The organism is Dokdonia sp. (assembly GCF_039945015.1).
Lineage (GTDB): Bacteria > Bacteroidota > Bacteroidia > Flavobacteriales > Flavobacteriaceae > Dokdonia.
Genome location: NZ_JBDUXP010000002.1, coordinates 115,343 through 230,685 on the forward strand (window position 1 = coordinate 115,343; position 115,343 = coordinate 230,685).

At 32.7% G+C, this 115,343-nt stretch carries 111 protein-coding genes (2 of these 111 running past the window's edge); 79 read left to right on the forward strand and 32 right to left on the reverse strand.

The window, feature by feature from the left end; all coding sequences use genetic code 11:
* The 23 genes from ABJD27_RS00665 to ABJD27_RS00775 form a co-directional block, all read left to right on the forward strand.
* On the forward strand, positions 1-870 hold the 3' portion of the coding sequence (locus ABJD27_RS00665) for a nucleotide sugar dehydrogenase (RefSeq protein ID WP_348173458.1). 411 nt of this gene lie to the left of the window's left edge; the window shows 870 of its 1,281 coding nt (coding positions 412-1,281); its start codon lies beyond the left edge, outside the window; it ends in the stop codon at positions 868-870.
* Positions 870-1,913, forward strand: a complete 1,044-nt coding sequence (gene rfbB, locus ABJD27_RS00670; RefSeq protein WP_348173456.1) for a dTDP-glucose 4,6-dehydratase — start codon at positions 870-872, stop codon at positions 1,911-1,913. The genes ABJD27_RS00665 and rfbB overlap by 1 nt, the downstream gene beginning before the upstream one ends.
* Complete coding sequence (rfbA, locus tag ABJD27_RS00675; protein ID WP_348173454.1) at positions 1,910-2,764, forward strand: glucose-1-phosphate thymidylyltransferase RfbA; 855 nt, start codon at positions 1,910-1,912, stop codon at positions 2,762-2,764. The genes rfbB and rfbA overlap by 4 nt, the downstream gene beginning before the upstream one ends.
* Positions 2,765-3,322: a dTDP-4-dehydrorhamnose 3,5-epimerase gene (gene rfbC, locus ABJD27_RS00680; protein WP_348173453.1), complete on the forward strand. Its 558-nt coding sequence runs from the start codon at positions 2,765-2,767 to the stop codon at positions 3,320-3,322.
* On the forward strand, positions 3,322-4,188 hold the full coding sequence (rfbD, locus tag ABJD27_RS00685) for a dTDP-4-dehydrorhamnose reductase (protein ID WP_348173451.1): 867 nt from the start codon (positions 3,322-3,324) through the stop codon (positions 4,186-4,188). The genes rfbC and rfbD overlap by 1 nt, the downstream gene beginning before the upstream one ends.
* 9 nt (positions 4,189-4,197) lie before the next feature.
* Entirely contained in the window at positions 4,198-5,637 is a 1,440-nt protein-coding gene (locus ABJD27_RS00690) for an MBOAT family O-acyltransferase (RefSeq protein WP_348173449.1), read from the forward strand.
* Between the two features lie 164 nt (positions 5,638-5,801).
* Positions 5,802-6,563: a hypothetical protein gene (locus ABJD27_RS00695; RefSeq protein WP_348173448.1), complete on the forward strand. Its 762-nt coding sequence runs from the start codon at positions 5,802-5,804 to the stop codon at positions 6,561-6,563.
* A gap of 122 nt (positions 6,564-6,685) precedes the next feature.
* A complete protein-coding gene (gene wecB / locus ABJD27_RS00700) occupies positions 6,686-7,804 on the forward strand; it encodes a UDP-N-acetylglucosamine 2-epimerase (non-hydrolyzing) (RefSeq protein WP_348173446.1) in 1,119 nt (372 codons plus the stop codon).
* 4 nt (positions 7,805-7,808) lie between these two features.
* Complete coding sequence (wecC, locus tag ABJD27_RS00705; RefSeq protein WP_348173444.1) at positions 7,809-9,017, forward strand: UDP-N-acetyl-D-mannosamine dehydrogenase; 1,209 nt, start codon at positions 7,809-7,811, stop codon at positions 9,015-9,017.
* A gap of 6 nt (positions 9,018-9,023) precedes the next feature.
* Positions 9,024-10,265, forward strand: a complete 1,242-nt coding sequence (locus ABJD27_RS00710; protein WP_348173443.1) for a hypothetical protein — start codon at positions 9,024-9,026, stop codon at positions 10,263-10,265.
* Complete coding sequence (locus tag ABJD27_RS00715; protein WP_348173441.1) at positions 10,258-11,367, forward strand: hypothetical protein; 1,110 nt, start codon at positions 10,258-10,260, stop codon at positions 11,365-11,367. The genes ABJD27_RS00710 and ABJD27_RS00715 overlap by 8 nt, the downstream gene beginning before the upstream one ends.
* Complete coding sequence (locus ABJD27_RS00720; protein ID WP_348173440.1) at positions 11,357-11,878, forward strand: acyltransferase; 522 nt, start codon at positions 11,357-11,359, stop codon at positions 11,876-11,878. The genes ABJD27_RS00715 and ABJD27_RS00720 overlap by 11 nt, the downstream gene beginning before the upstream one ends.
* 5 nt (positions 11,879-11,883) lie before the next feature.
* Entirely contained in the window at positions 11,884-13,125 is a 1,242-nt protein-coding gene (locus tag ABJD27_RS00725) for an O-antigen polymerase (protein WP_348173438.1), read from the forward strand.
* A gap of 67 nt (positions 13,126-13,192) precedes the next feature.
* Positions 13,193-14,509: an O-antigen polymerase gene (locus ABJD27_RS00730; protein ID WP_348173437.1), complete on the forward strand. Its 1,317-nt coding sequence runs from the start codon at positions 13,193-13,195 to the stop codon at positions 14,507-14,509.
* A gap of 4 nt (positions 14,510-14,513) precedes the next feature.
* Positions 14,514-16,634 carry a bi-domain-containing oxidoreductase gene (locus ABJD27_RS00735; RefSeq protein ID WP_348173435.1) on the forward strand — a complete coding sequence of 707 codons (2,121 nt, stop codon included), beginning with the start codon at positions 14,514-14,516 and terminating at the stop codon, positions 16,632-16,634.
* Entirely contained in the window at positions 16,624-18,498 is a 1,875-nt protein-coding gene (locus ABJD27_RS00740; protein ID WP_348173433.1) for a heparinase II/III family protein, read from the forward strand. Before ABJD27_RS00735 ends, ABJD27_RS00740 begins: the two co-directional genes overlap by 11 nt.
* A 6-nt stretch (positions 18,499-18,504) precedes the next feature.
* The gene (locus tag ABJD27_RS00745; RefSeq protein WP_348173431.1) at positions 18,505-19,746 is read left to right on the forward strand and encodes a glycosyltransferase family 4 protein; all 1,242 of its coding nucleotides are present in this window, start codon (positions 18,505-18,507) and stop codon (positions 19,744-19,746) included.
* 40 nt (positions 19,747-19,786) lie between these two features.
* Positions 19,787-20,392: a sugar transferase gene (locus tag ABJD27_RS00750; RefSeq protein ID WP_348173429.1), complete on the forward strand. Its 606-nt coding sequence runs from the start codon at positions 19,787-19,789 to the stop codon at positions 20,390-20,392.
* Positions 20,389-20,991 (forward strand): acetyltransferase, encoded by a 603-nt coding sequence (locus tag ABJD27_RS00755; protein WP_348173427.1) that lies wholly within the window; start codon positions 20,389-20,391, stop codon positions 20,989-20,991. Before ABJD27_RS00750 ends, ABJD27_RS00755 begins: the two co-directional genes overlap by 4 nt.
* On the forward strand, positions 20,991-22,130 hold the full coding sequence (locus tag ABJD27_RS00760; RefSeq protein WP_348173425.1) for a DegT/DnrJ/EryC1/StrS family aminotransferase: 1,140 nt from the start codon (positions 20,991-20,993) through the stop codon (positions 22,128-22,130). The genes ABJD27_RS00755 and ABJD27_RS00760 overlap by 1 nt, the downstream gene beginning before the upstream one ends.
* A 16-nt stretch (positions 22,131-22,146) precedes the next feature.
* Positions 22,147-24,120 carry a nucleoside-diphosphate sugar epimerase/dehydratase gene (locus tag ABJD27_RS00765; protein WP_348173423.1) on the forward strand — a complete coding sequence of 658 codons (1,974 nt, stop codon included), beginning with the start codon at positions 22,147-22,149 and terminating at the stop codon, positions 24,118-24,120.
* A gap of 83 nt (positions 24,121-24,203) precedes the next feature.
* Positions 24,204-24,983, forward strand: a complete 780-nt coding sequence (locus ABJD27_RS00770) for a polysaccharide biosynthesis/export family protein (protein WP_348173421.1) — start codon at positions 24,204-24,206, stop codon at positions 24,981-24,983.
* A 12-nt stretch (positions 24,984-24,995) separates the two neighbouring features.
* Positions 24,996-27,380, forward strand: coding sequence for a polysaccharide biosynthesis tyrosine autokinase (locus ABJD27_RS00775; RefSeq protein WP_348173419.1), 2,385 nt, complete (start codon positions 24,996-24,998; stop codon positions 27,378-27,380).
* 78 nt (positions 27,381-27,458) lie between these two features.
* On the opposite strand, the gene ABJD27_RS00780 is transcribed toward ABJD27_RS00775, so the two are convergent.
* Complete coding sequence (locus ABJD27_RS00780) at positions 27,459-28,160, reverse strand: CpsB/CapC family capsule biosynthesis tyrosine phosphatase (protein WP_348173417.1); 702 nt, start codon at positions 28,158-28,160, stop codon at positions 27,459-27,461.
* A 204-nt stretch (positions 28,161-28,364) separates the two neighbouring features.
* A complete protein-coding gene (locus tag ABJD27_RS00785; protein ID WP_348173415.1) occupies positions 28,365-28,547 on the reverse strand; it encodes a hypothetical protein in 183 nt (60 codons plus the stop codon).
* Positions 28,548-28,792: 245 nt separating this feature from the next.
* Here ABJD27_RS00785 and ABJD27_RS00790 point away from each other — a divergent pair, with 245 nt between their 5' ends.
* Positions 28,793-30,391, forward strand: a complete 1,599-nt coding sequence (locus ABJD27_RS00790; protein WP_348173413.1) for a T9SS type A sorting domain-containing protein — start codon at positions 28,793-28,795, stop codon at positions 30,389-30,391.
* 164 nt (positions 30,392-30,555) lie between these two features.
* Positions 30,556-31,629, forward strand: a complete 1,074-nt coding sequence (locus tag ABJD27_RS00795; protein ID WP_348173411.1) for a hypothetical protein — start codon at positions 30,556-30,558, stop codon at positions 31,627-31,629.
* Positions 31,630-31,695: 66 nt separating this feature from the next.
* Here the strand turns inward: ABJD27_RS00795 and ABJD27_RS00800 are convergent, their stop codons facing one another.
* Complete coding sequence (locus ABJD27_RS00800) at positions 31,696-36,588, reverse strand: M14 family zinc carboxypeptidase (RefSeq protein ID WP_348173409.1); 4,893 nt, start codon at positions 36,586-36,588, stop codon at positions 31,696-31,698.
* Between the two features lie 550 nt (positions 36,589-37,138).
* On the opposite strand from ABJD27_RS00800, the gene ABJD27_RS00805 reads away from it, so the two are divergent.
* Entirely contained in the window at positions 37,139-38,182 is a 1,044-nt protein-coding gene (locus ABJD27_RS00805; RefSeq protein ID WP_348173407.1) for an adenylate/guanylate cyclase domain-containing protein, read from the forward strand.
* Positions 38,183-38,207: 25 nt separating this feature from the next.
* On the opposite strand, the gene mnmE is transcribed toward ABJD27_RS00805, so the two are convergent.
* Positions 38,208-39,596 carry a tRNA uridine-5-carboxymethylaminomethyl(34) synthesis GTPase MnmE gene (mnmE, locus tag ABJD27_RS00810; protein ID WP_348173405.1) on the reverse strand — a complete coding sequence of 463 codons (1,389 nt, stop codon included), beginning with the start codon at positions 39,594-39,596 and terminating at the stop codon, positions 38,208-38,210.
* 83 nt (positions 39,597-39,679) lie between these two features.
* Here mnmE and ABJD27_RS00815 point away from each other — a divergent pair, with 83 nt between their 5' ends.
* Entirely contained in the window at positions 39,680-40,045 is a 366-nt protein-coding gene (locus ABJD27_RS00815) for a DUF4870 domain-containing protein (RefSeq protein WP_348173403.1), read from the forward strand.
* A gap of 4 nt (positions 40,046-40,049) precedes the next feature.
* Here the strand turns inward: ABJD27_RS00815 and ABJD27_RS00820 are convergent, their stop codons facing one another.
* Positions 40,050-40,325: a DUF3817 domain-containing protein gene (locus tag ABJD27_RS00820; protein ID WP_348173401.1), complete on the reverse strand. Its 276-nt coding sequence runs from the start codon at positions 40,323-40,325 to the stop codon at positions 40,050-40,052.
* A 136-nt stretch (positions 40,326-40,461) separates the two neighbouring features.
* Between ABJD27_RS00820 and ABJD27_RS00825 the strand changes: the two genes are divergently transcribed.
* A complete protein-coding gene (locus tag ABJD27_RS00825) occupies positions 40,462-41,178 on the forward strand; it encodes an SDR family oxidoreductase (protein WP_348173399.1) in 717 nt (238 codons plus the stop codon).
* A gap of 81 nt (positions 41,179-41,259) precedes the next feature.
* Here the strand turns inward: ABJD27_RS00825 and ABJD27_RS00830 are convergent, their stop codons facing one another.
* A complete protein-coding gene (locus tag ABJD27_RS00830; protein WP_348173397.1) occupies positions 41,260-41,658 on the reverse strand; it encodes a hypothetical protein in 399 nt (132 codons plus the stop codon).
* A gap of 108 nt (positions 41,659-41,766) precedes the next feature.
* Between ABJD27_RS00830 and ABJD27_RS00835 the strand changes: the two genes are divergently transcribed.
* Both ABJD27_RS00835 and ABJD27_RS00840 read left to right on the forward strand, forming a co-directional pair.
* On the forward strand, positions 41,767-42,282 hold the full coding sequence (locus ABJD27_RS00835) for a DUF6155 family protein (RefSeq protein WP_348173395.1): 516 nt from the start codon (positions 41,767-41,769) through the stop codon (positions 42,280-42,282).
* 103 nt (positions 42,283-42,385) lie between these two features.
* Positions 42,386-43,909 (forward strand): DEAD/DEAH box helicase, encoded by a 1,524-nt coding sequence (locus ABJD27_RS00840; protein WP_348173393.1) that lies wholly within the window; start codon positions 42,386-42,388, stop codon positions 43,907-43,909.
* A 142-nt stretch (positions 43,910-44,051) separates the two neighbouring features.
* Here ABJD27_RS00840 and ABJD27_RS00845 read toward each other — a convergent pair whose 3' ends face one another.
* The 5 genes from ABJD27_RS00845 to ABJD27_RS00865 all read right to left on the reverse strand — a co-directional run bounded on the left by ABJD27_RS00845 (position 44,052) and on the right by ABJD27_RS00865 (position 48,374).
* A complete protein-coding gene (locus ABJD27_RS00845) occupies positions 44,052-44,321 on the reverse strand; it encodes a hypothetical protein (protein WP_348173392.1) in 270 nt (89 codons plus the stop codon).
* A gap of 19 nt (positions 44,322-44,340) precedes the next feature.
* A complete protein-coding gene (locus tag ABJD27_RS00850; protein WP_348173390.1) occupies positions 44,341-45,669 on the reverse strand; it encodes a dipeptidase in 1,329 nt (442 codons plus the stop codon).
* Positions 45,670-45,867: 198 nt separating this feature from the next.
* On the reverse strand, positions 45,868-47,166 hold the full coding sequence (locus ABJD27_RS00855) for a hypothetical protein (protein ID WP_348173388.1): 1,299 nt from the start codon (positions 47,164-47,166) through the stop codon (positions 45,868-45,870).
* A 346-nt stretch (positions 47,167-47,512) separates the two neighbouring features.
* Positions 47,513-47,890, reverse strand: coding sequence for a DNA topoisomerase IV (locus tag ABJD27_RS00860; protein WP_348173387.1), 378 nt, complete (start codon positions 47,888-47,890; stop codon positions 47,513-47,515).
* A 61-nt stretch (positions 47,891-47,951) separates the two neighbouring features.
* Complete coding sequence (locus tag ABJD27_RS00865) at positions 47,952-48,374, reverse strand: helix-turn-helix transcriptional regulator (RefSeq protein ID WP_348173385.1); 423 nt, start codon at positions 48,372-48,374, stop codon at positions 47,952-47,954.
* A 298-nt stretch (positions 48,375-48,672) separates the two neighbouring features.
* On the opposite strand from ABJD27_RS00865, the gene ABJD27_RS00870 reads away from it, so the two are divergent.
* The 3 genes from ABJD27_RS00870 to ABJD27_RS00880 all read left to right on the forward strand — a co-directional run bounded on the left by ABJD27_RS00870 (position 48,673) and on the right by ABJD27_RS00880 (position 50,960).
* A complete protein-coding gene (locus tag ABJD27_RS00870) occupies positions 48,673-49,794 on the forward strand; it encodes a M14 family zinc carboxypeptidase (protein ID WP_348173384.1) in 1,122 nt (373 codons plus the stop codon).
* Between the two features lie 79 nt (positions 49,795-49,873).
* Complete coding sequence (locus tag ABJD27_RS00875) at positions 49,874-50,356, forward strand: winged helix-turn-helix transcriptional regulator (RefSeq protein ID WP_348173382.1); 483 nt, start codon at positions 49,874-49,876, stop codon at positions 50,354-50,356.
* 85 nt (positions 50,357-50,441) lie between these two features.
* A complete protein-coding gene (locus ABJD27_RS00880; RefSeq protein WP_348173381.1) occupies positions 50,442-50,960 on the forward strand; it encodes a DinB family protein in 519 nt (172 codons plus the stop codon).
* Between the two features lie 9 nt (positions 50,961-50,969).
* On the opposite strand, the gene aroB is transcribed toward ABJD27_RS00880, so the two are convergent.
* Positions 50,970-52,046: a 3-dehydroquinate synthase gene (aroB, locus tag ABJD27_RS00885; RefSeq protein ID WP_348173379.1), complete on the reverse strand. Its 1,077-nt coding sequence runs from the start codon at positions 52,044-52,046 to the stop codon at positions 50,970-50,972.
* Positions 52,047-52,134: 88 nt separating this feature from the next.
* Here aroB and ABJD27_RS00890 point away from each other — a divergent pair, with 88 nt between their 5' ends.
* Positions 52,135-53,304, forward strand: coding sequence for a proline dehydrogenase family protein (locus ABJD27_RS00890; protein ID WP_348173377.1), 1,170 nt, complete (start codon positions 52,135-52,137; stop codon positions 53,302-53,304).
* A gap of 91 nt (positions 53,305-53,395) precedes the next feature.
* Here ABJD27_RS00890 and ABJD27_RS00895 read toward each other — a convergent pair whose 3' ends face one another.
* The 5 genes from ABJD27_RS00895 to tsaE form a co-directional block, all read right to left on the reverse strand.
* Complete coding sequence (locus ABJD27_RS00895) at positions 53,396-53,773, reverse strand: DUF4258 domain-containing protein (protein WP_348173376.1); 378 nt, start codon at positions 53,771-53,773, stop codon at positions 53,396-53,398.
* Positions 53,774-53,777: 4 nt separating this feature from the next.
* The gene (locus ABJD27_RS00900; RefSeq protein WP_348173374.1) at positions 53,778-54,977 is read right to left on the reverse strand and encodes an alanine dehydrogenase; all 1,200 of its coding nucleotides are present in this window, start codon (positions 54,975-54,977) and stop codon (positions 53,778-53,780) included.
* A 71-nt stretch (positions 54,978-55,048) separates the two neighbouring features.
* A complete protein-coding gene (locus ABJD27_RS00905; protein WP_348201988.1) occupies positions 55,049-55,306 on the reverse strand; it encodes a hypothetical protein in 258 nt (85 codons plus the stop codon).
* 280 nt (positions 55,307-55,586) lie between these two features.
* Positions 55,587-55,727 carry a hypothetical protein gene (locus ABJD27_RS00910; RefSeq protein ID WP_348173370.1) on the reverse strand — a complete coding sequence of 47 codons (141 nt, stop codon included), beginning with the start codon at positions 55,725-55,727 and terminating at the stop codon, positions 55,587-55,589.
* A gap of 280 nt (positions 55,728-56,007) precedes the next feature.
* On the reverse strand, positions 56,008-56,415 hold the full coding sequence (gene tsaE, locus ABJD27_RS00915; RefSeq protein ID WP_348173368.1) for a tRNA (adenosine(37)-N6)-threonylcarbamoyltransferase complex ATPase subunit type 1 TsaE: 408 nt from the start codon (positions 56,413-56,415) through the stop codon (positions 56,008-56,010).
* Between the two features lie 461 nt (positions 56,416-56,876).
* On the opposite strand from tsaE, the gene ABJD27_RS00920 reads away from it, so the two are divergent.
* Entirely contained in the window at positions 56,877-58,628 is a 1,752-nt protein-coding gene (locus tag ABJD27_RS00920) for a helix-turn-helix domain-containing protein (RefSeq protein ID WP_348173366.1), read from the forward strand.
* Positions 58,629-58,678: 50 nt separating this feature from the next.
* Here ABJD27_RS00920 and ABJD27_RS00925 read toward each other — a convergent pair whose 3' ends face one another.
* The gene (locus ABJD27_RS00925; protein ID WP_348173364.1) at positions 58,679-60,226 is read right to left on the reverse strand and encodes a bifunctional response regulator/alkaline phosphatase family protein; all 1,548 of its coding nucleotides are present in this window, start codon (positions 60,224-60,226) and stop codon (positions 58,679-58,681) included.
* Positions 60,227-60,329: 103 nt separating this feature from the next.
* On the opposite strand from ABJD27_RS00925, the gene ABJD27_RS00930 reads away from it, so the two are divergent.
* The 13 genes from ABJD27_RS00930 (at position 60,330) to ABJD27_RS00990 (ending at position 72,855) form a co-directional block, all read left to right on the forward strand.
* Complete coding sequence (locus ABJD27_RS00930) at positions 60,330-61,559, forward strand: HD domain-containing protein (RefSeq protein WP_348173362.1); 1,230 nt, start codon at positions 60,330-60,332, stop codon at positions 61,557-61,559.
* Positions 61,560-61,582: 23 nt separating this feature from the next.
* On the forward strand, positions 61,583-62,605 hold the full coding sequence (lpxD, locus tag ABJD27_RS00935) for a UDP-3-O-(3-hydroxymyristoyl)glucosamine N-acyltransferase (RefSeq protein WP_348173360.1): 1,023 nt from the start codon (positions 61,583-61,585) through the stop codon (positions 62,603-62,605).
* Positions 62,602-64,008: a bifunctional UDP-3-O-[3-hydroxymyristoyl] N-acetylglucosamine deacetylase/3-hydroxyacyl-ACP dehydratase gene (locus ABJD27_RS00940; protein WP_348173358.1), complete on the forward strand. Its 1,407-nt coding sequence runs from the start codon at positions 62,602-62,604 to the stop codon at positions 64,006-64,008. Before lpxD ends, ABJD27_RS00940 begins: the two co-directional genes overlap by 4 nt.
* 4 nt (positions 64,009-64,012) lie before the next feature.
* Positions 64,013-64,798: an acyl-ACP--UDP-N-acetylglucosamine O-acyltransferase gene (lpxA, locus tag ABJD27_RS00945; RefSeq protein WP_348173357.1), complete on the forward strand. Its 786-nt coding sequence runs from the start codon at positions 64,013-64,015 to the stop codon at positions 64,796-64,798.
* 128 nt (positions 64,799-64,926) lie between these two features.
* Positions 64,927-65,493, forward strand: coding sequence for an elongation factor P (efp, locus tag ABJD27_RS00950; RefSeq protein ID WP_348173355.1), 567 nt, complete (start codon positions 64,927-64,929; stop codon positions 65,491-65,493).
* A 62-nt stretch (positions 65,494-65,555) separates the two neighbouring features.
* Positions 65,556-66,494, forward strand: a complete 939-nt coding sequence (locus ABJD27_RS00955; RefSeq protein WP_348173353.1) for a UDP-3-O-(3-hydroxymyristoyl)glucosamine N-acyltransferase — start codon at positions 65,556-65,558, stop codon at positions 66,492-66,494.
* A complete protein-coding gene (locus tag ABJD27_RS00960; RefSeq protein WP_348173351.1) occupies positions 66,491-66,904 on the forward strand; it encodes a nuclear transport factor 2 family protein in 414 nt (137 codons plus the stop codon). The genes ABJD27_RS00955 and ABJD27_RS00960 overlap by 4 nt, the downstream gene beginning before the upstream one ends.
* A 64-nt stretch (positions 66,905-66,968) precedes the next feature.
* Positions 66,969-67,841, forward strand: a complete 873-nt coding sequence (gene sucD, locus ABJD27_RS00965) for a succinate--CoA ligase subunit alpha (protein WP_348173349.1) — start codon at positions 66,969-66,971, stop codon at positions 67,839-67,841.
* 127 nt (positions 67,842-67,968) lie between these two features.
* Complete coding sequence (gene fabG / locus ABJD27_RS00970) at positions 67,969-68,715, forward strand: 3-oxoacyl-[acyl-carrier-protein] reductase (RefSeq protein WP_348173348.1); 747 nt, start codon at positions 67,969-67,971, stop codon at positions 68,713-68,715.
* A 27-nt stretch (positions 68,716-68,742) separates the two neighbouring features.
* Positions 68,743-70,776: a VWA domain-containing protein gene (locus ABJD27_RS00975; RefSeq protein ID WP_348173346.1), complete on the forward strand. Its 2,034-nt coding sequence runs from the start codon at positions 68,743-68,745 to the stop codon at positions 70,774-70,776.
* A gap of 28 nt (positions 70,777-70,804) precedes the next feature.
* Entirely contained in the window at positions 70,805-71,620 is an 816-nt protein-coding gene (locus tag ABJD27_RS00980) for a prohibitin family protein (protein WP_348173344.1), read from the forward strand.
* Between the two features lie 298 nt (positions 71,621-71,918).
* Positions 71,919-72,437, forward strand: coding sequence for a hypothetical protein (locus ABJD27_RS00985; RefSeq protein WP_348173342.1), 519 nt, complete (start codon positions 71,919-71,921; stop codon positions 72,435-72,437).
* Between the two features lie 190 nt (positions 72,438-72,627).
* The gene (locus tag ABJD27_RS00990) at positions 72,628-72,855 is read left to right on the forward strand and encodes a hypothetical protein (RefSeq protein ID WP_348173340.1); all 228 of its coding nucleotides are present in this window, start codon (positions 72,628-72,630) and stop codon (positions 72,853-72,855) included.
* A 120-nt stretch (positions 72,856-72,975) separates the two neighbouring features.
* Here the strand turns inward: ABJD27_RS00990 and ABJD27_RS00995 are convergent, their stop codons facing one another.
* Positions 72,976-73,734 carry a glycosyltransferase family 2 protein gene (locus tag ABJD27_RS00995; protein WP_348173338.1) on the reverse strand — a complete coding sequence of 253 codons (759 nt, stop codon included), beginning with the start codon at positions 73,732-73,734 and terminating at the stop codon, positions 72,976-72,978.
* A 74-nt stretch (positions 73,735-73,808) separates the two neighbouring features.
* Between ABJD27_RS00995 and ABJD27_RS01000 the strand changes: the two genes are divergently transcribed.
* From ABJD27_RS01000 to ABJD27_RS01015, 4 genes are all read left to right on the forward strand, one after another.
* Positions 73,809-74,645 carry a glycosyltransferase family 2 protein gene (locus tag ABJD27_RS01000; RefSeq protein ID WP_348173337.1) on the forward strand — a complete coding sequence of 279 codons (837 nt, stop codon included), beginning with the start codon at positions 73,809-73,811 and terminating at the stop codon, positions 74,643-74,645.
* Positions 74,642-75,583 carry an NAD-dependent epimerase/dehydratase family protein gene (locus tag ABJD27_RS01005; protein WP_348173335.1) on the forward strand — a complete coding sequence of 314 codons (942 nt, stop codon included), beginning with the start codon at positions 74,642-74,644 and terminating at the stop codon, positions 75,581-75,583. Before ABJD27_RS01000 ends, ABJD27_RS01005 begins: the two co-directional genes overlap by 4 nt.
* 85 nt (positions 75,584-75,668) lie before the next feature.
* Entirely contained in the window at positions 75,669-76,499 is an 831-nt protein-coding gene (locus tag ABJD27_RS01010; RefSeq protein WP_348173333.1) for an AraC family transcriptional regulator, read from the forward strand.
* 104 nt (positions 76,500-76,603) lie between these two features.
* Entirely contained in the window at positions 76,604-77,275 is a 672-nt protein-coding gene (locus ABJD27_RS01015) for an ankyrin repeat domain-containing protein (RefSeq protein WP_348173331.1), read from the forward strand.
* Between the two features lie 13 nt (positions 77,276-77,288).
* Here the strand turns inward: ABJD27_RS01015 and ABJD27_RS01020 are convergent, their stop codons facing one another.
* Positions 77,289-78,344: a glycosyltransferase family 9 protein gene (locus ABJD27_RS01020; protein ID WP_348173329.1), complete on the reverse strand. Its 1,056-nt coding sequence runs from the start codon at positions 78,342-78,344 to the stop codon at positions 77,289-77,291.
* Positions 78,345-78,357: 13 nt separating this feature from the next.
* Positions 78,358-79,173, reverse strand: a complete 816-nt coding sequence (locus tag ABJD27_RS01025) for a 2,3,4,5-tetrahydropyridine-2,6-dicarboxylate N-succinyltransferase (RefSeq protein WP_348173327.1) — start codon at positions 79,171-79,173, stop codon at positions 78,358-78,360.
* A gap of 198 nt (positions 79,174-79,371) precedes the next feature.
* Between ABJD27_RS01025 and ruvX the strand changes: the two genes are divergently transcribed.
* From ruvX to mazG, 4 genes are all read left to right on the forward strand, one after another.
* Positions 79,372-79,782: a Holliday junction resolvase RuvX gene (gene ruvX / locus ABJD27_RS01030; RefSeq protein ID WP_348173325.1), complete on the forward strand. Its 411-nt coding sequence runs from the start codon at positions 79,372-79,374 to the stop codon at positions 79,780-79,782.
* Between the two features lie 3 nt (positions 79,783-79,785).
* Positions 79,786-80,376 (forward strand): peptide deformylase, encoded by a 591-nt coding sequence (def, locus tag ABJD27_RS01035; RefSeq protein WP_348173323.1) that lies wholly within the window; start codon positions 79,786-79,788, stop codon positions 80,374-80,376.
* Positions 80,377-80,481: 105 nt separating this feature from the next.
* The gene (locus ABJD27_RS01040; protein WP_348173321.1) at positions 80,482-80,898 is read left to right on the forward strand and encodes a DUF5606 domain-containing protein; all 417 of its coding nucleotides are present in this window, start codon (positions 80,482-80,484) and stop codon (positions 80,896-80,898) included.
* 68 nt (positions 80,899-80,966) lie between these two features.
* A complete protein-coding gene (mazG, locus tag ABJD27_RS01045; RefSeq protein ID WP_348173319.1) occupies positions 80,967-81,740 on the forward strand; it encodes a nucleoside triphosphate pyrophosphohydrolase in 774 nt (257 codons plus the stop codon).
* 21 nt (positions 81,741-81,761) lie between these two features.
* On the opposite strand, the gene ABJD27_RS01050 is transcribed toward mazG, so the two are convergent.
* Entirely contained in the window at positions 81,762-82,130 is a 369-nt protein-coding gene (locus tag ABJD27_RS01050) for a hypothetical protein (RefSeq protein ID WP_348173318.1), read from the reverse strand.
* Between the two features lie 104 nt (positions 82,131-82,234).
* Here ABJD27_RS01050 and ABJD27_RS01055 point away from each other — a divergent pair, with 104 nt between their 5' ends.
* The 4 genes from ABJD27_RS01055 (at position 82,235) to ABJD27_RS01070 (ending at position 87,814) form a co-directional block, all read left to right on the forward strand.
* Entirely contained in the window at positions 82,235-82,468 is a 234-nt protein-coding gene (locus tag ABJD27_RS01055) for a hypothetical protein (protein WP_348173316.1), read from the forward strand.
* Positions 82,469-82,761: 293 nt separating this feature from the next.
* Positions 82,762-83,409 (forward strand): DUF6624 domain-containing protein, encoded by a 648-nt coding sequence (locus ABJD27_RS01060; protein WP_348173315.1) that lies wholly within the window; start codon positions 82,762-82,764, stop codon positions 83,407-83,409.
* A 173-nt stretch (positions 83,410-83,582) separates the two neighbouring features.
* Entirely contained in the window at positions 83,583-85,706 is a 2,124-nt protein-coding gene (locus ABJD27_RS01065) for an FAD-dependent oxidoreductase (RefSeq protein WP_348173313.1), read from the forward strand.
* A gap of 206 nt (positions 85,707-85,912) precedes the next feature.
* A complete protein-coding gene (locus tag ABJD27_RS01070; RefSeq protein ID WP_348173311.1) occupies positions 85,913-87,814 on the forward strand; it encodes a hypothetical protein in 1,902 nt (633 codons plus the stop codon).
* 1 nt (position 87,815) lies between these two features.
* On the opposite strand, the gene ABJD27_RS01075 is transcribed toward ABJD27_RS01070, so the two are convergent.
* Positions 87,816-88,535, reverse strand: coding sequence for a sulfite exporter TauE/SafE family protein (locus ABJD27_RS01075; RefSeq protein WP_348173309.1), 720 nt, complete (start codon positions 88,533-88,535; stop codon positions 87,816-87,818).
* Between the two features lie 105 nt (positions 88,536-88,640).
* On the opposite strand from ABJD27_RS01075, the gene ABJD27_RS01080 reads away from it, so the two are divergent.
* The 13 genes from ABJD27_RS01080 to ABJD27_RS01140 all read left to right on the forward strand — a co-directional run bounded on the left by ABJD27_RS01080 (position 88,641) and on the right by ABJD27_RS01140 (position 97,886).
* Positions 88,641-89,057 (forward strand): Lrp/AsnC family transcriptional regulator, encoded by a 417-nt coding sequence (locus tag ABJD27_RS01080; RefSeq protein WP_348173307.1) that lies wholly within the window; start codon positions 88,641-88,643, stop codon positions 89,055-89,057.
* 50 nt (positions 89,058-89,107) lie between these two features.
* Positions 89,108-89,785 carry an NUDIX domain-containing protein gene (locus tag ABJD27_RS01085; RefSeq protein ID WP_348173305.1) on the forward strand — a complete coding sequence of 226 codons (678 nt, stop codon included), beginning with the start codon at positions 89,108-89,110 and terminating at the stop codon, positions 89,783-89,785.
* 124 nt (positions 89,786-89,909) lie between these two features.
* On the forward strand, positions 89,910-91,364 hold the full coding sequence (locus ABJD27_RS01090) for a nicotinate phosphoribosyltransferase (protein ID WP_348173304.1): 1,455 nt from the start codon (positions 89,910-89,912) through the stop codon (positions 91,362-91,364).
* Between the two features lie 10 nt (positions 91,365-91,374).
* A complete protein-coding gene (locus tag ABJD27_RS01095; RefSeq protein WP_348173302.1) occupies positions 91,375-92,145 on the forward strand; it encodes a phosphoribosyltransferase family protein in 771 nt (256 codons plus the stop codon).
* Positions 92,146-92,173: 28 nt separating this feature from the next.
* Positions 92,174-92,734, forward strand: coding sequence for an NADAR family protein (locus ABJD27_RS01100; RefSeq protein ID WP_348173301.1), 561 nt, complete (start codon positions 92,174-92,176; stop codon positions 92,732-92,734).
* 61 nt (positions 92,735-92,795) lie between these two features.
* On the forward strand, positions 92,796-93,794 hold the full coding sequence (locus ABJD27_RS01105; RefSeq protein WP_348173299.1) for a hypothetical protein: 999 nt from the start codon (positions 92,796-92,798) through the stop codon (positions 93,792-93,794).
* Positions 93,795-93,832: 38 nt separating this feature from the next.
* Positions 93,833-94,279, forward strand: a complete 447-nt coding sequence (locus tag ABJD27_RS01110) for a hypothetical protein (protein WP_348173298.1) — start codon at positions 93,833-93,835, stop codon at positions 94,277-94,279.
* Positions 94,280-94,395: 116 nt separating this feature from the next.
* Entirely contained in the window at positions 94,396-94,935 is a 540-nt protein-coding gene (locus tag ABJD27_RS01115) for an RNA 2'-phosphotransferase (protein WP_348173296.1), read from the forward strand.
* 3 nt (positions 94,936-94,938) lie between these two features.
* Positions 94,939-95,667: a metallophosphoesterase gene (locus tag ABJD27_RS01120; protein WP_348173294.1), complete on the forward strand. Its 729-nt coding sequence runs from the start codon at positions 94,939-94,941 to the stop codon at positions 95,665-95,667.
* Between the two features lie 57 nt (positions 95,668-95,724).
* Entirely contained in the window at positions 95,725-96,549 is an 825-nt protein-coding gene (locus tag ABJD27_RS01125; protein WP_348173293.1) for a TIGR02452 family protein, read from the forward strand.
* Positions 96,550-96,569: 20 nt separating this feature from the next.
* Entirely contained in the window at positions 96,570-96,845 is a 276-nt protein-coding gene (locus ABJD27_RS01130) for a hypothetical protein (protein ID WP_348173291.1), read from the forward strand.
* A complete protein-coding gene (locus tag ABJD27_RS01135; protein ID WP_348173289.1) occupies positions 96,842-97,270 on the forward strand; it encodes an ADP-ribosylation/crystallin J1 in 429 nt (142 codons plus the stop codon). Before ABJD27_RS01130 ends, ABJD27_RS01135 begins: the two co-directional genes overlap by 4 nt.
* Positions 97,245-97,886 carry a DUF4291 domain-containing protein gene (locus ABJD27_RS01140; RefSeq protein ID WP_348173287.1) on the forward strand — a complete coding sequence of 214 codons (642 nt, stop codon included), beginning with the start codon at positions 97,245-97,247 and terminating at the stop codon, positions 97,884-97,886. The genes ABJD27_RS01135 and ABJD27_RS01140 overlap by 26 nt, the downstream gene beginning before the upstream one ends.
* Positions 97,887-97,898: 12 nt before the next feature.
* Here the strand turns inward: ABJD27_RS01140 and ABJD27_RS01145 are convergent, their stop codons facing one another.
* From ABJD27_RS01145 to ABJD27_RS01170, 6 genes are all read right to left on the reverse strand, one after another.
* Positions 97,899-98,642, reverse strand: coding sequence for an acyl-CoA desaturase (locus tag ABJD27_RS01145; protein ID WP_348173285.1), 744 nt, complete (start codon positions 98,640-98,642; stop codon positions 97,899-97,901).
* Positions 98,643-98,695: 53 nt separating this feature from the next.
* Positions 98,696-99,292, reverse strand: a complete 597-nt coding sequence (locus ABJD27_RS01150; RefSeq protein ID WP_348173283.1) for a Crp/Fnr family transcriptional regulator — start codon at positions 99,290-99,292, stop codon at positions 98,696-98,698.
* A gap of 145 nt (positions 99,293-99,437) precedes the next feature.
* Positions 99,438-99,602, reverse strand: a complete 165-nt coding sequence (locus ABJD27_RS01155; RefSeq protein WP_348173281.1) for a hypothetical protein — start codon at positions 99,600-99,602, stop codon at positions 99,438-99,440.
* Between the two features lie 36 nt (positions 99,603-99,638).
* Positions 99,639-101,018, reverse strand: a complete 1,380-nt coding sequence (locus tag ABJD27_RS01160) for a 2OG-Fe(II) oxygenase (protein WP_348173279.1) — start codon at positions 101,016-101,018, stop codon at positions 99,639-99,641.
* A gap of 3 nt (positions 101,019-101,021) precedes the next feature.
* Positions 101,022-101,639 carry a hypothetical protein gene (locus ABJD27_RS01165; protein ID WP_348173277.1) on the reverse strand — a complete coding sequence of 206 codons (618 nt, stop codon included), beginning with the start codon at positions 101,637-101,639 and terminating at the stop codon, positions 101,022-101,024.
* A gap of 61 nt (positions 101,640-101,700) precedes the next feature.
* On the reverse strand, positions 101,701-102,285 hold the full coding sequence (locus tag ABJD27_RS01170; RefSeq protein WP_348173275.1) for a Crp/Fnr family transcriptional regulator: 585 nt from the start codon (positions 102,283-102,285) through the stop codon (positions 101,701-101,703).
* A gap of 355 nt (positions 102,286-102,640) precedes the next feature.
* Between ABJD27_RS01170 and ABJD27_RS01175 the strand changes: the two genes are divergently transcribed.
* From ABJD27_RS01175 to ABJD27_RS01195, 5 genes are all read left to right on the forward strand, one after another.
* Complete coding sequence (locus ABJD27_RS01175; RefSeq protein WP_348173273.1) at positions 102,641-108,019, forward strand: CHAT domain-containing protein; 5,379 nt, start codon at positions 102,641-102,643, stop codon at positions 108,017-108,019.
* Between the two features lie 84 nt (positions 108,020-108,103).
* Positions 108,104-109,048, forward strand: a complete 945-nt coding sequence (locus ABJD27_RS01180; RefSeq protein WP_348173271.1) for a DNA/RNA non-specific endonuclease — start codon at positions 108,104-108,106, stop codon at positions 109,046-109,048.
* Between the two features lie 11 nt (positions 109,049-109,059).
* Complete coding sequence (locus ABJD27_RS01185; protein WP_348173270.1) at positions 109,060-110,040, forward strand: CHAT domain-containing protein; 981 nt, start codon at positions 109,060-109,062, stop codon at positions 110,038-110,040.
* Positions 110,041-110,043: 3 nt separating this feature from the next.
* Complete coding sequence (locus ABJD27_RS01190; RefSeq protein ID WP_348173268.1) at positions 110,044-111,045, forward strand: hypothetical protein; 1,002 nt, start codon at positions 110,044-110,046, stop codon at positions 111,043-111,045.
* Positions 111,046-111,130: 85 nt separating this feature from the next.
* Entirely contained in the window at positions 111,131-112,072 is a 942-nt protein-coding gene (locus tag ABJD27_RS01195) for a DUF1353 domain-containing protein (RefSeq protein WP_348173266.1), read from the forward strand.
* Here ABJD27_RS01195 and ABJD27_RS01200 read toward each other — a convergent pair whose 3' ends face one another.
* The 3 genes from ABJD27_RS01200 to ABJD27_RS01210 are packed head-to-tail and all read right to left on the reverse strand — an operon-like array spanning position 112,073 to position 114,294.
* Entirely contained in the window at positions 112,073-112,342 is a 270-nt protein-coding gene (locus tag ABJD27_RS01200) for an EF-hand domain-containing protein (RefSeq protein ID WP_348173264.1), read from the reverse strand. It abuts the gene before it with no gap.
* 57 nt (positions 112,343-112,399) lie between these two features.
* Positions 112,400-113,107, reverse strand: a complete 708-nt coding sequence (locus tag ABJD27_RS01205; protein ID WP_348173262.1) for a response regulator transcription factor — start codon at positions 113,105-113,107, stop codon at positions 112,400-112,402.
* Entirely contained in the window at positions 113,104-114,294 is a 1,191-nt protein-coding gene (locus ABJD27_RS01210; protein WP_348173260.1) for a histidine kinase, read from the reverse strand. Before ABJD27_RS01210 ends, ABJD27_RS01205 begins: the two co-directional genes overlap by 4 nt.
* Positions 114,295-114,558: 264 nt before the next feature.
* Between ABJD27_RS01210 and ABJD27_RS01215 the strand changes: the two genes are divergently transcribed.
* Positions 114,559-115,343, forward strand: partial view of an ankyrin repeat domain-containing protein gene (locus ABJD27_RS01215; protein WP_348173258.1) — the 5' end (the start) only. The gene runs 1,117 nt beyond the window's last position; 785 of the gene's 1,902 nt are visible here — the first part of the coding sequence; it begins with the start codon at positions 114,559-114,561; the stop codon falls past the right edge of the window.

Here is a 115,343-nt window from a genome sequence, read left to right on the forward strand (position 1 = left end):
CCTGTATTAGAAAGAGTGAGTGGTCTTACCTTTAATGAAGATTTCTTTGTAGGATATTCTCCAGAGCGTATTAATCCTGGAGATAAATTACATACGGTAGATAAGATTTTGAAAGTTACTTCAGGAAGCACTCCAGAAATAGGAAAAAGAGTAGACGCATTATATGCTTCTGTAATCACAGCAGGAACACATCTAGCTCCTACAATTAAAGTAGCTGAGGCTGCAAAAGTGATAGAAAACTCTCAACGAGATATTAATATTGCTTTTGTAAACGAGCTGGCAAAAATCTTTAATTTAATGGGGGTAGACACGCAAGATGTACTCGCCGCTGCTGGAACAAAATGGAATTTCCTTCCTTTTAAACCAGGCTTAGTGGGAGGGCATTGTATAGGAGTAGACCCTTATTATTTAGCTCAAAAAGCTCAAGAATTAGGATATCATCCAGAGATTATCCTTGCAGGAAGAAGGCTTAATGATAGTATGGGAGCCTATGTCGCTTCAGAAGTAGTAAAACTAATGTTACAAAGTGATATTAAAGTTAATGGGGCAAAAATCTTAGTTTTAGGAATTACATTTAAAGAAAATTGTCCAGATGTACGTAATACAAAAGTAGTTGACGTCGTTAAGGACTTAGAAGAGTATGGAACAAAAATCACAGTTTTTGATCCTTGGGTAAATCCAGAAGAAGTAAAGAACGAATATGGACTTGATGCTATAAATAAAACGCCAAAAGAAAAATTTGATGCAATCATTCATGCAGTTGCTCATAAAGAATTTTCAGATATAGATATTACAGCATTTAAAAAAGAAAATGCTATTATTTATGATGTAAAAGGCGTGTTAGGCACTATTGTAAACGGAAAATTATAATGAACATATTAGTTACAGGAGGAGCAGGTTTTATTGGATCGCACGTAGTGCGTAAACTTGTTACTTCCTATCCAGAATATCATATTTATAATATAGATGCACTGACATATGCTGGTAATCTAGAAAATCTAAGTGATATAGAAGGTGCCCAGAATTATACGTTCTTAAAAGCAGATATAACAGATATTGCTACAATAAATAGATTATTTACAACATATAAATTTGATAAAGTAGTACATCTCGCAGCCGAATCTCACGTAGATCGCTCTATTGAAGAACCTTTGGCCTTCATTAAAACGAATATTCTTGGAACCATGAATTTACTTAATGCGTGTAAGTCCATTTGGCAAGATGATAAAAAGCATTTGTTTTATCATATTAGTACTGATGAGGTATATGGTTCCTTAGGAAATGATGGTTTATTTACAGAGAATACATCCTACAGTCCTAATTCTCCGTATGCCGCGTCAAAAGCAAGTTCAGATCATTTTGTGAGAGCTTATGGTGAAACTTATGGAGTACCTTACATTATTTCAAATTGTTCTAATAATTATGGGCCAAATCATTTTCCAGAAAAATTAATTCCCTTATTTATTAATAATATTATAGAAAAGAAACCACTTCCAGTTTATGGAGATGGTAATTATACGCGAGATTGGTTATATGTTATTGATCATGCATATGCCATAGATACCATCCTACATAAAGGAGTTATTGGAGAAACGTATAACATTGGAGGTTTTAATGAATGGAAAAATATAGACTTAGTAAAATTACTATGTACTATTATGGATGATAAGCTTTCGCGAAAGCGGGGTACTTCAGAATCCCTTATAGAATATGTAAAAGATCGTCCAGGTCATGACAAGCGATATGCTATCGATTCCTCAAAAATTAATAAAGAACTGGGGTGGAAACCATCGGTTACTTTTGAAGAAGGTCTGATGCTTACTATTGATTGGTATCTAGCAAATACTACCTGGCTTAAAAATGTTACCTCTGGAGATTATCAAGCGTATTATACAAAAATGTATCAATCATGAAAGGAATTGTACTTGCAGGAGGAACTGGAACTCGATTATATCCACTTACAATAGCGGTAAGTAAGCAATTATTGCCGGTGTATGATAAACCTATGATATATTATCCTATTTCTGTATTAATGCTTGCAGGAATACAAGAGATACTTATCATAACTACACCAGATGATCAACCTGCTTTTAAAAAATTGCTAGGAGATGGATCTTCTTTGGGATGTTCATTTCAATATGAAGTACAAAGAGAGCCTAATGGACTTGCCGAAGCGTTTATTATAGGAGAACAGTTTATTGGGAATGATAAAGTTGCACTCGTGCTAGGAGATAATATCTTTTATGGTAATGGCTTGAGTAAGATGCTTCAAAATAAGACAGATATCAATGGAGGTGCTATTTTTGCATATCCAGTAAGAGACCCTGAACGTTTTGGAGTAGTAACATTTGATGAGAATCATAAAGCGACAAGTATAGAAGAAAAACCTGCAGAACCTCAATCTAATTATGCGGTACCAGGGTTATATTTCTATGATAATAATGTTGTTAAAATTGCAAAGACAATACAACCTTCTTCTAGAGGGGAAAAAGAAATTACTGCAATAAATCAAGCATATTTATCAGCAGGAGAATTAGAAGTTGTTGTAATGAGTAGAGGGATGTCTTGGTTTGATACAGGAACTGTAGACTCATTAGACGATGCTACAGAGTTTATACGAGTACTTCAGCATAATCAGAGTACCATGATAAGCTGTCTTGAGGAAATTTCCTATAAAATGTCTTGGATTACTTATGAGCAACTTAAACAAAGTGCTAGTCGTTATGGTAAAGGGAGTTATGCTCAGTATTTAAACACATTATAAATGGAAGTAAAAAAAACTTCATTTAAAGACCTCATTATTTGTAATCCGTCTGTATATAAAGATGAACGTGGTTATTTTTTTGAATCTTATAATGAATCTTTATTTCAAGAATTAACAGGACTCTCTCCTCAGTTTGTACAAGACAATCAGTCTCGGTCTAGTTATGGAGTTCTAAGAGGGTTGCATTTTCAAGTAGGGGATAATGCACAGGCAAAACTTGTAAGAGTCTTAGAAGGAGAGGTGCTAGATATCGTAGTAGATTTACGCATAAATGAACCCACATTTGGACAATCGTTTTCTATTGTATTATCTGCTCAAAATGGCACGCAATTATTTGTGCCTAAAGGATTTGCTCATGGGTTTTTAGTACTCAGTGATCATGCTACATTTTTTTATAAATGTGATAATTATTATAATAAAGAGAGCGAACGAGGTTTAAAGTATGATGATCCTGCACTTGAAATTAATTGGCAGTTAGATGCTCAAGATTTATTATTATCAGAAAAAGATCAAAACAATCTTAGTTTTGAAGCAGTAAAACAACTATTGTCTGTATAGTGAACTCTCTCAAACAATATAAAAAAATTCTTATTACTGGCGCAGATGGTCAGTTGGGGAAAGCGATTCAAGTTGAAAGTGTATTGTATCCAGAATTAGATTTTATATTTGCTACCAAAGATATGTTGGATATATCAAATCCTACATCTATACATCAAGCTGTACAAGAGTATCAACCAGATTTTATTATAAATACAGCAGCATATACAGCGGTTGATAAAGCCGAAACTGACGAAGATGCATCCTATTTACTTAATGAAAAAGCAGTACATATACTGGCTACTATTTGTAAAGAACATGCAATAGCGCTTATTCATATCTCTACAGATTATGTTTTTGATGGTGTTTCTAAAAAAGCTTATACAGAAGAGACTGCTACTAATCCGAAAACGATTTATGGAAAATCAAAATTGGCAGGGGAAAAAACGATTCAAGCTATAGACGATTTAGTATATACTATTATACGTACTTCATGGTTGTATAGTAATTACGGTCATAACTTTTATAAAACAATGTTACGTCTAGGTGATACTCAAAAAAACATACAAGTTGTTAATGACCAGTATGGGGTTCCGACACTTGCAAATGATTTGGCAATAGCTATATTAGAAATTATACCGAAGTTAACTATTAGAAATAGCGGTATTTATCATTATAGTAATGAGGGGAGTGCTACGTGGTACGCTTTCGCGAAAGCGATATTTGAATACTCAAAATTAGATGTTCAAGTTTCTCCTGTATTGTCACATGCGTTTCCTACTGTTGCAATACGCCCTAAAAACAGTATATTGAACAGTACAAAGATTGTTAAAACTTTTGGTGTGTCTAGACCTTTATGGAAGGATGCACTACAACAAATCATATAAATAGTCTATATGCTTTTTAACTCTATAGATTTTGCAATTTTCTTGCCCTTAGTATTCCTGATCTATTGGGGGATAATGCATAAGTCTATTACAGTTCAAAATATATTTATCATACTAACTAGCTATGTTTTTTATGGCTGGTGGGACTGGCGTTTTTTGTTTCTTATTGGAATAAGCACTCTTGTGGACTATTTTGTAGGTATAGGCCTTAAAACGTATGACTCACAAAAGAAGCGTAAGGCTTTATTATTACTTAGTATTCTAACCAATATTGGTATTTTACTCTTTTTTAAATACTATAACTTCTTTCTTGAAAATTTTACAAATGCCTTTTCTCTTTTTGGAAAAGAAATTTCGACTACTAGTTTACAAATCATATTACCAGTGGGAATTAGTTTCTATACTTTTCAGACATTATCCTATAGTATAGATGTGTATAAGAAGAAAATAACACCTACTAGTGATTTTTTTGCATTTACAGCTTTTGTATGTTTCTTTCCTCAGTTGGTAGCAGGCCCTATAGAAAGGGCTAAAAATCTTTTACCTCAATTTCAAAAAAAGCGATATTTTGAGTATTCAAACGGTGTAGACGGATTAAAACAAATTCTTTGGGGATTGTTTAAAAAAATGGTCATAGCAGATACTTGTGGACATTATGTAGATATATTATATACAAACCCTTCTGATTTTTCTAGTAGTTCTTTGCTTCTTGGAGCTATATTCTTTTCATTTCAGATTTATGCAGATTTTTCTGGATATTCTGATATTGCAATTGGAGTAGCTAGATTATTTGGATTTCAACTTAAGCAAAATTTTGCTACTCCATATTTTTCAAGTTCTGTGATTGAGTTTTGGAAAAGGTGGCATATCTCGCTTTCTACTTGGTTTAGGGATTATATCTATATTCCATTAGGAGGAAATAAAACATCTAGGAGTCGTTTTATATTTAATATTCTTGTCGTTTTTGTGGTAAGCGGTTTTTGGCATGGTGCTTCCTGGACATTTATTTTATGGGGTTTTTTACATGCCGTTATTTATTTAATCACTTTTTTGTTTATGAAAAAGAAAGAGATTGTAAAAACAAAGCATATATACACTATAAGGTATGTTTTTAATACCGTTTTTACTTTTTCTATAGTGTCATTTATGTGGATCTTTTTCAGGTCAGAAAACTTAGATATAGCTCTTGAGTATATTTTAAACTTATTTTCCAGCAGTATATTTAGTTTTCCTACTTTTATAAGTAAAGGAAAACTCTTAGTAATCTTGTTATTTCTGGGAATGTTGCTTTTTATTGAATGGAAAGGTAAAAATGAAAGTCATGCTTTGAAGAAGTATATGAACACATATCCTAAAATAATGCGATGGTCATTTTATTCTTTACTGATTTTATTCATAGGTGTTTTTTCAAATAGTGATGAGACGCCGTTTATTTACTTTCAGTTTTGATTATGAAGCGATTTATTAAACATATAACAATATTCTTCCTTTTCGCTATTGTGTTTTATGTTTGTGGTATTTGTTTTTTAGGTGAATTTGTTCCATCCTATTTTAAACCTAATGTAAAATATATAATAGGAGCAAGCGGACATTCATATACTCGATTACAAGAAGTGAAGGAAGTCGATTCTATAGATATATTATTTTTAGGAAATTCTCAAGCGTATAGAGGGTTTGATACAAGGGCTTTTGAAAAACTTGGAATTCGCAGTTTTAATTTGGGAACTAGTGGACAAACATTTCTTCAAACAAAATTAATTTTAAAACGCTATTTAGAAAAGATACGCCCTAAGCAAATCGTATTTCAAGTGTCACCATATATGTTTGGTTCATTAGGAGCAGAGTCTTCTATTGATATTTTTTCAAATGATATTAATGATTTGCATTCTGTAGAGATGGCTCTTTCTATTAATAATATACAGGTGTATAATACTCTTGTTTATTCAAAATTTAAAGATGTAATAGGTGATAAGCACGCTTTTATTGAAGAAAAGGAAAAGGGAAATGATTTATATATAAAAGGGGGATATGTCGAAAGATATAAAATGACTTCTTATACGTTTAAAGATTTGGATACCGTTTTTGAAATAAATAAAAAACAAATAAAAGCTTTTAAGGAGGTGGTTCATATGATAAACGATAAAGGAATTGATCTTGTTTTTGTTAAAGCACCTATATCTAAAGATTTAATAATCAATAAAAATATATTAATTGAATTTGAATCTCTTATAAAATCAGAAGGGGAATATTATGATTTTAATTTACTTTTAAGTTTAAATAATGATTACTTTTATGACTCTAACCACCTAAATATTAATGGAGTAGATGTCTATGGGGCTTCGCTGATTGAGGTGTTAAATATCGGAGAGAAATAGCTGTTTGTTATCACATAATAAACTTTGCATTACCAAATTAATTAAATTAGTTTTTAATAAGGAAACTAACTATATTTGCACCCCCCTTATTATACTAGAAAAAGTAACCAGTTTTGATTGATTTGAAAAAAGTTTTAATTGTTTTTGGTACAAGGCCGGAAGCCATAAAAATGGCACCACTCGTAAAAGCGTTTCAACGATACCCTGAGGTATTTGATACTAAAGTTTGTGTAACTGCTCAGCATAGAGAAATGCTAGATCAAGTACTGGATTTCTTTAGTATTACTCCTGATTTTGACCTTAATCTGATGAAGCCAGGTCAAAACCTCTATACATTAACAGCAGATATTATTATTGGGATGAAACCCGTTCTGGAATCTTTTAATCCAGACTATGTCTTTGTACATGGTGATACATCTACTACGATGGCTACAAGTATTGCTGGTTTTTATAATCAGTCTAAAGTTTGTCATATAGAAGCTGGTCTTCGTACAGATGATAAATGGTCTCCTTTTCCTGAAGAGATCAATAGGCAAGTAACTGGTAGGATCGCAGATTTTCATTTTGCACCAACAATTACTTCAGAAAGTAATTTAATCAAGGAGAATATATCTTCTAATCAGATTATAGTTACTGGTAATACAGTAATAGATGCACTTTTAGAAAGTGTGAGCAAAGTAAATAATGATCCTAGTGATCTTATTAAAGAATTAAATATAACCATAGGAGAAAAAGAAGTGCTCTTAGTTACAGGGCATCGTAGAGAAAATCATGGAGATGGTTTTGTAAGGATTTGTGAAGCATTAAAAGAAATTGCATTACAAAAACCAAATCACCTTATCATCTATCCAGTACATCTTAATCCTAAAGTTCAAGAACCTGTAAAACGTATTCTTGCTAATGTGGATAATATTATGCTTATAGATCCACTGGCATATCAAGACTTTATATGGTTAATGAATAAATCTAAACTTATCATTACAGATAGTGGAGGAGTACAAGAAGAGGCGCCTAGCCTTGGAAAACCTGTCCTAGTAATGAGAGATACTACAGAACGACCAGAAGCGGTAGAAGCAGGAACTGTAATACTAGTTGGGACAAACAAAGATTTGATTGTTTCAGAAACACTAGATTTACTTAATAATCCAGAACGCTTTACAGAAATGAGCAAATTACATAATCCTTATGGAGATGGTAAGGCGTGTGAACGTGTCGTTGAATTTATTAAAAATCAAAAATAATTACATGCAACCAGAAGTAGTAATGATAGGCCTTGGATACATAGGTCTTCCAACAGCGGCTTTAATCGCTTCAAATGGAGTAAACGTACACGGAGTAGATATTAATCCAAAAGTCGTAGAAACAATTAATAGAGGAGAAATTCATATTGTTGAGCCTGCACTTGATGAAGCTGTTGCAAAAGCAGTAAAAGGAGGTTTTCTTAAAGCTGATATAAAAGCTGTTGAAGCAAATAACTATTTAATTGTAGTGCCTACTCCTTTTAAAGATAAAAATGAACCAGATATATCTTTTGTAGAAGCTGCTACTAGAGGTGTATTGCCTTTACTTAAGAAAGGAGATTTATATATTATAGAATCTACTTCTCCAGTTGGAACTACAGAAAAAATGATGGACCTTATTTATACAGAACGTCCAGAATTAAAAGACGAATTATACATTGCATATTGTCCAGAGCGTGTTTTACCAGGAAACGTTATGTATGAACTAGTACATAATGATCGTGTTATTGGAGGTGTAGATGAAGCAAGTACAGAAAAAGCAATTGCTTTTTATAGCAGTTATGTACAAGGAGAGTTACATCCTACAAATGCAAGAACTGCAGAGATGTGTAAGCTAGTTGAAAATTCTTCTAGAGATGTACAAATTGCATTTGCAAATGAACTTTCTCTTATTTGTGCAAAGGCAGATATTAATGTTTGGGACCTTATTGCATTAGCTAATAAGCACCCTCGTGTAAATATTTTGCAACCTGGTTGTGGGGTAGGAGGTCACTGTATTGCTGTAGATCCTTATTTTATAGTAGCAGATTTTCCTTTGGAATCACAGATTATAGGAAAAGCTAGAGAGATTAATAACTATAAATCTTTTTGGTGTGCAGAACAAGTAAAAAATGCAAAACTTCAATTTCAATTAGATCACGGAAGAAAACCAAAAGTTGCGTTAATGGGGCTTGCTTTTAAACCAAATATTGATGATTTAAGAGAATCTCCTGCAAAATATATTGCTCAAAAAGTACTACAAGATGCAAATGATGAAGAATTCTATATTGTAGAACCAAATATCAATGAGCATAAAGTATTTAAATTAACTGGTTATGAGGATGCTTATGAGAAAGCAGATATTATAGTATATCTTGTTGCTCATGACGAGTTTAAAAACTTACCTAAAGATTCTAATAAGAAAATCTTAGATTTTGCAGGTGTAAATAAATAGTTGTTGATGATATCAAAACAATGGCAACAAGGCTTGTCTTTTATTCAAAGTAATAAAGATGCTTCATTTTCCTTTCTGTTTTATGGATTTGGTTTGCTTGGTATGTTATTGTCAGACTTGTATGTCAGTTCAAATTTTTCTACGTCTGCGACTGCTGAATGGGCTTTTTTTAAATCAACTATCTTAATAGTATCTACTATTTGTTTGCTTGGGTTTGATCAATTATTTGTTAGGGACCAAACATTAATAAAGCGTTATTTCAAAAGCTTTTTGGGGTATTGTGCAATAATAATATCTACGGTAGTATTAATCATTTTTTTTATAAAAGATTATAGTTATACTAAAGTAGGATTGTTGGGGCTTGCTATTTTTTTAATGGCAATACAGAACTATATTTCTGCAGCGTCTAGAGGCAATTATAGACTTTGGAAAGCTCAGTTTTCTGCAAATTTCTGGAAATTACTAATATTCATTACTATATTAACAATTCCGAATATTGATACAATCCATTACTTTATTGTTGTATTAGTATTTACTGTGAGCACAGGATTACTGTTAGGCGGTTTTAAAAAAGTAAGTGACCAATTTGCTTCTAAAGAGTATCTGGATACTAAAACGGCTAGGCTTATGGGGATTTCTTTTTTGTTGCATAATCTTACATTAGTTGTTGCTATTTATGGAGAACAGTTTTTAATAAATCTTTTTGGGGCAGAAGTAGCATCTTCTCACTTATTCAAATACGTCGCAGTTTTTACTCCAATAGCTTTGAGTCTTAATGGTTTTTTAGGGTTTTATTTAGGACCTAAAATACGTATTAAGAATACGATGGATCTAAATGGATATAAAAAATTCGGAATACGTATCTTTCTTTTTTCTATAGGCGTTGTTACAGTATCTTTTGTTTTTGGTTTAATCTATATGAGGACTATATTAGATATTGGTTGGCAAGAATTAGATTATTGGATCATAAGCTGTCTATTTGTAATAACAATGGTGAGAGGGTTATACATAGCGACATCTGTTTGTTTAGGGGTCTTTGGTACTAAAAAATTCCTTCAGAAAGCAGCTTCTTATACTTGGCTTGCTACCATAGGATATCTTTTAGGTATTGTTGCTATTTTATTTATATATAAAGGTGTTGTTGCCGCAGAGCTTATATGTTTGGCGACATTAATTAATTGGATTTTACGATTAGCTGTTTCAAATACATTTACTATTAAAACTTTTAAAACCAGAGTCATTGGATAATTTTACCTTTATAGCGCCATTATCAGCTTTATCTAGACGTACACGTCTTTATAAGGTTGCTTTGTACCTGCATGGGAAAGGTGTTAAAAGTATTAAACATATAGGTTGGGAACGATTACCAGAAGAAGCAAAAGAATTTGCTTTTGATTTTGAAATCCAAAAAGAGATTATTCAAAGTGGCGGTGGATATGGTGGAAGCAAAGTGAAAAAAATGTATTTCTTATGGATGCTAAGATTATTCTTTAAGAGTTTTGGTATTAAGAAAAATGAAGTTGTGTGGGCATTAGGATTTGAAAGTGCTTTTCCTTTATTACTTGCTAGTAAAATAAAAGGATTTAAACTTTACTTTGATGACGCAGATCGTTTTTCAATGTTATTTAATTTTCCTAAACCTGTAAAAGTAATTATGCAGCTTTGTGAGAAAATAACATCAAGAAACGCGTATAAACATATTATCCCTGTTCGTGAGCGTTATGATTTTTCTTCTTCTAAGTTTTACATACTTATGAATATGCCTAGTGAATCAGAGATCATAAAGGCAAAAGAATTAGCCATTGCTAATAAGTGGATTAAGGCATCTATAGTTATAAATATAAATGGTTGGTTAGGTGCTGGTCGTGGTATGAAAACAGCTTTAGAACTTTGTAAATCTTTAGAAGGAAAAGATGTTGCTTTTATTCTGGCAGGAAAACTAGATTGCCCAGAAGCAAAAGAGCTAGCAGAAAAGAAGAATGTACAATATATTGGTGAAGTTTCCAATGCAGAAGCTTTATCATCGTATATAGTGTCTGATTTTGTATTTACCTATTATGACCCTTCTTCTGTAATAAACACATTAGCGGCTTCAAATAAATGGGGAGATGCCATTAAAACAGGTATAGGAGTTATTGTAAATAAAGAAGTAATAACAGCAAATTACTTAGCAGATGCTAACGTTTCTATTTCTTTTCCTTATGATAATGTAAAAGATTTATCATCTGATATATCTGAATATATATCTAATTTGTCAAGAATTGAATTAATAAAAGAAAATTCAAGAAATATTTCCAACGAATTTGGTTATTTTGAAGACCAACTAGAAAAGCTCATTTATGAAAGCTAGAAAGATTGAAAAAATTATTTGCTTTTCCACAGTAGCATTAGTGGCTAATTTTAAACCAAGATGGGCTACAAATGTGTTATATTATTTTTTTAAGAAATGGGGAATGAAGTTTAACGGGAAACCTAATTATATTTCTTCAAAAATATGGTTTGATGGTACAGATTACTCTTTAATCTCAATAGGGAAGGATGTTACAATGTCTAGTTACATACGAGTTTTAACTCATGATTGGGCGTTACATACTGTAGCGAAAGCTTTTGATGTACCTCAAGATAAACCAATTGGGCGTATTAAAGGAGTGACTATAGAAGATTATGCATTTATAGGAACCGGTACTATCTTAATGCCTGGTTGTCACATAGGAAAAGGAGCCATTATTGCAGCAGGAACTGTTGTAAGGGGTAAAGTTCCTGACTTTGCAATTTATGCTGGTAGTCCAGGTGAGATTATTGGTGATTCAAGAAAATATTTAAAGAAATTTGTGCCAGATGCAAATATTCCTAACTTTTAGATAGAGTGTCAGAACAGGGTGTACTTTTAATCATTTTTAATATTTTCACGGCTATTTTTTTCTATTTAGAAAGAAAAAGATCTGTTATGAATCCAACAGTATATTATCTTTTTTTTAATTGGGTAATGGTAGTTGGGTGTTTTCAATATTTTGAATTTGATTTAAAAGCAGATATCACACACTCTCTTATACTAATGTTTACTCCTATTTTTATTTTTATAGGGTATAAGCTAGCAATAGGTAGACAAAACATACAAGCTATTTATAATTCTTTTTGGAATGAAACCCCTTTGATTCCTATAAATAAAAATCAATCAAAGAAGATTCTGATATTATTTGTAATAACAATTTTCCTTTCTTTATTATACTATCAACTAGTAGGGTACAATCTTGTATTTTTAAGTTTAACAAGTAATGTAGAAGATTTTGTAAGTCTCAGACTTGGAGCTTATTCAGGAGAAAATTACTATGCTCCAGGCTTCTTTAATCAATTTAAAAACACCATTTTCCCAATTCTTTATGTGTATTATGCTTATAAATTAAAAGGGACTAAATGGTTTTGGAGTTATGTCATTATTCTAGGACTTATTTTATTATATGCATTGACAGGTACTGGACAGCGTACATTTATTATCACAGGATTCTTAATTGTAATTTCAATTCTGTACGGTCTAAATAACGGGAAACTTCAACGGAAATACATCTTTTTAAGTTTTGGATTAGTGATTGTTATATTTACATTTTTGTCATTAAGATTAAATAGGACTTCAGATTCTTCTATCTTAGGGTCGTTTCAACAGCTTTTTTATAGGGTATTTGATTCAAATCAATATAGTGCTATTGTAGGGTTTAGGTACATTTATGAACAAGATATACAGTTAGGTGCCGAGTGGCTTCAATCACTCGTAGGGTTGATTCCAGGAGTAAAAGGTAGTGACCTTTCTAATAGAATATTCAATGTGTTATTTGGAGGTTTTAGAGGCACAGCTCCATTAAATGTTTGGGGATCTGCATATCATAATTTTGGAATTTTAGGGTCTGTATACTTGGGAATTGCTATTGGTTATTTCTATACTAAAATATATTTACGCTTTTTGAAAGGAAGCAAAAATATTGTTAGAATATGTGTGTATTGCGCATTGTTTATATATCTAGCTACTTGGATTGCAGGAGCACCACCTCAATTAATTAATAATGGATTACTTGGATGCTTTGTTATCCTACTTTTATTAAAATTAAAGGCATAATTATGTTTATATGGTATAGTGTTTAAAATAACTTTTTTAAAACTGTTTAACGGGTTAAGAGTAGAAGATGATCGAAATAATATTTTTAATAGCAATAGTTGTTTTTTTGACAACTCATTATTTGTATTCAAGATCAATACCTCTATTAGTATTTATTACATCTCCTTGGTTTGTATTTAGTTGCTTTTTCTATTTTATTCATGTTTTAATGCCTTTTCTCCAATGGCGATCTAACTATTTTAGATATCAAAAGTCTTATGAGATATCTAACTATGGAATGTCTATGGTATATGCTCTTATAGCATATATACTTGTTTTTATAGTGCTATATGCATCAAAATATAGAAGTAAGTTAAAAGAGTTTACTTATACAGAAAAGGTACAGAGTATTACCTACTCATCTACTTTTATTAAAAAATTATTCTTTTGTGGAATAGGTATTTATTTAATAGGCTTACTATTCGCTGCTAAAAATTTATTTCATATTTTTTCAATAGGACAAAATGAATATCTTATTGATAGAATAAATTTTGGAAGATCTAGGGGTATAGAGATATTGCTCTCCCATTGGCTATATATATCTTGTATATTGTTTTCTTTTATTTGGCTTGTAGCAAAAGGGATAGATAAGGTGTTAAAAAGAAAGATCTTATTTATGGTATTTGTATCTTTTTGTAGTGTGTTAGTATATTACGGAATAAACTCTAACAGAAATTCGATATTAATTTTATTAGTAAGTGTTGTTTTTATTTTCTTTTCATATACTAAATTAAAATCTAACACTTTATTCTTAGGTAAAATTATAGGAATATTTTTTGTTTTTGGTCTTTTGTTTTTTCAATTAGGAAAAAAGCGAAGACAAGCTATGATGAAGAATGATAAAGCTTCATATACATTAATAGAAGAGTTTAATAATGCTTTTGGTAATCATGAGAATTTTGTCTGGTTACTAGAGAATAAGGAAAAGAGTGAATTATATTTTGGTAAAACCTATATTGCTGGTATTACTAATTTTATTCCTAGAAAAATGTGGAAAGATAAACCTTTAGGTGCAGGGCCATTATTGAGAAATACAATAAAACCAGGTGCTTATATCGTAGGAAAGCCTAAAAATAATTCGCTTACTACAGGTTTACTCACAGAATTACACATGAATTTTGGTATATATGGATTATTACTCGGCTCACTACTATATGGTATGCTATTAAAAAATATTGGACTCTTATTGATTAATACTTCTAGCTTAGCTAGTCTATTCATTATTCATTTTTCATTGATCATATTTTCGTCAATATTTATTTATTCAGAATTTCTTGGTTTTTTATCAAGATATGTAATAACAATTTTACCTTTGTTAATTATTAAATTTACACTAAAGAAATAACGTCTTGAAACAAATTATTCAGTCCTTTAAAACAGGGGAGACCATATTAGAAGAAGTTCCAGCACCACAAGTTAAAAGTGGTCAAGTTCTTATACGTACAACCAAGAGTTTAGTTTCTCTAGGAACAGAACGTATGCTAGTAGAGTTTGGTAAGTCTAACCTTATAGCCAAAGCTAGACAACAACCGGATAAAGTAAAACAGGTTTTAGATAAAATAAAAACTGAAGGGTTAATGCCTACGCTAGAAGCCGTTTTTAATAAATTAGGAGAACCTTTACCGCTTGGTTACTGTAATGTAGGTATTGTAGAAGCTATTGGAAATGGTGTGTCAGAATTTAAAGTAGGAGATAGAGTTGCCTCTAATGGACCTCACGCTGAGTTTGTATCTGTTCCTAAAAACCTTGTTGCTTTAGTACCAGAAGGGGTGTCTGACGAAGAAGCTTCTTTTACCGTTATAGGAAGTATAGGTTTACAAGGAATTCGTTTATGTAACCCAACCATAGGAGAAACTATTGTTGTGACTGGAATGGGGCTTATAGGACTTATGACAGCGCAGCTATTACGTGCAAATGGTTGTAAAGTTATTGGGATTGATTTTGATCAATCTAAGCTTGATATGGCTAAACAATGGGGTATTGAGACTATTAACCCAGGCAAAGGAGATGATCCTGTAAAATCTGTGTTAGAGCTTACAGATGGTATAGGAGCAGATGGTGTTATTATTACCGCTTCTACAAAAACAAATGATGTGATTGCGCAAGCAGCTCAAATGTCGCGTAAACGAGGAAGAGTTATTCTAGTAGGGGTTATAGGACTTGACATTAGTAGAGCCGATTTCTATGAAAAAGAATTGACATTCCAAGTTTCTTGCTCTTACGGACCTGGACGTTACGATGATAATTATGAGTCAAAAGGTCAAGACTATCCATTATCATTTGTAAGATGGACAGAACAACGTAACTTTCAAACAATTCTTAATGCTATTCAAGCTTCAGATATTGATGTAAAACCTTTAATAACAGAAGTCATAGACCTGGAAGACTATCTTAAAATATATGGAGAAATTGGGAGTTCAAAATCAATAGCATCTATTTTAAATTATAAAAATGCTGTCTACTCTAATGATATTGTTGTAAATGAAAAGCGTACAAGTGAATCTAGTTCTAATGGATTAGCCATTGTAGGTGCTGGTAACTTTACAAAAATGACAATGCTTCCCGCAATTAAGGGAACCAATGCAAACCTTTCACATATTATAAGTTCTGGAGGTGTTTCTGGTACAGCACTTGCTAAGAAGTTTGATATCACAAATAGCGCAACAGACTACGAAGCTGTTTTACAAGAAAAAACGGTAAATACAATAGCAATTACCACAAGGCATAACTTACATGCTCCAATGGTTATTAAGTCATTGCAAGCTAATAAGAATGTTTTTGTAGAAAAGCCATTAGCACTTAACACAGAAGAATTAGACGCAATTACAGAAGCTTATAAAAATGCAAATAGTACATTAACTGTAGGTTTTAATAGAAGATTTTCTCCGTATGCGGTAAAAATGAAATCCTTATTAGGAAATTCAAATACGCCAATACATGTTGTAGCTACAATGAATGCTGGAATGATTCCTGCAAATGTGTGGGTACATGATCTAAAAGTAGGGGGAGGACGTATCATAGGAGAAGCATGTCACTTTATTGATTTGATAAGCTATTTTACAGGAAGTAAAGTAATTTCTGTTTGTATGAATGCTATGGGAAAAGCTCCAGAAGAAAATACAGACAACGCAACACTTTTATTGAAGTATGCAAATGGATCAAATGGAGTAATTAACTATTTTGCAAATGGTAGTAAGACATATTCAAAAGAACGTGTAGAAGTATATTCTCAAGAACGAACATTGATATTGGATAACTGGCGTAACCTAAAAGGATTCGGTTTTAAAGGTTTTTCAAAAATGAAATCCAAAATGGATAAAGGTCACAAAAGTCAGTTTGAAGGTTTAGTGAATCAAATAAATAATGGAGGAGAAGCATTAATTCCTTTTGATGAATTAATCAATACAACAAAAGCTTCTTTTGCAGCTATAGAAAGTCTTAAAACAGCCGCTTGGGTAGATGTTGAATAAAATAAAAAGATTAATAGATCTCTTCAAAAATATGGGGATGCGATATGTTGCCTTTAGAGTGCAGTATATGATATCCTCAAAATTAGGTTTTCATAAAAACAAATTCCCTACTTCCCCAAACGTTAAAACCTTTACAACACTTGAAGATTGGAGAAGTAATACCCCAATATTCTTTTTTGACGGGAAAGAAAACATTCCATTAACCGCTAAAAAAAGTGATGCTTTAGAAGCACGCTTTCGCGAAAGCAAACAAGGAATCTTTACTTTTTTTAGTAGTGAGAAACAAGATCTTGGAGCTACCTATGATTGGATTATAAACCCTTCTACAGGTTACAAATACGATATCACTAAGCATTGGTCAGATATACAAGATTTATCTGCAGAAGCTGGTGATATTAAATATGTTTGGGAAAAAGCACGATTCTCATATCTATATGATATTATTCGTCACGATTACCATAACAATAGTGATCAAGCTGCTTTTGTATTCTCCGAAATAGAAGACTTTATAATGCAGAACCCTATTAATTTAGGTCCTAATTATAAATGTAGTCAAGAAATTAGCTTGCGTATCCTTAACTGGACGTTTGCCTTATACTATTACAAAAACTCTGAAGCTCTAACTCCAGAACGCTTTAATACTATCATAAATAGCATCTATTGGCAATTACATCACGTATTTCATAATATCAATTTCTCTAGAATTGCAGTACGTAATAATCATGCCATTACAGAAACATTAATGTTATATCTATCTGGATTGCTCTTTCCTTTTATTCCAGAAACAAAGAAATGGAGTAAAGCTGGTAAAAAATGGTTTGAACAAGAAGTAGATTATCAGATATATAATGACGGTACATTTCTTCAATTTTCTATGAATTACCACAGAGTAGCCGTTCAACTACTCACTTGGGGTATACGGTTATCAGAACTACATAATGACAAGTTCACAGAGGCTGTTTATACAAAAGCAAAGAAATCTCTTTCCTTTTTAGAAGCTTCTCAAGACCCAGTATCTAAACAATTGCCTAATTACGGTTCTAATGATGGCGCATTATTCTTTAAACTCACAGATTACGATTACCGTAATTACCAATCACAATTAGATGATTTAAGAGCGGTTCTTTATGGTACAATACAACAAACTTCCGAAAGTCAGAGTTGGTATGGACTTCGTGACCTCACGGTGGATACTAAAAGGGAAGATGGTGTGTTTAGCTTTCGCGAAAGCGGATATCAAATTATTCAAGAAAAAGATGTAAAAACATTTCTTAGATGCGGTTCCTATAAAGATCGCCCATTTCAAGCGGATAATTTGCATCTTGATATTTGGGCAAATGGGATGAACTATTTATGGGATGTTGGAAGTTATTTGTATAATACAGATGCAGAAACGTTAAATTATTTTGTAGGTACTCCAGGTCATAACACAGTAAGTGTAAATGGAGAAAACCAAATGCTCAAAGGAAATCGTTTTATCTGGTATAATTGGATTAAAGAAGCTCAAAGTACTGTAATAGAAGAAGAAGATAGATATATGTTTAAAGGAGCTATAAAAGCCTTTAAACATATAGGAGAACGTACTCACACACGTACAATAACAAAGTTTAAAGGGAAATTAGAATGGCATATTGAAGATGAAGTCTCTCCTTTAAATAATGATACCATGATTCAATATTGGAATAGTAATCCTATTCTTGCAGATCAAATAAGAATAAAAGCATATAGTGGAGATAAAGAATTGACTAAGAAAGAAGAAACTTTATGGTATTCTGGATATTATGGAGTTAAAACACCTTCCTTACGTACTTCTTTTGAAACTACATCCCCAAAAATCAAAACAACAATAACGATTCTAACCTAATCATTTATGCGCATACTTTTATTACATCAATATTTTCTTGAAAAAGATGAAGGAGGAGGATCTCGTTTTAATGAGATGACAAAAGTATGGAGCTCATTGGGACATAAAGTGACTGTCCTATCTGGGATGGTAAGCTATACCACTGGAAAAAAACCAGAACGATATAAAAAGAAATACTTTTATAAAGACAATGAATTTTATGAAAACGTAGATATTATACGTAGTCATGTTTCAGAAAGTTATAACACCAATTTTATAGGGAGATTGTGGGGATATTTTTCTTTTGTTTTTTCATCTTCCTATGCTGGTTTATTTAAGGCTAAAGGAAAGTATGATGTAATTGTGGTTACATCTCCTCCTTTATTTGTTGGTATTACGGCTGTAATACTCTCAATGTTTAAAGGTTTGCCTATTGTTTTTGAAGTACGTGATTTATGGCCAGAATCTGCTATTGATACTGGAGTTTTGAAAAATAAACTTATTATTAAAATGGCCTATTGGTTTGAAAACTACATTTATAAAAAAGCAAAATTAATTAATGTACTAACTCCTGCATTTAGAACAAAACTTATTGAAAAAGGAGTGCCAAAGGAAAAAATTATATTTATACCTAATGCAGCAGATTTTACATTAGCAGAGCAAATTCAAAAGGATAATTTTGACGCTATTGCTTTTAAAAAAGAACTAGGTTTAGATGGTAAATTTGTTATTACTTATGTAGGTGCTCATGGAGTTGCAAATCACTTAATACAATTAGTAGATGCAGCCGAAAAATTACAAGATACTTCCGTTGTTTTTCAATTAATAGGATCTGGGATGAAGAAACAGGAATTGCAGGAAGAAGTAAAAAAACGCAAACTTTCTAATATTATTTTTAGAGATGCCGTTCCTAAAGCTGAAGTGTTTAAATATATACTAGCATCAGATATGGGTGCTTCAGTTCTTAAAAAAGTAGATACGTTTAAAACCATCTATTCTAACAAGACTTTTGATTATATGTCTTGTAAACGAGCTGTATTTCTAGCAATAGACGGTGTATCTAGAGAACTAGTAGAGCAAGCTGACTGTGGTATGTATGTAGAACCAGAAAACATAGATGATATCGTTGCAAAACTTAGAGAAGTAATTAAGAATAAGGAAACACTTATAAAACAGGGGGAGAACGGGTATGACTATGCAAAAAAGCATTTTGATAGAGGTGTCCTTGCACAACAATATGTAAATCATCTGCAAACCATTGCGCGATAAAGATTAGATGTGTTACTTTGCACTATGAGCCTATAGAGATATGTATAAAAATTTCTTTAAACCATTATTTGATATTATAACAGCCATTATTGTATTATTATTGGTAAGTCCAATACTTATTATTGCAATTATTGGATTAACTATTGTAAATTCTGGATCTCCATTTTTTGTACAGAAACGTCCAGGAAAAGGTGGACATATCTTTAGTATTGTTAAGCTAAAAACAATGACAGATGAGCGAGGAACAGATGGTGATTTATTACCAGATGCAGATAGACTTACTTTGATAGGTCGTATTATTCGTAAAACATCACTTGATGAAATCCCTCAATTATTTAATGTCTTAAAAGGTAATATGAGTTTAGTTGGACCTAGACCGTTACTTCCTTCTTATTTAGATTTATACTCTACAGAACAAGCAAGAAGACATGATGTGAAGCCTGGTATTACAGGCTGGGCACAAGTAAATGGGAGAAATTCAATAAGCTGGGAAAAGAAGTTTGAACTAGATGTTTGGTATGTCGATCATCAAACTTTTTTGCTAGATTTTAAAATTGTATTACTCACCATAAAGAAAGTTTTTCTTAGTGAAGATATTAATACAGAAGGAGTTGCAACTACAAAACCATTTAAAGGAAGCTTATGATTACAGTATACGGAGCTAGCGGTCATGCAAAAGTGGTAATAGATATTATAAAAAAATCTAATGAAACAATAGCTCAAGTTTTAGATGATAACCATACCATAGATTCTATTTTAGAATATGAAGTTGGTATACCTGAAGATAAAGAATATAAGAATGTAGTGATTGCTATAGGCGACAATGCAATAAGACGTCTTATCGTTAAAAATATAAATGCAACATATGTTAGCCCTTTAATTCACACCACTGCTACTATAGGTTCTGGTGTGAGTATAGATAAAGGAACTGTTGTGATGGCTCGTACAATTATTAATGCATCTGTTACCATAGGAGCACATTGTATAATAAATAGTGGTTCTATTATTGAACATGATGCTATCATTGGTGATTTTGTACATGTATCTCCAGGTGCTATTGTTACTGGTGGTGTTTGTATAGGAGCTGGGAGTCATATAGGAGCTGGTGCTGTTATTCTTCCTAATATAAAGATTGGGAAAAATGTTGTAATAGGAGCTAGTTCTGTTGTATTGAGAGATATAGAAGATAATATCGTAGTTGCTGGGAATCCTGCACGACTACTTAAAAAGAATACAGATAAATAATGAGTGAAACTAAAATATGGCTTTCTTCACCACATATGGGAGGAACCGAACAAAACTATGTGAATTTAGCATTTGATACTAATTGGATAGCACCTTTAGGACCTAATGTTTCTGGTTTTGAGAATGATTTAAGTACGTATTTAAATAATACTCCAGTTGCTGCTTTAAGTTCAGGTACAGCTGCACTTCATTTAGCCCTTTTACAATGTGGTGTAGGATTAAGTGATGAAGTTATTTGTCAATCTTTTACTTTTTCAGCAAGTGCAAATCCTATAACATACTTAGGCGCAAAACCTATTTTTGTAGATAGTGAAACTTCTACTTGGAATATATCACCTACATATCTTGAAGAAGCAATTGTTGATCGTATCGCAAAGGGCAAAAAACCAAAAGCTATTGTAGCTGTCCATCTATATGGTATGCCATATTTAGTGGATGAAGTACATGCAGTAGCAAACAAGTATGAAATACCAGTTGTAGAAGATAGTGCTGAGGCATTAGGATCTACATATAAAGGAAAGAACTGTGGTACATTTGGTGATTACGGTGTGTTATCTTTTAATGGAAATAAAATTATTACTACAAGTGGAGGAGGAGCTCTTATATGCCCTTCTGAAGAAGCAAAAAAACATACTATTTTTCTAGCGACACAAGCTCGTGATGATGCTCCACATTATCAACATAGTACTATAGGTTATAATTATAGGTTAAGTAATATATCTGCAGGTATAGGAAGAGGACAAATGGAAGTGCTTGATAAACATATAAATCTCCGTAGAGAGATGAATACTTTTTATCAAGAGCTTTTTAAAGGTTATGACGGTATTACTGTATTTAAAGAACCTACTGAGGACTTTTATTGTAACAACTGGCTTTCAGCAATTTTGGTTGATCCTGAGAAAACAAATGGAGTTACGAGGGAAGATATACGGTTAGCTTTCGCGAAAGCAAATATTGAATCTAGACCCTTATGGAAGCCTATGCATATGCAGCCTGTGTTTGAAAACTGTGCATTTTATGGAGAAAAAGTAGCATTTCGTCTGTTTGAAAATGGATTATGCTTACCTTCAGGGTCAAATTTAACATTTGAAGATAGGCAAAGAATAGAAAAGGTTATCTTTGCTATACTATCTAGATAGTACACTAATCAATTTTATGAAGAATAAATTACAAGCTGCTATTGAAAATTTATTTTCGGAAGAAAATAAATTGGATATAAGAAATATTAGGTATTTACCAAGATGGGCTGTTTTATTTATTGATACGTTTCTTGTTGTATCTAGTTTGTTTTTGACATATTACCTTCTTAGAGATCTTAATATAGTACCTCTTAAGACATTACGAGTTTCTCAGCAGATAGGCCTTGTTGTAGGTATTGATTTTATTTTCCTTTTATTATTTAAAACATATGCAGGTCTTATTAGACACTCATCCTATATGGATGCTTTAAAATTATTTTTTGCATCTGTTTCTACATTTGTAACGTTACTAATTATAAACCTAATTAGTTTAGCAATAACTGGTGAAAAGATATTTATATCTACAGGCTTGATCGTATTTTTATTTATTTCATTTTCTGCTTTATTCATATTTAGACTTGCTGTAAAACAACTTTATGAATATTTTAAAGTAGCACAAAGAGAAGAAAAACTTATCAAAGCAGTTATTGTTGGAGTAGATGACGGTGCAATATCTATAGCTGCAGCATTAGATATAGAACATCCTCAACGATTTAAAATTCAAGGATTTGCATCAAGTAGACAGAACAAAAGCTTACGTATTTTAGGAAAGCCAGTGTTAGAAATGAATACTTCTATCAGTAGTTTGGTTCGTAAATTAGATGCACAGGCAATTATATTTTCTGGTAACACATTAAACGCAGAAGAACGTTATGCGTTAGTAAAAGATTGTCTAGAAAATGATATAAAAGTATATAACTCGCCGCTTGTTATTAATTGGTCTGAGAATACAACAGTGACCGATCAATTAAAATCTTTACAAATAGAAGATTTATTAAACAGGGAGCCTATAGTACTTAATGCTAAGAATAAAACAGCACAAATTAGTAATAAAAATATTTTGGTTACTGGTGGTGCTGGTTCTATAGGAAGCGAAATTGTTAGACAAGTAGCAACTTTTAATCCAAAAAGACTTATAATTCTTGATCAAGCAGAATCTCCATTACATGCATTACATATAGAACTTAAAGATAAATTTCCAGACCTTATAGTATCTTATGTTATATGTGATGTTGTTAATAAAAAACGTCTTAGAGTTCTTTTTGAAACCTATAAAATTGATGTTATTTATCATGCTGCGGCTTATAAGCATGTGCCATTGATGGAAGACAATCCATCTGAGGCAATACAAACAAATGTTTTAGGGACTAAATTGATGGCAGATCTAGCAACAGAATTTAGTGTTGGACATTTTGTAATGGTAAGTACAGATAAAGCAGTAAACCCAAGTAATGTTATGGGAGCATCTAAGCGTGCTGCAGAAATGTATGTGCAATCTTTGTATTTTGAACAAAGGGAATTAGTCACTGATAATAGAAAAATCACTAAGTTTATTACAACTCGTTTTGGTAATGTATTAGGTTCAAATGGATCTGTAGTGCCTTTATTTAAAAAACAAATAGAAACTGGAGGCCCAGTGACAATTACACATCCAGATATTATCCGTTATTTTATGACTATCCCTGAAGCTTGTCAACTTGTACTTGAAGCAGGTGCCATGGGAAAAGGAGGAGAGATCTTTATTTTTGATATGGGAGAACCTGTTAAAATCATGGATCTTGCAGAAAAGATGATAAAACTTGCGGGTTATATTCCAAATGAAGATATTCATATTAAGATTACAGGATTACGACCAGGAGAAAAGCTTTATGAAGAATTATTGAGTGATAAAAGCAAAACACTACCTACTCATCATGATAAAATTATGATTAGTGAAGATGAAACCAAAGAATACCATCTAGTAAATGAGTCTATAAAGTCAATAGTACTAGCTGCAAAAGAAAATATGAACAATAAAACTGTCGCAAAATTAAAACATTTAATTCCAGAGTTTAAAAGCAATAATTCTGAATTTGAGATTTTAGATATCCAAGTTGAGAAACAAAAATAGTTGTAAAGATGGTTTTAAAAAAGGTTGCTTGATATACCTTTTAAAGATTACTTTTGCACATTCATATTTTAGAAAAATATACTTTGAAATCAATTATAAAATTTAGCATTTTTTTGCTAGCAATCGTATCCCTGACTACTTCTTGTGTATCTAAGAAAAAAGTACTTTACTTACAGGATATTGAACAAATTGTAGATAATCCAGCTAATACTAATTATAATATTAGTATTAAGGGAAATGATTTATTAACTATTAATGTATCTGCTCTTAATCCAGAAACGGTAGCACCTTTTAATCAACCTGTAGTACCTAGGCCATCTACAAATGGGACTGTTCAAACAGCTCAACAACTACAAACGTATTTAGTAAGTGTAGATGGAACCATAGAATTTCCTTTAATAGGATCTATAAAACTTGCAGGACTTACAAGAACAGAAGCAACAGATCATTTAAAAGATTTATTGAATAAGTATGTAAAGAACCCTATAGTTAACATAAGAATTTTAAATTTTAAAATTTCTGTTTTAGGAGAAGTTGGACGTCCAGGGACATTTAATATAGAAGACGAACGTGTTACTGTTCTAGAAGCATTAGGGCTTGCGGGTGATATGACAATTTTTGGAGATCGTAAAAATGTAAAAATAATACGAGAAATAAACGGAATAAAGACATATGGAGAATTAGATTTTACTTCATCTTCTGTAATAAGTTCTCCTTTCTATTATTTACAACAAAATGATGTAGTAATTGTTTCTCCAAATAAAGCACAGATACAAAGTTCAAGTTTTAATAGAAATACTAGTGTGTTTATCTCTATAGCAGGTATTATTATATCTGTAATTAGTGTACTTACTCGAAATTAAAGTTACGTTTTTATGAAAGAAAACAATAACCTTACAGGTCAAGAAGATATTAGTATAAAAGATCAAATACAACAGTACCTTCGGTATTGGCCTTGGTTTTTATTATCTTTTATTGTATGTATGTCATTAGCGTGGTTGAATTTACGTTATAGTACGTATAATTACATGACAGAGGCTACTATTTTAATTAAAGATGATAAAAATTCATCTTTATCAGAAATAGCAATTTTTGAAGATTTAGGACTTACTGGTGGAGCTCTTAATAAATCGCAATTCGAAAATGAAATTGAAATTTTAAAATCTAAAAAGTTACTTAAAAAAGTTGCTGAAAATTTAAAATTAAATATTCGTTATTTTAAAGAAGGGAATATTAAAACTTCCGAGTTATATGATGATAAACCATTTTTTTTTAAGGTTTTAGATGAAAAAGAAATCACTAAATTCCAAAAGTTTTATGTTAAGATAAAATCATTAACTGATTTTGAAATTAAGTTAGGAGAAGAAGGAGAACTCTATACTAAAAAGTTTGGAGAACGTTTTCAAATTAATGGTAATAATTTAACATTGTTACCAGTATCAACTAATTTTAATGAAGAGACAATCATTGATGGAAATTTCCATATAGTATCAATATCTAGTATTGACAATGCAGTTATAAGATTAAGAGGAGCATTACGAGTAGATCAAGTAAGTAAAAATAGTAGTATTTTAAAACTATCAGTAACTTCTGCTCAAGAGAGTAAAGCTGAAGCAACACTTAATGAAATTATAAATGAATATAATGAGGATGCTATATTTGATAGAAATTTAGTATCTAAAAACACAGCAGATTTTATAGATAACCGTCTTGCTATTATAACAGAAGAATTAGACTCTGTAGAAACAGATAAAGTAGTTTTTAAAGAGAAAAATAACCTTACCGATATTCAAGCAGAAGGGCAATTATTTTTAGAAAATGCAAATCAATTAAATCAAAAACAAATTGCTGTTGCAACTCAAATAGAATTAGTAACTTCTGTATCAGATTACCTTGATAGTACAAATGAATTTGGCTTACTTCCTTCTAATTTAGGTATTGAAAATCAAAGTATAGAAAATTCAATAAGAGATTTTAATGAACTTGTAATTAATAGAAAACAACTTCTTGAAAGTTCAACAGAAGAAAATCCAGTTGTTATAGAAATTACTAATCAAATTAATAATTTAAAGACTAATACAAAAGAAAGTATCAATAGGTTAGTTAAATCTCTAGAAATTGAAAATAGAGATTTACTAAGACAACGAAATAAAATAGGAGGGAAAATTTCTAATATACCTAGTATCGCAAAATCTGCTAGAGATATAGAAAGACAACAAACTATTAAAGAATCTTTGTATCTATATTTATTACAAAAAAGAGAAGAAACTGCAATTTCACTTGCAGTTACAACTCCTAAAGCAAAGATCGTAGATAGTGCTTATACTTCAAATTTACCAATATCACCTAAGCCTAAAGTTATTTACCTTGCAGCTCTTGTTTTAGCATTATCACTCCCTTTAGGTATTATTTTTACTAAAAAAATATTTGATACAAAAATTCACAACCGTGTTGATCTTGAGAAAGAAATTCCTTCGTTACCTATATTAGGTGAAATACCAATTATAGACAGTAAGGAAAGTGAAGTTATTAAAAATAACGATAGATCTGTACTTGCAGAAGCATTTAGAATTCTAAGAACAAATCTTGGTTATTTTATAAAAAGGAATCAAAATGGAAACGTGATTTTTGTTACTTCTACTATTAAAGGAGAAGGTAAAACGTTTGTAGCCTACAATCTAGCTATTACATTAACTAGTACTGGAAAATCAGTACTTCTTATAGGAGCAGATATACGTAACCCGCAAATTCATAGGTATATAGATAAAAATGAATGGACAATTGGACTTTCTGAATATTTATTTGATTCTTCTGTAGAAACCAAATCAATAACTAATAATGTAGTTTTTGATGATCAAAATTTTGATGTTATATTATCTGGAAGAATACCACCTAATCCAGCTGAGTTATTAATGAGTGATCGTTTTGAGAAGCTTATAGACAATGTAAGAGGTCAATACGATTATGTAATTGTAGATACTGCACCAACTTTATTAGTAACAGATACATTGCTTATAAGTCAACTAGCAGATACAACAGTATATGTATGTCGTGCAGAGTATACTGATAAGAAACTCTTACAATACCCTAAGGAATTGTATGAGGACGGAAAACTTAAGAATATAGCATTTGCTATTAATGGTATTAAGATTACAAACTTTGGTTATGGTGGTAAATACGGTTATGGCTATGGCTATGGACAAGAACAACCAAGTGTTTTTAGTCGTTTAAAGAGATCCTTGAGATTTAATAAATCATAATCCTTATTTTCTATAAAAAATAAAAAGTCCTGTGTTTACTACAAACACAGGACTTTTTAAATATACACATTTAATAAATTATCCAAATACAGTACTTGTATTTTCGCATACTTTTTTAAGCGACTCTATATACGTATTTTCTATTTTCATACGCTCTATCTTTATAAGGTGATCAATACGATGAGTATCAATACCTATAAAATCATACATCCCGTCTTTTAATAACTTTAAAGCAGCTTTTTGACAAGATTCCCCATAATGCTCAGAAAGCGAAAGCGCATTTAATTGTAAAAGACATCCTCTAGACTTAAAATCTTGAAAAACATCTAATTTATTATTGTAATATGCATATCGTTCTGGATGTGCTAATACTGGAATATATCCCAATGTTCCAATTTTAAAAATCTGCTCTTTTATGTTTTCAGGAGGTTGGAAATAAGACATTTCTATAAGCACATACGTTTTGTGTAAAGGTAAAATCTCTTTTGCCTCAAGTAACTTATCAAAATTATCATCTATCATATATTCAGAAGAAAAACTAACCTTTACATCAGTTGGAATTTGATTTTTGATGCTATTATAAGAACTCTCAATGGTCGTTGGGGTATTGTCATAAATACCGTGCATTGTATGAGGAGTCGCTATGATACGACTACAACCTAAAGAAATATACTTATCTATCAATGTGAGACTTGTACTAATATCTTTTGAGCCATCATCTATCCCAGGTAATATGTGACAATGCATTTCTGGAGTTCCTCTCCAGATATCAATAAACAAAGATTTCTTTTTAAAAAAATGTAGCATGGCACAAAAATAAACCAAATTTATAGGAGTCAATATTTTAAAAACATATTATTTTCAGCATAAAATAGAATGCTTATTAAGTATTGGAATGATTAATTATACGCTTTCGCGAAAGCGTACCATACAACTTATAAAGTATTAGTAATGTTATAAATACGGATCATGTAATACAATCAATTATCTTAAAATTTTTCCTGAACCTTGGCAAGCATCACATTTATTTTTTTCTCCACGTAATGCAATCCAGTACCCCTTTCCTTCACATTTACCACATTTTTTATAATCAGAATTAAAAAAGAAGCCTTTAAAAACGTATAATAAAGCGCCTATTATTACAGCTATAATTAGAAATCGTATCATCTAGATAATTATTTGATTTCAAGTATATGAAAATTTAAAATGATATGAAATTTATCCCCTGTTTATAATTAGCTCCAGAAATTGCTTATCTAAAAAGCAATGAATACAATTTTATGCTTTGATACATCTTTAATCTTTTGGCATTTATTTTAAATTATTATTAAAAATCAGGTAGGAGAATTGATTATTAAGCTGTTATATAAGTAGATTAACATACTATTAGTAATCAGTAAAAAAAAAATAAAATGAAAAGAAATTACTTTTTTATCATTGTGGGGTTTTTGATATCCTCCAATGCTCTTGCTCAATGGATCGATTTTGAAGATCAAACAGATCAACGCATACAAATAACAAACATCTCAGATAATGATAATTCAAATCTGCTAGATGATCAAGAAAAAGATTTTGCCGTTGCCGATTTTGATAATGATGGTTTTGAAGATTTAATTGTCGTAAGAAAATCTCCTTTTTCTTTTGTAGGAGCAAAAACAGATCTTTTATTAATGAATAGAAATGGAGTTTTAGTAGACGAAACTGATGTATATGCTCCAGGACTCTTATCTAATACCGATGCTAGAGATGTAATACCTTTTGATGTAAATGACGATGATTGGATAGATTTATTTATCGTTAGTACTTTTGGAGATCAACCTAGATTATATATTAATTTAGGAGCTGATAGTGGCGGTGATTGGTTAGGATTTGAAAACCAATCTAGCTCAAGATTACCAACATTGACTGGGATTATTCAATTTTGTGCAGGTGATTTTGGAGATATAGACGGCGATGATGATTTAGATTTTTATATGGTCAATTATGGACAACAAGAAGTAACAAGAGATGTATTATTGATAAACGATGGTAACGGTAATTTTACAGAAGAAACCGAAAGCCGTATGGGAAATTTAAGAGAATCTAGTTTTGGTACTGGCGCCGAAATGCATGATGTAGATAATGATGGTGATTTGGATCTAGTAAAAAATTTAGGCTCGTTTCCTATACCTCCATTTAATGATGTAGGAACGTATGTTCTTTTTAATAATGGGAATGGAACATTTACTAACTTTTACAGATTTCCAGGTCCCACACCTTATATGTTTACTATGGGAGATCTAGATGATGATGGATTCTTAGATTCTTATGGAGTAGATGATACACAGGATTATATAAACCATATTACTGGTGCAGTACAAGATCAAAGCCTTACCGTACAGAATGACTTGATTACAGCAACTATAACCCAAGCTTGGGGAGGTAATGTAAAAATGAAAGATTTAGATGGTGATGGGGATTTAGATGTAGCATTGGCAAGTGTAGATACTGATGAACCACCATGTGATACCTCTCAAGGAGGACAAGGAGGCGCTAGAACCTTTGTTCTTTTTGAAAATAGAGATTCTTATAGTGGGATTATTGAGCATCCATATCCAGATTTTAATAACCCTTGGAATATACCTAACTATGATCATGACTTTATTGATCTTAATAATGATGGTTTTATGGATATAATCCTTGGTACGTGTGAAGGGTATACTGTATTCATGCAAAGAGATCCATCTCTTTCTGTAGATGGTATCACTCAAACAGATAGTTCACTATCCATATTTCCTAACCCTAATAATGGAGTTGTAAATGTATCTGTAAAAGGTTTGCAAAACCCTGATATGAAAGGTCACATATATGATGTTACTGGAAAACTGTTGGGCACTATGGAGCTAAATACATCTCTAAGTAATACGATACAAATAGACTTAAGAGAATATACAACCACGTCTGGCATTTACTTTTTACAATTTATTACTGGAGAAGATAAAACTGTGACTAGAAAAGTTATTATTCAATAACAAATCCTAGTTATCAACTATAAAAAGGACATTCCTACAATATGTAGGAGTGTCCTTTTTTGTAGAATAAGAGTATACTTTTGTGTATACAGTACTTTGTATACAAGTTTTACGTTTATTATATATCATACCATCGTTATATGTGAACTAACCACCATACATACATGAAACTATCACTATTCCTATTGATATTACTTTTACCAATCAACACCATTTTATATAGTCAAAATCATACAATCCTAGAACCAGAAATTCCAATGTTAGAAGGAGTACTCTACCAACTTCTAGATGACAAAAAAATAACAAATCCAACATATCTTCTGGGTAATATAAAAGAAGTGGAGACTATTTTTACATTACATACATCTCCAGATAATAAAACTACAGAAACATACACAGACACTTTTATATTAAATACACAAAGGCAAGTAACACGTTTTGAATCAAGCGATGAGTATTCAGAAAGAGAACCTAGTAGTTTTAATGAAAGACCATTACATTTTAAAAATGATACCATTTTTAAAAGTGAAGACTATACCTACGTTTTTAGCAAAGGAAGGTTACTTACAAAGTATGGTTTTGAAGATAGTACTTCATATATCTATAAAAAAGATAAACTTTTGACTATCAAAGAATATAAGCGAGATGTACTGGAAGAATGGGAGGAAGAAAACGATGAGATTACCCTGTATTATTCTGAATTTGAATTAAAATCGTACCAAGAAGCTGTATATGATAAAGAACTCTTGGTACATAAAAAAACATACGATGTTTTTTATGAAACGATTAATACGTACGTCACAAATTACGAATACGATCATAATAATAGATTACAAAAATTTAACGTAGTCTATAAACGGTATATCTCTGATTTGATAGATCTTTCAAAAGATCCAAAAAAATGGAAGTTTTCAGAAAACTACTTTGTTGATGGAGAGATTTTAAATAGAGGAGGAATGGTTTCTTATGACAATGCCAATAGAATTATAGCGTATCAAGTGAGTGATTCTAATAATAATGAAGAGCGATATACTATCTCATATAGTGAGAATGATATGGTCGTAAAAGGATCTAGAAAAGATTATGCTCCTCAAAGAGATGTAATAATACCTCGTGACTTAGAGTATGTATATATATACGATGCTCAGGATAATCCGATAGAAATACGATCATATATTGTCAATGAAGGTGAAAAGATATTAGATAAATCGACAATGATTAATATCACCTATTATTAGTCATAACTTTATAGAAAAAAGAGGCTACCAGCATGGTAGCCTCTTTTTTTACATAACATGTAGTGTTTATTTGACAATAAAGCGCTTTGTCGTAACCGTTTTATTCTCGTTTTTAAAATGAACAAAATACACTCCAGATTTGAGTTGTTGCGTTGGTATAAAACCTTCAGAACTCGACCCTGTATATACGCGTTTTCCTTGTAATGTATATACTTCAAAACTAACATCCATGCTAGACTGAATGTGAATAAGTGATCCATTATCTACAGGATTAGGGTATAATGAAATTGCTATAGAACTATCTATAATTCCTAACTGCGATTTGTTAGTTGTTATTGGTGCATTTGTAAATGGAGTTCCGCCAAGTTCGAAAATGTCTAGAGCAAGATCAGCTTGCCAAGTACCACCAGTAATTCTATTAAAACGTAATTGCACAGTATTACCAATATATTCCTTCAGATCAATAACTTGCGTAATCCATAAATCACCTTGACTACCTGTAAGAGACCATAATTCCTGCCAAGAACTACCATTGTCAATACTTGCTTCTAATGCGATACTTCCAAAATCATTACTTCCAAACATGTGGTAATCAAAATTGAAAGTAGCATCACTCAGACCTGTTAAGTCAAAACAAGGAGAATTTAATATGGCTTGTTTGTCAGGAAATCCCGTTCCACTACCAGATGCTTCTACATATATGTAATCTACGCCATCACTAGCACTGCTAGGCCCTGTACCAACAGATGGCGTACCACTAGCGTCTCTTGTCCAATTAAGGTCGTCTGTATTGCTCTGAGTCCACTCATCAAAATCTATTTCAAAGCTAACTTGATATGGATAGTTATTCTCTGTCGCAGTACAAGAATCTACAGGTGGTATAGCGCCTTGAATGATCTGAATATCATCCAGAGCGACATCACCTCTAAAATCACTTCCAGTAACTCTGTTGTACCTCAAAGCGATAGATAAACCTGCAAATGCATCTAAACTTATAACCTTTGTATTCCATTGATTTCCTTGATTCCCAGTTTGACTCCAGATAGAAGTCCAACTTGCTCCATCGTTGAGGCTTACTTCTAGATCTAAAGTACCTAGATTGTTACTAGTACCATACATATGGTATTGAAAACTGATATAGGCTTCAAGACTTCCCGTTAAATCAATACAAGGTGATGTGATAATTGCTTGTTTGTCAGGGAATCCTGCCCCATTGCCAGTAGCTTCAGTATAGATATAATTTAAACCTTCAATGGCGCTTGAAGGACCAGTTCCGCCAGATGGAGTTCCATTTGCATCTAGTATCCAGTCTATATCATCATCTGTATTTTGAGTCCAATTATCAAGACCATTCTCAAAACCTAATGCGTATGGCAATGCAGAAATACCGTCTATACATCCATTGGTTGGTTCCTGAGTTTGTATCTGGACTGTATTACTTTGATTTGATGCATTACCAGCTAGATCATTTGCTACTACAGTAAAATTATAGATGGTATTTGGGGTTAACCCTATGGCAGTATAAGCTGTTCCTGTTATTGTTGCAATGGACACACCATCTTGAAAAACGGTATAATCTGTAACACCTATATTATCTGTAGATGCATCCCATGATAGCATAGCGGTAATTTGCGTAATATCTGTAATTGTAAGATTGGTAGGTGCTGTAGGTGGCTCTGTATCTGGAAGACCTTCTACAATAACTACTGTATAATCTTCTACTTCTCCAAAGTCATAAGTACCACAACTATTAGGAATGGTGTTATAACGCATAATTACTCGTAAACGGGTAGGTCCTTCAGGTGTATTGTCAGGAACTAATATGCTTCCAGTAATAGAAGTACTATTAGTAGAGGCTTGTGTAAATACTCGTTCTGTAGTGTCATTAAAAATGCCATCTTGGTTGTAATCAACCCATATCGCATACGCTTCAGAGAAGACGTTCCCTGTCCAGGTAGGTTCAATAGTAAAATTATAGGTTAGATTGGTTTCAATGCTTGTAGAAATGTCTGTAAAATCACTATAATTTTGACCTCCAGAACTATTATTAATAGTGTTTAATTCAAACCTACTTATAAATTCCTCAGTGGCATTATTACTTGAAGCGCTACAATACGTAACAGGCGGTGATAGTGTTGTAAATGAGATCAGTGTGCTTGATGGTGAAATAGAACTATCATTACAAGTACTTCTTACTTCGACTTCATAAACTGTATCAGAGTTTAAAGAAGTAAGATTCGTTTGAGATGTTGTTGTTGTTGTGAGAGTTTGAAAATTGGTGTTTCCGCTTTCGCGAAAGCGTACTTCATATCCATTCCCATTGGTTGCATCCCATTGTATCGTAGCACCATCATCTGTAATAGCACTTACCAAAAGATTCTGTGGTATTTCTGATGTACAAGCAGGCTCATTAACGATAAATGTAACTGATACTGGCGTTGCAGCTTCAAAAGAGGTGTTACCATCTTGAGTGGCCTCTACAGTGACTGTACCTATAGTGCCATCTAGTGTTAGTAATGAACCAGAAACTGTTGCTGGTCCAGATATCACTGTATAACTCACAGTAAGCCCAGAACTTGCTGTTGCGTTTAATGTAATAGGAGCTGCTGTCGTAAGTTGATCTGCAATTGCAGGAAATGTAATTGTTTGAGAAGCTGGTGGTTCGGGAATAGTAGAAGTCACCGTAAAATCATCAAATGTAAAACCATTAAACGTAGTGGTATACCCACTTGTTAGATTTGAAGAATCAGAATCAAATAGAAAGCGTACTAATAGATTGGATGCTCCTTGAAAAGCACTGTTGTTTGATGCATCTATGACAATTTCTTCTAGAGACCATTTATCTTGCATATCTCCGTCGTATAAAGGTTCTCCATCTGGTTGATGTGCTTCATCAGTACTTGATTTCTGACTATACGGATTTGTATCTGATGTGCTTCCTGGCTTTGTATATTTGCCTATAAATGGTGTCCAAGTAGCACCTCCATCTATAGAACCTTCTATTTGGGTATAATCAAAATCACGTTCAATATCCCATCTTGCATAATACTGAATAACAGCTTGCTGCGCGGTAGAAATATCTATTGGATTTGCGAGTGTTAGTGTTTCAATACTGTTATTTCCATAACTGCCAACTGCATTTGTAATAGCTGTTGTTCCAGAAAAAGCGCTTGTCGTAACTTCCCATCCACTATTTGTCCAGTTGCTTAAACCTGTTGTATCTGGATCATCAGAAAAGAATACAGTTGGGCTATATTGTTTATTGATAACTGCTTGATATAATATATAGTCATCATTTGCTACCGTTACTTCGTATTGTACAGAATCATTAGCTTGAATGTTTGGATCTAGTGTATATGAAAAGTCTAATGTAGTCTGTTCTAAAGTAGCTAGATTCACGGTTTGCGCATTATCTACACTTGAAAGATTAGAAGATACCGGCGTAACAGTAACTGTGATAGGAGAGAGGGTTTGTCCTAAATATTCAATTCCTATGTGTAATTGCCCGGTCGTATTAGAAAGATTAGAAGGGGTTAGGTCTTTGTATTTTGCATATTTACCACTGTAATAAGCTGCTAGTAGATTGATACGCATCGCACGTTGAGAAATAGGAAGAATGTTAGATGGAGTTGGATAAAAACCACCTTCGGCACTACTTCCATTTTCAGGACTGAACCCGATGATGTTTTTCCCCGATCCAGTAGATCCCGTTCCGTCTGGAGTAGAACCACCTAATAACCAATCAATATGACTTCCGCTGGCAACAGGAGGCCCAGTTTCTGTTACAGCACCATATCCATATCTATTATAATAACTCATGTCATGACCATATTGTGAGAATTCATCTTCTCTACCTGTCGAAGCATCAATGCTAGAGTACGAGTGATATAAGATGTTACTAAACGAATGATGATCCAATGCTACTTTAAAATCACGAGATAGTACAAAATCACGTACAATACGCGACTCTGGTTCAGAAAAAGCACCAGTACCTCTATAGTCTTGCGCACAAGGATTAGAGGAAGCACCTCCATTATTCCAGAAGTAACCACTGTTACGATTTAAATCTACGCCATTATTATCTCCACCACAATTAGTAATAACTCTACGGTTTTTACGCTGTAAGCCTCCTCCATTAGGGTTGTTGTCTATATTAAATTGGTATCCATCAGGATTTAGTATTGGGATAAAGTAAAGTTCATGGTTGTCTACTAGATTTTTAATACCAGGATCAGTGGCATAGTTTTCTAGTAAATACCACATATAATAGATCTGATTCATCAATGTAGCAATCTCTCTCGCATGTATTAGTGAGTTATATAATGTTTCAGGTTCATCTTCATCTACGTCTGGATTGTCAGAAATTTTTACAAAATATATAGTGCGGCCTTCAATGGTAGTTTCTGTAGCAGCAGATGCTCTTGCTGTGATAAGATTTGGATATTGAGCGCGCATGGCATCTAGTTCTGCCAGTGCTTCATCTAGAGTGAATGATCCTGCATAACTTCCTAAATTAAAATTTTGAGGTACTGCCCAATCTTTTTCAGCTTCACCTATATATTGACCCACATTTGTGATACTTTCAGAAGTAACACTAGAACGTTCTAGTTGATTTTCTGGAAGTCGAGATTTCATTGCAGAGAGTGTTGCTTTTGCACTAACAATGTCTGCAGTAGCTCTATCTGCATAAAAAGTGGATAGATCCTCAATGAGAACTTGTGTAGTCACTCCTAATGATTGCACAATGTCTTGTTCATAGGGAGTTAGTTCTAATGTTATACCTGAACTATCATGATGAACACCACAATGTAAATCAATGCCTGCATTACTGAGAGCAGTCATTTGTGGTGTGGTAATGTTTGGAATTTTTACTCTTTTGTTTGTTTGCGCATCAGATGTCTGAGCTGTTGAGTTTAGGGCGCAGAATATTAGCACCCCGAATAGTAGTCTACTAATCATGGTATTGAGTTTTAGTTAATAAATTATGATAGGGATACTGTATTCTAAAATTAAGTAAAATAATTGATTATCAACCCGTTATAAATACCTGATTTTTATTTTTTTTTATTTTTTTACTTTAATTACGAAATTCGCAATGAATTTAAAACCAACATAATATCTACTTAAAAAGGAATTTTAGATATTGATTTTAACGCCATGAAACTAAAATTATAGATGTACAAAGCTCTCAGTGAAAAATAGACATCAATTTTTTTTGTATTTAAATGGTAAGTATTTGGATGTCAATAATGTATAAATATTATTATTGCGAAAAATGTATATTATTTAAATGTAAAATATTTTTATAAGATGAGATCAACTATATCAATCATAAATAGTATTTGCCACTTTTTACCACCATATATAGATTAAGTTTGTGAAGAATACTTAAAATACAACTGAATAATGGATGCCAAGCCTATATGTAAAGACTTTGTTCTATTTATTCCTGTTATTATTTATATACATTTGATGTGCAAGTACACTAGAGAATAACCTATATATGAGAATGAGTTTTAAAAATAGGCGTAGATGGAGGATTATAGCTACCTATTGCATTGGATGGACATTAGCTTTTATATTTTTAACTATTGTTAGAGGTGTTGGAACAATTGAACAAGGTGTTATTGATATTAGTCTTATGCAAGGAGTACTTTTTGCTTTTTTTATGGGACCTATTTTTGGTAGTATTTCTGGATATGCTCAAATATTAACTGATGAGAAGTTTTATAGGCGTACTTCTGCTAGAAAATTATTTTTTATTAGACTTGTTATTTCGATTGCCTTTTTAATAACACTTGTATTGGTTGCATATATTGTATTTCCTCCACTTTTAGGAGTTGAGATCAGCCTTAGAGGCTTTATTCTAGACAAGGGAAGTTTCCCTATCTACTTTTATGTTTTTTGTGTAGATGTATTTATGGCTGCTTTATCACAAATTAATCTAATGTTTGGAGGAAATAATCTATGGAAAATGCTTCAAGGAAAATTTTATACTCCTCATGAAGAGAATAGAATTTTTATGTTTCTAGACTTACAATCTTCTACCCAACATGCAGAAGTATTAGGTCATATCAAATACAGTACTTTTATACAAGATTGCTTTAATGATTTAGGAGTAGTGATAGAAGACGAAGCAGAGATCTATCAATACGTAGGTGATGAAGTAATTTTAACCTGGCAATTGAAAGATGGATTAAGAAATCAGAATTGTATCAATGCCTTTTTTAGGTTTAAAAATCAATTGTTGAAAAGACAAGCATACTATAAAGAAACCTATAATTGTATTCCATTTTTTAAAGCAGGATTAAATGATGGCGTAGTAACAGCAACAGAAGTAGGGAAGTATAAAAAAGAGATAGCTTATCATGGGGATACTATTAATACAGCAGCAAGAATACAAGGACAATGCAATGCTTATAATCAAGAAATACTAATTTCTGAAAGCCTAAAGACTAAGCTTGATATCACAAATTTTCATTGCAATCTATTAGGTAATATAACATTACGAGGTAAGAATACCGATGTGCAAATTTATGCTGTTTCTCAATAAGTATTTATATAAAAATTACAGTTCATTACTTCCCAATACAGAAATTGGCAAAGATATTTCCCAGTAACTCATCATTGGTTACTTGTCCTGTGATCTCTCCAAAGTGGTAGAGTGCTTGACGAATATCAATAGCCATAAGATCTCCAGAAAGATCTGTGTCAAGACCGTATTGCACTTTTTCAATTTCTTCTAAGGCTTTGAGTAAAGCATCATAATGTCTAGAGTTGGTAACGATGGTTTCATCATTACGTAAAGCTCCGGTGTTTACGAAGTCTAATAATTTCGCTTTAAGCGCATCAACACCAATTCCTTTTTTTGCAGATAGGATATGAAGATCTGGGATTTTTGATTGGAGATTTTTGACATCAGATTCCTGAACTTGATCTACTTTATTGGCAACAATAACCAGTGGCTTTAATGGAAATTGATTTTTAATCTTTTCTATCTCTACAGTAAATTGTGAACTAGAAGCAATAAACTCTTTGGCGCTAAATAACATCACAACCACTTGGGCCTGTCCTATTTTTTCAAAGGTTTTTTGAATTCCAAGACCTTCTATGACATCTTTGGTCTCTCGTATTCCGGCAGTATCTATAAAGCGAAAACCAATCCCACCTATGCTAAGTTCATCTTCTATCGTATCTCGTGTCGTACCCGCAATATCAGAAACAATGGCTCTTTCTTCATTTAATAACGCATTGAGTAGGGTAGATTTCCCTACATTAGGTTCCCCCACAATTGCAACAGGAATACCATTCTTAATCACATTACCCGTCGCAAAAGAATCAATAAGACGCTTCAATACTTTGGTGATTCTAGCAACGAGTTCTCTAAACTGGGTACGATCTGCAAACTCAACATCTTCTTCAGAAAAGTCGAGTTCTAGTTCGATAAGAGAGGCAAAGTTGAGTAATTCTTGACGTAGTTGTGCAATCTCATTAGAAAACCCACCGCGCATTTGCTGCATCGCTATCTGATGACTCGCTTCTGTATCACTTGCGATAAGATCTGCTACAGCTTCTGCTTGTGAGAGATCCATCTTTCCATTTATAAAAGAGCGTAGTGTAAACTCTCCAGCTTGTGCAGCGCGACATCCTTCTCTAAGTAATAGTTGTATAATTTCTTGCTGAATATAACTAGACCCGTGACACGAAATCTCAATAGTTGGTTCGCCTGTATAAGAGTTTGTTCCTTTAAATAAAGACACTAAAACTTCATCCAGTACACGCTCTCCATCTATAATATGTCCTAAATGGATAGTATGTGTTTTCTGTTTTGATAATACTTTACCGTGTATAGATTTAAACAAAGGTGTACATATAGCAATAGCATCTTGACCAGAAACGCGTATAACAGCAATGGCTCCTGCTCCTGCAGGACTCGCTAATGCAACAATAGTGTCTTGTGTATTCATGAATGCAAAATTACGTAATCGTGTAACATTTTATAGAAAAACACTACATATATAGTGTAAATCAATCATAAAACAATCAAAAAATGGAAATCGTACATCAAGAAACCGCAGTAAGGGAAGACAAACAGTTAATCGTCCTGACACATTTATCTCAACTATTAGATTATGTAACAGGTTTTGGTGGATTTATAGTACCGCTTATTTTATGGATCGTAAATAAAGATAGAGTACATGGTATGGACGAACACGGAAAGTCTATCCTTAATTTTCAAATAAGCTTATTTATATATGTAATACTTTGTATTCCTGCTATCTTCTTGGTAGGATTAGGAATCATAGGACTTATTGTACTTTGCATACTTGCATTTGTATTACCAATCGTAAATGCTGTAAAAGCAAGCAATGGAGAAAAACCTAATTATTACATTAGTATTCCTTTCTTTAAATAGGAATCTAATCTCTTAGATACTTTTTATCCATCCAGAAAGTTCCAAATGGGATGATAGAACATAGCAATACAATGGCTAATGTTTTGTTGTCCCATTTTCGTTCTGGCTTCATAAGTATTGCAAATACAACATAGGCAAGAAAAAGAAATCCGTGTGCCATTCCTATAACTTTATTAGGGTCACCATTGTCCCAAATATATTTAAGAGGCATGGTTACAAATAGGATAACAAGGAACGAAATACCTTCTAGTAAGCTTAAAATACGGAATGATTTGAGCATAGGATTTTATTTTCTACAAAGATACTATCGAGATCGTTCTTAAGCAATCTATTTGGTGTGATCTAAGAGGTAATTTTATAAAATTCTTTTTACGCTTTCGCGAAAGCAATCGTAACTTTACTCAAAATTGAATATAATGAATCAACTCAAAGGAAAAGTAGCATTAATCACAGGAGGAACAAAAGGAATAGGGTATGGCATTGCAGAAGTATTATTAAATGTAGGAATGCGGATCGTGATTACAGGACGTGATAAGGATCAAACTTTTAAAGCGGCATACGAGCTTACCCCTAATGGAGGCAAAGTATTACCACTTGTAGCCGATGTACGTGATTATACTGCGATGCAAGAAGTTGTTGTTGAGGTTTTGAAAACCTACGGACAAATAGATGTACTTATAGCAAATGCAGGGGTAGGGCATTTTGCAAAAATTAGCGATTTGACAGTTGATCAATGGAAAGAAACCATAGGTGTTAATCTTACTGGAGTATTTCATTCTGTAAAAGCAAGTCTTGAAGCTATCAAAAAAGCTAAAGGATACATTATGACCATTTCTAGTCTTGCAGGAACCAATTTTTTTGCAAACGGAACGGCATATAATGCAAGTAAGTTTGGATTAACAGGGTTTACACAAGCCTTAATGTTAGATGTGCGTAATGATGATGTGAAGGTAACTACGATTATGCCTGGATCGGTGAGTAGTCATTTTGGAGGGAGATCACCAGAAGACGGAAAAGACTGGCGTATTCAACCAGAAGATATCGGACAGATTGTATTAGACTTATTACAGATGCATCCCAGAACATTACCAAGTAAGATAGAGGTAAGACCAAGTAAAACAGCAAGCTCGTAACTTTATATAAATACGTAGTATAAACAGAAAAGCCGAAGATGTAGACATCTTCGGCTTTTTATATAATTTTAGAGAAGCTTCTTAAAATGCATTAAGTGCTGCAACATATTCTCTTAATTCGTCCTCATTTACTTTTTTATCAATATCACGTATAAGACAGAAGAAGTAGTGTAAACTTTCCTTAGGATCAACCTCTACAGCTTCTACAGCTGGTTTTGGAGCTTCTTCATCTTCGCCTTCTTCTCCTTCTACTATAGGATCATCCTGTGGAATAGGAATAGAAAAAGTTTCATGCTCACTAATGTGTTCGGCAGCTAGGCGAGTAGCTTTTGCTAATAATGGAAGTTGTTCATCTATAGTATATGGACGTAATGTCGTAAGATCATCTACCACAGTATTTATAATAATTCCATTTTGATAAACATCATCTATGAGTTTGTTAATCAATTTTACAGCTTTAGAGTTTTGAAGTGTGTTCATATCTGTGGTTATGTAGTTTTATCGTTCTTGGATTGCAAATTTAAGTTTTTGAATCTCTTTCTGCCAGTAAAATTTGTTATAAATTCGTTTAGAACACAAGATTATTTTATGAGTAAGCGTGCCCTTAAGAAATACATAGAAGAATTAGACGAAAATGCTTTGAGAGAGCAGATTATGGATTTGTATGAGCGCATCCCACAAGTGAAGACTTTTTATGATTTTGTTTTTAACCCTAAGGAAGAAGCACTCATAGAGGGAGCAAAAATCAAAATAAGTAACGAATATTTCCCTACAAAAAGAAAAAGAGCGCGTAAACGAAGATCTATAGCACAAAAATATATCAAGCATTTTAAAACCCTAGGAGTAGATCCAAAATTGCTAGGAGATCTGATGTTATTTAATATAGAAATTGCACAAACATATAGTGCTACCAGTGCTAGTATGCCGGATGCTTTTTATAAAAGTATGCTCAATTCTTTTAAGGAAACGCTACAATATCTCACGTATCATCAACTTAAAGAGGAGTATAGCTCAAGAATCGAAGCTATTGTTGATCAAACTACGGATCAAGATTGGCTTATTACCGATGACTTTGAAGAAGTCGCAAACGACTTTGTTGATTAATTGTTGATAGCCTTTGTGAGATTTATGAATTATGCTTTCGCGAAAGCGTAAAAATCACTTAATTTTGCAAGATTCCATTTAAATCGTAGAAAAACTTTCATTTTTGAGCCAAATCTTAGAAAAAAATAAAGCCCCAGAAAAAGAATTATATGATTATCAATTAAAAGATCTTGATGCAGTTTTTGAATGCATTGATAAATCTAAAGAAGATTATAATCTATTATACCAACTCCCAACAGGAGGAGGAAAAACCGTTATTTTTTCTGAAATAGTCCGTAGATATATAGAACAAAATAATAAGAAAGTTGTTATTCTAACACACCGTATAGAACTCTCTGTACAAACATCACGTATGCTTACAGGATTTAAAGTCCCAAATATGGTGATTTCTAGTGATGTAAAAACGCTAGACGGAGCAGAAGACTATATGTGTTATGTAGCCATGGTAGAAACACTTACTAATAGGTTACAGGAAGAGCAAATAACGTTTGAAGATGTAGGACTCGTTATCATAGATGAGGCTCACTACAACTCATTTAGAAAGTTATTTAGCTACTTTAATAAATCTTTTATTCTAGGCGTTACAGCAACACCTTTAAGTTCTAATATCAAGTTACCTATGAAGGATAACTATGATGAACTTTTAATTGGAGAGAGTATTCCTGCTCTTATCGAGAAAGGATTTCTAGCCAAAGCAAAGACAATAAGCTATAATGTAGGGTTATCTTCCCTAAAGCTAGGAATTAACGGTGATTATACCGTAAAGTCTTCAGATATCCTATATACAGACACTTCTATGCAGGAGAAACTACTTGCTGCATATGAAGATCAATCTAAAGGAAAGAAGACATTGATTTTTAATAACGGGATTAATACATCTCGTTATGTACAAGAAACATTTATAGAAGCTGGATATACCATACGTCATCTCGATAATACAAATAGTGCAAAAGAACGTAAAGAGATTTTAGAATGGTTTAAACATACGCCAGATGCTATCCTTACTTCGGTAAGTATTCTTACCACTGGTTTTGATGAACCTACAGTAGATACTATTATTTTGAATCGTGCGACAAAGTCACTTACATTGTATTTTCAAATGATAGGTCGTGGTTCTCGTATTTTACCTCATAAGAAAGATTTTAAAGTCTTAGATTTAGGAAATAATGCAGCACGTTTTGGATTATGGGAAGCACCTATAGACTGGAAAGAGATTTTCCAATTTCCAGACTTCTATTTAGAAAACTTAATAGGGGACGAAGAGATAGAGCGCAATTTTGCATATATAATGCCACCAGATTTACGTAAAGAATTTGCAAATACGGATAAAGTATACTTTGATATTAAAAAGGAATACAAACGTGTTGTTGCTATGGGAAGTAAGGCAAAGGTAGCGCTAGATAATGCTGTAGAACAGCATGCGCTTATGGTTGTAGATAATAGTGAAGATGTATTTGATGCACGTATCCTTGCTAGAAAGCTGAAAGAAGATATTGCTTATCGCGTACGACAGTACTCATACAGTATTATGAATAATACACAAAATTATAGAGACTGGTTGCAAGAAGATTATGAACGTAAACTTCGTTTACGTATTAATCAAATCTGTACAGAAAGAGATATGTAGTATCGTTCTTAAGAATTTATAAATAAAAGAAACTTTAATATTATGGGTTATTTAGTATGTCACAGTACTGAATAACCCATATTTTTTTGGAATGTGGTTGTTAGCGTTTTATTATAGTAAGTTCAATAGGTAAATGGTATTACTATATGATTTTATAGTAATTTAAAAGCGTCATGGCTATAAAAATGAGTATTGCATAAAATAATAAACCAAGTCTTCTTGCTTGTTGTGTTTGTTTTGACTTTGTATTGAAGTTATGTTTTTCAAAACGTTCATCTTCTAATTTGTTGAAGTTTTCAGTAAAACTCTTAAGTGTAGTTTTGGTATATGGAAAAAAGAAAAACGTAAGATATTCCTCTTTGGTTAGCGGAATCGTCTTACGTTTTTCTTTGTTTTTTTCTTCTTCAGTCAATGTTTGAAATGTATGGCGATTATGCTTTTAACTTTGCGGCCACTGCTTGTACTTCATCCAGTACTCTTAAAAGGTTGCCACTCCATAATTTTTCTATTTCATCTTCTGTATAACCACGACGTACAAGTTCTATAGTAACATTCATTGTTTCAGAAGCATCACTCCAACCTTCGATACCACCACCACCATCAAAATCTGAAGAGATTCCAACATGATCTATTCCCATTTTTTCTATGAGATAATCGATATGATCAACAAAATCACCTACACCTACAGCAGGTGGTAGGTCTTTCATTGTTTTTACTTTTTCACGACGTATGGCTGCCATTGTTCCTAAGAAATCAAAATACTTCTCACGTGCTTCGTTATCTAGTGCCATCACAGCATCTCTACCATCAAGCCAAGTAACTCCCATAGAATCGGCTATTTTTTTAGCGATCTCTACTTCATGAGCTGCACGTTTTTCAAATTTCTCAGTATTTAAATAACTTGTAAATGCTACAGTTTGTACAACTCCACCATTTTCTTTCATCCATTGTAATTGCTCATCGTCTAGGTTACGACTATGATCACATAAGGCGCGAGCAGATGAGTGCGAAGCTATAATTGGAGCTTTTGTAAGTGCAATCATTTGTCGCATCGCTTCTTTACTAGGATGCGATACATCAATCATCATACCTACACGATTCATTTCGGCAACGACTTCTTTTCCTAAATCACTCAATCCGTTATGTAGCCATACATTGTCTTTTTCTCCAGTATTACTATCACTTAACTGACTATGCCCATTATGAGCTAATGACATATAACGTCCTCCGAGGTTATAGAATTTTTCAACATTGGTAATATCTTCTCCTATTGGATATCCATTTTCAATACCGATCATGGCTACTTTTTTACCAGATTTCCAGATACGTCTAGCTTCTTCAGAAGTAGTTGCTAGTACGATTTGATCTGGCGCAATCTCTTCACAAAGTTTATGAATGGCTTCAAATTTAGTCATCGCATTCTCATAAGCTGCTTTATATCCTGCTGTATTTAAGGAATCCTGACCTGTATACACAATAAACCAAGGTACATCTAGACCTCCTTCGTTCATTTTAGGAAGGTTTACCTGTGAAGTTAACTTTTGAGTATAGTTTATGGAGTCAGTAAAGTTTTTGACATTAATATCACAATGTGTATCTAGTGTCATTACATTTTTATGAATGGCTTCTGCTTTGGCAAGAATATCTGCTTCCGTCATTGGAGTTGGCGTTTCTGTTTCTGTTTCTGGTGATGATGTACTTCCTTCTTTACAAGCTATAGATAGGATAAGGATGGCAATAAGGATGATTGATTTATTCATGATGGTGTATAAATTTTAGAAATCTAAAGATACGTAATGTGTCTTACATAGTATCGTAATGTATATTGGAGTGTTGTTGTATACGCTTTCGCGAAAGCGTACCATACATCTATACAAAATGATATCATAAAAGAGAGTCCCCAACGCTATAAGCATTTGGGGACTCTCAAACTAACCAACCAAAAATCTATATTTTTTTTATCCTCTTCGTGATCTACTTGTAGTTGCTCTTCCTTTTGAAGAACTAGAACGACTTTTACTCGTACTTCTAGAAGTAGCACCTGAACTTCTGCTTGAGCTACGTTTTGCTGCTTTAGGAGCGCTTGAACGTTGACTTCTTGCTTTGTTTTGTGTTGTACTGCGTTGTGAACTTCTACTAGAAGAAGATCTTGATGCACTACTTGACTTTTTTGAAGACCTAGAAGCTACACCTCTTGAGTTTCCTTTTCTTGACGTTGTACGGTCTGATCTAGAAGCTACACCTCTTGAGTTTCCTTTTCTTGATGTTGTACGATCTGATCTAGATGCGACTCCTCTTGAATTTCCTTTTGATGTTGTACGATCTGATCTAGAAGCTACACCTCTTGAATTTCCTTTTGATGTTGTACGATCTGATCTAGATGCGATTCCTCTTGAGTTTCCTTTTGATGTTGTACGGTCTGATCTAGATGCGATTCCTCTTGAGTTATCGTTTCTTGATGCTGTACGGTCTGTTCTAGATGCAATCCCTCTAGAACTGTTTGTTGCAGTTGGACGAGATACGTTGCTAAAACGAGTATTATTGCGATCTACATTATCACGACGACCATTATTGTGTGCTACACGACCCGTTGTAGGACGTCTAAAATCACGTCTAGAGTTGCGGTATCCATATCCATTATTATATCCTCTGTAATAGTTGTTTGTATGATATACATAACTATATCTTACCGGAGTGTAATATCTTCTGTATGGAGTCGTATATACTAAACATCTGTTATATACTGGTCTATAAAAATAAGTGTGAAACGGGCTATATACATATGATCTATTATATAGGTTGATAAATCCTGTACAATGAGAGAAAACATTATAGTTGTTATAGTGAATGTATAAACCTCCAACTCTTCTAATTCGGCTATTACTATAGTTTATAATTACTTCACCGGCTTGAGTTAAACGACCGTTATAATCATAATAAAGTGGCGTGTCTTCTATTTGAATAACAGCTCCATAATCATCATATTGTATATATGGATCATAATCAAAACCAGTATTAAAGCTTATGCCTATTGGTCCAGCATTTACTCCTACAGTTATTCCTTGTGTATATTCAGGAATATAAAAATCAAATTCTCCATCAGGAAAAACTGAAAATTCAATTCCGTTTTCTATAAATATATATTTAGAACCATCATATACAGCTCCTCTGTTGTGTGTTGTTGTATTCTCTTCTGTAGCATAAGATGTAAATCCTATAGTAAGTAGACCGATAAGTAATAATGTGAGCTTTTTCATAATGCGTGTTTTAAGATTCGTAACTGTGTGTTTGATTGATGAACACGTTTTGTATATAACAAGTTGCGTGCCATAAATATTAATTGTCTTAATATCAGTTAATTATGATAAAATGAAAATGTATAATATTAAAAAACGACTATTCTATGATAGTCGTTTTTTAATATTATAGAGAATATATTGTAGTATTAAATTGCTTTCTTTTTTCGAAATTGAAAGCTAATAAATTCAACATGAAGGGAGAATGAAATGGTAAAATATAGATAATCAATCTATCTATCAATAAGGTTTGCAAATATCATATTGATTAATACATTGCATCACTAGATAAAGAGCTTCTAAAATATTAGTTTAGTTTTTGGGCAGTTCCTCTTTGTTTTTTGGTTTTCCCAACTAGGGAATACTCAAAAGTATAAAATTCTCCTTCAGTGTATAATATTTTCATATGAACAGCTTTTTCTTCACTCATGCTTTTTGGGTTTATTTTTTTAACGATAAACTCACAGTCATTAATCCATCTAACACTAGATGAGTCAATTTTTCCATTAAAGTATGCGATTTCTAATGTGTCATTACGAGTAAAACGAGTAGTAACAAGGGTTCCTTCAATAAGCTCCTCAAAGCTAAACTCACCAGTTTTAAAGTTTTCACAGTCTCTTTCTGGGGTTTTACAAGAAATAAGAAAGAATAGAATAATAAAAAAAGTAGCTATTTTATGCGTCATAGCGTAAAAATACAAAATACTATACCTACTTATAGATATAAGGAATATTCATGAGGGTGATTTATAGCTCATAATTTTCAAAGGTTCCATCCTCCATGAAAATGATAATTCTTTTAATCGTTCCTTTATTCTTTTTTTGATCTACAATATGTTGGATAGCTTTTGAGGTATCATTTTTAAGATCAGTTTTAGAAGTTATTGTTTTTTCAAAATTTGATTTAGGAATTTGGGTAGGAGAGGAGGTAGAAGATATTTCTATTTTTGGGAAAGATCCTTTACCTTCTAATAACCAATATAAGTCTACTTGAGGAAAGGCATGAATGACCTTCATCACAAAGTCTAAACTTGGCTTATTACGACCTGATAAAATATGAGATATTGTAGCGCGTCCAACATGAATTTTATCAGCAAATGTAGCTGCCGATAATTCATACTCTTTGAGTATTTTATCTACTCTATGTGCAAATTTTGCGCTGTTTACCATTGTAAATAATTGCTTTGTGTATTATACGTTACAAATGTAAACTTTTGATGTTTCTTTCACAATAATAATATCTTTAATATAATATATTACTTAAATTACTACTTTATATAAAATTCATAATTACTTGATAATTAATTATTTATTTATTTATAAATAGTAACATGGATAATTTCCATGTTACTATGGGGTTTTTCCTTGTACTTTTGTTTACAATTGGAACGATCAAGCATTAATTGATTGTTTACAAATGTAAATTAATTATAATTTACATTTGTAACTAAATAAAGACATTTTACTTTTGGACACACTTTTTAATTGGCACAAAAATCATCACGAGAAACAGCTTTTTGGGCGTTATATTCATAGCGATTCTATTGCTGATTTATTAGAAAATTTACCATCAAAATTTGAAATAAAACAACTTGGATTTTCTGTAGAAAAAAGACCTATTTACAGTGTGACAATTGGAACAGGTAAGACAAAAATTTTACTATGGTCACAGATGCATGGAAATGAAAGTACGACGACAAAAGCAGTTTTTGATTTGTTTAAAATTTTTCAAGGAGATGAATTATTGCCGGAAATACAAAAGATTTTATCTTCTTGTACATTGTGTTTTGTTCCGATATTAAATCCAGATGGCGCAAGTGCATTTACAAGAATTAATGCAAATAAGGTTGATTTGAATAGAGATGCACAGCTCAGATCACAACCTGAAAGTACTTTATTGTGGGATTTGTATCAAGAGTTTAAACCTGATTACTGTTTTAACCTTCATGGGCAACGCACTATTTTTGGTTTTGAAAAGACTGCGACATCTTCTGTGTTATCCTTTTTAGCCCCATCTGCAGATGAAAGTAGGGGTGTTACGCTTTCGCGAAAGCGGTCTATGGATGTAATAGCTCATATATATAAAGAGTTACAACCTTATTTGCCAGAGCAAATTGGTCGTTATGATGATGGCTTTAACCTGAATTGTACGGGTGATACTTTTCAAGCAAATGGGACACCTACATTGCTTTTTGAGGCTGGTCATTATCCAGAAGATTATGATCGAGAAGAAACGCGTCGTTATGTTTTTATGGCATTGGTTGCTGGGTTACATGGAATTTGTAATGAAGTTACTTTAAAAGAAGAAGTATATTGGAGTATTCCCGAACATCAAAAATGCTTTTGCGATATCTTATTTACAAATACAGCTAGTGGAGACATAAAAATCCAATATTTAGAAAAATTGACTAATGGTAAAATTGTATTTATTCCTCAATTTTCTGAAAACAAAATGACTTCTTCTAGATTTGGGCATCGAGTTATTGATGTTTATGGGCAAGAAATAAAAAATATTTTAACAGAAAATGTAATTGGAAAAGTCGATATAAGTCAAATTAATTTAGATAATGGCATTACGATAACGTTATAGTTTGAATTATCCCTGATAATTAAAGATTGTTCAATAAAAATGATTTAATTTTGAATTAAATTCAACGAATCATACAATAATGGCAAAATTTAAACTCGACGAAGTTGATCATCAAATACTGGATATGCTCATAGAGAATACCAGAATTCCTTTTACAGATATCGCAAAAAAGCTACTTATATCTGCTGGAACTGTCCACGTACGCGTAAAAAAGATGGAAGAAGCAGGAATCATCATTGGTTCTTCGCTTACACTTGATTACGGAAAATTAGGATATTCCTTTATTGCGTATGTAGGGGTGTTTTTGAACAAAACCTCACAAACAACTTTTGTTCTTGAACGTATCGCTCAAATTCCATTTGTAACTGTGGCGCATGTAACTACAGGGAAATTTAATATTTTTTGTAAAATACGTGCAAAAGACACTAATCACGCAAAAAATATCATATTCCAATTGGACGATATTGAAGGAGTTTACCGTACGGAAACTATGATATCTCTAGATGAAAGCCTCAATGACAAAAAACGATTAATGCATTCTATTTTTCAAGACCTTATATAAGTAATCCTTATTAATAGATAAAAAACCCTTCTAAATTTTTTAGAAGGGTTTTTTAGTTAGTATTTTTACTATAAAAACTTGAACTATGTTTACAACCGATCTAAACGACTCAGAATATAACCCTTATTATGAATCTTTTGTAAGAAGAATTAATGAGAAGGTTTCTTTAGTAGATGCTCTTATTGCTGGGAAACAGGAAGTCGCTTCTTTTTTTAATACCATACCTGAGAATAAGTTAGATTTTAGATATGAAGTCGGTAAATGGACTCCTAAAGAGGTATTAATGCATGTTATAGATACGGAGCGTATCTTTTCTTATAGAGCATTACGATTTGCGAGAAAAGATAAAGTAGATCTTTTGGGTTTTGATCAAGATAATTTTATCCCACCATCTAATGCAGATCAACGTACTATGGATTCACTTGTTAAAGAATACCAAGCGGTAAGAAGTGCTACTATAGCACTCTTTGAAAACTTTGATGATACCATGTTAAAAGAAGTAGGCATGGGAAGCGGAAGCCCGATGTCTGTGCGCGCAATAGGGTTTATAACATTAGGACATGAAAAACATCATGTATCACTTATAGAGGATCGCTACTTATAAAAAGAACCTCTATATATTCAAGTTACTATAATATTCAAATGACTGATGTATTAGGTCATTAGGAATCTCTTGATCAATAACTCCTATTCCGATTTCTTTTAAGAGTACAAATTTGACTTTACCGTTCGTGTTCTTTTTGTCATATTTAAGAAGTTCTATTATCTGATGTATATCATCTTTAGAAAAAGATACAGGATCATACATATTTGAAAGTATAGTACTAATATTTTCTAGTTGTTCTTGAGGTAGTCCAGTTTGTTTATTGGAAAGATAACTTTCTAATATCATACCTATTGCAATAGCTTCTCCATGTAATAGCGTTTGTTTTTTAGAATTACTTAGACAGTAAGACTCTATAGCATGTCCTAATGTGTGGCCATAGTTTAGCATTTTGCGAATGTTCTGTTCTGTTGGATCTTCTAAAACAACATTATTCTTTATGATAATGCTGTCATAAATTAATTGATTAAGATCGTCTGTAGTCATGGTTGTTAAGTCAGAAAACTGTTCCCAGTATTCCTGACTAGCAATAAGTCCGTGTTTGTACATTTCGGCAAGACCAGAACGCATTTCATTTTTAGGAAGTGTTGCTAGAAAACTAGTATCTATTAAAACTAATTGAGGATTATTAATAATACCAATTAAATTTTTTAAAGTTCCCAAATCGACGCCAGTTTTACCACCTACAGATGCATCTACCATAGAGAGGAGTGATGTAGGGATATTTATAAAATCCATTCCTCTTTTAAATGTGCTTGCAACAAAGCCACCTAGATCAGTAACAACACCACCACCTAGATTGATAATTAAACCTTTCCGGTCAGCATCTAGCGCTGCTAATGCATCCCATACGCCAGAGCAAGTTTCAATTGTTTTATTAGTTTCTCCTGGCTCTATTTCAATAACTTCTATAACAACCGTAGTTTCTAGTGCATTTAGAAGGCTAGGAAGACAAAGCTCTTGTGTATTACTATCTACAATGATAAAAATTTTTGTATATGTATTTGCTTGTATAAGAGTATTGAGTTTCTGATAACCAGTGGTATTAAAAACAATCTCATAGTTTGCGGCAATGATAGGTTGCATAGATTCAAATTTGATGGTGCCAAATTACTATCTTTTTGTTTAAATCACATTCTGTTTGAATTATATTTGTAACACTAAATATTGAATTATGGCTTCTTCTATTTTTGAAAATACAGAGCGCGCTTTTGTGCTTAAATCGGATAGTGAACTTGAACGCGCTTATTTTCTTTTTAAGATGATATCAAAAGAACCTCTTGTGCGTATTGGGACTGCGATGACAAAGTTTGCATTAAATGTGCATTTACCAGTAGAAGGTTTGATACGATCTACAGTATTTGATCATTTTTGTGGAGGCGTTAGTGAGGATGATTGTATTCCTGTGATGGACAGGTTATATGCTGCTGGTGTAAGTTCTGTGTTGGATTATTCTGTAGAAGGAAAAGAAGATGAGGCTCAATTTGATGCTTGTCTACGTAAAGTAGTAGAGCTTACAGATTTTGCTGAAGAAAAAGAAGCGATGCCTATATCGGTATTTAAACCTACAGGTTTTGGTCGTTTTGATATCTGGCAACGTGTTTCTGAAGGCGCAAGTTTAAAAGAAGAAGAGCAAACAGAATGGACTAAGATCGTAACTCGTTTTGATGAAATTTGCAAAAAAGCACAAGAAACAGATGTTGCTGTACTCATAGATGGAGAAGAAAGTTGGATGCAAACTGCAGCAGATGATCTAGTGGCACAAATGATGGCAACTTACAACAAAGAGAAAGCGATTGTGTATAACACCTTACAATGCTATCGTTGGGATCGATTAGAGTACCTTAAGAAGCTACATTTAGAGGCAAAGGTAAAAGGGTTTAAGATAGGAGTGAAGATTGTAAGAGGCGCTTATATGGAGAAAGAAAATGACCGTGCCGAGGAACTTGGATATCCTACACCTATCTGTGCTAGTAAACAGGAAACAGATGATAACTTTAATGAAGTACTTCGCTATATATTTGATAACCTTGAAGATATTTCTGTTTTTTTAGGAACTCATAATGAGGATAGTTGTTTGCTCGCGATGGATATTATGAAGACAAAAACAATTGCATCAAACGATGATCGTGTGTGGTTTGGTCAATTATACGGAATGAGTGATCATATAAGCTTTAATCTAGCTTCCGAAGGGTATAATGTAGCAAAATACATTCCATTTGGTCCTGTAAAAGATGTGATGCCGTACCTTATACGTAGGGCTGAAGAAAATACATCGGTTGCGGGTCAAACCAATAGAGAATTAGAACTTATAAAGGCAGAGCGTAAACGCAGGAAAATATAGACATCTTTAGTAAGTAAGGTCTTTATTGGTGTAAGAGTGTTCTTTTTTTTGCTTTCGCGAAAGCAAAACCAGGATCAATACCAAAGAGAACTTACTTTACAATGACTACTTCTTTTATAAATACCTTTTCCTCACAATTCTCAAGAATAAGTTTAAGTTCTCGATCATTTTTTATTGAACCATACACTGCATATATAGCGCAAGGCTCTTTTCTAGTTTGACTTTCGCTAAAATCTATATCTCCTTCTTTTAATACCAAATTGACAGCAATAGTATCTAGTTGATGTGTATCTAGCGCTTGTTGTGCTTCTGAAGAAAGAGTGTATGTTTTTGTGTTGATATTCTTTAGTACTCGAGCTTCTGGGAAGTAAGCGCAGCTGGTTTTCTTACCACTAAAGAAAAATGCTAAAATAATTAAGCCTATAGAAAAGCCACCTAAATAGTAGCCTATACGATGTAATAAACGCATATATTTAAAAAATAAGAAGATTGATATCTCGGTAGTATAGGTCAAACCAATTTGCTACCGATTTATTGGTTAAAACGCCGTGGTAAAAATACAAACCGTTTTTCAATCCTTTGTCAAAACGCAACTTATTTTCTATGCCTCCTTCTTCTCCTATGTCTAAAAGATACGGAGTGAAGATATTACTTAATGATATTGAGGCAGTTCTAGCAAATCGAGCAGGTATATTTGGCACACAATAATGTGTAACTCCGTGTTTGATGAATGTAGGTTTGTGATGCGAGGTGACATCGCTAGTTTCAAAACATCCACCCATATCAATACTTACATCTATAGCAACAGCGCCATTCTTCATGCCTTCTACCATAGTTTCTGTCACGATAACTGGAGATCTGTTTGTTCCTCGTACGGCTCCAATAACAACATCACATCGTTTAAGTGCTTTGACTAAATTTTTAGGTTGTAGCGTAGAGGTATACATGGGCCTGCCTATATTAGACTGTATGCAACGTAGTTTGGTAATAGAATTATCAAATATTTTTACATTAGCACCTAATCCAATAGCAGATCGTGCTGCAAATTCACCGACGGTACCAGCGCCTATAATAACAATTTCTGCAGGAGGAACACCACTGATGTTCCCTAGAAGCATTCCAGTGCCAGATTCTGCATTGCTCATAAGCTCTGCAGCTACTTGTACAGCAGCAGTACCTGCAATTTCTGATAATGAACGTACTACTGGATAGGTTCCATCATTATCTTTTATAAATTCAAAAGCAATAGCTGTTGCTCTTTTACTCGCTAACTTTTCAAAATAGGCTTTGTTTTGTGTTTTAAGTTGTAAAGCAGAAATTAATACCGCTTGCGGATTGACCATGTCTAGTTCTTCAAGAGATGGTGGTTCTACTTTAAGAATCATGGGGCAAGAAAATACCTTTGCGGTATCATTTGTAATCTCGGCACCAGCTTCGCTATAATCGGTGTCTGTATAATGTGCTCCTTCACCAGCTTTAGACTCTATAAGAACGCGATGTCCATTTGCTGTAAGTGCAGCAACGGCATCAGGAGTAAGGCATACACGTCTTTCTTGAAAGTGAGCTTCTTTAGGAATGCCAATGAATAACTCTCCTTTTTTTTTAGCAATCTCAAGAGTTTCTTCTTGAGGTAATAGTTGTGCTCTTGTAAATGGGCTGTTGGGTGTATCCATGCTTTTGATTAGGTCAATACTCAAAAATACGGATTAAAAAGAGATTTTAGAATTAAAAAGTTTTGTGAAGATTAACGTCCCATATACATTGGGTCCTCGTCTTCATCAATATTATTTTCTTCTTTTTCATTTGTTTGTAATTCCCCTTTCCAATTTACACGACTTAACTCACTAAGATCAATCCCATGTATTTTATCAAAAATCTTTGTTCTAATTGTATATGAGAAGATTAGCATGATAAAGATAATAGGAGCGAGAATATAAATTTCACTAGAATCTGGAAATATTATTTCATCATTTAAGATAGTGTATATCTGAAAAATAATCATACAGATCGGTACGAGTATCGCGTGATACCACCAATGTCTGCAGGTAAAAAACCAAATTAACAGTAAAAATAATGGTACAATTTTATTGAATAATGTCCAGAACAATACCTGAACACTCCCATAGTAATTACTACTAATTACTCCAAAAGGAGAATCCCAGACGTCACCATCTGGGATTCCTTGATACAGATAAAAAAAGTATGGTGATATTATGATAGATATAGCAATAATACTACCATAAAACAATCCTTTTTTCTTGTTATCGAAAATTCGTTTATCCTTAGTTGACTTGGTTTTGCCCTGGGATTTTAACTTTTCTTTTGTCAATTGCTTGGTCTGCATTGTTTTCGTTGGTTGCAGTGTACATAAGTGCTGTTGCACCTGCTATAAGCAGGGCTAATAGTAAAGCTTTAACTTTCATAATCGTGAGTGTTTAATATTAATGATTTGTTGCTACAAAAATCATCAATCACTCCAAAAGTTTTACTATCATTTTTTTTTTGTACATTCGCGCCCTTTTTCAAAAAAAAGAGTTATACAGCATATATGTCACTTAGTTGTTTTAGTATCCTTTAAAAACATTTTCTTCGTTAAACTGATTTTCTTTTTGTTTTTCATCCAGAGAGTAAAAAATATAATCAGAAACGTCCTACAAAAAACTCCTACCTCTCTTATTAAAAATTAACATAATTTTAACATATTTATTCTAAAATTAAGACTCTTTGACCTGTTTTATCTATAGAAATCTGTACATTTTGACTATTCTCTGGTATAAAACTTGCTATTTTTTCAGGCCATTCTATAAAGATCCAGTCTCCTTGTTGGATATATTCTTCAAAACCAATATCTAAAACCTCTTCTTCATGATTTATTCTATAAAAATCAAAATGATAGAGGACTTTGTCTTCTAAGGTTCTATATTCATTAACTATTGAGAATGTAGGGCTTGACACAGTTTCGGATACTCCTAACTGTTTTGCTAATGATGTGATGAGTGTTGTTTTTCCAACACCCATGTCGCCATAAAAAAGTAATATATTACTCTTTGAACATTCAATTATTCGTGTTGCGATACTATCTATTTCGGATAGTACGTAGGTTATTTTCATTCTGTAAATTCAACTTGGGATGTTAAATATATAAAAAAAAGGCTCATCTAGGTATATTAACAAAACGTTAGCATTTTTTTATGATTTGAAGAAATGTTAGGAACTTATTAAATCTAAATTGTAATTAATTAATTTTTAAAACTTGTCAAGTACTGTTTTAATAGGTTATATTTTGAAAGTCAGTTTCCTTACTGTTAAATATCCCCAGCTTGCTTGTTATGCACCACACATAAAATATTTTATTAATATACAAGTTGGGGATAATTTATTGAAAACAGTTACCTAATTATTTAATTCAAATTCCCTGTTTTTGATGTAGTAATTTGATAAATGAATTCCTTATTTAACTGATACAAAATTGCAGGCTTTCCAATGATTATACAACATTCGTATTGGTACATTTATAAATCTTCCATGCATTTTAATAAATTTTCCTACTATTATTTAATTACATTCGTTTTATGAGATTAGAACAATGCGTACTTCCTTTGATTTTATATTTTTTCTTTCCAATATTTGTCTATGCCCAAGAACCCATTCTAGAAGGATATACCCCTATAGATTCTTTAAAAGATAAGGACTATAAAGTTTTTATAGATCATTTTAATAGAACTGCTCCAGATTATGAAATAGAACCAGATAGCCTCTTTGCTCATGAAATTGCAATGACCTATCTCTGGAAAGCACATTCTGTAAATGATACATTAAATATGGGGAAAGCTTATGGCTTATTAGGACAATTGGAGGGATTACGATTTGATTATTTAGATAAAGCAATTGCATATACAGAAAATTATAATGATAAATTCCAACCAGCTGTTGCATATTTATTGAAATTCCAAAGTTTTTATTATACTGGAAATTATAAAAAAGCAATGAAGTTATTGTTTACTGCTTTAGAATATACAGAGAGAAATAAAAATGATTATTTATCTTATTATGTTAGAAAAGATATTAATGCTTTAAGAGCAGATTGGGGTGATAAAAAGCATGCAATAGAAGAGTATAAAAAGGAGTTATCTTTTATATATTTAGTAAAGTTTGATACAATTAGATACCCTACTTTTTCTAAAAAAAATAAAGAATTAAAATATGTTACAGCTCAATATCAATTAGCTCAGACTAATTATGAACTAAATGAGCTGAAAAATGCTTCAATTTATATTGATTCTGTATATCAGTTTGGAATCACAAATAATCTTGATGAATATAAAATACAATATTATGGGCTTAAAGGAGGGATTTTATACAGAGAAAAGAGATATCTAGAAGCTTTAGATTTTACTAATAAGTTTTTAGAACTAGAAAACCCTGAAGATTTTTATGCCATTAGTCGATCTTCTGTGATAAAAGGGCTCACATTATGGGAACTCAATCGCAAAGAAGAAGCGATACATTCTATTAAAAAAGCAGATAGCTTATATCAAATTTCGGATGATGAGTTTGAAGAACTAGGAGAGGGGTATCAACTATTAATCAATCATTATAAAGAAATAGAGGATACAGAAAATCAATTACTGTATCTTAATAAGCTCATTGCTTTTGATAAAAAGATCTCATCTAACTATCTAGAAATAGGGAATCGTATAACACAAGAATATACAGTACCACAGCTACTCGCTGAGAAAGATATAGTCATCTCAAAGCTTAATGTCGAAAAGGCTTCAGAAAAAAGAAGTAAGTATATTGTTTTTATATTCTTAGGAATTTCTGGCATTGTAATTTTATATTATATAAGTGCACATTACAGAAGTAAAAAGAAATTTAGTGCATTACAGCAAGATTTTGAACAAAGAGAAACTTCTCAAGTAAAAGAAGAAGTTTCTTTAGCCATAGCTCCAAAATCTTTAGGCTTAGACGACGCTCAAATTGCATTAATCTCAAAAGGCTTAGAAAAGTTTGAGCAATCCCAAGGTTATCTAGAAGCAGCTGTTACCTTAAAGTCACTTGCACAATCTATGCACACTAACTCATCCTATCTATCTAAGTATATCAATGCAGTACAAGGAGCTAACTTTTCTCAGTATATGAGTACATTACGTGTGCAGTATGCGATTTATAAACTACAGGAAGATGCAAAATTCAGATCTTATACCATAGAAGCAGTAGCAAGTGAAGTTGGTTTTTCTAATACACGATCCTTTACCAATCATTTTAAGAGAGTGACTGGAATTACCGTTTCTTATTTTATTAAAAAACTTCCCTCATCCTAACCTTCTCCCAAAGGAGAAGGAATTTATATTTTTAGGGTAGTAACTTGTATTTATCTCGGTTCTAACACCGCAAAAGGGATGACCATCTCTTCTAATGAAACACCACCATGTTGATAGGTGTTTCTGTAATAACTCACATAATGATTATAGTTATTTGGATAGGCAAAAAACAAGTCACTCTTTGCAAAAATAAAAGAACTACTCATATTGATACTTGGTAAATGAATCGTTCTTGGGTCTTTTGCAGCGAGTACATCTTTATTCTCATATGTAAGACTACGACCTGTTTTATAACGTAAATTCAAACTCGTGTTTTTATCTCCAATCACTTTTGAAGGGTTTTTTACATTAATCGTCCCATGATCTGTTGTGATAATCAACTTAAAGCCCATTTGTTGTGCTTGCTGTATCATTTCTAATAATGGAGAATTTTTAAACCAGCTCTCTGTAAGAGATCTATATGATTTATCATTGCTAGCAAGTTCTTTAATCACTTCCATTTCCGTTTTAGAATGTGACAACATATCTACAAAATTATACACCACGACTGTAAGATCATTATCCTTTTGGGATTTAAAATTATCAGCTAGTTTTCTTCCGTTTTTAAGGTTTGTAATTTTATGATATTCCCAGGTAAGATCTAAATGAAGACGTTTAAGTTGCGCTCTTAAAAAATCGGCTTCGTGCATGTTTTTCCCACCTTCTTCGGTATCATCAAGCCATAGATCTGGATGCCTTTTTTTCATCTCGCTAGGCATCAAACCAGAAAAAATAGCATTACGAGCATATTGAGTAGCTGTAGGTAAGATACTGTAATAGGTATCCTCTTCTTTCTTTTTATAATATGTATTAAGATGTGGTTCAAAAGCTTTCCATTGATCAAACCTTAAATTATCGATCACCACAAATAAGGTAGGTTGCCCTTTCTTTAATTCTGGAACGACCTTTTCTTTAAACAATGTATGTGACATTACGGGACCATCGTGAGAACCAAACCAATCTGGGTAATTTCTATCTACAAACTTGCAAAACTGATTATTTGCCTCCGCTTTTTGAGACTCTAAAATCTCAAACATACTAGGATCCTCTATCGTTTCAAGCTCCATTTCCCAGTAAATGAGTTTTTGGTATAACTCAGACCATTCCTCAAAAGAATTTACCATAGAAAGATCCATGGCAATCTTACGAAACTCTTGTTGATATGACGATGCTGTCTTTTGAGAGATTAAACGGCTGTGGTCTAAGTTCTTTTTGAGACTTAGTAAAATCTGATTTGGATTTACAGGCTTAATCAGGTAATCTGCAATTTTAGAACCAATAGCTTCCTCCATGATATATTCCTCCTCACTCTTTGTGATCATCACTACAGGAACGCTTTCTCTCTTATTTTTTATTTCACTTAAAGTCTCTAGGCCAGTAAGTCCAGGCATATTTTCATCTAGAAATACAATATCAAAATTTTGTTCATCTATAATCTCTATAGCTTCAGTACCACTAGTACAGGTAGTAACAGTATAATTTTTCTTTTCTAAAAATAAGATATGTGGTTTTAGTAAATCTATTTCGTCATCTACCCAAAGTATGTTGATATTGCTCATGTATTTTGTGTGGTGTTTATACGCTTTCGCGAAAGCTAAAAAAGCATCCTTAAAAGCTAGTGTGATTAGTGGTATATTTGTTTAAAATCTTTTAATTCTCTCTGTGACTGAACAGCCTACCAAAGTTACTATAATTAACGATCCAATTTATGGTTTTATTACCATACCTAATGGCGTTATTTTTGATCTTATCCAGCATCCTTATTTCCAAAGACTACGACGTATTACCCAAATGGGGTTATCTTATCTCGTATATCCTGGAGCACACCATACGCGTTTTCATCATGCGGTTGGGTGTTTGCATATTATGCAAAAAGCACTTAAGACCCTTATATCTAAAGGAGTTAATGTATCTCTAGAAGAAGAGGAAGCAACCCTTATTGCTATATTATTACATGATATTGGGCATGGTCCATTCTCTCATGCAATGGAACATAGTATTATAGAAGAAGTGCATCATGAGCAAATATCTATTGCTTTTATGGAAGCTTTGAATAAAGAGTTTAACGGAAGTTTAACGCTAGCACTTGAAATATTCAATGGTACGTATCATCGCAAATTCTTAAATCAATTGGTTTCAGGTCAACTTGATATGGATCGTACAGATTATTTAAAACGTGATAGTTTTTATACAGGAATGGCAGAAGGCAATATTAATACAGACCGTATCATTGCTATGCTTAATGTAAAAGACGATCAACTTGTTGTAGAAGAGAAAGGCGTGTATACGGTAGAAAAATTCTTGGTAGCGCGGCGTCTTATGTATTGGCAAGTGTATTTACACAAAACTGGTGTCGTTGCAGAACAGTTAATTACCCGTGTACTTAAAAGAGCAAAAGAACTATCACACCAAGGTGTCAAATTACCAGCAAGTACGGCACTGTCATTTTTTCTTAAAAACAAGATTAATCAAGATAACTTTAGAGATTCTTTAGATACATTTTCAAAATTAGATGATTATGATATTATTTCTGCCATGAAAGAATGGTGTCTTTTAGACGATTTTGTATTAAGAGAACTATCAAAATCTATTATTAATAGAGATCTATTAAAAGTAAAAATTCGGAAAAAGGCATTTTCTGAAGAAAGAAAACAGAAATATATTAACCAACTAATAAATACTCATAAACTCACTGAACATGAGGCTTCATACTTTGTTTTTACAGGAAACATATCAAATCAAGGATATAATTACACCCATGGCGGAATCAATATACTTTTAAATAATGGGAAGCTTGTAGATGTAGTAAAAGCAAGTGATCAGCTTAGTTTAAAATCCCTAACAAAGGAAGTAGTTAAAAACTATATCTGTTACCCCAAACCTAAAGACTAAGTTTTTTGTTATTTTTGCGACACATGAAATTTACAGCAGCTCAAATAGCAGGTATTTTAGAAGGAACTGTAGAAGGGAATCCCGAGGTTCAAGTTTCTAAACTTGCGAAGATAGAAGAAGGAACATCAGGATCTCTTACATTTCTTGCTAATCCTAAGTATACCTCATATTTATACACAACAAAAGCATCTATTGCAATAGTCAATACAGACTTTGAATTAGAAAACGATATAGACACTACACTTATACGAGTAGAAGACGCTTATAAATCATTCTCAAAACTTCTGGAATACTATAATCAAGTAAAGTTAAATAAGTCAGGGATTGAACAACCTAGTTATATTTCTGAGTCTGCTTCTTATGGAGAAGGACTTTATTTGGGGGCATTCTCATATTTAGGTGATAATGTACAGATTGGGAATAATGTAAAAATTTACCCTAATGCGTACGTAGGAGATAATGTTACCATAGGTGATAATTGTGTTTTATTTTCTGGAGCAAAAGTGTATTCAGATTGTGTGATAGGTCATTCAGTATATATACATAGTGGCGCTATTGTAGGAGCCGATGGCTTTGGGTTTACACCCAATGACAAGGGAGAATATAGTAAAGTGCCTCAAACTGGAAATGTTATTATAGAAGATTATGTAGACATAGGAGCAGGCACAACCATAGACCGAGCTACATTAGGATCTACAGTAATAAGAGAAGGAGTAAAGCTTGATAATCAAATTCAAATTGCTCATAATGTAGAGATAGGTGCGCATACAGCTATTGCAGCGCAAACAGGAATTGCAGGTTCTACAAAAATTGGTAAAAATTGCCTTATTGGAGGACAAGTTGGAATTGCTGGGCATATCACAATAGGAGATCGTGTACGTATTCAAGCACAATCCGGTATTGGACGAAATATAAAGGATGATGAAACATTACAAGGTTCTCCATCGTTTGGATATGCAGACTGGAATCGTTCATATGTACATTTCAAAAATTTACCTAAGATTGTTCAAACGGTTAATCAATTAGAAAAAAAAATAAATCAATGAGTGAAGCTAGAGCACAACAATGTACAATAGCTAAGGAAGTTACGCTTACAGGTGTTGGATTACACACTGGAGCAAATGTAACCATGACATTCAAACCGGCTAAAGAGAATCATGGCTATAAATTTCAGCGTGTTGATCTAGAAGGAGCACCTATTATAGATGCAGATGCTTCTCTAGTTACAAATACACAAAGAGGAACTAACCTTGAAAAGAATGGAGTTACTGTACAAACAACAGAGCACGTACTTGCAGCTTGCGTAGGACTACAGATTGATAACATTTTGATAGAGTTAGATGCATCAGAACCACCTATTATGGATGGGTCTTCTAAGTTCTTTGTAGAAGCTTTAGAAAAAGCGGGTATAGAATTACAAGAAGAGTGTCGTAATGAGTATGTGGTAAAAGAAGTAATCTCTTATACAGATGAAGAATCTGGTAGTGAGATTATTTTGATGCCTTCTGATGAGTATCAAATAACGACAATGGTTGATTTTGGAACCAAAGTTTTAGGGACTCAAAATGCAAGTATAAAACACCTTTCTGAATTTAAAAAAGAAATATCTGATAGTCGTACGTTTAGTTTTCTTCATGAAATTGAAATGCTCTTAGAGCATGGATTGATAAAAGGAGGAGACCTTAATAATGCCATTGTGTATGTAGATAAACCATTATCTCCAGAAACAATGGATAAATTACGAGTAGCATTTAATAAAGATCATATTGCTGTAAAGCCTAATGGTATTCTAGATAACTTGACATTGCATCATCCTAATGAAGCAGCACGTCACAAGTTGCTAGATGTTATAGGAGATCTTGCCTTGATAGGAACTCGTATAAAAGGAAAAGTAATTGCAAATAAACCTGGGCATTACGTAAATACTCAATTTGCAAAGAAATTACAGAAAATCATAAAAGCAGAACGTCGTAATCACGTTCCTGTAGTAGATTTACACGCACCACCAGTAAAAGATGTAAATCAGATTATGGAGATGTTACCACATAGACCTCCATTTTTATTGGTTGATAAAATTTTAGAGCTAACAGATAAAAGCGTTATAGGAATGAAAAACGTTACTATGAACGAACCTTTTTTTGTTGGTCATTTCCCTGGAGCTCCTGTCATGCCTGGGGTTTTACAAATTGAAGCTATGGCACAAACAGGAGGAATTCTAGTGCTTAGTACAGTGCCCGACCCAGAAAATTACTTAACATACTTATTAAAAATAGATAATGTACGTTATAAACAACAAGTAGTTCCTGGAGATACACTTATATTTAAATTAGATTTAATGTCTCCAATACGTAGAGGGATTTGCCAAATGCAAGGACGTGCGTATGCAAACGGGAAACTTGTTTCGGAAGCCGAAATTATGGCTCAAATTGTTAAAGTAAAGAATAACTAACTATATGAATCAACCACTGGCGTATGTGCACCCAGGTGCAAAAATTGCAAAAAATGTAGTTATAGAACCTTTTACTACCATTCATAATAATGTTGTGATTGGAGAAGGTAGCTGGATAGGATCTAATGTAACGATCATGGAAGGAGCTCGAATTGGAAAAAACGTTAGTATTTTCCCTGGAGCTGTCATTTCAGCAATACCTCAAGATAAAAAGTTTAATGATGAAGATACCGTTACTATTATAGGAGATAATACAACTATAAGAGAATGTGTTACAATAAATAGAGGTACTTCTGATCGTATGAAAACCGAGATCGGTAAGAATTGTTGGATTATGGCGTACTGCCATATAGCACATGACTGTATTGTTGGAGATAATTGTATTTTTTCTAATAACAGTACTCTTGCTGGGCATATTACTGTAGGAGAACATGTCGTTTTAGCAGGAATGGCTGCGGTACAACAATTTTGTACGATAGGGAGCCATGCATTTGTGACAGGAGGATCATTGGTAAGAAAAGATGTTCCACCTTTTGTAAAAGCAGGTAGAGAACCTTTAAGTTATGTAGGAATTAATTCTATAGGACTGCGCCGTCGTGGTTTTACCACTGAAAAAATACGAGAGATTCAGAATATATTTAGAATTCTTTATCAAAAAGATTATAATAATACCCAAGCTGTAGAAATTATTGAAGCAGAGATGGCAGCAACGCCAGAAAGAGATGAGATTTTACAATTTATAAGAAATTCTCAACGTGGTATTATGAAAGGGTATTTTAGCACCAATTAAAATAATCTCTTTGTACGCTTTCGCGAAAGCATATAAAACAAGGTCATTGACCTTTTATTGAATAATTAGTTTAACCTTAAAAAACTAATAAACCGCATATTCACAATGGGTTTATTTGTATAAAAAATATGGCAACAACATCAGACATTCGTAACGGATTATGTATACATTATAATCACGATATTTATAAAATTATAGAGTTTTTACACGTAAAACCTGGTAAAGGTCCAGCATTTGTACGCACAAAAATGAAAAGTGTTACTACAGGAAAAGTATTAGATAACACATTTTCTGCGGGACATAAAATTGAAGAAGTACGTGTTGAAACACATAAATTTCAATTTTTATATCCAGAAGGAGAAACCTATCACTTTATGAATGTAGAAGATTATAATCAAATTACATTAGAAAGAAATACGATAGACGCTGCAGAATTTTTAAAAGAAGGAGATGTTGTTACTGTATTAATCAACTCAGAAGACCAAGCTCCTCTATCTGTAGATATGCCAGCAAGTGTTGTTCTTGAAGTAACTCATACAGAGCCAGGTGTAAAAGGAAATACAGCGACTAATGCTACAAAACCTGCCACTGTTGAAACAGGTGCTAAAGTAAACGTCCCTTTATTTATTAATGAAGGAGATAAAATCAAAATTGAAACAGCAAAAGGAACGTATAAAGAACGTATTAAAGAATAAACATACCATATATGTTACATAAATCCCGCTATAGTGCGGGATTGGTATTTAAATAGGTTATAGTGAAATTTCCCAACCCACATACATTACAACAAATAGCAACAATTATTAATGCTAAGTTCATTGGAGATCTTAATTTCCCTGTGTTAGGCATGAATGAAATACATGTGGTTACTGCTGGAGATATTGTATTTGTAGATCATCCAAAATACTATACAAAAGCATTAGAAAGTGCAGCAACGATTATACTTATTAATAAAGAAGTAGCTTGTCCAGATGGGAAAGCATTACTGATCTCTGATGATCCATTTAGAGATTTTAATAAGCTTACAACCTATTTTAAAGCATTTGTAAGTTCCGAAAAATCAATTTCTGATACCGCTATTATAGGAGAAGGAACCATTATCCAACCTAATACATTTGTTGGCAATAATGTAACTATAGGTATAAATTGCCTCATTCATTCTAATGTTAGTATTTATGATAATACCGTTATAGGTGATTATGTAACTATTCATGCTGGGGCAGTTTTAGGGAGTGATGCTTTTTATTATAAAAAACGACCAGAAGGATTTGATAAGTTAAAATCTGGAGGCCGTGTAGTAATAAAAGATCATGTAGATATAGGTGCTGCATGTACCATAGATAAAGGAGTTACAGGAGATACAACCATTGGAGAAGGAACAAAGATTGATAATCAAGTACATATTGGTCATGATACGGTCATAGGAAAGAAAGTGTTGATCGCTTCACAAACAGGAATTGCCGGTTGTGTTATTATAGAAGATGAAGTCACATTATGGGGACAAGTTGGAATTACAAGCGGAATTACTATAGGAGAAAAAGCAGTCGTGTCTGCTCAAAGTGGGGTGAGTAAATCATTAGAAGGAGGAAAGAGTTATTTTGGTACACCCGCTGGAGGTTTTAGAGAAAAGTATAAAGAACTCGCAAATCTAAGAATGATTCCAGAATTAATTGAACAATTAAAGAGTAAGCAATGAGTATAAATGCAAAGAGTGTAGTCAGTAATTTCTATATGTCAGACTTTTTTAATGAGCTTGATAATGTAAAAAAATACCTTCATCCCGAAATGGAACTTTTTTGGAATGCTAGAACTGGGTATTCTCATATGAATAGAGAAGATATACTTACGATGGCTTCTGAAGCATCAAAGTCATTTGACTCTGTACGATGTGATATCACACATTTATTAGAAGAAGGAGATAACGTGACCATTCGTTTTACATATTTTGTTAGGATGATAGAGAACCCTAATGAAGAAGTTCCAGTAGCACATTTTATGGCTATTTGGAGTATAAAAGATGGTCAAATGCATCGCGGTTATCAAATGAGTCAACCCGCAGAAGAAGATAAGGAAGCAATGATTTCCTATAGAGGTGTAAATTTGTAAAAATACCTTCGACAAAAGCCCACAAAAAAACTATTTTTGCAATAGCAAAATTTAAAAACAAACAATGAGCGTTTTAGTAAATAAAGATTCAAAGATTATTGTTCAAGGATTTACTGGTAGTGAAGGTACTTTTCACGCAGGTCAAATGATTGAATACGGTACAAACGTAGTAGGTGGTGTTACTCCAGGAAAAGGTGGACAAGTACATCTTGACCGTCCCGTTTTTAATACTGTAGAAGAAGCAGTAGTAAATGTAGGAGCAGATACAACTATCATTTTTGTTCCGCCAGCTTTTGCAGCCGATGCTATTATGGAAGCTGCTGATGCAGGTATCAAGGTGATTATAACAATTACAGAAGGTATTCCTGTGGCAGATATGATCAAAGCATCTAATTATATTAAAAATATAGATTGCCGCTTAATAGGCCCTAACTGCCCTGGAGTGATTACTCCAGAAGAAGCAAAAGTTGGTATTATGCCAGGATTTGTGTTTAAGAAAGGGCGTGTAGGGATTGTTTCAAAATCTGGAACACTAACGTATGAAGCTGCAGATCAAGTTGTAAAACAAGGACTTGGAATTACAACAGCTATTGGAATAGGTGGAGATCCAATTATTGGAACAACGACAAAGGAAGCTGTAGAATTACTCATAAACGATCCAGAAACAGAAGCTGTAGTAATGATCGGAGAAATAGGTGGTCAACTAGAGGCAGATGCTGCAAACTGGTATAAAGAAAGCGGAAGCAAAAAACCAGTTGTAGGTTTTATCGCTGGAGAAACTGCACCAGCAGGACGCACTATGGGGCACGCAGGTGCTATAGTAGGTGGGAGTGATGATACCGCTCAAGCTAAGAAAGCAATTATGAGAGAATGTGGTATTCATGTTGTTGATAGTCCTGCAGAAATTGGAAAAAAGATAGCAGAAGTATTAGGTTAAACTGCTAATTTTATAAAATAATTATGATAAACCTCTTGAATTTTCAAGAGGTTTTTTTGTGCACACCCTTTTCCATTTCCTTATATTTGATATGAAAGAAAACACTAAGATTAAATAACCTAGATATATGAAATTACTCGAAGGAAAAACAGCAATTATAACTGGAGCTAGTCGCGGTATTGGAAAAGGAATAGCTGAAGTTTTTGCCCAACATGGAGCAAACGTAGCATTTACCTATAGTTCTTCTGTAGATGCAGCAAATACTCTAGAAACAGCACTCAATGCTACAGGAGTAAAAGCAAAGGGATATAAAAGTAATGCAGCCGATTTTGAACAAGCACAACAACTTATAAAAGATGTTGCAGAAGATTTTGGAGCTATTGATATCCTTATTAATAATGCAGGGATCACAAAAGACAATTTACTAATGCGTATGTCTGAAGAAGATTTTGATAAAGTAATAGAGGTTAACTTAAAATCTATTTTTAATATGACTAAAGCAATACAACGTACGATGCTTAAGCAACGCTATGGTAGTATTGTAAATATGAGTTCTGTAGTAGGAGTAAAAGGAAATGCTGGACAAGCAAACTATGCAGCTTCAAAAGCAGGAATGATTGGTTTTTCAAAATCTATGGCGTTAGAACTTGGATCACGTAATATACGTACAAATGTTATTGCACCAGGATTTATAGAAACAGAAATGACTGCAAAATTAGATGAAGATACAGTAAATAGCTGGCGTAATGCTATTCCTTTAAAAAGAGGAGGTAAGCCAGAAGATATCGCAAATGCTTGTGTGTTTTTAGCGAGTGATTTAAGTGCATATGTTACTGGACAAGTACTTAATGTTGATGGAGGAATGTTAACATAATAGTCTTACTTACGACTAGAATCATATATGACAAATACAACCTTATTATTAATTATTGGAGCAATAGTTATCGCTTTGGCAATTGCTATGTTCCAATATTTCTATAAGGCTACTTATAAAACCAAGCGCAATAAGATATATGCATTCTTCCGGTTTTGTACTGTTTTTGGGTTACTTCTTATGCTTATTAATCCTACGTATAAACAAGAAACATATTATACAGAAAAGCCTTCTCTAGCTATTGCGATAGATAATACTGCAAGTGTGGGATATCTAGGATATGGAGATCGTGTGCAAAATGCTGTGGTACGCTTTCGCGAAAGCAAAGCCTTAAATAATGCCTTTGATATCCAGTATTTTAGTTTTGGAACAGACGTAACAAATCTTGACTCTTTAAATTTCGCCGAAAGGCAAACAAATATTTCAAATGTTTTTACATCATTTACATCTTTATATCGTAATGATATAGCACCTGTAGTACTACTTTCTGATGGAAATCAAACTTTTGGCGAAGCATTTGAATATAGTAGTAAAAACTTTGCTCAAGAAGTATACCCTATTATAGTGGGGGATACCACGGTATATGATGATCTTTCATTAGGACAAGTTAATGTAAACAGATACGCATATATTAATAATAAATTTCCAGTTGAAATTTTTGCAAATTATAATGGAACAAACGAGGTACAGTCTAGAGTTACAGTACGCTCAGGTTCTAGTGTATTACACCAAGAACGTGTTTCATTCTCTCCTGACAAGAAATCACAAATACTTAATATTTTGATCCCTGCAAATACTGTAGGTGTAAGACAGTTTTCTATAGGCCTAGACGCTATAGATAACGAAAAGAATACCAAGAATAATGTAAAAAACTTTGCCGTAGAAGTTATTGACCAAAAAACAAATGTTCTGATTGTATCCGATATTTTGCATCCAGATATTGGAATGCTTAAAAATAGCATAGAAAGTAATCGTTTGCGTACGGTAACCTTTTTAAAACCAAGTGAGGCTATTGGTAGACTTAATGACTATCAGTTAATAGTGTTATATCAACCTAATGGTGTTTTTCAACCTTTATATAAAGAACTATCAGACCTAAGTAAAAATAGTATCACAATTACAGGACCAAAAACCGATTGGAATATCCTGAATCAAATGCAAGAAGTTGTTTTTCACGAAGTGACTACTCAGGACGAAGATGTGCAAGGAGTTTCTAATGCTAATTTTTCGACATTTATACTTGATGATATTGGCTTTTCTGATTTTCCTCCATTAAAAACTAGTTTTGGTGATGTGACACTTAGAACGGAAGCAGATATTGCTTTGTACCAAAAAATTGGTGCTATTACTACAGAGAATCCATTACTTGCTACTACAGATCAAAATGGTAGAAGAGGAGTATATATTTTTGGAGAAGGACTATGGAGATGGAGAGCACAGAGCTTTGTAGATAGTCGTAGTTTTGAGGATTTTGATGCTTTTATAGATAATCTTGTTCAATATGCAGCTTCCAACAAAAAGAAGAGTAGATTAAATTTGGATTATGAATCTTTTTATTATGGTAATGGATCTGTAAAATTATATGCACAATATTTTGATAAAAATTATGTGTTTGATAATCGAGCTGCATTAACGATGAAAGCAGTTAATAAAGAAACAGAAGCAGTATATGAAGCTCCATTTTTATTACAACGTACTACTTATGAGATAGATGTGAGTAATTTACCTCCTGGAGAATATACCTTTACTGTGACAGTTCAAGATCAAGGACTCGCTAGATCTGGAACTTTTACAATTGTTCCTTTTGAAGTAGAACAACAATTCTTAAATGCAGATGTAACATTACTACGTCAAGTAGCTACTAATACTGGAGGAAGTCTGTATACGTTAGAGGCCATAGATCAACTTATAACAAGCTTAGTTAGTAATAATGCATATCGTCCTGTCCAAAAAAGCACTGAAAATATCGTACCTTTAATAGATTGGAAATGGCTATTAGGGATACTTACAGCTTTGTTAGCCATAGAATGGTTTATGCGAAAGTATAACGGTCTTACATAAAAAAAATAAATAACCAAAAAAATAAATCATGGATAAATTACCAAAAGTGGGACTACCCATTATTATCATTTTAATTATTACAATTGTAGTACTTGCAAAATCTGCTGTAACTATAGATGCAGGTCATGCAGGTGTGCTGTATGAAACATTATCAAATGGAGTAGATCCAGAAAAGGAACCTTTAGGCCCTGGATTTCATTTGATCGCTCCTTGGAACCGAGTGATTGATTATGAAACGCGTCAACAACAATTATTTGAAGAAATGAGAGTACTATCTTCAAATGGTCTTGAAATTCAGATTGATGCTACTGCTTGGTATAAGCCTGTAACAGCAGATATAGGAAAGCTTCATAACCAAAAAGGGAAGGATTATCTAGAAAGAATTATCCAGCCAGCGATTAGAAGTGCTGCTCGTAGTGTTGTAGGGCGCTATACTCCAGAACAATTGTATAGTAGTAAACGTGATGCTATCCAAGAAGAAATCTTTCAGGAAACACAAAAAATCGTTGAAGATCAATATATTCAATTAAATAATATACTGATACGTGATGTAACATTACCACCTACGATTAAACAAGCAATTGAACGTAAATTAAAACAAGAGCAAGAATCATTAGAGTATGAGTTTAGACTCGTAACAGCTCAAAAGGAAGCAGATAAAGCACGTATTGACGCACAAGGAAAAGCAGATGCAAATAAAATCTTAAGTGCATCTCTTACCGATAAAATTCTTCAAGAAAAAGGAATAGAAGCAACCTTAAAATTAGCAGAATCTCCTAATTCAAAAGTAATTGTGGTAGGATCTGGCGATAGTGGATTACCACTTATTTTGGGTAATAACTAAATTGATAACCTATTAAAAACTGTTATTGTTTTTAAAAGCTCTCTAGAGATTCATTCTTTAGAGAGCTTTTTTTATTGTGTGTTTTTCAATTAATCACTTGTAATTAATTGAAAAACAGGTATTTACTCCTGTTTTATTTAATTAGTGTTTTTACTCTTATTTAAAAGCATAGATAATCAGAATTTTACATAGTAATTGAAATACACCTTATTAAGTAGCTACACTATTTCAATTATAACTGGTGGATTCTGAAAAACCAATTTTAATAGAGTAGGACCAAAATAAAAAACCAAGTATTATGAGTAGTCAAATTTTATACCCAGATGAAGTATTTGCATACCGAATAGGTAATGATCCAAAAGTTACGATTGTAGCAAAAGGTCATGAAGATGGATACTGTAAAATTAGAATTGAGCAATCTGCAGCGCAAATCTATCCTCCTATATTTATGGTAGTAGGAGATCCATGTGAAGTAATAGGATATTTCCCTTATACAGTAAGCAAATCAATTCCGTATGCTACAGACTTAGATTTTGTTTATTTCCAAACAGGATCAGGTACAGAAAAAATTCCTGTACGTAACTTACTAGATAAAAAAGGAGCTGTTCCAGAAGCACTTACTCAAACTAATGATAATCAAGTGATTGGATATGCTTACAACTCTTCAGATATTAATGTTGCAATAGCTGATGCAGTTAGCAAACTGCAAAAATTATATCCAGGAAATACAAATGCTGTACTTGTAAAATCAGGATTTGTTGGAGTAGGGAGGCCTATAGGAATTGCATATTATTATGTAATTATGGAACAACAGTAGGTTATTCTATAATAATTTAATTGTAAAAGTCATTAGTATTTTAATCTATACTAATGACTTTTGTATGTATGATTATATCTAGTATAGATATGTACATATTTACATTAATCGCTTACGCTTATGAAATGATTATTGTACGTATAGGTAAGTCATTGTAGTTTTAATATTATTAATTTTTAAAACATTAATTATGTTAAAAAACATGTTACAGTTAGGCGGAGTTCAAAAATTAAATACGAAGCAATTAAAAAACACGAATGGTGGAGCTGCTGGAGGCGGTATTTTTTGTTATAGAGAATTAAATGGAGTTTATGTTTCAACGACGGCAAATCAAAGTGCTCAATCTGCTGGTGCTTGGGTTATTGCATGGGAAGGTTTAGGATGGACTGCCAATTGCTTTGGTATACAAGAACGTTAATAGGAGAGAATCTAAATTTAATCTTACATCTTGAATATTAAAAACAGTAATTTATTAATTGCTGTTTTTTTATTTTTAAAATGTAAAGTATACGCTTTCGCGAAAGCGTATAAAGAAATATTACTTCAAACCGCGTCTATAGAGCCATAATTTGGCATAACGCATCCATATGGCATAGGAATGAAGATAACTTATGATTAAGCCTACCACGCCATCTCTAAAGCCCATTTGAACTACATAATGTTTGAAAAACCCCCAGAATGGTTTAATTACAAAATGATATCCGTGTAGTTTTCCTGTCCTCTTATCATAATCCTTAGCTTGCCATGCGGCATAACGATTTAATTTTTTGATATGACTATCTAAAGTGATATAGGTATTATGATGAAAACGATTCTTTAAAAAACCAACCTTACCATTTGCAATAATTTCTGCGTGTACCATCTTATCTTCATAAGCACATTTACTCTTTCTGAATAAACGAATCACTTTGTCATTTTGCCATCCACTGTACCGTACTGGCTTACCCATAAAATGGTTGCTACGATAAATCCAAAAACCTACAGTATCATCTTTAGGTGGGTTTTTAAGGATTTTGATGATTTCTTGTTGTAATTCTGGCGTTACGCGCTCATCTGCATCTACAAGAAGAATCCATTCATGAGTTGCTTGAGGAATTGCCCAGTTTTTTTGAGATGCAGAATAATGATACTTACGTTGTAGGATTGTATCTGTAAACTCTTTTGCAATAGTTACTGTATTATCAGTGCTAAAGGAGTCTACAACCATAATCTCATCGGCAAATGCTACGGAGGAAAGTACCTCACGTATATTGTGCTCTTCATTACCAGTAGGGATTATTGCGGTTAGTTTCTCCATAAATTTAGTAGGTTAGCAAAACTACTAACTTTTTTATAATTAAAAGTTTATTTTTGCATAAACCAATCAACTGAATGCAACAACTCCCTAAAATAACTTTAATCATAGCGACTTATAATAACGTAAAATGGTTACAGAAGGTTCTATATGGTTATAGTAAACAGACGTATCCAGATTTTGAAGTTATTATAGCTGATGATGGATCTGGTAAAGAAACCGAAGATTTAATAAAATCATTTCAAGATGATTACCCTGTACCACTGCATCATCTATGGCATGCAGATGAAGGTTATCGTAGACAAACAATCCTTAACGTAGCACTTACTAAGGCAAATAATGAGTACATCGTATTTACTGATGGAGATTGTATTCCTAAAGAAGATTTTCTAGAACGTCATGCTATTTATGCTGAGAAGGGTAAATTTTTATCTGGTGGCTATTGCAAGCTTGATATGAATTTAAGTGAAGGTATTACAAAAAATGATATCATTTCTGGAAACTGCTTTAATGTAGAATGGCTAAAAGAGAATGGTTCATTAGGTTCCTCTCAATATAGAAAATTAGCCAGCGGAGAAACCGTAGCAAAATTACTAGACACAGTAACACCATCTAATGCTTCTTTTAATAACTGTAACTCTTCTGCCTGGTTAGAAGACTTAATACGTATAAACGGTTATGATGAACGTATGCAATACGGAGGACCAGATAGAGAACTTGGTGAACGATTGGAAAATGCAGGTGTAAAAGGAAAACAAATACGCCATAGAGCATTATGTTTACATTTAGATCATCCTAGAGGGTATAAGACAAAAGAATCGTTAGAACGCAATCTAGCTATTAGAAAAAATACACGTAAAAAAGGATATGCCTATACGTATTATGGTATTAAAAAGGGAGAAGATTTAGAATGAAAATATTAGTAACTGGAGCTGCAGGATTTATTGGTTCTCATCTTTGTGAACGCTTGATTTCTATGGGACATCAAGTGCTGGGGATTGACAATTTTTCGACCTATTATGATCCTTCCTTAAAGAAGATCAATGCAGAAGATATAGAAAAAGCTGGAGTAACATTACTCACAGCAGATTTACTAGATGATCTAACTACGATACTTCCAAGTGATATAGATATCATTTATCATTTTGCTGCACAACCCGGTATTTCTGCATCTACACCATTTACAGATTATGAACGTAATAATATTCAGGTAACTCAAAACTTATTACAATGGTCTATCCATCATAATATTGATACTAAATTATTTGTAAATATTGCAACATCTTCTATTTACGGACTTCATGCTACCTCTACAGAAGAAGAAGCTCCTATGCCAGTTTCTGACTATGGAGTAACAAAACTTGCTGCAGAGCAACTTGTACTTGCTTCTCAACGATCTGGTAAGTTACCAGCTTGTTCTATTCGTCTTTTTTCTGTGTATGGTCCTAGAGAACGTCCAGAGAAACTATATACAAAGTTAATTAAGTCTATTTACGAAGGAACTTCTTTTCCCTTGTATCAAGGTAGTGAACATCACGAGCGTAGTTTTACGTATGTAGGTGATATTATAGATGGATTAGAAAAAATACTCGATCACAAGGCATCTTGTAATGGTGAAATTATAAATCTAGGTAGTACAGATGTCTATACAACTGGAGATGGAATTGCACTTATAGAGAAAATAGTAGGAAAGAAAGCTATTATAGAAAGAGTAGAGAAACGTCCTGGAGATCAATTAAAAACATCGGCAACCATAGACAAAGCCGTACGACTGTTAGATTATGCACCTGTTACAAATTTTGAAGATGGTCTAAGGTCTCAAGTAGCTTGGTATAAAGAGAAATTTTTATAAGAATTGCTACCGTTTTAAAGAATTGATTATTTATTGAAATAGCTTAATTGTTTTATTTTTATATAACTCAATACGTTTTGTTATTATGGGAAATAATTTTATAATTCATCAACATGCCAAAGAATATCAGTGGTCTGGAGAATGTTTTTTATCTATAAAATCATTTTATCATGGAGAAGCAAATTATCAAGTTAAACAACGTGAGTATTGTATTAATCAAACAAATTTTCTTCTTTTAAACGAGTGTACAAAATACCGTTTAACTATAGATGCTCCCAATGAAACTGAATCCTTTTGTGTATTCTTTTCACCAGAATTTGTATCAGATGTTGTTTCAGAATTATATTCTTCAGAAAAACAATTGCTAGATTTTAATTTTAAAAAAACGACAGGAATTAAACTCTTTGAGAGAAACTATGTGCATATAGGTATTGTTTCTGACCTTTTAAAACATGGTAAGACAAAGTCTAAAATTGGTATGTCTAATATTGAAAAGGATGAATTTTATAACCAATTACTTACCACTATTATTCATCAAAATACAAGAAATAGTATTGATTATCAAAAACTTAAGTTTAAAAAGAAATCTACTAGACTAGAGATTTATCAAAGAATTTTATATGTAAAAGATTATATAGATTGTAATTACACAAAAGATATAAGGTTAAAAGAATTGACAGCTATTGGATTTTTATCAGAAAACCATTTGTTACGTAATTTTAAAGAAATTTTTATGTGTACTCCTTTTCAATACATTTCACAAAAAAGAATTAAAGAAGCGCAGCGACAATTACTAGAAACAAGCAAGGCTATAAAAGATATTGCTTTTGAAGTTGGGTATGTAAGTTTAGGAAACTTTAGTCATTATTTTAAATCTATTACAGGTACATCTCCTAGTGTCTATCGTAAAAAGTGATATATAGTAACTAAAGAAATAACTTCATTCTTTTCTTTGCATAAAAAGAGACTATTATGAAGTGTATGATCACCTTATTTTTTTATACAACAATCACACTATTTATGAACACAAACGACATGATTGACTTGCTTAAAACACATATTAAAAATAAAGATTTTGATAAGACTATATTACTCATTAAAGAACACCCAGAAGTCTTAGACAGCAAAGATAATCAAGGTAGTTCAGGTTTTATGATTATTGCTTATAGTGGGCAACAAGAAGTTCTTAAGCTTGCATTAACCTTAATGAAAACTTTTACATTTTATGAAGCAATTGTATCTGGTCATCTAGATAATGTTCAGGAATATCTAGATACTCCTGAGTTTGATTTGATAAATACCCATTCTCCAGACGGATTTACACCATTAGCATTAGCTAGTTTTCTGAATCAACATAAAATTGCATTATTATTATTAGATCATGGAGCAGACCCAAATATATCTGCTACAAACCCTTCTAATGTAAATGCATTACATGCAGCCGTTGCTCAAGAAAATTATGAACTTTGTAAAATATTCCTTGAAAAAGGTGCTATAGTAAATGCCACTCAAACGCAGCAAGTAACCGCATTACACTCGGCTGTACATAGAGGTAATTTAAAATTAGTACAACTTTTAATTACACATGGTGCATCTATTACAAATAAGATGGATAATGGTGATAGTGCATTATCTATTGCAGAGAAGGAAGGGCAGGAAGAAATTTTAGAATACCTCTTAAAAAACCAATAAGAATATAGTGATATTACGTTTCTAAAAAGAGTTCTAATTTCTCTTTAAATAACTCAGGAAGTAGTAAGGAATAGTAGTAGTCTTGTTTCTTTTTAATATCCTTTAAGCTTTTAGAACTATATACACTAGATTGATAATCTTGTAAATGAATGACATAGTTTTGGTCATTTTCGTATAAAGCCCAAGCGGCTCTACGTATCCAAGGAGAAAATATAGCAAATGTAGGAATGTCTAATGCTTTTGCCATATTGATAGCGCCACCTTCATTGCCAATTAATGCATCGCACTGTGTTGTTAAAGCAATAAACTCACGCAAACTTTTCCCATACACATCCTTTAAGATATGTTGTTGTGTTTTTTCTGAGCAAAGCATATAAAGCTCTTCTACCTGATCAATTTGTTTTGGAATATAATTAAACAGTAATTGCGCCTCTGTTTTTTCTACAATAGCATCTAATACTTTTGCTAGATAGGGAAGTGGGTATGTTTTATTAGGAGCACTCCCTAAAATACCTATCATATATAATTTTTGATCAGGAAGATTTCTATACTCAGCGAGTGTTGCTTTGGCAATAGCAATCTCTTCTTTAGTAACATATAGTTTTGGTTTTAAAGCTTTAGGAAAATCTAGATCAATAGCTTGTAATAACTTCATTCTATTTTCTATAGCAAGTCCAGCTTCAGTCTCTGCTGTATAATGATAGGAATACACATCTGTGTAGATGGCTTGTGTATACCATTTTTTATACCCTACACGTATTTTTGCTTTGGTTGCTTTAGAAATCCTTGCACTACCCAATTTTGAGTATACATCAATAACAGCATCATAATTCTGAATTGCAAGTGTACTACGTAATTCTTTTGCAAGTTTAGCATTTTTCTCCATGGCTGGAGTATAGATTATCTTTTGATCTATATATGGATTATTCTCTAAAACAGGTAGCGTATGCTCATTAACTAGATAATGCACCTCTGTACCTGAGTATTTATGCTTAATAGCTTCACAAAGAATAGACGATGTAAGAACATCGCCTATCATTTTGTGTTGAATAATCAATATTTTTTTCATGTTATGGGTCAAATTATACCGCTACATCATATTCTCTTAATGCATCATTGAGTGATGTTTTCTTATTGGTGCTTTCTTTACGTTTACCTATAATTAAAGCACAAGGTACATTGTATTCTCCAGCAGCAAATTTCTTAGTATAACTTCCCGGAATTACTACAGAGCGAGCAGGAACTTTACCTTTGGTTTCAATAGGAGTATCACCAGTAACATCTATAATTTTTGTACTCATTGTTAATACGACATTTGCTCCTAAAACAGCTTCTTTTTCTATATGTACTCCTTCTACAACAATACAACGGCTACCTATAAAAGCGCCATCTTCAATGATTACTGGGGCTGCTTGTAAAGGCTCTAGTACACCTCCTATGCCAACACCACCACTTAAATGTACATTTTTCCCTATTTGAGCACAACTACCTACAGTTGCCCAAGTATCTACCATAGTACCTTTATCTACATAGGCTCCTATATTTACATAACTAGGCATTAGAATAACGCCACTTGAAATATATGCACCATGTCGTGCAACTGCATTTGGAACTACACGAATACCGCGTTCTTGAAAATTTCTTTTTAAAGGGATTTTATCATGGTATTCAAAAATACCCGCTTCCAACGTTTCCATTTGTTGGATAGGGAAGTATAAAACAACTGCTTTTTTAATCCACTCATTCACTTGCCATCCTGATTCTGTAGGCTCTGCTACTCTAATGGTACCGCGATCAAGCATATCTACTACTTCACGTATGGCATTGATAGTTACTGGATTTGTAAGTTGAGAACGATCTTCCCAAGCATTTTCAATAATGTTTTGTAATTGAGTCATAGGTCTTTTCTAAAAAATAGTCTTTTTTTATGGTATGTTTTAAGAGCTATAAAAGCTCAAAGACACAAAGATAGAGATATGCTTTAGTATTCTTAAATCGATTTAAGGTTTAATTAAGTGTTTTTATCTATAGTGGTATCTATTCATCTTGTAGAGTTCATACTATAGTTTTGCTTATTTTTGCACCAAATTATATAAATGGGACGCATTATTGCGATAGATTATGGTACTAAACGTACTGGTATAGCTGTAACTGACGAATTACAGATGATAGCTTCTGGTCTAACGACTGTAGAGACTAAGACGTTACTACCATTTTTAAAAGACTATTTTGAGAAAGAAAATGTCGATAGCATGGTCATTGGAGAGCCAAAACGTATGAATAACGAACCTTCTGATGTAGAAGAGGCTATCTTACGCTTTCGCGAAAGCGTACTTAAAACCTTTCCAGGACTAGAAATCATTCGTCAAGATGAACGTTTTACGTCTAAAATGGCTTTTCAAACAATGATTGATAGCGGAATTGGGAAGAAAAAGCGTCAAAACAAAGCACTTATAGATCAAATAAGTGCTACTATTATTTTACAAGATTACCTCTATAATAAATAACTTATGATTTTACCTATAGTAGCATACGGAGATGCCGTTTTAAAAAAGAAAGGAAAAGTAATTACTCAAGAGTATCCTAAACTTCAGGAACTTATTGATAATATGTTTGAGACCATGTATGGAGCAAATGGTCTTGGACTTGCAGCACCTCAAATAGGATTGCCTATTAGAATGTTTCTTGTAGATACTGCTCCTTTTGCAGAAGATACAGAGTTTTCTGATGAAGAAAGAGCGATGTATAAAGACTTTAAGAAAGTATTTATTAATGCACAAGTACTAGAAGAAGAAGGAGAGGAATGGCCTTTTAATGAAGGGTGTTTAAGTATTCCAGGCATTACAGAAGATGTATTTAGACCATCTACGGTAACACTGCGTTATCAAGATGAAAATTTTAATGAATTTACAGAGACTTTTGAAGGTATTATAGCACGTGTAATACAGCACGAATATGATCATATAGAAGGAATTTTATTTACAGATAAACTATCCAGCTTAAAAAAACGTATTTTAAAAGGTAAGCTTGCTAATATCTCAAAAGGAAAATGTAGCGCCGATTATCGTATGCGTTTTCCCGATGTATCAAAAAAGAGATAGGAAAACTGTTAAAAAAAAGAAAAGAGTACGTTTTCGTACGAATTAAATTTTGATATTACATTAGGTCAATGCATATTTGCCGACCAAATTTGACAACATAATTATATGGGTTTAGATAAAATATTAGCCATCTCTGGGAAACCAGGTATTTATGAATTAAAAACACAAACACGTAGTGGTTTTGTGGCAGAATCATTACTAGACGGAAAACGTATTTCTGTTGGTTTACGTCATAACGTAAGTATTCTTTCTGAGATAGCTATCTATACACTTACTGAGGAGATTCCGTTAAGAGAGGTTTTTGAAAAAATCAAAGACAAAGAAAGTGGAGGTCCTACAATTAATCATAAAGTATCTAAAGATGAGCTTGAAGAATTTTTCTTCAATGTAGTTCCAGATTATGATGAAGATCGCGTTTACCCTAGTGATATTAAGAAAGTAGTACAGTGGTATAATATCTTACAGAAGAATGATCTTATGGACTTTTCTGCTCCTGAAGAAACATCAGACGAAGAAGAATAGTGCATAACTTTTTATAAAAGCATACCGCCTTTACAATCTAATTGTAAAGGCTTTTTTAGTTTTATACTATGAATACAAGACAGCAACAACTAGAAGCGATAGATAGATTACTTACTATTATGGATGAACTCAGAGTAGGGTGTCCGTGGGATCGTAAGCAAACGATGCAAAGTTTGCGACACCTTACCATAGAAGAAACCTATGAGCTTGGAGATGCAATCTTAGATAATGATCTTGAAGAGATAAAGAGCGAACTTGGAGATTTATTACTTCATATTATTTTTTATGCAAAAATAGGAAGTGAGACTAAGGATTTTGATATAGCAGATGTTGCACACGCTATTTCTGATAAGCTTGTAAATCGTCATCCTCATATTTATGGAGATATCGATGTAAAAGATGAGGAAGAAGTACAACGTAACTGGGAGAAATTAAAACTTAAAGAAGGTAAGAAGTCTGTACTGGAAGGTGTTCCTCGTAGTTTGCCCTCGATGGTAAAAGCGAGCCGAATACAAGATAAAGTTGCTGGGGTAGGCTTTGACTGGGAAGAGCCACAACAAGTCTTTGAAAAATTACAAGAAGAATTAGGAGAGTTACAAGTAGAAGTAAATGCAAATGATCAAGAAAAAATAGAAGCCGAATTTGGCGATGTATTATTCTCAATGATTAATTATGCACGATTCCTTAAGGTAGACCCAGAGAGTGCCTTAGAACGTACAAATAAGAAGTTTATTAAACGCTTTCAATATTTAGAAAGTAAAGCAGTCACACTAGGGAAAAATTTAAGTGATATGACCCTTGCCGAAATGGATGTGTTTTGGGAAGAAGCAAAGAAGTTGTAATGAGTTTTTAAGGAAACGCGATTATTTACGTTTCTTAATAAGTTCTTCTTTAATCTCAGAAACCTCTTGGAGTAGGTGAGATACAGAGGCATCAATCTTTACAAGTGCTTTTGCTGTGATAGAAGCTCTTGTGTCTGCATCTTCATTAATATATTGTAATTCTGGTTCACTTAGATCTGTTAATGGTTTGAGCATATCACCTTTGCCCGTTAATAACCATTCTATATTTAAGATAGGGTATTTCTCAACAATCAAATCTATTTTTTCTAGACTGATGCTTCTTGTTATATTATTTATGTAACCATTAGAAGCATTAATTGATGTCTCAAAAGCCTTCATTGTGGTCTGTTGAGATTTTACAAATATCCTTGCTCTATCTTTTATACTCATGCTAAACACCTCATTTAAAATAGAATAATGCTCTATTTTATTTTGTTATATTAGAGTAATACTCTATCTTTGTTACTCATTAGAGCAAACTGTTGCACAAAGTAATGAATAATAACACAGAAACTAAAATAAAGACGCGTAAAGAGCTTAAATCTAAACTAGGTTATGGTGATATTGTAAAGATAGCTGCTATAGCAAATACCGAACGTACGACGGTACATAGGTGGTTTAGAGGGCAAACCGACAACCCAGATATAGCACTAGCTGTAGAAGGATTAATTGCTTTAAAAACTCAAATAGTTTCTGATAGATTAAAAAAACTAGCCGAGAATAAATAATTCATCATTGTACATTATTTACTCTCTATACCGGATATGCTATAGAACCCCTTAAATACTATGGGTATCCAATTTTTTGACATTGTTTTATAATGATGATCAAGACAGTTCAACATGTGGTAAAAACAATATTTTGCCACTATGTTGTGCCGTTTATTACAAACCAATTTTTAATAACATTCTGGTAATTATCTAGTGTTTATAAACACACTGTTTATCTATACAAATAGCATACTATACTATTTGTATAGAAGTAACATATGTCTTGTTATCAGATATAATATCAATAAAAAATGCTATTCTTATTCAGTGTGATTTCTACATCTTCTTATATTCCAAAGATTATAGATTGTTCTATCTCAAAGCTCAATAAAGAGTTAATTGCCATGAAAGACAAGGCAGAAGAGATTCGTATAGAATTAATGTCATTAATTGCTGAAGGCGAGAAGGAAGTAGGTAAAAAGATCAAGTTATTTTCTACCATCACAAAAATGCAACAATTGGATACTCGTAATCAGGCCTATTTAAAAGCCATTTTTATAAATTGTGACTGGCCTAAAGAACTTAGTAAAGAGGCACATACATCCGTATACCTTATTTTACAACATAGTGATGATGCATTGATGCGACAATATTACCCTAAGGTAGAAGAAATGGTCCGATTAGGGGTCTTAGATCCCGATGATGCAGCAACTATGTTTGATAGACTTCAAATGAATGCTGGGCTCCCACAACGATATGGTACACAGACTTTTGAAAATACAAATAACCAAAATGTAGTTTGGCCAGTACAGGATGTAGATGCCTTACAAACACTGAGAGATTCTGTTGGGTTGCCAACGATGTATGAATATATCAAGAATACTAAAAAACATATTGATGTTGCGATTGTATGGGATAAGACACTAACTGTAGAGCGTGCCATTCGGTTTAAGAAATAATTTTTGGAATGTGTTAAATACGCTTTCGCGAAAGCGTATACATCCATATTTACATATAATTATTCATTAAAAATCACGTAGTTTCACTCATAGTCATTATTTGAAAGATTGCTAGTTTTGTTGGGCTCGTATCTATAATACAGCTTTTATACAACCCTATAACCTAACAATCGATGAGTTATTTATCCTTTAATGCAAATCAAAAAAATACTATTTCTGGGAAGAAATCCCAACAACCTGAAGGGTCTGTTCGCCAAGCTTTTTCTGAGTGGCTAATAAAGAATCACGGAGATAAGTATATTTCAGAATTACAGAAACAACGTTCTCACCCTAAGAAATTTGCTCTTAAAACTTCCAAAGGGAAAGAAGCTCCTTTAGTAGGTATTATAGGAGGAGGTTTTGCTGGGCTTTATTCAGGTCTTATTTTGCAATCATTAGGTATAGAGTGTGAAGTCTTTGAAAGTTCTGATCGCGTAGGAGGAAGAATAGATACATGGTACTCTTCAGATTATGATGCAAATGATGTTAATACTGCTGGATTATATGGGGAAGTAGGAGGAATGCGTATTCCTCAATTTTCTCCAGACATGTTATCTGTACAACAATTAGGACTGTCTCTTAATGCTGTTTTAAAGCGTAATAAGCTGGTAGATAAGATGGTAAAATGGCGTAAGTTTTATTATAACTCAGAGGTACAACGCTTGCGATATAATAATATGGAAGCTCCTATTATAGCAGAAGATGCAGGTTTAAATTCTCTTAATTTTGGAGAGAATAATGGAGGAGACCTAGCTATGGTATGGGTGACAGAAACATCCTTAAAAGGTGGTGATCCATATCTTCCTATAAATATGGTACTTGATAAAGTAAATCAACCTTTTATAAAAGTAATTAGCGAAAATTTTGAAAAAGGATTCAATAAACTAATGAAGTTTGATAATTACTCGATGTGGGCATACTTAACAAATGTATTTACACTAGGTGATTTAGAAGAATATTATGACCCAAAAATGGGCAAAAAATCGGATCATCTCTCGTATGATGTTGCTAGCTATTTAGAGACTTTAAATGTAGGAACTGGAATGTATTCGGTTTCTTTTGTAGAAATGGTACTTGCCCTTTATGATTGGAGTGGTAGTAAAAATCCATATAACCCATCTGATACTGGAGTATATATGGTTACTATGGATAAAGGAATGCAACATCTACCAGATGCTTGTAGAGCGGTATTAGATCTAGAACAGGGTGTGTTACCTGAAGATGGTTATAGAGCACAAGTAGAAATTGGGATGAAAAAAGATGCTTTTGGGAATAAAGGGTATTCACCTACAAATCTAACGGAAGATGCTGAGCCGCCAGAATCAGTACCGCCAGCAAATCCTCCAAAACCTGTAAAAGGAGAACCATCTTCTAAAAAGCAACGTGTATTTATGAATCATAGAGTTGTACAAGTAACACATGATCAATTATTATATGATACTCATGGTGGGATGCGTTTAAAAATAAAAACTCAAAAAGGAACCAAAGAAGAAACACTTACAAAAGAATATCCTTTTGTAATAAGTACATTACCTAATGGAGCCTATTTGAATGGGGAATTAAAAACAAACTTCTTTGACAATCTATCGTTTTCTAAAGCACGCGCGATAAGAGAGTGCAACTATATGCCTTCTTTTAAAGCGTTTATTACATTTAAAAATCAATTTTGGGTAAAGTTAGGTGAGCGACAAGGAAAAGGACTAGGTGTTGGAGTTTCTGATCGATCCAATAGACAGATTGTATATCCATCGTATGGATATGAAGCAAAAGGAGGTGTATTACAAATATACTGCTGGGCACAAGATGCCGAACGTATGGGAGCGCTTACAGATGAAGAACGTGTACATGAATGTTTAAAAGGGATTGCGTATTTATATCCAGATGCAAAAGTTTTTGAAGAGTTTGCAGGATATAACCCAGAAGTTACTACAAAAACGTGGTTTTGGGATACTCATGCGGGTGGAGGAGCCTTTGCTTTATTTGGTCCTGGTCAGTTTACAAACTTATATCCTACATTATTAACTCCAGAGTTTGATGGACATTTAAATATTGCTGGAGAATGTTGTTCTGTACATCACGGTTGGATTGTAGGAGCGCTTGACTCTGCCTATAATGCCGTAAATAATGTATTACACCAAATAGGGGATATAGAAAAAATTGCTCAAATGGAAAGGACTTGGGGCAGATTAACGTATCCAGATACAGCACCTAAGAAATCAAAGAAGAAAAAGCAGAAGAAAAAATCTGCATCAAAATAAAAGAATAAAGTAAGATCTAGTTACTTTTGAGTAAGCGCCTTATAATCAATGCAAAAAAGATACATTTTGTGTTAGTTTTATAAGGCGTTTTTAATTTGTATTTTAAGACCAGTCTATCTGAATTATATGATATAACTAATTATTTAGTTTAAACTAAATAATTAGTTATATTTGCTTTATTAGTGTCAATCATAAACTCAAAATACATGTTTTTAAAACAAATAAGTCTTTTATACCTTCTTTTGCTCATTCCATTTTTTGGTTTTTCTCAAACTCCCAAAGGGGCAACACAATTACAAGCAGCATATAAAGCGTATGGATCGTTACAATTAGAAGAATCTAGAAACTTATTTACAGCTGTTACTCTTGAAAAAACAGCAACCAAAGAAGAGCAATGTAAAGCACTACGAGAATTAGCTACACAAGATTGGAAGTTTTATAAGGATTATGATATAGCAATGCAAAAGTTATCACTTGCAGATAGTATAGGCAATTATAGATCTGAGACTTGGCTCAAAGTACATAGAATAGAGGAGGAAGCTGGTCATTATGCCAAAGCACTTGAAGCGGCAAAGAAATCTACTGAGCTTGCAAAATCAGATGCAGACAAGCGCTATGCTCAATATAAATATTGCCATACTGTTCTCGAACAAGCAATCTCTCAAGTGAACGCGTCTACTACATATAATACAGAGCTTCTTAATGAAGCTTCTAGTATGTTACAAGAAATACTAGCTATAAACCCAACAAATGTAAATGCAGCAGAACTTTTATTAGGAATTTCTTTGTTACAAAAAGACGGGAACCTAGCGTTAAAAGGGTGGTTATCTTATTTTAGGTTTTCTAATTATGAAAGCGTTTATGAGTATTTAAAGGAACCATCGGCTACACTTCATAGCGTTTTACCTAAGTTGTCAAATTCATCATTATCTGAGCAAGAGAGCATAGCGTTAATAAAAGCATTAGGGCAATCTCGATTTTATACGTATGCAAAAATACTTGCCATCATTTTTAGTAATGAAGGAAATACAAACTTTCAAAATAGTCAAGAAATTCAAGATTTGATTATCTATTCAAATTATATGGAAGAGGTTGCGTCTTATACAGATGAGTATTATAGAAAAATGACTATTGATGAGGGCGATACAGATTCGTATTTAGCGCATATATCATCTACAAGTGAAGCATTATATAAAGAATTATTAGTTTCAGAAAAAATAAAAGATACTTTTAATAACCAGCGGTTTAGAGCACTTATACGATCTAAATTTGGTACCGTCTCGATAATGGGACGAACAAGTAGTTCAAATATTATGGGACTTGTTATGGGGCAAATTGTAAATGAACGTATTCGTAAAGTTGAGCAATATGGTCATAGTGCCGATTTTAATTTTACAGAATTGGATATGATGGTTTCTAATGGATATCCTAGTTGGTTTTGGGAAGATAGGGGTGCGGGTGGTTTTGCTATTCGAGGAGGATTTCTTAGAGTAAAAAAGATGTTTAAATACTTAGGGATAAGTGCTTGGGAAGGTATAACAGATCCTATAAAAAGAGCTAAGGCAGAAAGAGAAATTAAAAAAAACATATTTGAATCTACCTTAACATCAGACAGAAATAGTATTTTAATCTGGATGGCTAGTAAATTAGAATTAGATGCCTTAGATGTCCTATATGCACAATTATATAATGAAGGATGTAGAGGTGTAGATTTACAATTAAAGTTTATTGAGCAGTATGATTTATATAGAGATAATGCAACCATGTTTGCACATGAAGGAAGGCATTCTTTAGACAGAGTTGTTTTAAATGAAGGATATCAGTCATTAGGAGTTGCAACCATTGAGTATCGAGCACGCTTATCTCAAATTGTTTTTAGTGAATCACCAAAATTAGAATTGGCAAATATGGTAGCGGGCGTAGGAAGTACAGGAAGTGGTTTGGCTAACAAGATGATTGTAGACGTTGTAGAAAAATGGATACAAGTAAATACATCAAAGATAGAAGGATATGATCAAACAAAACTTGCTATTGCTCAGATCTATCTATTAACGGATGATCAAATTAAAACGATTTATAGGGATGTTGACCCTTTTTATAAAAAATAAATCAATCCTTAATAAGTAATAATATTCCGGAAACCATAAGTAATGCTAGAATCACTTTAGTAAGTAAAGTTTCATTAAGTTTTAGATATACCTTTTTACCTAAGACTAAGGCTAGGATAAAAAAAGGAAGTACTATTAAGGAATAATAGAGCTGTCCAAACTGTAATACTCCTCCAAATACTAATACGGGGAGTCTAATTAATGTTACCAATCCTAACACACCAAACATAGTAGCTCTAAATGTTTTCAGGTCTATTACAGTATTTTTTACAGCAATAACATATAAAGGGCCACCTGTAGAAAATACACCTGAAAAAAAGCCCCCTAAAAAACCAAACAGGTATTCAAATTTTGATGAGAATTTAAATTCCTTCTTTGATCTTACCTTATTAATAACAAACAGAATAATAAAAACACCAAGCGCTTTTTTAAGAATAGATGGTTGGCTATAAAGCAATACAACTCCACCTACTACAACTCCGATAATAGAGGATATAATTAATTTTTTAAGTAATACTTTGTCTATTTGCTTCCATTCTCTATAAATATATATTGGACTAGAAATAGCATAAAAAATAGTAATGTATGCTATAGCATCAGGTAATGGCATCACAAAAAGTAAGAATGGGAGTGATATTAAAGCTCCAGCAAAACCAATAATAGTTTGAATAAAAAAACCAGTAAAAATTCCGATAATAAGTAATAATAAGGTTGTATCCATATCGCAAAAATAAAGTGGTTAACAAAAGGAATGAAATGGATATAACGGATATAATAGCTATATTCACTTTTTAAATTGGAATTTTTATTAATTACAACTTTATCTATGGTAGACGCAATTGATCTTAAAATAATTGATAAATTAAAAAAGAATGCTAGAGAATCTTATGTAGATATAGGAAAGCAGATTGGACTTTCTCCTTCCTCTGTAAGAGAACGAATTCAAAAGCTAGAAGATGCAGAAGTGATTACGGGATATGGTCTAAAACTTGACCATAAAAAAATGGGATTTGGTCTTGAAGTTCTTATTTCTTTTAAGGTTTTTAGTGGAAAACTTAAAGTGTTTTGCGAAGTTTTAAAAGAGTACGAAGAGATTTGCCAAATGTATAGAATCACCGGAACACATAATATCTTTATGAAAGTAATATTAATAGATCAATCTCATTTAGAGCAATTTATAGATAGTATTATTGTGTATGGAGAACCTACGACACATTTAATTTTATCGGACTTGAATAAATAGGAGTGAACCTATATACTAGAATTCAATATATTTGTGTATGATATACACATATGAGCAAGCAAAAAATTAGACTTTCAGTAGATGCAGTCGTTTTCGGATATGAAGAAGGCGTTATATCTGTGTTACTTATTAAGCGTAAATATGATCCTTTTAAAGGAAAATGGGCTATTCCTGGAGGGTTTGTATTAAATGATGAATCTTTAGAAACTGCGGTAGAAAGAGAACTTCAAGAGGAAACAGGTGTTAAAATAAATTATCTAGAACAATTATATACTTTTGGAAATGTGGATAGGGACCCTAGGGGTAGGGTAGTGACTGTAGCCTATGTTGGATTGATAAGGCCTAATACTTTTAAAATTTTTGCATCGACAGATGCAGCACAAGTACAATGGTTTACCATAAATAAACTTCCAACACTTTCTTTTGACCATAAAAAAATCTTACATATTGCTATTGCTAGGCTACAAGCAAAAATCACCTATGAACCTATAGGTTTTGAATTACTTGATAAAAAATTCCCTTTTTCTGACCTAGAAAAACTATACACTACACTTTTAGGAAGACCTATAGATAGACGTAATTTTAGAAAGAAAATGATTAGTCTTAATGTGCTAGATGAATTAGATGAAAAAGTATCTAAAGGATCTGGCAGGCCTGCTAATTTATTCCAGTTTAACCAAAAACGATACTTCCAGTTAAAAGAAGAGGGAATAATATTTGAAATTTAATTATTGATTATTAGCTATTTATATAATTTGTGTTGAAATAACGCAAATTATATTTGTTCAATCTTTTTCTTCGTTTTATATTTGTGTCATTATTACGCAAATAGAATGTTTTAAAAGAGATATTATGAATAGTTTATTACTAACAGATGGATACAAAACGGGGCATCATCAACAATACCCAGTAGGTACAGAAGAAGTATATTCTAACTGGACTCCACGAAGTAATGCTTATGCTCCTAAAGGTTGTGATAAGGTTGTTTCATTTGGACAACAATATGTGATCCAATGGTTGCACGACTATTTTCAAGATCATTTCTTTTCTAAACCAAAATCGGAGGTATGTCAAGAGATTAAAGAAGAACTATCATTATACTTAGGAACAGATTATGATGTCACTCATTATGAACAATTACATGACTTACAATATTTACCTATACGAGTAAAGTCGCTTCCTGAAGGAGTAGAGGTACCTATTCGTATTCCGATGGTAACAGTAGTAAATACGCATAAAGATTTTTATTGGGTGACAAATTTTTTAGAAACTATTTTGTCTACCATGTTATGGCAACCTATGACTTCTGCTTCAATTGCATTACAATACAAGCGTATTTTTAAACATTGGGCATTGCTCACAGATGAAGAGAATGTTGCTTTTATAGATTTTCAAGGACATGATTTCTCTATGAGAGGTATGGGAGGTTTGCAAAGTGCATTATCATCAGGAATAGGACATGCATCTGTATTTTTAGGATCAGATACGTTACCGGTGATACATGGTTTACGGAAGTATTACCAAGCAAAAGGATTTGTTATAGGATCTGTAAATGCTACTGAGCACTCTGTGATGTGTGCAGGAACAAAAGATGACGAGATAGGTACTTTTAGAACATTAATGAAGACGTATCCTACAGGAATACTTTCTGTTGTAAGTGATACTTGGGATTTGTGGAAAGTACTTACAGAATACCTTCCAATTCTTAAAGAAGAAATTTTAGAGAGAGATGGAAAATTAGTGATACGACCCGATAGTGGAGATCCAGTTGCTATTATTTGTGGAGAAAGCGATACGCTACGTAGTGCATCTCCCCAAGATAAAGGAGTTGTAGAGTTACTTTGGGATGTTTTTGGAGGAACAATAAATACACAGGGATTTAAAGTATTGAATCCTCATATAGGAGCTATTTATGGAGATAGCATTACTATAGAAAGAGCAGAAGAGATTTGCAAACGATTACATAGTAAAGGATTTGCAAGTACAAGTGTGGTGCTAGGGATAGGGTCTTTTACATATCAATTTAAAACCAGAGATACCTTTGGGTTTGCTATGAAAGCTACTTCGGTAGTCGTTCAAGGTAAAAGAAGAGATATATTTAAAGACCCTATTACTGATAACGGGATTAAAAAATCTGCAAAAGGATTATTACAAGTGGTTCAGGTAAGAGATACGTATGAATTAAGAGATGAAGTAACAGAACAAGAAGAACAAGAGGGGGAATTAAAGATAATTTATGAAGATGGTGTCTTTAAAAATAGAGTAACATTAGAAGAAATAAGAAACAGAATCAATCAATCTATTTAAATCGACAGTAATGCAATACAAGATCAAAAAGTTTAGAGACGGGCAAGTAACAGCAACGATTGTAGAAGAAGGAAGTCTTCAAGTGTATTTACGAGGAAACTCTTATGAAGATTTGTTTATGGCAGCTTCTATAAAAGAAGCTTGGGATGCACATCATACATTAGATAAAACTGTTACAGCTACGCTTACATTGTATTGTTTGATTGGACAACGATCTGATAGACGTTTTCACGAAAAAGAATCTTTTGATTTAAAAGTAATTGCAAGATTTATAAACAGTATGGGATTTGATCAAGTTGCATTATTACATCCGCATAGTGCTATATCACTAGCGCTTATAGAAAACGCTGTACAAATAGATCATTTTAAATATGTACAACAAACGTATATACATATAGGATCTCCGGTATTAGTAAGTCCAGATGCGGGAGCCTATAAAACTACACATACCATTGCAGAACGATTGGGAGCAGATTTAATACCATCTAATAAAGTACGTGTAGATGGAAAGCCAGTCATTAGTATCCAAGGCAATGTAAAAGATAGAGAATGCCTTATTGTAGACGATATGGCAGATGGAGGACGTACATTTAAGTATCTAGCCGAAGCCCTTAAACAACAAGGTGCAACAAAGGTATTTTTATACGTAACCCATGCCCAGTTTAATTATGGGTTTGACGAATTAAAAGAAAGTATAGATCATATCTATTGTACCAATAGTTATAGAGAAATAGAAGATGCGTATGTGACGCAATATGATGTGGTTAAGATAACACTCTAGTGATAACTGGAGAATAAGAAATAAAGCAATGAAATATACAATAGACACCATAAAGAATGCATATGAATCGCAAAAAGAGATATTAAAATATGTTTTCTTTTGGGGACATACACCTTCAAAAAATGGAACTACAACAAAGAGTTGTTTTAGTCAGTGGTGGACGTTAGATTTTGAAGTAGGAGGGACTATGTATAAAACAGCAGAACATTGGATGATGGCAGAAAAAGCGCGATTATTTAGTGATAACGAGATACTTGAAAAAATAATAAAAGCATCACATCCCAATCAAGTAAAAAAGTTAGGTCGTAAGGTATCTGGTTTTGATCCAGAGATTTGGGATGCTCATAAGTATGAGATTGTAAAAGAGGGGAATTATCATAAATTCTCACAACATAAGAACTTGAAAGAATTTTTGATAAACACAGGAGATAGAGTCCTTGTAGAAGCTAGTCCATTTGATCCAGTTTGGGGTATAGGGTTAGATCAAAATAAACCTAACGTTGAAGACCCAAATACTTGGAAAGGTGAAAATCTTTTAGGATTTGCGCTTATGGAAGTGAGAGATCGATTATTAAAAAATGATAATTAAGAACTGTAAACGTTATAAGTACGCTTTCGCGAAAGCGTATACAACAGAAATAAAATAAGAAATGATGTGGTTTGAGGAATTAACAGGGTTTAGTGAAATATCTCCAGAAGAAGTGCGGAAAGATTTAGAACTAGATGGTTCTACATTATATTCTTTAGTGAATGGAAAGTCTTATACCTGTGGTGTTCTTGAGATTCCCACGTTATATGATCTTAGACAAAAGGTAGCAAAAGGAGAGATCTATACGTCTCATATAAAAGTATCAGAATGCGTAGGAGATGTACAAAAACTACATTGCGATAGTGATAATGAAAATGCGGTTTTTCAAGCAGCGTCACAGTTTAATCTATTAGAAATGGTTGGGCCAGAGATTACACCAGAAAGTGGAGTTGGTCGATATCAGTATGATTATACGCAAGGACCAGCTTGTGCTATTGCTTGTGGGGCTGGTACGATCTATAGAAACTATTTTATACCGGTACAAGGCAAAATTGGACAAACATCAACTAATCAGATAGATTGCTTAGATGAAATAGGTACATTTTTTAATAATCAGGAACTGAATTTATGGGAAATGAGAAATGGATATGCTTTAGTCTCTCAAAATGGATTATTACATATAAATAAAAGGATCAATGAATTATCTACTGAGAAACGAGAAGCACTTAAAGGAATGCTTAAAGTAGGGATTCAATGGAATACCGAAGTAACATTAAAAGAAGAGAGTCATTTGGTAACTCAGGTATATTGTTCGGCGTTACCAGTGGCATATTCAATTATAGATTTTTATTATTGGGAAGAATTTGCAAGAATTATTTTAGAAGCAACGTATGAAGCGACGCTTTATGCAGGTTTACTTAATTATGAGAAAACGGGTTGCCCTAAGGTATATCTCACATTAGTAGGAGGTGGCGCATTTGGAAATGAGATGGATTGGATTATAGAGTCTTTGCATAAAGCAATTTTAAAATTTAAACACACACCATTAGATGTGCGAATAGTGAGCTATGGTAGTTCAAAATTTGCTGTACAAGAACTCATAAAAGAATTAAAATGTTAAGTACGCTTTCGCGAAAGCGTATAAAAGAGAATTGAAAAATGTGGTTTAAGACCTTTATACATAAAAATAGAATTGATACACAAGGTTGGCCAAATCATCCATTATACAATCAACTTTGTGAAAAAGCGTACCTTCTTTTACCTAAATTAAAATTTAAAAGATATCAAATTGGACCAGGGAAGTTGTCGTTTATATCTAAGGAAAAAATGGTTGTTTCCATTATTCATGGAGGATATGACATGCCATATGTATATATAGGAACTAGAGAAAACCCTGAAATATGTTGTTCTTGGAAACCTTTAGAATATTACTTAGATCCATTAACACCAATATCTAAAAAACATCAAAACTTAAAATCCTTTTATGATTTTGAATACGATTATGATTTAATTAAAAATTATTATAAAGAGATATTACATCTCATAGACAATCCCAAAGAATATAAAGAATGGGAGTCCACAGAAGAGTCAGAAAACTCTTTTTAATAAAAAATATGAAGTACGCTTTCAAGGAGTATAACGACGAGAAGTTTATACTGAGTTTGTCGAAGTACGAAAGCGTATAGCAAAACACACGAATACGTGTTATAAATAAAGTAAAAATGAATACAAAACATATAAGTAAATTTCTAAGTCTAGTACTTAGACATAATCCCGATAAGATAGGGATCACACTAGATGAGCAAGGATGGACAGCTGTCGATACATTGCTTCAAAAAATGAATGCACAAGGTAAGCGTGTAGATATAGAACGTTTAAAAGAAGTAGTTGCTACCAATGATAAAAAGCGATTTGCTTTTAATGAAGATCAAACACAAATAAGAGCCAATCAAGGGCATTCAATCACTGTTGATTTGAAGTATGAAGCGATTACACCTCCTGAATTCCTGTATCACGGTACCGTGCCTAAATTTATGAGAGATATCCAGAAACAAGGATTACGTAAGATGAGTAGACATCACGTGCATTTGAGCGAAGACAGGACAACAGCTATGCGTGTAGGAGCTCGAAGAGGAGTGCCTACGATACTAGTAATACGATCTGGTGCGATGCATGAACAGGGATATGAGTTTTATAAATCAGAAAATGAAGTTTGGTTAACAGAAACAGTTCCTTCTGAATATATAGATTTTAAAGAATAAGATATGAGAACACTAGTTATAGGAGACATACACGGAGGATATAAAGCACTACTTCAAGTTCTGGAAAGAGCTACAGTAACAGCACAAGACACCCTTATATTTTTAGGAGATTATGTGGACGGATGGAGTGAATCTGCACAAACTGTAGAAAAATTATTAGAGTTATCTACTACCAATACGTGCATATTCATACGAGGAAATCATGATCTATGGTGTGGATTGTGGTTAAATAAAGGAGCTACAAACCCAGTTTGGTTAGCTCACGGAGGGAAAGAAACTAGAGAGAGTTATATTAAGACAGGTTTGTTGACTGACGATCGTCATCGAGCTTTTTATAATTCGTTACAAAATTATTATATAGATTCAGAAAACAGGTTATTCCTTCATGCAGGATTTACGTCTATGCATGGGGTAGGAAGAGAGGAGTATGAGTCTAATTACTATTTTGATAGAACCTTGTGGGAATCGGCATTATTGGCAGAGAAAATAACACCAGAAATCCTAGAAAAGAACCCACCGCAACGTTTTGCTCATTATAAAGAGATTTTTATTGGCCATACGCCAACCACCAACTATCAGGAAGTAACACCTATGAAAGCGTATAACGTATATAATGCAGATACAGGAGCAGCTTTTAAAGGGAAATTGACGATTATGGATATAGATTCAAAAGAATTTTGGCAAAGCGATACATTACCATCCCTATATCCAGATGAGAAAGGGAGGAATTAAATAATTATAAAACACATATGTAATCTTGATATACAGTGATTACTATGAAATTAGACAATGCAAAAATCATTACGAAAAATAACAGCAAAAGAAACACTAGCGATTACAGAACAGGGTTTCTATCTAAATACTAATCAAGAAAGAGTTGATATAAAAGAGATACAACAAAATGCGGTATCTAATACAGTGTTTTATACATCTGAAAACCTTGATAATACATTAGAATCTATAGTATTAGAGCCTAACTATGAAACCATTTTTGAAGTTGTAGAGGAAACTACCATTCAAGGTATTTTAAGAAATATCTCAGAAGGAAATACAAATCCTATGTGTTTGAATTTTGCTTCTGCAAAAAATCCAGGTGGTGGCTTTTTTAATGGCGCACAAGCTCAAGAAGAGAGTATTGCAAGGTCCTCAGGATTATATCCATGCCAAATGTCTGCTTTTGATTTTTATGAAACGCATAGAGCTATGAAATCGTGTATGTATACAGATGGGATGATTTATAGCCCAGAAGTGCCTATTATAAGAAAAGATAATGGAGAACTTTTAGATACACCTGTTTTAAGTTCTATAATTACATCGGCGGCTGTAAATACAGGAGTTGTTAAAAGATTTGAAATTGATAGAATAGATGAAATTGAAGAAATCATGAAGAGGAGAATTGATAAGTTATTGGGTTTATCAGCCATGATGAATCATAAAACATTAATTCTAGGTGCATGGGGATGTGGAGTATTTCAAAACGAACCGCAGATGATAGCTCAATTATTCTTTGAATTGTTAACTACAACATACCAAGGAGTATTTGAAAAAGTAGTTTTTTCTATTTATGCGAAAAACAAAAAGTTTATTGAAGCTTTTCAACAGGAGTTTAATTAATAAAAACCAATCATATAGACATGGTAACTAAAGATGTTTATAAACTTTTCTGTAAGTATGGAAGTCAACTACTATGGGTAGAAGATTCTACAAGAAATAGAAGACCAAACGGGACAAATGAAGAAACAGATAAGATGTTTGTTATTTTAGAAAGGGTTGATCATAATTTGGAATTATTGTCTATCGATGGTTATAGTTTACAATTAAAAAAAGAGTTTAAAACTGAGATAGAAAAATTCAAGCCGATGATAGCTCCCGAAGTTTTTAAATTAATGAGCGATAAGTATAAAAAATGAAAACAAAAACATTATATCGTCCAGTAGGATTAAAAGAATTAGAACTTATAGAAGCTTCTAATTTTACGAAATTTCCACCTAGATTACTCTGGCAACCTATCTTTTATCCAGTGCTTAATGAAGCGTATGCTATAGAAATTGCTACAAAATGGAATCTAGATGATGAAGGGTCTGGATATTCAGGATTTGTAACTGCCTTTGATGTAGATGCGGATTATATAACCAATTTTAAGGTAGAAAATGTAGGAGGACCAATACACAACGAATTATGGATTCCAGCTGAAGAGCTTGAAATCTTTAACGCCCATATTATTGGGGAAATTAAAATCATAAAAATGTACTTAGGATCTCAATTTCAATATCCAGAAAATGAAATGTTAAAGTCACTTATAAAAGATCATGAAACTAAACATAAAATCTTATAAAGAACAATTAAAAGAATGGCCAGAAGCGGGTCATCATATTATGGCACAATACGACGATGAGAAAGTAATTGTGTATCAATCCTATAGACCTGCCATTGGTAATTTTGCTTTTAGAAATCAATTTTTTGGAGGTCCATTTAAATTAACTAGAATGACTTGGATCAAACCCAATTTCTTATGGATGATGTATCGTAATGGCTGGGGAAAAAAAGAAGGCCAAGAAGTAGTACTTGCTATCCATTTAAAACGAGAGGCTTTTGAGCGATATCTTACTCGTGCGGTATATTCAAATTATCAAGAAGATATTTATGAGACTAGAGAAGCTTGGCAAAATGCTGTACAAAATTCAAATGTACGTTTGCAATGGGATCCAGATCATGATCCATATGGAGCCAAACTAGAGAGAAGAGCCATTCAATTAGGAATACGTAATGAAGAAATCGTACAATATGCCAAAGAGGATATTCTTGAAATTGAAGATATCTCCGATTTTGTTGCAGAGCAATATAAACATGTCTGTGCTAATAATTTGGATGCATTATTAATACCTGAAGAACATCCTTATATTCCTAAAGATATTGAAGCAACAAAGCGTCTGCGATTAGATCCTGAATAAGTTTTTGAGATACTATGATTTTATAGCACTCATTTTGAGTTGGATAAGACCTATTTTATTAAGCATACGCATAATAAAGTAGGTGATATCTATTTCATACCAATGTACTCCTCCAAAATTTGCACGAGTACTATGTTTATGATGGTTATTATGATATCCTTCTCCCATCATTAAGAAATCAAATCTAAATAAGTTTTTTGAAGTATCTGGGGTCTTAAAATTCACATACCCATAAATGTGTCCAAACCAATTGATAATCACGCCGTGTATAGGAGCCATAAGAAATAATATAGGGAGTAAAAACCATTGCCACCAGGCAGTTACTAGAAAGGCAAAAATTATAGTATATATGATAATCCAAAAGATTCTAGAGCCACGTGATCCCGCAAATCGATCAAAACGATTCCATTGTGGGATGTTTTTTGTGAATTTTTGATGAACCGTAATTCGCTTATTATTAATGTCTTGATAGATGTTTTTTGTTTTCCACATCATAGAGAAGAGCGTATTGTCATATTTTGGAGAATGTGGGTCCTTTTCTGTATCTGTATAGGCATGATGCATACGATGCATAATCCCATATCCATAAGCACTTAGATAACTTGGGCCTTGACTAAGCCAAGTTAAAATAAAAGTAATTTTTTCTGCTGTTTTTGACATTGTATATGTCTGATGTGCAGCATATCTATGTAAAAAAAATGATTGAAAAAATAAGCTTGAATACCACAAGACACACACTAAAATAAGTATCGCCATATCTTTTTTGTGCAAAGTTACAGACGAGAAAACTTGCTTGCAATGAACCTAAGTTAACTAATACGTTTTCTGATACGGCTTAATGCCTGAGGTGTGACTCCAATATAAGAACTAATATATTTTAAAGGAATTTCTTTTATTACTTCTGGACGGTCTTTAAAAACGTCTAGATATCGTTGCTCAGCAGTATAATTAAGTAGCGTTTGTTCTCTTTTTGATTTTATTAAAAACAAGCGTTCGGCGGTAAGTCTTCCTATTAAATTACCAATTTTTGTAGTCTTATACACCTCTTGTAAATCGTCATACGAAATACTAAGAACAGTAGTATTTGTAAGTGTTTGAAGTTCATATAAGGATGGTTTACGTGTTAAAAACGAATCATATGCACTAATAAATTGTTCTTTAAAACTAAAACCAAAAGTAATTTCTTTGATTGGATCTGGTTTTGGAATATATAGACGTACAATACCAGATACAATAAAAGAGATATGGTTTTCTATCGCTCCAAATTTTAAAAAAATTGTTTTCTTAGGAATATCACGTTTGGTGAGTTTAGAAGAGAAAAAACCCCAATCAGTATCTGTGATTTCTGATATCTGATGGAGGTGTTTTCGTACTATTTCTAAGGTTATTTCGGGGGTGTTACTCATGGAGTTGCAAGATAGATAACTCCAAGAGTTTATAGAAGAAAAGTTCCTTTATAATCACTTGGAATTATTTTTGATACGCTTTCGCGAAAGCGTATCAAGAAGCATTTTAATTACCTCTTATTCATAGATATTGCTTATCAGTATTTTATGAGTCTATTGCAGCATCTCTCAATAAGACATCTTCCCAATTTGTGGCTCTATAATTTGATGTAGCATCTCTAAGTAATGTATTCTCCCAGTCTGTAGCACGAAATGTTACACCTTGTCCGCCTTTAATTAATTGTAATTCTTTTAAATTTAATAGTTTCATAGCTATTGTTTTATGGATTATTAAGACAATGAAACGTTAATCTTCTATTTTTATTTTCTGTATAATTCCATTATATCCGGCAGTATATAATGTATTCTTTACAATTAAAAAGTCTTGTATGAAATTTGAAGATTGAGAACATTTTTGAGAAATATATGAATGTATATTTGTAGAAATAACACGATTATCCTCACCACAGGTAAATAAATCTATTTCTTCTAGCAGTAGTATCGACCTTATTGCATCTTGATGTATTTTAATTTTTTCTGCTCTTTGAGTAGTCAAACATAGTTGCAGTACATATCCATCTTTAGCCCCTACATATACTGTTGTATCCTGTAGATGCATACAAAATAGAGGTTTCTCATAGTTATAGACATATATTGACGTTTGTGTAATTAAGTCTGTTATATGAATAGACCCATCCTCGCAACAACTTATGATCTTATTACCTGGAAGTAAAATGATATCCCATATCCAATTATCATGAATTTTAAGCGTGTGTTTTATAACAAGTTTATTTGTTAATAGATAGAGTGTTCCACTGGTTCCAGCAGCAATAATAGTATCAAGATGGTATTTTTGAATTGATATAATCATTTCAGAAAAACGTATAGAAGCAAGTACTTCTCCTTTAAGATTCCATTTTTTTAGTGTAAAATCCCTAGAACAGGATATTAAATGATCTTGATCTAGTTGTACAACTTTTATAACAGATTTTGAATGAATTTTAAAAGTATTTAACAAGATTAGATCTGTATTCCATACTTTGATATAAGTATCCCTTCCACAACTTATAAATCGAGTATCATCTAGTTGTGTTAAGTTCCATATGTAACCTTGATGGTGTGTTTCTAATGGTGGTGCATTTACAATGATATCAGACCTTAAGATATACTTATTCCCACCTGTAATTATATTTCCTTTATGCCAAATACGATGATCAAATATTACAAGTTTCCCTTTTTGAGGTTTGATGTTCTTAGTTGCTTTTATGGCAAGTTTAGTATTATAAAATTCTGTTTCCCCTCCTGTAAAATTATCATTTAAATAGAGTAGGAATGTGTATTTTGATGCCTGCGAGTGGTTAGGAAAATAAACACCATCTTGATGTGTAGAAAAAGATTGACCTTCCATATACCTGCAAAATCGAATACGTTCATTAAGGCGTACCGTTTTAGTAGAAAAGTCTTCTTCTTTGATATCAAGGTTTTTAAGTTTTAAAAATAACTCGTTAGCAGTTTTTGGAGCGTCTTCTACATACCTATCATTATCTCTATAATAACTAGGGTAGTGGCTACTTGCTTTTTTAAAACATTGCATCCTTGATGCTAACAGTGTATCACTTTCTTGATCTGTAAGAAAATGATCGATCTCGATGACAGGAAAACCTTGTATATATGATATTATGTACATAACCTATAGGGTTTTTAACTCCTCTTGAATATTAATACGCGCTTGTACATCATAACTAGTTTGGTACGCTCTAGTTTGAAAGATGTGAGTTCTTTGTAGCATTTGCTTTAAAAAACGTTTACGGCCTTGTTTATAGAGTAATAGAGGTATCTGTAGGTGTTCTTTCCTTATAACATCACTATACTCCTTATATTTTTTTGGTGATGCACCAAGAATAGAAAGATCCATATCTAGAAATAGCTGCGTTAATGGATTACTAGATATGTGATTAGAAGTTGCAAGAATTATTTTATAGATAATCTCTTGATGTGTCTTTTCTAAACCTAGTTGCTTCAGCCAAGGAGTTGCAAACTCAGCACTTTGAAATTCGTTATCCGTTGTTCTAGAATTATAAATCACATCATGAAATAAGGCAACGTGTGCCAATAACTGTTTTTCTAGTTTTGAAACCGATGCTCTTTTAATGTGATCAAATAGATCTTTGATATGTATTAAAGTGTGGTAATACCTATCTTCTTGCGTATATCGCTTTTCTACCTCGTTAAAACATGCGATGGTAATAGCATTATCTGCGAGTTGAGAAAGAGTTAACCAATCCTGATATATATGTTTGTTTTCCATAGTTCAAAGTTGAGAACTATACGAACGATTTGCATTGATGTATGGTAAGATTTTAAATATATTAAGATTGTTTACGTATACGACTTAAGGATTCTGGAGTGACTCCTATATAAGAAGCGATGTAGTGATGCGGAATCAAGTTAAGTAGAGCAGGGTAGAGCTTCATAAACGAAGTATATCGATCCGTAGCACTTTTATATTGTAAAGATTCTATACGCTCCATGGCAAGTACATAATTTAACTCCGCCATACGTCTTCCGTAGGTATTTAATGTAGGACTTATATCATATAATGAAGTCCAATCTGTATATTTTATAGAGAGTAATTTTCCAGGAACAATACATTCCACGACCTCTTGACTCGGAGTTTCTGTTAAGAGACTTACAAAAGAGGCAACAAATGGATTTCTAGATTCATAATTAAAATAACTAGTAATCTCCTTTCCGTTTTCAATCCGGTATACTCTATAAATTCCTGAAACTACAAAACGTAAGTTCTTACATACTTGTCCTTGAGGTATGATTATAGTATGTTTATCATAGGGTTCTATAGTAAGTTTTTCTAGTAAAGACTGTTTATCACTCAGAGATAAATCAACAGTTTTTGCTATAAAATCAAATAATAGGTCGCTATTTGAGTCTTCCATACTGTAAAAGTAGTACTAATTTTAAGAGCTACGCTTTCGCGAAAGCGTACTTAGAAATAATCCTCTTTATTGGGTATTTAATACTACGTACAATCTCCGTAGTATACGATATAAGACAATTAGACGTGTATTTTAAGGAAACGGGAATATGTATAAATGAATGTTTTACAAGGTGTTGTCAGTATACTTTTAAAAGAAATGATATTCTTTTTTGTATATTTAGATTCCCTTAGTTTAAATAATTCCCACAAAAATAATAAACAACACACTAGATGATCCTATATATCATGGGGTTTGTCTGTGATATTAATTGATTCATCTATAAAATTTTATAGATATATATAAACGCTATTCCATGACTAAAAAAGCAAAATTATACGGAAACAGGATCGATACGGTAGAAATGAGTATCTCATTACCCCCTGAAGTAGCTTCTAATTTTGAATTAAAAGAGTATATAGAGCTTTCGACGACGAGATCTGATAGTAAAGAAATTAAAGTCGATTTTGATGATACTGACTTGGTAGCACTTCATTTTTCTGATAATACAGAGTGGATAGGGCATCCAGAAGATATTCAGGAAATATATGATGAACGTATTCTAAAGAAACGATCGACCACAGATGATGATTATATATTTGAAACTCAAATATCATCACAAGGTGATTCTAGAGGTGTCGTAAAACAAGCAGTTGTCAAGTTTTTTAGCATTTTTAAAGCTAAAGATGTTGCTGCAATTGCTATGGAAGAGCTTGGAAAGAAATATGATAAAAAAGCACAACCTAACCCTGGGTTATATACTATAGATCGTGATTTTAAAAGAGTCCCGTTTATAGAAAATAAAAATGCTAATCATTATTTATTACTTATACATGGAACACTCTCTTCTTCTATAGATGCATTTGGACAACTCAATGATAGTGATACATGGAAGAAGCTCCTGAAACAATATAAAAATAATGTTATGGCTTTTGACCATTACACATTGTCAGAGAGCCCTATAAAAAATGCATTAGACTTTTTAAAATCGTGTCCCGATAAATGTAACTTAGATATTATAAGTCACTCACGAGGAGGACTTGTAGCAGATATTCTTGCAAAATGTGATTATAACAATAATGAAACTCAAGAAGTAGGTTTTAGTAAAAACGAACAAGATATTTTTCTTAAGAAAAAGGAAAAAGCAGATGCAGATGGAAAGGATGAACTACAAGAATATGATTTAATACAAGAGATCAATAAACTTGTAGTCAAAAAGCAAATAACAATCAATAAAATTGTTCGTGTTGCTTCTCCTGCAAATGGTACAACTATTTTATCACAGCGTGTAGATCATTTCTTTAATTTATTGCTCAATACCATCTCTTTAGCTTTTGGTATTAAAAACCCTATATATGGTGTTGTAAAATCCTTTTTATTAGAATTGATTAGTCAGAAAGATGATCCAGATGTTTTATCAGGATTAAATAGTATGATTCCTGGATCGTTATTTCAAAAAATGTTAAATGCTGCAGATACTACTGTAGAGAGTGATTTGTATAATATTATTGGTGATGCCGAAGTTGGAGGAGCCACTTTTGATTCACTTAAAGTAATACTTGCCAATTTATTTTATAGAGCGGCAAATGATCTTGTTGTAGATACAAGTAGTATGACACATGGAGTAAAGCGCGCAGATGGGTTTTACACATTTACTTCTCAAGATAGCGAGACCAATCACTTTAATTATTTTAAAAATAAAAATTCATGTGATGCTATAGAACAAGCATTAGTATCTACTACAAAAGCAAGCCTAAATCTATATACTAAAGAGATATATGCTGACGGTCAACGCGGCATTTTACTAGATAAGTTATCCTTAGCTGGATATAGGTTTAAAGAGCCTGAAGTGATTACCAGAGATGTGATGATATTAATTCCTGGTATCATGGGATCTACACTTAGTGTTGGGGGGAAAGACCAATGGATTCAAATGAAAGCTATTAACAAGGGTGCTATTGTAGATAAGCTATCTTTTAAAGCAAAGAATGTAAAAGCTTCTGGAGTTGTAGAAAAATTCTATAAGGAGTTTGGAGATCATTTTTCTTCAAAATACGATGTAGTTTCTTATGAGTTTGATTGGCGAAAATCTGTCTCTGAAGCTGCAGTGGGATTGGATGCCCTTATTAAAAGAATGTTAAAAGGAAATGTAAATGTACATATTGTCGCACACTCTATGGGAGGGCTTTTAGCTAGACAGTGTATGATAGATTTCCCAAAAACTTGGGAAGCATTTATGAAGCCCCAGAATAATAAATATGTGATGCTAGGTACGCCTTGGTTAGGATCGTATCTTATTATGGAAGTTCTTACTGGTCATAGCAGACGCGTAAAGCAACTCGCTATGATTGATTTTAGAAATGATAGAGAAGACTTACTAGAAGTTTTTTGGAAATTCCCAGGAGTTTTTGAATTATTACCAGTAGAAGAAATCTCAACAAGAAAATTTTGGACTGCTACATTTTGGAATAAAATAAAGACAAAGGCAAATTTAAAACGTATGCCTGATCTCTCTCTTTCTGATAATAAGGATTCATTATCAAAATTTAGTGACTATAGAAATAAGATTCTCACATTCTTAAGAGAACTAGATACGGAAGAGAAAAGTGATTTCTTTCAAAAAATTTATTATGTATGTGGTAAAGCAGATAAAACGGTATGTGATTACTCGTATAAAAACAGATTTTTATCCAAGCATAAAAAACTCGTATATAGAGCAACTTCACATGGAGATGGAAGTGTTACTTGGAAGACAGGAATACCAAAACAACTATTAAAAAGCAATAACTTGTATTATACCAATACAAGTCATGGGGAGTTAGCAAACGAACCGTCTATATTTGATGGGGTTATGGAACTTTTAGAACGGGGTAAAACCAATAAATTAGAAGCACAACCACCTTCTAATACTAGAGGAGAAGAGGTAATCATGGATGTACATGAATTTGTTGAACCTCTTGTAGACTCTGATGCAGTAGTAAATGCAGTATTTGGCACAGAAAAACACAAAGAGATAACATCAGATGCCTTTCAAGTAACCGTTGTAAATGGAGACCTAAAAGAAGCATATTATCCAGTCATGGTTGGGCATTTCTTTATGGACCTTATTCTGAGTGCAGAAAAAGCGCTAGATGGATATTTAGAAGATCGCTTATCACAACGTATGGGAATAGGATATTACCCAGGCAAAATAGGAGAGAGTGAAGTGTTTTTTAATTTAGAAACACAACCTAAAGGAGCTATTATTTGTGGTTTAGGTACTACAGAGACATTGACACAATTCTTACTTTCTAAAACTGTAAAAAATGCAGTATTAAAGTATGCTATGTTTATGCGCGATAACTATACACTTCCGCAAGCCAAAAAATATGCAACAGGTATTTCTTTTATATTAATGGGAATAGGATATGGTAAACTTCCTATAGAAGAATCTTTAAAAGGAATTTTATTAGGAGTTGCTAAAGCTAATTTATACCTAAAAGAAACTGGAGCAAAGCAAGGTTTAAAACCGATTACTAATATTGAAATCATAAACTATTATGAATCTATTGCTAGCCAAGCTTATTTTTCATTAAGTAAAATTAAATATGATGATATTCGTATTCCATTTATACTAGATAAAGGAATTGTACGTAGGACAGGTGCTAAGAAGAAGCAGACATTTACTACAAACACGTATACATCTTGGTATAATCTTCATATCACAAGTGAAGATACTATAGCGGGAGAACATAAAGGGTTTAAATACTATGCGTCTAATGGGTTAGCACGTGTTGAAGAAGAATTTATAGGTATAGACTTTAAAGATATAAAACATCTATTACAACAACAGGCACATACTTCGAGTTGGGACAGACGTTTATCAAAAACATTATTTGAAATGTTGATTCCTAATGGCTTTAAAGATGTATTTAGAAATCAAGGAAATTTAATAATCAAAGTCGATAAAAAATCTGCAGAAATTCCTTGGGAATTATTACATCATTCCAAGAAAGATGATATGCCTATTGCTGTAGGATCTACATTTATAAGACAATTAGTTACATCAGATATTGAACGTTTTCAGCAAGTAGGGCATAACAATAAGAATGTACTGGTTATAGGAGATCCAATTTATAATGAAAACACGTTACCGCAACTTCCTGCAGCAAAAGTAGAAGCAGAGTGGGTAGCCAATACGCTGAATGATAATGATTATAAAACATATTCTTGTATTAATGAATCTTCATTAACTATTACGACAGAGTTGTATAATGAACAATATAAGATTATGCACTTTGCTGGGCATGGGCTTTATGATATAGATAATGATAGAGTAGGTATTGCTATAGGAGATGGAATTTATATTGACCCTCAAAAATTAAGACAAATTGGGTATGTACCAGAATTTGTATTTATCAATTGCTGTTATTCTGGAGCAATGAATTCATCAGATGACTCCTATAGTAGAGATAGGTATCGATTGGCAGCCAATGTAGGAACACAACTTATAGAAATGGGTGTGAAAGCTATTATTATTTCTGGTTGGGCTGTAGATGATGCCGCAGCAAAAGATTTTTCTGAAACTTTTTATAAGAATATGCTTTTAGGGTACAATTTTGGAATCTCTGTACAAAAAGCAAGAATGTCTTGTTTCCAAAATCATCGTGCTACAAATACTTGGGGCGCTTATCAATGCTATGGAAACCAATTTTACACATTTAGTAATAGAAAGCACAGCAAAGAAGATTTATTAGATTATGTAATAGATTCTCAAGTGCATACTGATTTGGATAATTTGCTAAATGCAATAAGGGATCGTAAGAATAATAAAGAACAAACACTACAAAAATTAAATAGATACCTAGAAAAGGCAGAAAAATCAAACTTACTTGATGCCATCGTGTTAGAAAAAGAAGCATTGATATATAATGAGTTAGACGAATATGATATTGCCTGTCAAAAATTCAAAGAACTTTTTAAATACGGAAAAGGAACCTTTTCTATTGGTGCTTTAGAACAATATTGCATAATTAAAACTAGAAATTTTGATAAAAAGACATTAGAAGAAGAATTAAAAGAAATAGAATTCTTAGCACTTATAGGTAGAAACCCTGGAAGAATAAATATCATAGCAAATGCATATAAGTTTGCTTCCATGCAATTGAAAGTAAACTCTACGTCAAAAAGAAAAACAAAAACTGTAGAAAAAGACGCCATCTATTATCTAACCAAAGCTTTTGATAGCTATGGAGAAAGTTTTTCTATTTCCAATGATATATATGATGCACATTGCTTAGACTCCATAACTAATATGATTTTTATAGGTCATTTTTTAGAATTACAAGGTGAAGGAACATTATTAGAACGCCTAGGTACTTGTGAAGCTTTTCATGGAGAAAATGATGTTAAAACTCATATACTCACTCTTTACAAGGATATTACTACAAAAGATACTTCAAATGTGGACTTAGAAGTACGTATTGGAATTTCAGAAGTTGGGTACGCATTAAAACTCTTTATGACAAATTTTGTAGCAAATACCAAATTAGATATCGTTCATAAATTCAAGGATGTATTCCAACAGTTATATAGTCCTAGATATATAAGTATAGAACTATTACAAATAAGTTTTTTAGAACATTATATTAAAGATGTGACGCTATTAAAACAATTAAAACAAATTAAAGAAGAGATAAATAAATTAAAAGAATAACAACTATAATAACGTTTTGTAACTGACAATCAGAAAAATATATGTTATTTTTAATGGAGTTTTTTATATATAAAATGAAAAATCATGGCATATTCATCTAATTTTCTCGGAGATCATATTGTGGAGGTGCCTACTATTCACCATAAGGAGGTTCAGAAGTTTGATGTTCAAGATTTTTCTATGGATGACTATTATTTAGACTATTCAAACTATAGTGTTTTTCAAAGTCCATTCAGAAAATTTCCATATTACACTGCAGCAAACATAGATGGATCTTTATTTAAAAGTATTAAAAGGGCAGATGTTTTTTCTGGCGGAAGTGATTCTTGGAAAAAGGATGAACGCATACCAAAAGATTGTCAACTTGGAAAAGAGCTATATAGCGCTGAGAAGAGTAATTTTGATAAAGGACATCTTACAAAACGAGAAGATGTACAATGGGGGGAAAACACAGAGACAGCTAGAAGTGCTGCGGCTTCTACATTTTATTTCACAAATGCAGTACCTCAAGTTGATCGTTTAAATAGAGGAGTTTGGAGACGAATAGAAGATTATATATTACATCATGAGGTTGTAAAGCAATCCCTTAAAATTTCGATGATGACAGGACCTTTACTATTAGATAATGATCCTGATTTTGTAACAGATGTTAATAATACCGTTGTGCAAATCCCAACGCTTTTTTATAAAGTGATTTATTATGTACGAGATAATGAATTACACCGTACAGGTTTCTTAACTAGTCAAAAAGGATTATTAGAGCAACGTAGAATTGTAAAACCCGTAGTACGTGGAGAAGTACCAGAAGCACATGATCCATTTTTAGATTTTAAAGATGCTGAGACCTATCAGGTACGAGTCTCTTTTATAGAAGATATAGGAAAATTAAAATTTGCAGAAGCAAAAGAAGTATTTGTTGAGAGTACTCCAGAAGAACTTATTTTAGACGCTGTTGATGTGAGATCAGATGAAGTGATTACCACTCGTTCTCGTAGTAGATCTCAATCCAGGAATAATTTAAAATTATAGACCCCACCGTTTTGAAAAAGATACTATTCATAAAAATTAATCCGATAGGAACCGTTAATCTTAGATTAGACGAAGAAGAGAAGGCGCTCAGGCAAGTTTTGGACCTAAGTATACATCGTGATATATTTGATTTTGAATCTAGAGGAGCAGTAACTACCGACGATTTGCATCAGTACTTAGAACTTATTAAACCTACGGTACTACATATTTCGGGGCATGGAAATGAAGAAGGGGTGTTATTTTTTCACGACAGTGAAGGACATAAAAAAGAAGTCTCTGTATCAAAGTTTTGTAAGTTTCTTGAAAATTTTGATGACCATATAGAAACCGTATTTTTAAATGCCTGTTTTAGTTTATCTGGAATAGAAAACATAACCAAACCTAGTTTTCATATTATAGGAATGAAAGAACAAGTTCCTAATGATACTGCATTGAGTTTTGCTAGAGCCTTTTATACATCTCATTGTAATGGAAAATTTGTAAAAGATTCATTTGATACTGCAAAAAGTGTTGTTGGTCTAGATGGATATGATGAAGAGTTGATACCTAGACATATACAAAGTACAAAGCCAGATAAAGAAATTGTTCCTCAAGAAGAAATAAATCAAGAAGAGAAAAAAGAGAAAAAAGAGAAAAAGGAAAAAGAGAAACCAGCAACACTCGTATCTGAACAAAATATTGTTCTTGTAAAGAAAAATCGAATTAAAGACAAACGCTTTTATTATGGAATTATCGTTGTTTTGATTCTGGTATCTGGAGTATTAATCGTGAGTTCCTTAAGTCTTGAAAATATAAATGCTGTTTTTTCTTCTTTGGGAGGTTTGCCACTTTTTACTTTAAAATGGCCTTTTGATAAGTTGGAACGTATAAAGAAAGCGCTAGAATCTATTATCATTTTAGAAAATGAATTCCAGTTGTCTGATCAAATGACGGATGATCAAATACGCATGTTAAATAAACAATTTAGAAGAATCGTAGAAGCAAAAATATAGATCATGAGTAGCCAATTAGACGATAAAATAAGAGAGCTTGAATCTAAAAGAGAAAAAAGAAACTATTCTAATCTGATAGGTTTTTTTATAATTCTTGGAATATTTGCAGTTTTATATTTCTATACAAGAGGAGTTAAGATTGAAAAAGATGCAGATAATGAAAAAGCACTTGTCGAAAAAAGTAAAGAAGCAGACATCTATATTGCAAAAGAAAACAAGGATTCTATTATACAATTTACATCAGAAGTATATGTAGAAGAGTTAGAGAATATTAAACAACGCATATTAACCTCCACTCCAGCAGATAGAAGTGCTATTATAAGTTCTATAGACTCTATTCAAAAACTCGCTTTACAAGTATCAAAACTGGCTACAGATAGTATTCCTGTACGATATTATAGACGCCCTAACGATGATAGTAATGCAATTATGGAAGTCATCCGAGGTACAGAGACTCCTACCTATTATTTTGATTCTATTTATCGCGTAAATGATGACAAAAGAGTAAATACGATCTATTACGGAGAGCTTGTAAACAAAAATTATATAGATACACTTGTCGCTAAACTCAAAAAACGTAAGGTCCCAATAAAAAATGTCAAGCAATTTAAAGGAAAACGTGGATATGATTGGAAAAAAGTCACCGTTCAATTAGAGTATGAAATAGATTCATCAAGTATTGATACAGTAAAAAACCATCAGTTAAATATTAAGTTTTATTCCTATAAACCAAATAAAAAAGCAAAAATAATTGCTAGAAAAGTGCTTGCAAATAATCAATATAATGTTGAGGTTTTTCCAGACTGGGAAAGACAGATGTCATTCTTCTCAAAATACCCTGTTGTTTTGTATTATACTCCTGAAAATGAATCTGTAGCAGATCGAATTGCAAAAGAGCTTAGAACAGCTACAGGGGTTAATTTTGTTGCCGAGTCTGGAGATGGGATCGGGGTATCTAAAGAAGAAAGGAGCACGTTATTTATCATTCATTATAATGGAAGTTAAGGAGTAAGTTGTATACGCTTTCGCGAAAGCGTACTAAGAATGATTAATGCCTTATATCATCTATCTATAATTAAGTGACACCTTTATGACAGACCACGATTTATTAGATTTATTGTATCAACGATTTGATTCTTTTCAAACGTTATGGACAATTTATAGCACCGTTGTTTTTGGAATTCTTGCGGCATTAATATCCTTTCCAAAGCACTTGAATTCAAAAGCAACACGATATGTACTTATTTTAGGTTTTGTCGCATTTACAATGGCAAATTTAGGAGCGCTTATAGGAGTGCAAAAAGATAGAAAGCATCTACTATCAGAACTTAAAAAGCAACATGATTGTGGACCCCTAGAAATAGTGACACCTTCTAAATTTATTACTAACTTTTTTGATAATAGTGATTCTAGCGAAAGCTCTTATGGAGTAAATAATATGGTTTGCCAGAAAAAAGTACAATCCAAATCTTTAATTACGATATTTCATGTTTTTCAAGATTTACTTATTATAGTATTGATATGGATTTTACCTAAAAGCCTTGTCCGACTTCAGCTATTTAAGAGTATTTCTAATCTTGAAATCAAAATTAGAGGATCAAGTTTACCTAATCCAACAATAAGTTGGGATCAAGGAAAACGTATTTGGATACTGGAAGAAAATGTACAAGTAGGGATTCAAGTAAAAGATCAGACGGATCCGTATCAATTACAGATACCAGAGAAGTTTAATTTTGATCTTGCCTCAGTGCCTCGTCTTTTATGGGCAATTATTGCACCTTTTGAACTCTCTATCATTGCACCTTTAGTACACGATTACCTATATGAATATAAAGGAAAACTCTATATAGGGGAAGATCATCAGATCACAAGTGAGAAAACCGATACTGCTATATACATTAATCGTTTAGAAGCAGATACGATCTTCCTTAATCATATGAAACAAGAAGGTATTGGTAAAACTAAACGGTATCTATGTTATTACGGAGTACGATGGGTTGGTGGCAAATATTGGAAAGAAAAGAATGTGTAATTATTCTTTTATCTCGTCTAGCGCTGCTTTAAATTCATCCCAGCTTACTTGAGCGTCGCCATCTTTGCTATATCCTTCAATAAGTTTGGAAGCAACGAAACCTCTAATAAAACCTGAGATTTCTGCTTTTTTAAGAAGTCGCACAATTTCTTTTTTAGACAAAGAACCATTTCCATCTTTATCAAAAAAAGCAAATGCTGCTTCAGGGTTGTTAAAATCTTCGGTGATAAGCGTTTGTAGCTTGCCTAAAATCATATCTTTTGTTGCCATGAAATTTCTTAGTTAATGGTTTGTTTTCTACAAGATATAGAAAATGATAAAAAGAACCTATTGTAAGAGCATGTGTATATTAGATTTATAGGTTTGCCCTATAGGAACAATAGTTCCTTGTATAACTATACGGTTGCCTTCTATGGTGTCTATATGGTTTTTGGCAACAGCAAATGATTTATGAACCTGTATAAATTCACTTTTAGGCAAGTTGGCTAGTACATCTGTAATTTTATCTCGTACAGTAATCGTACTTTCTGTGGTTACAACTTTTACATAATTACCAGCAGATTCTAAGAACAAAATAGAGTTTACAGCTACTTGTGTATACTTCTTATTAGAACGAAGAAAAATTGTAGCAGCATTGGTTTCTTTTTCAATAACTGTTGTTGTCGTTTTAGGAGTAGGAGGTGTAATGCTTGCTGTAGCTTTGTTTACTGCTTTTAAAAAACGTTCAAAACTAAATGGTTTTAAGAGGTAGTCCGCAATATTAAGTTCATATCCTTCTAGTGCAAATTCTTGATATGCCGTAGTCACAATAACCTTGGGTGGAGTAGATAGGGTTTTTAAAAAATCAAACCCTTTTAGTTTTGGCATATTAAGATCTAAAAAAATAAGATCAATAGTATGTGCATTGAGATACTCGATAGCTTCTAATGCGTCATAACAATTCTTCATTAACTGCATATTAGGTACTAAGTCACAATATCTTTTGATAATTCCGTGTGCAATATGCTCGTCGTCTATGATAAGGTATCTAATCATTGAGTTTTTACTATTAATTGAGCTTTATATAGCTCCTTTGTAATGTCAAAAGATAATGTATGTTTTTTAGGATATACCAATGCTAATCTTCGTTTTAAGTTTTTTAAACCTATTCCAGGGGTTTCAGGTATTTGAGCAGTATCATATTTATTTTCTATTGAAAAACAGATTTGCTCTGTTGTATTTTTGATGTCTATTGATACATAGGCGTCTGTATGTAATGCCTCAATTCCATGCTTAAACGCATTTTCTAATAACAAAATAAACAATAATGGCATTACTTGCGCATTTTCATCTTGAATATCTGTTGTAAATCGTATGTCAATTTCTTTATGATAACGCATTTTATGAAGCGCTACATAATTTTTGAGATAAGTGACTTCTTGTATAATAGATACACGATCATTTTGACCTTCATAGATGCTATATCGCATCATATCAGAAAGTTTTAGTATCAATGCTTGTGCCTTGTCTGTATCTTCTGCTACAAGACCGTATAGGTTGTTAAGGGTGTTAAAGAAAAAATGCGGATTAACCTGACTCTGTAAATGTAGTACTTCTGTTTTCTTGCTTTCATTTCTAAGGCGTATAGCAGATGTTATTTGCCAAATTAACCAGCTTAGTAGAAAAAAGAATAAAATAACTACCAAAATAGAAAGTAAAGTCTCAACGAGATCTTCATCGTTTTCTAATAGGACCAGTGTACCTCTTTCTGTTATTTCTGTTGATAAAGCAGTAATAAACAAAGCTATGGCTGTGAATATGATAGCGCTTATCATCCAAAAAAATACTTTGTTATAACTTGATGATTGGTTGATTTTTACCTTCGTAGGACTTAAATACTTTGTTATAAGTATTATAAGTACGATGAATACAATTATAAAAATGAAAATCAACGATTTTTTATAGACTATAGATTCTATAATACCTATAGTTTGTAATAAAGATAGCCATAGTATAATTGCCCAAACTTCTTTCTTTTTCCATCTCAGAAGTTTTTGAGGAGTCATTTTATGTTCTATAAACCAATAAATCGGCATATAAGATAATATCAAAATAGGTGTATAGAAGAAGAGTCCGCCTGTATTTACAAGCCCCAATAAAATAATAAAAGCACCACTCGTCATAAATAAGAATGCAAGTATTAAAGCTGTTAATGGACGTTTACTTCGTGATAGTATTGACATATCTAGATATTATAGAGTCAATATTAATCATATAAGTAACACCTTCCAAAAAAGTTGACAAACAAGTGTTTTTTAGGGCTATGCTTTCGCGAAAGCGGGATGAACTCCTTTCTTAAAGAATAAAACAGAGTGTATCACATGAATGCGCCAGTTCATCACAATTCTTTTTTCTTCCTCTATTCTCATAGTAGGTTTGGCACATCAATTCAATCAAAAGCGAACAATCCAATGAGTGCACATATTTTTAAAATCAATTCAAATTTTATGAAAACACATCTTATACATACGTTGTTTTTATCAGTCATCCTATTTATAATGAGTAGTACTCAGGGTTATGCACAGAAACAGTCTATTACTCACACTGATAGTATTACAGGAAATTGGGAAGGTAATATTATCGTTAGTGAGGAAAAATCTGTTGGTATTTTATGGCGTTTTGAGCTGTCAGACGCTGGAATGTTTACTGGTTATATGGGACCAGCTTCAAAGGGGATTGCAACAATTCCTATGCAAGATCTTATCATTTCTGATACCACACTCAGTTTTACTATTCACTCAGAAGGTAGTTATGTAGGTACTATTTCTGGAACAAAAATCACAGGTAATTGGACTTCAGGAAGTGGTAAGGTATTATCCTTAAATATGGCTAGAGAGCTCACAAAGGAACAAATTAGCGATCGTTTTAATTCTAAAAAATCGACTGCAGAAAATACTATTTATCAAAGTATTGAACTAGGAGATATCTCTGCTGTAAAAATATTTTTAGATAAAGGGAATGATATCAATATGATAGACGAGCAAGGGTTTTCATTATTATTTTATGCTATAAAAAATGATAGAAAACACACGGTTACAAAGTATTTACTTGATCATGGAGCCAATCCAAATTTAGATTGCCAAGGGATATCTCCACTCATGTATGCTATTGCGTATCAAAATCATACAGTGATTAAGGAACTTATAAATCATAAAGCTGCTATAAACTATATAAGTACTGATAAGCAAACGGCATTGTTATTTGCTATTAAAGGGAGGGATATAAAAGCTAT

Excerpts from the sequence above, each read along its gene's own strand:
- rfbB (WP_348173456.1), top strand. The coding sequence starts at position 870 with ATGAACATATTAGTTACAGGAGGAGCAGGTTTTATTGGATCGCACGTA.
- rfbA (WP_348173454.1), top strand. The coding sequence starts at position 1,910 with ATGAAAGGAATTGTACTTGCAGGAGGAACTGGAACTCGATTATATCCA.
- rfbC (WP_348173453.1), top strand. The coding sequence starts at position 2,765 with ATGGAAGTAAAAAAAACTTCATTTAAAGACCTCATTATTTGTAATCCG.
- ABJD27_RS00690 (WP_348173449.1), top strand. The coding sequence starts at position 4,198 with ATGCTTTTTAACTCTATAGATTTTGCAATTTTCTTGCCCTTAGTATTC.
- wecC (WP_348173444.1), top strand. The coding sequence starts at position 7,809 with ATGCAACCAGAAGTAGTAATGATAGGCCTTGGATACATAGGTCTTCCA.
- ABJD27_RS00710 (WP_348173443.1), top strand. The coding sequence starts at position 9,024 with ATGATATCAAAACAATGGCAACAAGGCTTGTCTTTTATTCAAAGTAAT.
- ABJD27_RS00720 (WP_348173440.1), top strand. The coding sequence starts at position 11,357 with ATGAAAGCTAGAAAGATTGAAAAAATTATTTGCTTTTCCACAGTAGCA.
- ABJD27_RS00730 (WP_348173437.1), top strand. The coding sequence starts at position 13,193 with ATGATCGAAATAATATTTTTAATAGCAATAGTTGTTTTTTTGACAACT.
- ABJD27_RS00740 (WP_348173433.1), top strand. The coding sequence starts at position 16,624 with ATGTTGAATAAAATAAAAAGATTAATAGATCTCTTCAAAAATATGGGG.
- ABJD27_RS00745 (WP_348173431.1), top strand. The coding sequence starts at position 18,505 with ATGCGCATACTTTTATTACATCAATATTTTCTTGAAAAAGATGAAGGA.
- ABJD27_RS00750 (WP_348173429.1), top strand. The coding sequence starts at position 19,787 with ATGTATAAAAATTTCTTTAAACCATTATTTGATATTATAACAGCCATT.
- ABJD27_RS00755 (WP_348173427.1), top strand. The coding sequence starts at position 20,389 with ATGATTACAGTATACGGAGCTAGCGGTCATGCAAAAGTGGTAATAGAT.
- ABJD27_RS00760 (WP_348173425.1), top strand. The coding sequence starts at position 20,991 with ATGAGTGAAACTAAAATATGGCTTTCTTCACCACATATGGGAGGAACC.
- ABJD27_RS00765 (WP_348173423.1), top strand. The coding sequence starts at position 22,147 with ATGAAGAATAAATTACAAGCTGCTATTGAAAATTTATTTTCGGAAGAA.
- ABJD27_RS00775 (WP_348173419.1), top strand. The coding sequence starts at position 24,996 with ATGAAAGAAAACAATAACCTTACAGGTCAAGAAGATATTAGTATAAAA.
- ABJD27_RS00785 (WP_348173415.1), bottom strand. The coding sequence starts at position 28,547 with ATGATACGATTTCTAATTATAGCTGTAATAATAGGCGCTTTATTATAC.
- ABJD27_RS00790 (WP_348173413.1), top strand. The coding sequence starts at position 28,793 with ATGAAAAGAAATTACTTTTTTATCATTGTGGGGTTTTTGATATCCTCC.
- ABJD27_RS00795 (WP_348173411.1), top strand. The coding sequence starts at position 30,556 with ATGAAACTATCACTATTCCTATTGATATTACTTTTACCAATCAACACC.
- ABJD27_RS00800 (WP_348173409.1), bottom strand. The coding sequence starts at position 36,588 with ATGATTAGTAGACTACTATTCGGGGTGCTAATATTCTGCGCCCTAAAC.
- ABJD27_RS00805 (WP_348173407.1), top strand. The coding sequence starts at position 37,139 with ATGAGTTTTAAAAATAGGCGTAGATGGAGGATTATAGCTACCTATTGC.
- mnmE (WP_348173405.1), bottom strand. The coding sequence starts at position 39,596 with ATGAATACACAAGACACTATTGTTGCATTAGCGAGTCCTGCAGGAGCA.
- ABJD27_RS00815 (WP_348173403.1), top strand. The coding sequence starts at position 39,680 with ATGGAAATCGTACATCAAGAAACCGCAGTAAGGGAAGACAAACAGTTA.
- ABJD27_RS00820 (WP_348173401.1), bottom strand. The coding sequence starts at position 40,325 with ATGCTCAAATCATTCCGTATTTTAAGCTTACTAGAAGGTATTTCGTTC.
- ABJD27_RS00825 (WP_348173399.1), top strand. The coding sequence starts at position 40,462 with ATGAATCAACTCAAAGGAAAAGTAGCATTAATCACAGGAGGAACAAAA.
- ABJD27_RS00830 (WP_348173397.1), bottom strand. The coding sequence starts at position 41,658 with ATGAACACACTTCAAAACTCTAAAGCTGTAAAATTGATTAACAAACTC.
- ABJD27_RS00835 (WP_348173395.1), top strand. The coding sequence starts at position 41,767 with ATGAGTAAGCGTGCCCTTAAGAAATACATAGAAGAATTAGACGAAAAT.
- ABJD27_RS00850 (WP_348173390.1), bottom strand. The coding sequence starts at position 45,669 with ATGAATAAATCAATCATCCTTATTGCCATCCTTATCCTATCTATAGCT.
- ABJD27_RS00855 (WP_348173388.1), bottom strand. The coding sequence starts at position 47,166 with ATGAAAAAGCTCACATTATTACTTATCGGTCTACTTACTATAGGATTT.
- ABJD27_RS00860 (WP_348173387.1), bottom strand. The coding sequence starts at position 47,890 with ATGACGCATAAAATAGCTACTTTTTTTATTATTCTATTCTTTCTTATT.
- ABJD27_RS00865 (WP_348173385.1), bottom strand. The coding sequence starts at position 48,374 with ATGGTAAACAGCGCAAAATTTGCACATAGAGTAGATAAAATACTCAAA.
- ABJD27_RS00875 (WP_348173382.1), top strand. The coding sequence starts at position 49,874 with ATGGCAAAATTTAAACTCGACGAAGTTGATCATCAAATACTGGATATG.
- ABJD27_RS00880 (WP_348173381.1), top strand. The coding sequence starts at position 50,442 with ATGTTTACAACCGATCTAAACGACTCAGAATATAACCCTTATTATGAA.
- aroB (WP_348173379.1), bottom strand. The coding sequence starts at position 52,046 with ATGCAACCTATCATTGCCGCAAACTATGAGATTGTTTTTAATACCACT.
- ABJD27_RS00890 (WP_348173377.1), top strand. The coding sequence starts at position 52,135 with ATGGCTTCTTCTATTTTTGAAAATACAGAGCGCGCTTTTGTGCTTAAA.
- ABJD27_RS00895 (WP_348173376.1), bottom strand. The coding sequence starts at position 53,773 with ATGCGTTTATTACATCGTATAGGCTACTATTTAGGTGGCTTTTCTATA.
- ABJD27_RS00900 (WP_348173374.1), bottom strand. The coding sequence starts at position 54,977 with ATGGATACACCCAACAGCCCATTTACAAGAGCACAACTATTACCTCAA.
- ABJD27_RS00905 (WP_348201988.1), bottom strand. The coding sequence starts at position 55,306 with ATGATTATTTTTCAGATATACACTATCTTAAATGATGAAATAATATTT.
- ABJD27_RS00910 (WP_348173370.1), bottom strand. The coding sequence starts at position 55,727 with ATGAAAGTTAAAGCTTTACTATTAGCCCTGCTTATAGCAGGTGCAACA.
- tsaE (WP_348173368.1), bottom strand. The coding sequence starts at position 56,415 with ATGAAAATAACCTACGTACTATCCGAAATAGATAGTATCGCAACACGA.
- ABJD27_RS00920 (WP_348173366.1), top strand. The coding sequence starts at position 56,877 with ATGAGATTAGAACAATGCGTACTTCCTTTGATTTTATATTTTTTCTTT.
- ABJD27_RS00925 (WP_348173364.1), bottom strand. The coding sequence starts at position 60,226 with ATGAGCAATATCAACATACTTTGGGTAGATGACGAAATAGATTTACTA.
- lpxD (WP_348173360.1), top strand. The coding sequence starts at position 61,583 with ATGAAATTTACAGCAGCTCAAATAGCAGGTATTTTAGAAGGAACTGTA.
- ABJD27_RS00940 (WP_348173358.1), top strand. The coding sequence starts at position 62,602 with ATGAGTGAAGCTAGAGCACAACAATGTACAATAGCTAAGGAAGTTACG.
- lpxA (WP_348173357.1), top strand. The coding sequence starts at position 64,013 with ATGAATCAACCACTGGCGTATGTGCACCCAGGTGCAAAAATTGCAAAA.
- efp (WP_348173355.1), top strand. The coding sequence starts at position 64,927 with ATGGCAACAACATCAGACATTCGTAACGGATTATGTATACATTATAAT.
- ABJD27_RS00960 (WP_348173351.1), top strand. The coding sequence starts at position 66,491 with ATGAGTATAAATGCAAAGAGTGTAGTCAGTAATTTCTATATGTCAGAC.
- sucD (WP_348173349.1), top strand. The coding sequence starts at position 66,969 with ATGAGCGTTTTAGTAAATAAAGATTCAAAGATTATTGTTCAAGGATTT.
- fabG (WP_348173348.1), top strand. The coding sequence starts at position 67,969 with ATGAAATTACTCGAAGGAAAAACAGCAATTATAACTGGAGCTAGTCGC.
- ABJD27_RS00975 (WP_348173346.1), top strand. The coding sequence starts at position 68,743 with ATGACAAATACAACCTTATTATTAATTATTGGAGCAATAGTTATCGCT.
- ABJD27_RS00980 (WP_348173344.1), top strand. The coding sequence starts at position 70,805 with ATGGATAAATTACCAAAAGTGGGACTACCCATTATTATCATTTTAATT.
- ABJD27_RS00985 (WP_348173342.1), top strand. The coding sequence starts at position 71,919 with ATGAGTAGTCAAATTTTATACCCAGATGAAGTATTTGCATACCGAATA.
- ABJD27_RS00990 (WP_348173340.1), top strand. The coding sequence starts at position 72,628 with ATGTTAAAAAACATGTTACAGTTAGGCGGAGTTCAAAAATTAAATACG.
- ABJD27_RS00995 (WP_348173338.1), bottom strand. The coding sequence starts at position 73,734 with ATGGAGAAACTAACCGCAATAATCCCTACTGGTAATGAAGAGCACAAT.
- ABJD27_RS01000 (WP_348173337.1), top strand. The coding sequence starts at position 73,809 with ATGCAACAACTCCCTAAAATAACTTTAATCATAGCGACTTATAATAAC.
- ABJD27_RS01005 (WP_348173335.1), top strand. The coding sequence starts at position 74,642 with ATGAAAATATTAGTAACTGGAGCTGCAGGATTTATTGGTTCTCATCTT.
- ABJD27_RS01010 (WP_348173333.1), top strand. The coding sequence starts at position 75,669 with ATGGGAAATAATTTTATAATTCATCAACATGCCAAAGAATATCAGTGG.
- ABJD27_RS01015 (WP_348173331.1), top strand. The coding sequence starts at position 76,604 with ATGAACACAAACGACATGATTGACTTGCTTAAAACACATATTAAAAAT.
- ABJD27_RS01020 (WP_348173329.1), bottom strand. The coding sequence starts at position 78,344 with ATGAAAAAAATATTGATTATTCAACACAAAATGATAGGCGATGTTCTT.
- ABJD27_RS01025 (WP_348173327.1), bottom strand. The coding sequence starts at position 79,173 with ATGACTCAATTACAAAACATTATTGAAAATGCTTGGGAAGATCGTTCT.
- ruvX (WP_348173325.1), top strand. The coding sequence starts at position 79,372 with ATGGGACGCATTATTGCGATAGATTATGGTACTAAACGTACTGGTATA.
- def (WP_348173323.1), top strand. The coding sequence starts at position 79,786 with ATGATTTTACCTATAGTAGCATACGGAGATGCCGTTTTAAAAAAGAAA.
- ABJD27_RS01040 (WP_348173321.1), top strand. The coding sequence starts at position 80,482 with ATGGGTTTAGATAAAATATTAGCCATCTCTGGGAAACCAGGTATTTAT.
- mazG (WP_348173319.1), top strand. The coding sequence starts at position 80,967 with ATGAATACAAGACAGCAACAACTAGAAGCGATAGATAGATTACTTACT.
- ABJD27_RS01050 (WP_348173318.1), bottom strand. The coding sequence starts at position 82,130 with ATGAGTATAAAAGATAGAGCAAGGATATTTGTAAAATCTCAACAGACC.
- ABJD27_RS01055 (WP_348173316.1), top strand. The coding sequence starts at position 82,235 with ATGAATAATAACACAGAAACTAAAATAAAGACGCGTAAAGAGCTTAAA.
- ABJD27_RS01060 (WP_348173315.1), top strand. The coding sequence starts at position 82,762 with ATGCTATTCTTATTCAGTGTGATTTCTACATCTTCTTATATTCCAAAG.
- ABJD27_RS01065 (WP_348173313.1), top strand. The coding sequence starts at position 83,583 with ATGAGTTATTTATCCTTTAATGCAAATCAAAAAAATACTATTTCTGGG.
- ABJD27_RS01070 (WP_348173311.1), top strand. The coding sequence starts at position 85,913 with ATGTTTTTAAAACAAATAAGTCTTTTATACCTTCTTTTGCTCATTCCA.
- ABJD27_RS01075 (WP_348173309.1), bottom strand. The coding sequence starts at position 88,535 with ATGGATACAACCTTATTATTACTTATTATCGGAATTTTTACTGGTTTT.
- ABJD27_RS01080 (WP_348173307.1), top strand. The coding sequence starts at position 88,641 with ATGGTAGACGCAATTGATCTTAAAATAATTGATAAATTAAAAAAGAAT.
- ABJD27_RS01085 (WP_348173305.1), top strand. The coding sequence starts at position 89,108 with ATGAGCAAGCAAAAAATTAGACTTTCAGTAGATGCAGTCGTTTTCGGA.
- ABJD27_RS01090 (WP_348173304.1), top strand. The coding sequence starts at position 89,910 with ATGAATAGTTTATTACTAACAGATGGATACAAAACGGGGCATCATCAA.
- ABJD27_RS01095 (WP_348173302.1), top strand. The coding sequence starts at position 91,375 with ATGCAATACAAGATCAAAAAGTTTAGAGACGGGCAAGTAACAGCAACG.
- ABJD27_RS01100 (WP_348173301.1), top strand. The coding sequence starts at position 92,174 with ATGAAATATACAATAGACACCATAAAGAATGCATATGAATCGCAAAAA.
- ABJD27_RS01105 (WP_348173299.1), top strand. The coding sequence starts at position 92,796 with ATGATGTGGTTTGAGGAATTAACAGGGTTTAGTGAAATATCTCCAGAA.
- ABJD27_RS01110 (WP_348173298.1), top strand. The coding sequence starts at position 93,833 with ATGTGGTTTAAGACCTTTATACATAAAAATAGAATTGATACACAAGGT.
- ABJD27_RS01115 (WP_348173296.1), top strand. The coding sequence starts at position 94,396 with ATGAATACAAAACATATAAGTAAATTTCTAAGTCTAGTACTTAGACAT.
- ABJD27_RS01120 (WP_348173294.1), top strand. The coding sequence starts at position 94,939 with ATGAGAACACTAGTTATAGGAGACATACACGGAGGATATAAAGCACTA.
- ABJD27_RS01125 (WP_348173293.1), top strand. The coding sequence starts at position 95,725 with ATGCAAAAATCATTACGAAAAATAACAGCAAAAGAAACACTAGCGATT.
- ABJD27_RS01130 (WP_348173291.1), top strand. The coding sequence starts at position 96,570 with ATGGTAACTAAAGATGTTTATAAACTTTTCTGTAAGTATGGAAGTCAA.
- ABJD27_RS01135 (WP_348173289.1), top strand. The coding sequence starts at position 96,842 with ATGAAAACAAAAACATTATATCGTCCAGTAGGATTAAAAGAATTAGAA.
- ABJD27_RS01140 (WP_348173287.1), top strand. The coding sequence starts at position 97,245 with ATGAAACTAAACATAAAATCTTATAAAGAACAATTAAAAGAATGGCCA.
- ABJD27_RS01145 (WP_348173285.1), bottom strand. The coding sequence starts at position 98,642 with ATGGCGATACTTATTTTAGTGTGTGTCTTGTGGTATTCAAGCTTATTT.
- ABJD27_RS01150 (WP_348173283.1), bottom strand. The coding sequence starts at position 99,292 with ATGAGTAACACCCCCGAAATAACCTTAGAAATAGTACGAAAACACCTC.
- ABJD27_RS01155 (WP_348173281.1), bottom strand. The coding sequence starts at position 99,602 with ATGAAACTATTAAATTTAAAAGAATTACAATTAATTAAAGGCGGACAA.
- ABJD27_RS01160 (WP_348173279.1), bottom strand. The coding sequence starts at position 101,018 with ATGTACATAATATCATATATACAAGGTTTTCCTGTCATCGAGATCGAT.
- ABJD27_RS01165 (WP_348173277.1), bottom strand. The coding sequence starts at position 101,639 with ATGGAAAACAAACATATATATCAGGATTGGTTAACTCTTTCTCAACTC.
- ABJD27_RS01170 (WP_348173275.1), bottom strand. The coding sequence starts at position 102,285 with ATGGAAGACTCAAATAGCGACCTATTATTTGATTTTATAGCAAAAACT.
- ABJD27_RS01175 (WP_348173273.1), top strand. The coding sequence starts at position 102,641 with ATGACTAAAAAAGCAAAATTATACGGAAACAGGATCGATACGGTAGAA.
- ABJD27_RS01180 (WP_348173271.1), top strand. The coding sequence starts at position 108,104 with ATGGCATATTCATCTAATTTTCTCGGAGATCATATTGTGGAGGTGCCT.
- ABJD27_RS01190 (WP_348173268.1), top strand. The coding sequence starts at position 110,044 with ATGAGTAGCCAATTAGACGATAAAATAAGAGAGCTTGAATCTAAAAGA.
- ABJD27_RS01195 (WP_348173266.1), top strand. The coding sequence starts at position 111,131 with ATGACAGACCACGATTTATTAGATTTATTGTATCAACGATTTGATTCT.
- ABJD27_RS01200 (WP_348173264.1), bottom strand. The coding sequence starts at position 112,342 with ATGGCAACAAAAGATATGATTTTAGGCAAGCTACAAACGCTTATCACC.
- ABJD27_RS01205 (WP_348173262.1), bottom strand. The coding sequence starts at position 113,107 with ATGATTAGATACCTTATCATAGACGACGAGCATATTGCACACGGAATT.
- ABJD27_RS01210 (WP_348173260.1), bottom strand. The coding sequence starts at position 114,294 with ATGTCAATACTATCACGAAGTAAACGTCCATTAACAGCTTTAATACTT.